Here is a 95790-nt window from a genome sequence, read left to right as displayed (position 1 = left end):
ATAGAATTGGGGCGGGATTTTAACAAATCCCACCCCAACTATTGACAAAGAGCCCTAAAAAAACTGCAGACACGATTACCGTATCTGCAGCCTTCTGCACGATTCAATGGAATTATACTAACTCAATCAGAACTTCCATAGCGCCATCACCCTTACGCTGGCCAATCTTAACGATTCTGGTGTAACCACCATTACGGCCTACGTACTTTGGAGCAACGTCGTCAAAAATCTTAGCTACCAGGTCAACAGACTTGGTATTTCTCTTCTTTCCTGCTGCGGCAGCCGGAACTTCGGTCACTCCGTAGAGAACCTTTAACATCTGCCTTCTGGCATGCAGTCTGGAAGGCATATCTTTCTTGATTTCCTTCTCTACTTCATCGTATACGGTAACCTTCTTGCCGTCTACAACTTCCTTAACCCTCTTGCCGTCTTTGTCCTTGCGGGCAACCTTAGCGGTAACCTTTACAGTCTCGAAGTTATCCTTCTCCTTAACTGCCATGGCAATCAGACCTTCTGCAACCTTGCGGATTTCCTTTGCACGGGTCTCAGTTGTCCTGATATGTCCATGATATAACAGTGCTGTTACCTGGCTTCTGATTAAAGCCTTTCTCTGATCGGAAGTTCTTCCTAATTTTCTATATCCTGCCATTGTATTTTCCTCCATTATTGTGGAACACCTTCACCATGCTTCTTTGGACTTACTGGTATTGGCGTTTTCGCCCACTTATTCTATTTGGCTCTCTCAGTCATGCTTCTTTGGACTTACTGACCGGGAGTAAAGCTCCCTCACTTCGTTCGGTCTGTGCGGGAAACGCAAACTCCGCTTCGCTTCGTCTGCGCAGCGCTCCCTCACTGTGTTCGGTCGCTTAGTTGTCGTCGCTTGGATTTAGCTGTAAGCCTAATTCCTTTAACTTGGCCAGTACTTCCTCTAAGGACTTGCGGCCTAAGTTACGAACCTTCATCATGTCCTCAGAAGTCCTGTTGCACAGCTCTTCCACTGTGTTGATGCCGGCTCTCTTCAGACAGTTGTAGGAACGAACGGAAAGCTCCAGTTCGTCGATATTCATCTCAAGCACTTTCTCTTTCTCATTGTCTTCCTTCTCTACCATGATCTCAGCGGTCTTGGCATTCTCGGAAAGGTCAATGAACAGATTCAGGTGCTCGCTTAATACCTTTGCGGCCAGGCTGACAGCCTCATCGGGAGCCAGGGTGCCGTTGGTATAAATCTCAAGTGTAAGCTTATCGTAGTCCGTCTGCTGCCCCACACGTGTATTGGCTACTGCCATGTTCACGCGCTCCACAGGAGTGTAGATGGAATCAACTGCTATGACCCCGATTGGTAAATCGTCGTTCTTATTCTTATCGGCGCTGATATAGCCGCGGCCCTTGGTGATGGTAAGTTCCATATAGAACTTGCTGTCCGTGCCGCCGCTTAAGGTGGCGATAATCTGATCCGGATTCATGATCTCGATATCAGCATCTGCCTGGATATCAGCTGCAGTAATTACACCTTCGCCTTCAAATTCAATGTATGCAACCTTGGGCTCATCGGTATCGCTGTTGTTCTTAATCGCTAAGCTTTTGATGTTCATAATAATTTCAGTCACATCTTCCTTAACTCCGGGAATAGAACTGAACTCATGCAAAACGCCATCGATTTTTACCTGACTCACTGCGGCTCCGGGTAAAGAAGAAAGCATAATTCTTCTTAAGGAATTGCCCAGCGTAGTGCCGTAACCTCTCTCAAGTGGTTCAACTACAAACTTGCCGTATCTCTTGTCTTCTGAAATCTCTGCGATTTCAATGTTTGGTTTTTCAAAATCGAACACTAATAGCCCCTCCTTTTTGGGTTTCTATCAAATCTCGAGGGAAATAAAGCACTGCAAAGCAGTGCACTGCCCAAACACAGCCCAAGGCGTAAGTTCGGGTTTTTCATCCTGCAAAGTACGCCTGCCCTATAAAGGACAGGCATACCTTGTACAATTTATAATCAATTGTAGGATTACTTGGAGTACAACTCGACGATAAGCATTTCGTTTACTGGAACATCAATCTCATCCCTGGTTGGCATTTCCTTAACAGTACCGCGCAGGTTCTCCTGGTCTACATCCAGCCAAGCCGGAACCATACGTCCGCCGGTTACTTCCAGGACGTCTTTGTATCTCTGTGCGGATTTGTATTTCTCCTTCACTTCGATGACATCTCCAGCCTTAACACGGTAGGATGGAATGTTCACTGGCTTGCCGTTAACCAGAATGTGCTTATGGTCAACAATCTGTCTTGCTTCCTTGCGTGTACGGCCCAGACCCATGCGGAACAGAACGTTGTCCAGTCTGCACTCTAACAGGATCATCAGGTTAGTACCTACCATACCGTTCATCTTGGATGCCTTAGCATAGTAATTACGGAAAGGTTTCTCTAATACACCGTAAATGAATTTGGCTTTCTGCTTTTCTCTTAACTGCATGCCGTATTCACTTAACTTTTTGTTTGTTCTCTTGGATTCTCTGTTGGACTTTTTATCAATTCCTAAATAGATTGGATCCAGACCAAGGGATCTACATCTTTTAAGAACAGGAACTCTATCTACTGCCACTTTAATTACCTCCTAATTAAAATCAATCAGACTCTTCTACGTTTTGGCGGACGGCATCCGTTATGTGGAACTGGTGTCACGTCCTTAATGCTGGTTACTTCCAATCCACATGCCTGAAGGGCACGGATTGCTGCTTCACGTCCTGAACCAGGACCCTTTACCATAACGTCTACGGATTTTAAGCCATGTACGAGAGCTGCCTTAGTAGCAGTTTCTGCCGCCATCTGGGCTGCATATGGAGTAGATTTTCTTGAACCTCTAAATCCAAGACCACCGGCACTAGCCCATGAAAGAGCGTTACCCTGCGCATCAGTTAATGTAACAATTGTGTTATTAAAAGATGACTGGATATGTGCCTGTCCGCGTTCAACGTTTTTCTTTACACGCTTTTTTGTCACTTTTTTAGCTGTAGTGGACACTTTTTTAGCCATTTTAAACTAACCTACTTTCTCATTTTCTTGAATTCGCTCTTCCTGTTTTTAAAACATGTAAATCGAATTCGGTTACAATGTTGCTAATGAAATTCTTACTTCTTCTTGTTTGCTACTGTCTTCCTCGGACCCTTGCAAGTTCTGGCGTTGGTCTTTGTCTTCTGGCCACGAACCGGCAGGCTCTTTCTATGACGGATTCCTCTGTAGCATCCAATTTCCTGAAGTCTCTTGATGTTCATAGCAATCTCTCTACGAAGATCACCTTCAACAGTCTGAGTCTCAGCAATTGTGTTAGCCAGCTTTTTTACCTCATCATCGGTTAAATCCTTAACGCGAGTGTCTGGGTTAACGCCAGCTGCCGTTAAGATGCGGTTGGAGCTTGCTCTACCGATACCGTAGATGTAAGTAAGACCGATCTCAACACGTTTTTCTCTTGGTAAGTCAACACCTGAAATACGAGCCATGTGTGTAGTACACCTCCTAATTTTAATTAACCTTGTCTCTGTTTATGCTTTGGATTTTCACAAATTACTCTGATACTGCCTTTTCTCTTTATGATCTTGCATTTTTCGCAGATCGGCTTTACGGATGATCTAACCTTCACAGTAATTCTCCTTTCTATAGACCAACAAAGTTGCTAAAGCATTATATCAAACATTTGCCAATAATGCAAGCACTTTTTTATCTATGGTGTTTTATGTTCTTTTCCGGGGCAGGCGGTGTTTGACATCACTGGCCTGCTGGAAAACGGAACTCTTTCTTTACTCTGTCTTTATTCTGTCACCAGACAGCCTGTATACCTTATTTATCTCTCCAGATGATTCTTCCCTTGGATAAATCATAGGGTGACAGCTCAATGGTCACTTTATCTCCTGGCAGGATGCGGATATAGTTCATACGAAGCTTTCCGCTGATGTGTGCCAGTACCTGATGGCCGTTCTCCAGTTCAACCTGGAACATGGCGTTGGGTAATTTCTCAATTACGGTTCCCTCAATTTCAATTACGTCTGCTTTTGACATTCTATTTTACCTCCTACTGCCTGCGGCTGCGGATGAAGCCTGCTATCTCCTCATCCCTCACCGCCGCGCCTTCTGTAAGCTTCTTCCTTAAGGTTTCATCGTGCTCATGTATGAGCTGCAAGTGTTTCCTGTTCTTGCGTTTCTGTTTACTTAAAGGGTGTTTCCTGCCATCTGACAGATAAACATATTCCCCTTGGACACTGATTATGATATACAGTTCATTTTTGTCGTGGCCTGCTAAACTCTTTACCAGGCCGGCTTCCTTAAACTCTACCATAGGGCCACCTCAAACTACAGCGATAAAATCTCAGGTTCGCCATCCGTAATCAGGATGGTGTTCTCATAATGGGATGCCAGAGAGCCGTCCTCTGTCACAACGGTCCAGCCGTCATCCTCCCATACTACATCATAGCGCCCTGCAGTAATCATAGGTTCAATTGCGAGTGTCATTCCGGCAGCCAGCCTGATGCCTTTGCGGCGCTGGGCGAAATTGGGAATCTCCGGTGCTTCATGCATCTCCGTACCGATACCGTGACCTACCAGGTCCCGGACCACTCCGAAGCCAAAGCTTTCTGCATATTCCTGAATGGCTTTGGAAATATCATTGAGATGATTGCCAGCTTTTGCATACTTTATACCTTCAAAAAAGCTCTGCTGCGTCACCTCTACCAGTTTCCTGGCCTCCCCGCTCACTTCTCCAATCATATGGGTTCTGGCTGCATCGGACTGATATCCCTTCCATATAACACCTGTATCCAGGCTGACGATATCTCCTTCTTCCAGATAGCGGTGCTTATCCGGAATGCCGTGAACCACCTCATCGTTAATAGATATACACACAGATGCCGGAAAACCCTGATAATTCAGAAAGGATGGAACACATCCATGACTTCTTATCATATCTTCACACATCCGGTCGATTTCTTTGGTAGACATTCCCGGTACCAGGGTCCTGCCAAGCTCCTCATGAACCTTGGCAAGTATACGCCCTGCTTCCCGCATTAATTCAATTTCCCGTTCTGATTTAATCGTTACCATTCTTTATGCTCCTAAAATCCTGACAATGGCCTGGAATACTTCTTCCATATCCAATGTGCCATCTACCTCGGCTAAAACGCCTGCCTTTTTATAATACTCTATGAGAGGCTGGGTCTGGTTATGATAGACATCAAGACGCTTCTTAACAGTTTCAGGTTTATCATCATCCCTAAGTACCAGCTGCTGGCCGCATACATCACAGATTCCTTCCTTTTTAGGAGGATTGTATACGATATGATATGTTGCCCCGCAGGAAAGGCATGCGCGGCGTCCGGACATACGGTTTATGATGTTCTCATCCGGAACATCCACGTTGATTGCATAGTCAATGGCCTCACCCATGTCGCCCAGAGCTTTTGTAAGGCTCTCTGCCTGGGGAATAGTCCTTGGGAATCCGTCCAGCACATATCCGTTTTTGCAGTCCTCCTCATGGATGCGGTCCAGCAGCATGCCGATGGTGATTTCATCCGGCACAAGACCGCCTGCATCCATATAGGACTTGGCTTTCATGCCCAGCTCCGTGCCGTTTTTAATGTTGGCCCGGAAAATGTCCCCGGTAGAGATATGGGGAATCTGATATTTTGCTGCAATCTTTTTTGCCTGAGTGCCCTTGCCGGCACCAGGTGCGCCTAACATGATAATCTTCATAAACCCAGTCCTCCTCGTTATGAGCACTTAGTGGCCGTATTTTGGCCGCTTACGTGCGATACATGTCACCTCCACTTGGTGAGGTCTTCCACGAGCCAGTGGAGTGGCTCGTTATGAGCACTTAGTGGCCGTATTCCGGCCGCTTGCGTGCAATACATGCCACTGGCACTTGGCGAGGTCCCCTCACGAGCTTAGTGCAGCGGCGCGTTATAAGCTATAAATACAACAAATCCGCCCCTGTGGAATACCACAAAGGCAGATTGATTGATTCAACTGTGGTTGTTAATCGTTCAAAAATCCCTTATAATAACGCACAAGCATCTGAGATTCTACTGCTTTGATTGTCTCAAGCACAACGCCAACGATAATAATCAGGGACGTTCCGGAAAATGAGATTCGGCTGACGTTGAGTAAACCGGACGCAAGAATCGGAACAATCGCAATCACTATCAGGCCGCATGCACCAATAAAAACAATATAATTCAATATCTTATTCAAATAATCGCTGGTTGGCTTGCCAGGACGAATGCCCGGGATAAAGCCGCCCTGCTTCTTCATGTTATTGGCCACTTCCAACGGGTTAAACGTAATGGACGTATAGAAGTAAGCGAACATAATCAGCAATGCAATATAAATCACCAGACCGATGGAGTATATAGGATACTCAGGCCTGCACCATGAACCCGAATTGAGCACCATCAGAATCTTACTGCCGATGGAGTTTGGATCAATCGTAAAGAACTGAGAAATCACCACCGGGAAGGACATGATGGAAGAAGCAAAGATTACCGGCATAACGCCTGCGGTATTTATCTTCAGTGGGATGTTGGAAGCCTGTCCGCCAACCATCTTACGGCCAACCATCTTCTTGGAATACTGGACCGGAATTCTCCTCTCGGCATCGTTCAGCACGATAACGAAAACTACCATAGCCAGGATAATCAGGGCAATCACTACAACGCTGAAAATCATCTTTGTAACCGTCTGTCCGAAGATAAAGCGGTAATAAAGAGTTTTCATATCATCCGGCACACTGGACAGGATGTTGAATAACAGTACGATTGAGATACCGTTTCCAACGCCCTTTTCCGTAATCTGCTCGCCGATCCACATGAGCAGGGCACTGCCCGTTGTCATGGTGACGATGGCGATGATGATGTTCCATGCGTTATAATCTATCAGAAGTCCCTGACGTCCGAAGCCGATGGCCATGGCACTTGATTCAATCAGTGCCAGGCCCACGGTGGTATAGCGGGTGTATTCCTGAATCTTCTTTCTTCCGTCCTCGCCATCCTTCTGCAGCTCTTCCAGTTTTGGAATTGCAATGGTCAGAAGCTGGATGATGATGGAAGATGTGATGTATGGCGTAATGCTCAGGGCAAAGATGGACATGGATGAAAATGAACCACCTGTCATGGCATTAAAGAAGCCAAACACATCCGTTGTCTGTTTCGCAAACCAATTCGCAAAGAACGATGTCTCGATTCCCGGAATCGGCAGCTGGCTGCCAAAACGGATGACTACCAGCATCATGAAGGTATAGAGAATCTTAGTGCGAAGCTCTTTTACCTTGAATGCATTTCTGATCGTTTTAAACATTAGATCACCTCGCAGGTTCCACCTAAAGCTTCGATTTTAGATTTTGCACCTTCACTGAATGCATTAACCTTAACGGTCAGCTTTTTGGTTAATTCTCCATTTCCAAGGATCTTTACACCATCTCTTGGGTTCTTAACGATTCCTGCCTCGATTAAGGTCTCAACCGTAACCTCAGCATCATTATCGAACCTTTCCAGAGCGCTTACGTTAATACCAATAATGGTCTTAGAATTCATATTAGTGAAACCACGCTTTGGCAGACGTCTGTATAAAGGCATCTGTCCGCCTTCAAAGCCAGGCCTTGTTGCTCCGGAACGAGCTTTCTGACCCTTATGGCCCTTACCTGCGGTCTTACCATTACCTGAACCATGGCCACGGCCTTTTCTAAAATTATCGCTATGCTTTGAACCTGCAGCAGGCTGTAAATTTGACAACTCCATGACTGCACCTCCTTACTCTATATGATTAGACTTCTTCAACTTTTACTAAATGCCGCACTGCTGCGACCATGCCTCTGACAGCGCCATTATCTGGCATTTCAACCGTCTTGTGCATCTTGGTCAGTCCAAGAGCCTTAACCGTTGCTTTCTGCTTTGGAACAGCACCGATAGGGGACTTGACTAATGTGATTTTTAATTTCTCTGCCATGTCTTTCTCCTCCTATTAGCCTACGATTTCTTCCACAGATTTGCCGCGCAGTCTTGCGAATTCTTCCGGAGTCTTTAAGGAAGTAAGGCCTGCAAGAGTTGCCAGAACTACATTTGTCTTGTTGTTGGATCCTAAGGATTTTGTACGGATGTTCTTGATTCCTGCCATCTCCAGTACGGAACGTGCCGGACCGCCGGCGATAACACCAGTACCTTCAGGAGCTCTCTTTAACAGAACAGCTGCACTTCCGAATTTACCGATAAAATCATGTGGGATACTCTTATTCTCATCTACAGGAATCTCTACCAGATTCTTAATTGCGGCTTCTTTACCTTTGCGGATGGCCTCCGGAACCTCGCCGGCCTTTCCTAAACCTGCGCCAACGTGGCCGTTGCCATCGCCTACTACTACCAGAGCGGAAAATCTCATGGTACGTCCACCTTTAACAGTCTTGGATACTCTCTTGATTGCCACTACCTTGTCATTCAGCTCCATCTGACTGGCGTCAATAATTGTACGCTTCATGCTTGTTCTCCTCTCTATTAGAAATCCAGACCAGCCTCGCGGGCTGCGTCTGCTAATGCCTGAACTTTGCCCTGATATATAAAGCCGCCTCTATCGAAAACAACTTCCTTGATACCTTTTTCAAGGGCTCTCTTTGCAATAACTGTACCTACATATGCTGCAGCTGCCTTATCGTTGGTCTTCTCCAGTTCAGCATTTACTTCTTTCTCAACTGTGGAAGCAGCAACCAGGGTGTTACCAACCGTATCGTCGATAATTTGAGCATACATATGATTATTACTTCTAAACACTGCCAGACGCGGTCTCTCTGCTGTGCCAGCAAAACGGTTACGCATTCTGTTGTGTTTCTTTACGCGAATTTCGCTTCTTGACTGTTTGTTAACCATTTTTACACTCTCCTTAATTATTTCTTACCAGTCTTACCAACTTTACGTCTGATAACCTCGTCAGCATACTTGATACCCTTGCCCTTGTATGGCTCAGGTCTTCTCTTGTCTCTGATTTCAGCAGCGTATTGGCCAACTTTTTCTTTACTGATACCTTTAACGATAATCTTGTTCTGACCTTCCATAACGGTCTCGATGCCCTCTGGATCTTCCATCTCTACCGGATGGGAGTAGCCCAGGTTCAGGGTAAGCTTCTTGCCCTGCTTAGCGGCCCTGTAACCAACGCCGTTTACTTCAAGAACCTTCTCATACCCTTCTGTAACACCATGAATCATGTTGTTAACCAGGGTTCTGGTCAGACCATGTAAAGATTTCATCTTCTTTAAATCGTTTGGTCTGCTTACTATAATCTGTCCATCTTTCTGCTCGATGGTCATTTCTACGGGGAGCTCTCTCTCTAATGTTCCCTTTGGACCTTTTACAGTCACTTTGTTTCCTTCTGCGATTGTAACAGTAACTCCTGCCGGAACCGCAACTGGCATTCTACCGATACGTGACATGCCTTTACCTCCTACTTAAATTCTCGGAAGGAACTGTGCGTTCCTTCTGTTTTCAGTTTCCTCTATCTCATCATTACCAAACAAATGCCAATACTTCGCCGCCAACACCTAACTGACGTGCTTCTTTATCTGTAATCACGCCCTGGTTGGTGGAGATGATAGCGGTACCAAGTCCGCCCAGTACCTTGGGAAGCTCTTCCTTGTTAGCGTATACACGCAGACCCGGTTTGGAGATTCTCTTGATACCGGAAATGATTTTCTCGTTCTTGTCTTTGCCGTACTTTAAGGTGATTCTGATGGTCTGGAAACCGCCGTCCTCTACCATGTCGTACTTTGCAACATAACCCTCTTTTACCAGGATGTCAGCGATAGCTATTTTCATCTTGGATGAAGGTACGTCTACTGTATCATGTTTTGCAGTGTTTGCATTACGAATTCTTGTAAGCATATCTGCAATCGGATCGCTCATTGTCATTTTAAAATGCCTCCTTCCTAATTCTCTCTATTTTACCAGCTAGCTTTCTTAACGCCAGGAATCTGACCCTTGTATGCTAACTCGCGGAAACAGATACGGCAGATACCGTACTTTCTTAAATAAGCATGTGGACGGCCACAGATTCTGCAGCGGTTGTACTCTCTGGTGGAGAATTTAGCCGGACGCTGCTGTTTAATCTTCATTGAAGTCTTAGCCATGAAAGTTTCCTCCTAACTATTTTGCAAACGGCATATTGAATAATGTCAAAAGTTCACGAGCTTCTTCGTCAGTCTTAGCGGTGGTAACGAAGATGATATCCATACCTCTTACCTTGTCAACTTTGTCGTACTCAATCTCAGGGAAGATCAGCTGCTCTTTGATACCGAGCGCATAGTTTCCTCTGCCATCAAATGCGTTAGGGTTAACACCTCTAAAGTCACGTACACGGGGCAGTGCCAGGTTTACCAGACGGTCAAGGAATTCATACATTCTCTCGCCGCGCAGTGTTACCTTGCAGCCGATTGCCATGCCTTCACGGAGCTTAAAGTTAGCAATGGACTTCTTTGCCTTGGTGGTTATAGCCTTCTGTCCGGAGATGATTTCCAAATCCCTTACAGCAGAATCCAGAACCTTGGCATTTTCCTTTGCTTCGCCTACGCCCATGTTGATAACGATCTTATCAAGCTTCGGCACCTGCATAACGTTCTTATATCCAAATTTTTTCATCAGAGCGTCTACCATCTCGTTCTGATACTGTTCTTTTAATCTAGCCAACGTTTTTTTCCTCCTCTCCTGAATTAGTCGATTACTTTGCCGGTTGTCTTAGCCACGCGAACCTTCTTGCCGTCTTTTTCTTCAAATCCGACCCTGGTTGCCTTGCCGTCTACTACCAGCATTACATTGGAGATATCAATAGGAGCTTCCTGGTTAACAATGCCGCCCTGTGGGTTGCCCGGAGCCTGCTTTGTGTGCTTGGTAACCATGTTGCAGCCCTGAACCAGAACTTTGTTCTTCTTTGTATCAACAGAGATAACCTTTCCCTGCTTATCTTTATCTTTACCTGCGATTACGACTACTAAGTCGTCCTTCTTAATCTTATTCACAGTAACACCTCCTTATAATACTTCGGGAGCTAAGGAGACAATCTTCATGAACTGTTTGTCTCTTAATTCTCTTGCTACAGGCCCAAAGATACGAGTTCCTCTTGGAGTCTTGTCATCCTTAATAATTACTGCTGCGTTCTCATCAAATCTGATGTAAGAACCGTCTTTACGGCGTGCGCCCTTAACGGTACGTACCACTACAGCCTTTACAACATCGCCCTTCTTTACAACACCGCCTGGTGTTGCATCTTTAACGGAAGCAACGATGATATCACCGATATTTGCATATCTTCTGGTTGAACCACCTAATACACGGATGCAGAGAAGTTCTTTTGCACCGGTATTGTCGGCAACTTTAAGTCTTGTTTCCTGCTGAACCATACCTGTTACTCCTTCCTCATCTCATTATCTAGCTTTCTCGATAATCTCAACAAGTCTCCATCTCTTATCCTTGGACAGTGGTCTTGTTTCCATTACTTTTACTGTATCACCGATGGTGCACTCATTCTTTTCATCATGAGCTTTTAACTTCACGGTTTTCTTAACGATCTTACCGATTACAGGATGTTTTACATGGTCCTCGATAGCAACTACGATTGTCTTATCCATCTTGTTGCTGACCACTTTACCGGTACGGGTCTTTCTCAAATTTCTTTCCACGGTAAATGTCTCCTTTCGCATTATGCGTTAGCCTTCTCAGTGATAACAGTCTGGATCCTGGCAATGTTCTTGCGAACTTCCTTAATCCTGGATGTGTTATCCAGCTGATTGGTTGCATTCTGGAATCTTAAATTGAACAGTTCCTTCTTCGCAGCTACTAACTCTTCATTCAGCTCATTTGCTGACTTATTCTTTAACTCATCTACAAATTTATTAGTTTTCACTGTTATCACCGCCTTCTAAATCTGCTTTAGAAACAATCTTACACTTGCATGGCAGCTTGTGCATAGCAAGACGCAGAGCTTCTCTAGCTGTTTCCTCTGGTACACCAGCGATTTCGAATAATACACGGCCTGGCTTTACAACTGCTACCCAGTACTCCAGAGCGCCTTTACCGGAACCCATACGGGTTTCTGCTGGCTTTGCTGTTACAGGTTTATCCGGGAAAATCTTAATCCAGACTTTACCGCCACGCTTGATGTAACGGGTCATGGCCACACGGGCAGCCTCAATCTGGTTTGATTTGATCCAACATGGTTCAGTGGAGACTAAACCGTACTCGCCGTTAGAAATCGTGTTGCCTCTTAATGCCTTGCCGGCCATGGAACCACGGAACTGCTTACGACGCTTAACTCTCTTAGGCATTAACATTATTTATCGCTCCCTTCCTTGTTTCCTTTAGTAGGAAGAACTTCGCCCTTGTAGATCCATACCTTTACGCCAATCTTGCCGTAGGTTGTATCTGCTTCTGCGAAACCATAGTCAATATCTGCTCTTAATGTCTGAAGCGGGATGGTACCTTCGCTGTAGAATTCAGTACGTGCCATATCAGCTCCACCCAGGCGGCCTGCAACAGCAGTCTTGATGCCCTTAACGCCAGCCTTCATGGTTCTTCCCATGGTGGACTTCATTGCACGGCGGAAGGAAACACGGTTTTCCAGCTGCTGAGCGATGGACTCTGCAACCAGCTGTGCATCCCTGTCCGGACGCTTGATTTCCTTGATGTCGATGAACAGCTTCTTATCAGTCAGCTTCTGAACTTCCTTCTTCAGCTTCTCAATTTCAGAACCACCCTTACCGATAACCACGCCTGGCTTAGCGGTATAAATGATAATCTTAACCCTGTCAGATGCACGCTCAATTTCAATCTTGGAAATGCCGGCACTGAACAGTCTCTTCTTGAGGAACTTTCTCATATTGTAATCTTCAACCAGGCAGTCAGCAAAATCAGCTTCTGCATACCACTTGGAATCCCAGTCTTTAATAACACCGACTCTTAAGCCGTGTGGATTAACTTTCTGTCCCATATTTGCCTCCTATCTCTCATTCAGAACAACAGTGATGTGGCTCATTCTCTTCTCGATCCTGTAAGCACGTCCCTGAGCTCTCGGTCTGACTCTCTTCATGGTCGGGCCCTGGTTAGCGTAGCACTCTTCAACATAAAGTTTTGCCGGGTCCATTCCGTTATTGTTCTCAGCATTTGCTGCTGCTGATTCCAGTAACTTTTTGATTAAGCTGGAAGCGTATCTGGGATTGTAAGTTACAATACCAAGTGCGGTCTGTAAATCTTTGCCTCTGATGGCATCTAATACAAAGCAAGCCTTCTGGACAGACACTCTTGCGTAAGACAGTGTTGCGCTTGGTCTTGTGTCCTTCTGGGCATTTCTTTCTCTCTTGACTTGGGATCTATGTCCTTTTGCCATTGGTAAAACCTCCTTTCAATTTACCGTGAATTACTTTCTCACGCCGGACTTCTTCTCGTCTTTACCGTGACCTCTATAGGTTCTGGTTGCTACGAATTCGCCCAGCTTATGTCCTACCATATCTTCGGTTACATATACCGGAACGTGTTTCCTGCCGTCATGAACTGCAATTGTGTGACCAACCATCTGTGGGAAGATTGTAGAACGGCGGGACCAGGTTTTGATTACCTGCTTCTGTCCTGCTGCATTCATAGCGTCTACTTTCTTTAACAGATGCGCGTCTGCAAATGGTCCTTTTTTCAGTGAACGAGCCATGTGTTCTTAACCTCCTTTAACTATTTGATGGTTCTGCCATCACGTCTTCTTACGATCAACTTGTTAGACTGCTTGTTTTTCTTTCTGGTCTTCAGACCCAGAGCAGGCTTGCCCCATGGTGTGCACGGACCTGGACGGCCGATACCACACTTGCCTTCACCACCACCGTGTGGATGGTCGTTGGGGTTCATTACGGAACCGCGGACTGTAGGTCTGATACCCATGTTGCGCTTCCTACCAGCTTTACCAATGTTGATCAGGGAGTGTTCGCCATTGCCCACAACACCGATTGTTGCGCGGCAGATGATTGGAACCATTCTCATTTCGCCTGAAGGTAAACGTAAGGTTGCATACTTGCCTTCCTTAGCCATCAGCTGTGCTGAATTACCGGCTGAACGGACTAACTGGCCGCCCTTGCCAGGATATAACTCAATGTTGTGTACCTGAGTACCAACCGGGATGTGATACAGTGGCATGCAGTTGCCAAGCTTTGCCTCTGCTGTATCGCCGCTCATAACCTTCATTCCGTCGGTTAAGCCCTGTGGTGCCAGGATATATGCCTTCTCGCCGTCTGCATAGCAGATAAGAGCGATGTTGGCAGTTCTGTTTGGATCGTACTCAATTCCGATAACGGTTGCCGGAATACCATCCTTGCTGTTTCTCTTGAAGTCGATGATTCTGTATTTTCTTCTGCTGCCGCCGCCTCTGTGACGAACAGTGATTTTACCCTGATTGTTACGACCAGCGTTCTTGTTCAGGGATACTACCAGAGATTTCTCCGGAGTGTCCTTTGTGATTTCCTTGAAATCAGAACCGGTCATATGTCTTCTGGAAGGTGTATAAGCATTATACTTCTTAATTCCCATGACATTTTACTCCTTTTCTTTTTCTTTTCACGGCGTATGACTTTGGTAGGGATATCTGGGATATCCCGGATGCCGTATAAGTTCTCCGTCCGGGTGTGTCCGGCGGGTGTGAGATTTTCTTACAGTCCCTGGAAAATCTCTATCTCTTTGCTGTCTTCTGTCAGCTTTACGATTGCTTTCTTGGAAGCAGCTGTCTTGCCGAAGGTCATGCCCCTTCTCTTGGTCTTGCCTTCACAGTTCATGGTGTTCACGCTGGCAACCTTGGTGCCTGGGAACATCTTCTCAACAGCCTCTTTAATCATAGACTTGTTAGCGTCTACATGTACCATGAAAGTATACTTTCTATCGCCCATGGCATTCATGCTCTTCTCAGTGATGACTGGTTTTAAAATGACGTCATAGTACTTGATATCTGCCATTATGCGTACACCTCCTCGATGGATGCAACAGCAGCCTTGGTAGCCACTACTGTGTTGTACTTCAGAATGTCGTATACGTTGATGGAGCCGACCTGAGAGGTCTTAACGCCTGCAATGTTCCTTGCAGATAATACTGTATTCTGATCATTGTCAGCCAGAACCACCAGTGCCTTGGATACCTTCAGGTTATCCATAACATTCTGGAACTTCTTGGTCTTAATCTCGTCAAACTTAAGCTCATCTACTACGATAAACTTGTTATCCTGAACACGGCTGGTCAGAGCAGACCTGAGAGCAGCTCTCTTTTCCTTCTTGTTCAGTCTGATGGTGTAATCTCTTGGTGTTGGAGCGAATACCACGCCGCCGCCCTTCCACTGAGGAGACCTGGTTGAACCCTGTCTTGCATGACCGGTTCCTTTCTGTCTCCACGGCTTTCTGCCGCCGCCGGAAACCTCAGAACGTGTCTTTGCTTTCTGTGTTCCCTGACGTTTATTTGCAAGCTGTGCAACAACTGCAAGATGTACCAGATGCTCGTTAACTTCTACACCGAACACGGCATCGTTCAGTTCTAATGCGCCAACTTCTTTACCTTCCATATTGTAAACAGATACGTTTGCCATTTGTGTGTTCCTCCTTTCCTATAAAAGCTTACCTTTCAACCTTAACGGTTTCTTTAATTGTTACCAGGCTCTTCTTTGGTCCTGGTACTGCGCCCTTAACCAGAATCAGGTTATTGTCAACGTCAACCTTGACAACCTCCAGATTCTGAACGGTAATCTGCTTGCTGCCCATGTGGCCTGGCATTCCCTTGCCCTTGAATACGCGGCCTGGGGTTGTAGCGGAACCGTTGGAACCCTGATGACGATGGAACTTGGAACCATGTGCCATAGGTCCTCTGTGCTGTCCGTATCTCTTGATGGCGCCCTGGAAGCCTTTACCCTTGGAAATAGCGGTTGCATCAATCTTATCGCCTGCTGCGAAGATGTCTGCCTTAATCTCATCTTTTACGGAATACTCTTCCGCATTCTCAAACTTGAATTCCCTTACATATCTCTTGTAAGAAACACCGGCCTTGTCAAAATGGCCTTTCTGCGGCTTGCTGACCAGTTTGTCCCTCTTGTCAACAAAACCAACCTGTACTGCTTTGTAACCATCGTTCTCAGCTGTCTTAACCTGTGTTACCACACAAGGTCCTGCCTGAAGTACGGTTACCGGAACTAAAGCACCATTCTCATTGAAGATCTGGGTCATTCCGACTTTTGTTGCTAAAATCGCTTTCTTCATTGTCTTACCTCCTGTTTCATGATCTACAGCGGAATGCTTTCGCATTCATCCTAGAACAGCCTAATATACGTGGAACACTATGAACCGCCTGGCGGTATGTTGATTCCTCAACAGGAAATGCAGTGTTGCTTCTATATTTAAACCCTTCAGGATATAAACATTTTTATCGCATCCCCATCCTATTCAAACGGGAACCGCGAACCCAGCTGCGCTGCGCTTGCGCAGCATGAAAACGAATCTGTCTTCGATTATTTCGTTTTCATCTTGATGTCGATGTACACACCAGCTGGCATTTCCAGTCTGGACAGCGCATCAACTGTTTTCTGGCTTGGAGCTGTGATGTCGATGAGTCTCTTGTGAGTTCTCTGCTCGAACTGCTCTCTGGAATCTTTGTACTTATGAACCGCACGCAGAATAGTTACTACCTCTTTCTTGGTTGGTAACGGCACCGGTCCGCTCACCTGTGATCCTGTCTTCTTTACAGTCTCGATGATTTTTCCGGCGGACTGATCTACCAACTGATGATCATAAGCCTTTAAAGTGATTCTCATTACTTGACTTGCCATAAAAAAAGTCGCCTCCTTTTCGCACTTTCAAACCAAGTACGACAAGCGGTGACTGTACACGTTTCCGTGTGTGTCCTAACAGAACTCCACACTGATTCTGCGTTCTAACATTGCAGTTTCTTTAATTGGTACAGTGACTTGTCGCCAGTTTCCTAACTTGACATTCGCTCCACGGAAAACCTGCCTCACTTTGTGGGCAGCAACCTCTCGCTTCAACGCTATCATGCCACAGCCTTTGTATGATAGCACACATTCCAAATAAATGCAAGTATTTTTTTCAATTTTCTTCGTCAGTGCTTTGTCAGCCTTTGCCCGGAGTTTTATTGGTTTTAATTGATTCTTTTCAACGCTTTTCCCGGAGCATTTTTACTCAGACTGACAGGGGGCTCCACAAGTAAAAAAGGAAAGACCTCCCATTTATTATAGAAGTCTTTCCTTATATGAATCATTTTAGTCACATACCGGTCATAGCGCCAGTCTGTTTACTCTGTGCAGTATGGCTCCGTGGGCTCCTGTGCGTAAGAATCAACATCACTGTCATCATCCGCTTTTGTCAGCTCGCCTGAGCTGTTGGTTGTAAACTTAACGCCGTCGCTGTTCTTTACATTGCTTCCCTTCATAACTTTACCGGAAGCATTGACCACATAATTCCTGCCCTCCACCCGGTAGCATACATACTTCTGGCCGTCCGTTGCCTTCTGGAGTTTTCCCTTATAGTATAAGTAGTTATCCTTAACCCCATTGACGCCCCGTCCATTGTCCAGGAAGTAAAAATCGCTCTTATTGCCGTCGTCCTCGGTCACCTTCATCTTTCCTTTTTGGACACAGCTCTTATTCTTATCTCCAAAGTAGAACGCGGTCCAGTCATCCTCGCCGGAACCGGTATAGACTTTCTTAAGTCCATAAACCGGATTGCCCAGATGGTTGAACAGATAGGATTTGCCGTTCAGCTTCACGATATCACTGGTGGTAAGACGTTCGGAATCAGCCGCTCTCGGCTTGCCGCTGTTATTGAAGTAGAACCACTCCACGGCTTCCTCATAACCGTTCAGATCCTCAGGAGGTTCAATGGAATACCAGCCAATCTTGGCCTTGCCGTCAGAACCAAAGTACATGTAATCCTGGATGGAGTCATTGGTTGTGGACTTTACGTTCTTCCAGCCTGTCTGCATGGCGCCGTTCTCGTCAAAGCAGTAATAGGTTCCGTCTATCTTACGGGCCGTGTAATCGCCGTCTGAGCTGTCAGGCGCATATTTCTTGCCATTTGAGGAGAAATAGTACCAGTAGCGGCCGTCATCATCTGTGACACTGTCAATTCCCGGCGTCACCTTGTCTGCGTTGTCGTCATCGTCATCCGGCGGATACAGCTTCTGCCAGCCCGTCCGCATAACGCCGTCAGAACCGGTATAATACATATCGTCCAGAATCCAGCCAATCTCCATACGGCCGTCACCGTTAAAGTGATACCACTTATTGTCAATCTTTTTCCAGGCATCTGTGATTACCTTGCCGCTGCTGCTGAAATAATACCACTCGTATTCGCCCTGGTCGCCGGTAAGCTTCAGCCACTTGTCAGTGAGCATGATGCCGTTGCTGTCCATATAATAATCAGACTCAACCCACGCATTGGTGGCCATAACTCCCTCGCCGTTGAGATAACGCCACTGGTTGTCCGCCCCTTTTTTCCATGTATTATATATTTTATTCCCGTTGGAGTCATAGTAGACCCAGGTGCTCCCCGATTGAGCCCAACCCTCTGCTGCCAGGGCAGATATCGTAGCCGTACCAAAGCACAGCACTGCCGCCAGGGCCCACACCGCCACCATCTTTTTCTTCATATGCTCAACTCCTCTTCCCATCTGCATTCACCCATATCAGCCCTGTTTCTGCCGGGGCTGATAATCCTATGGTATATTGTATCAAGGCTCCCTCAATTATTCAACCTAATTTATCTTTCAATTCTATTACAATTTAGCCAAACCGTTTCTATTTTTCCGAAAATGTACCGAATACTTGACGGAGCCGCAGCACTTAGACTATACTCATTATTATCATTATTATATATGGAAGAAACGAGGTTAAATAAATATATGTGGCTTGCAGACGAGTGGAAGGATTATGAAGTGATAGACTGTTCAAAGGGAGAAAAACTGGAGCGCTGGGGTGATTACCTGCTGGTGCGCCCGGACCCTCAGGTTATCTGGGACACCCCCAGAAACCACAAGGGCTGGAAAAAGATGAACGGCCATTATCACCGCAGCAGCAAGGGCGGAGGCGAGTGGGAATTCTTCCATCTTCCTGAGCAGTGGTCCATTGGATATAAGGGACTTACCTTCAATCTAAAGCCCTTTAGTTTTAAACACACCGGTCTGTTTCCCGAACAGGCTGCCAATTGGGACTGGTTTGGCGCCAGGATTCGCGAAGCCGGACGCCCGGTCAAGGTCCTGAACCTGTTTGCGTATACCGGCGGAGCTACCCTGGCCGCAGCCAAGGCAGGCGCCAGTGTCACCCATGTGGACGCCTCCAAGGGCATGGTGGCCTGGGCCAAGGAAAATGCCCAGTCCTCAGGACTGGCCGATGCCCCCATACGCTGGATCGTGGACGACTGCGTGAAATTCGTGGAGCGGGAAATCCGCAGGGGCAACCGCTACGATGCGGTCATCATGGACCCTCCCTCCTATGGGAGGGGACCAAAAGGGGAAATCTGGAAGATAGAGGACGCCATTCATCCTCTGGTCAAGCTGTGCGTCCAGCTCCTGTCAGACAAGCCCCTGTTCTTTCTGATTAACTCCTACACCACCGGACTGGCGCCCGCAGTCCTTTCCTACATGATAGGCGTGGAAATCGTCCCCCGTTTCGGCGGAACAGTAAGCGCCGAGGAGGTGGGCCTCCCTGTCACCCAGACAGGCCTGGTGCTGCCCTGCGGGGCATCCGGGCGCTGGGAAGCATAATGCAAAAAAGTCCCGCATCAGGATTCGCTGATGCGGGGCTTTTTCTTGCCTGGTGCTAATCTCTGTTCTTATCACCTGCTTCTTAATCACTTGGTCCTTTCATTTTACATAATCCCGTACTTATCGAAAGAGGCTTTTGCAGCCATACCGTTCTTAATGGCCTCAGCCACCATCTTCTCTCCGGTAGCCTTTTCAACAGCCCTGACAATCACTTCCTCCTCAATCTCCTTAGGGATAACAAGGACACCGTCCAAGTCCCCAAATACAATGTCTCCGGGATTGATTTTCACTCCCTCCATGTCAATGGGAACCCTGTAGTCAATCACCTTTCCTCTGGGGCCCTGGTCCTGGGCATATCTCCCATAAGAAAAGCATGGGAAATCCAGGTCCAGGATTCCGTTGGTGTCGCGGTGAAATCCATTTACAACAGCGCCGGCCGCACCCAGTATCTTCATTCTCGTACACATCAGCTCCCCTACCAGGGCATATGTGGGTGACGATCCGGTACATATATATACTTCGTTTTTCTTAAGGTCATCCAGCGCCTCCAGCATAAGGCCAAAGCTCTGCCTCATGATTGGATTCTGCCCCTCAGATACTGTCTCCAGAGCATCTGCCTCAAGCACAGTCATGGCCCTTCCGGCCACCACCATATTTTCCCGCATGGGCTGAATCCTCCATGGCAGGAACTGATGGAGATAGTTCATTTTATCCAATATATCACCTATAACAGATGAATACAGTGTTTCCCTCATGAGAGCAAAAAGCTCGTCATCATTTTTCCATACAACCATGATTTAATAAATTCCTCTCATTCATATGTAATCGTTCTCTGTCAATACGTCAGGCCCTATAGCTTTCCAACTCCCTCATGGCCTCCTGAATCAAGTCAGCCGTAACCGGATACGGTGTATGGCTGAGTTCCTGATTTTCCACAGCCGCCGCCAGCACATCCTCCAGATCATCTTCCAGGGTAAGTCCCAAATCCTTCAGACATGACGGCAGTCCAAGGGAACGGTTGAACCGATAAGTCTTTTCCAACTTATCCCAGTCCCGATCTACCATCAGATTAACCAGTGTACCATAAGCAACCACATCTCCATGAAGATAATTTTCCTCGATCTGTCTGCGTCTCGTAAGTCCATAGAACAATGCGTGGGCAATCCCGCCCACATAATCCGAATGTACGGATACAGACACGATTCCCGGAGTGATAATTATGTTAAGCAATATTTTTTCCAGTTCTTCACTGACAATCCCCGCCTTAGCGTCTTCCACTGCCTTCTTACCAAATTCCAGCATTGGATAGAAGCACAGCCTTCCCGCTAAAATACCAAATTCGCTTCCAAAGCTCAGCTTCTCTCCTGCCTTGGCCGACCACTCCGACTCAACATGTTTTGCCATGGCATCTCCTATGCCGGCCCTGAGATAACGAATAGGGGCATCCAGGATAATCCCGGGATGGATAAAGCAATGGACCGGAACCGAATTTAACCGTTTCACCTTCTCAAACGTTCCGTCTTCACCATACATGATACTCAGCTTTGTAACCGGAGCACAGTTGGATGCAATGGTGGGAATCGTAAACACAGGCTTTCTCAGAAGATCTGCTGCCAGTTTTACGGTATCCACGCATTTTCCGCCTCCCACCGCCAGCAGCACATCCGACTGCCTGACCCTCTGATCTGCAACCAGACGTTCCACATTACTCCAGGTGGCTTCATGGCCATAGAGAATTTCACCCGTCGTCGTCATGCCGGCTTTTTCCACAGCCTGTGTAACATACCGGCCGGCGGCATTCCAGGCTTTTTCCCCATGAACCGCCGCAATCTTATTTCCATATCTCCCAATCACATCCCGGAACGCATCAAATGCATTGAGCCCGATGGTGAAATGCGGAAGATAAACAGACTCCTGTCCTTTCATTCCATTTCCTCTCTGCCCATACGGCAGGGACAGGATTACAGACTCTGCCCCATGGCCGCGGAAATCTTTTCACAGATTTCCTTTAACGCCTCATGGCATCTCTGCTCCAGCCCGGCGTCAAAATATTGAATAATTCCGCTCAAACTGAGAGCCGCCTCAATCTTGCCTCCATAACCGAATATGGGATATGTAATACATTTCAAATAAGGTTCACTTTCCCCTTCATTGGTGGCATAACCGTTTTTCCTGACAGCATCCAGGATGCTTCTGTACTCGTCCTTATCCGTGATGGTCCTCTCTGAATATGATTCAAAGGAACAATGACTGATAATTTTCTCCCTGACCTCTGTCGCAGAATAGGCAGTTAGCACTTTTCCTGCCCCCGTATTATGCGCCTCCACTTCACCGCCTATCTTAGAGTTCAAATCAAAGACAACAGCGTTTGCATTGGGCACCACACGGTCAATCAGCACGATTTTTTCGCCTTCAAGCACAGACAGATGGGCAATCAGATTCAGTTCTGTTGTAACCTTCTCCAGATAAGGCCTGGCAGTTTCCACAACGCTTATAAACTGAAATGCATTGCTGCTCAGCACGTAAATGGACATGCCAAGGCTGTAGCGCTTGGAAATCTCGTCGTACCTTACAAACCCTTCTTCCTCCAGGGTCGTCAGCACCCTGACCATGGTTCCCTTGCGCATATCTGCCCTCTCGCTGATTTCAGTCAGCGTCATGCTTTTATGGGCACTGTCAAAGAGTTTTAAAACCTTTAGCGCCTTTTTTACCGATGAGATTGTATATTGACTTTCCCGTTCCATTCACCCAACTCCAAACCTTTTTTATTTATTATAGTTTATGTGCTCGCCTGCGGTCAACCGGTTAATCCTGCCCCTACTTTGAGAACAATCCCGGAAGGAAGGTCGAAAAGCCCGGGAAGAACACAAACAGTATCTGCACAAACAGCATCACAAACAGGAAGGGAAGGATTGCCTTGGTCATCTTTGATATCTTTGCTCCGCTGATTCCCTGCGCGACAAACAGGTTGATTCCCACCGGAGGCGTCATCATGCCCAGCATGGTCCCCACTGTAAGCAGAATACCAAAATGCAGCGGGCTGACACCCAGTCCTTTTAAGGTAGGCAGGAACAACGGTGTATAAATCAGCACCTGAGAAGCTGTCTCAAGGAAGGTTCCTGTCACAAAACATAGCAGCACAAAGAGAATCAGAATCACATGGACATTGCCCGTGATGCCCAGAATCACGCTTCCAATGAGCTGCGGAATCTGGTTTAATGTGAGATAGCGTGAAAATGCCATTGCAAATGCCAGTATGAATACAGTGGTTCCTGCTGTAACTGCACCTTTATAGAGAATACCGGGCAGGTCCGACACTTTAAGCTCCTTTGTGATGAACAGTCCTACAAACATGGAATACACCACTACCACCACGGCTGCTTCCGTGGGAGTAAAGATACCGCTGTATATGCCGCCCAGGATAATGACCGGGGCAAGGAGAGGCCAGATTGCCTCCTTAAAACTGGCAGCCACCTTCTTCCACTCAAATTCTCCCTCATCAGACTTGTATCCATTCTTTTTGGAAATCACATAGGTAGTGAGAGCCAGGGCTGCTGTCATGAGGAAACCAGGTATGAATCCTGCCATGAACATCTCTCCAATGGACACCTCACCGGCAATACAGTAGAGCACCATGGGAATAGATGGCGGAATCAGGACTCCCAAAGAACCTGCACTGGCTGTCAATGCTGCGGAAAAATCCCTGTCATACCCCTTCTCCACCATGGGAGGAATCATCATCGCACCTACGGCTGCAACCGTACCCGGAGATGAGCCTGAGATGGCCGCGAAAAAAGCACAGGCCAGCACGGTTATGATTCCCAGCCCTCCATGAATGTTTCCCACAAGGCTGGCTGCAAAATTCACCAGCCTTTTGGACAGCCCGCCGGTCTCCATAAGATAGCCGGCCAGAATGAACATAGGGATAGCCAGGTATGTATAAGAGTCCAATCCCGTAAATGCCATCTGTGATACAAACGCCAGGGGCATACCCTTGGCCAGGACCGCCGCCACAGTCGACAGTCCTATACTGAACGATACCGGTATCCCAAGGAATACAAATACCAGAAATACTGCCATCATCATCAGAAATATGCTCATGATTTGGTTTCAACCTCCTTTTTCCGGACTATCATCTTAAACACTGCCTGCAGGAATCTGAAGGCAATCAGGCAGAACATGACAGCAACCAGTGCATACAGGCCTGCCATAGGAATTCTGAGAGAGGCGGACAGCTGTTTGGAAAGGCTGGCATTATAAATGATCTGTCTGGAGTTGTAGGCGATGACCAGGCTGACGGCAGCGCACAGCAGCTTTACTGCAATGTCTAACGCAAACCTGCCGCGCTCTGAAAGTACATTATCAATCAGCTCCACCCTGACATGGGCGTTGTCCAGCACAGCTGCGCTGGCACCGCAGTATATCAGGATAATGAATACATACCTGGACAGCTCCTCTGTCCATGCCAGCGGAAGATTGAACACAAAGCGGAACAGCACCTGGAGAAAACACACCACTATCAGAATCGTAAACAGAAAAACAATCAGATAATATTCAAAGTTTTTCTTTTTTTTCATTGATACGTAACCCCTTTCTGTGAGTCATCTACTGCACCGCTGCAATGATATCCAGCATTTCTTTATATCTGTCCGGATTTATCTCATTGCCGTATTTTTCGCTGACACCCTTCACAGCTTCCCTGAATTCATCCTTTGCCTCAGGGGTAAGCTCCACCACCTCAACTCCGGCTTCCTTCATCTTCTCAAGGGCCAATGCATCCTCAGACTCACAGCTCTCTTTCATATACTCAGTGGCTATCTTTATACCATCGTTCAGAATCTGCTGGTAGGATGGATCCAGTTTATCATACCAATCCTTGGAAACGACAAATGTGACAAAGGTAAATACATGACCATCCAGGGTAAGATACTTCTGAACCTCATGAAGCTTGTTAGCGTAAATATTCATTAGCGGATTTTCCTGGCCGTCAACAACGCCCTGCTGCAATGCAGAGAACAGCTCGCTGAATGCCATAGGAGTGGGATTGGCCCCCAATGCCTCAAACACCTCCAGATGAATCGGCGTGGTCATGGTCCTTATTTTTAATCCTTTCATGTCCTCCACACTGTTGATTGGATGCTTGCTGTTGGTTGTATGACGGAAGCCAAAGTTTCCAAATCCCAGACCCACATAGCCGATGTCCTCAAGCTCCTTTAGCAGTGATTGTCCGAATTCGCCTTCCACAACAGCCTCCACCTGCTTTTCGTTGTCAAAGAGATATGGCAGTGACAGCAGTCCGAAGTCCTTTGAGAAGTTTCCGATGATATCCGTACCGCAGGGAAGCATGTCCGCCACTCCCAGCTTCAGTCCCTCAAAAACCTCCTGGTCATTTCCAATCTGGGCTCCTGTGAATATCTCTACCGTGAAGTTTCCCCCTGTCTGCTCTTCTATGTATTCCTTCATCTTATTTACAGCAACCGCCTCAAAATGGTTATCAGCCACACCCACGCTGACCTTCATGGTAACTTTCTGGCCTGACTGTGTCCCGGTGTCTGCCGGCGCACTCTGGGATGCCTCTCCCTTCGGTGCCTGTGACGCTGTCTGTCCCCCTGTGCCGCCACATGCTGTCAATAACATACTCCCGGCTAATAATGCTGCTAACATTCTCTTCTTCATTTTTAAATACTCCTTCTCTTAGTATTCTTTATTCTACAACTGCTCCCTTGGATGCAGATGCGCTGATTCTTCTGTATGTCCTCAGATATCCCCGCTTTACTTCTTTTTCCACAGGAACAAAACGTTTCCTGCGTTCCTCAAGTATCTCCTCCGGCACCTTAAGTTCTATGCTCCTGGCATCAACATCAATTTCAATCACATCCCCATCCTGTATCAGAGCAAAGTCCCCCTGTTCATATGCCTCGGGTGAGATATGGCCCACGAAAAGTCCGCGGTTGGACCCTGAAAATCTTCCGTCCGTAATCAGGGCGCATGTATCAGACAGCCCCATTCCCTCCAGATATTTCATGGTTTTGTACATCTCGGGCATACCCGGTCCGCCTTTTGGCCCCTCGTACATCAGGACCATGCAGGTGCCTGGTTTCACCCTGCCCTCCAGTACGGCCTGATAGGATTCCTCCTCGGTGGTAAAGACCTGGGCACGGCCTGAATATCTGAACATGTGCTTTGGCACGGCCGCGGGCTTGATTACACATCCCAGCGGCGCTATGTTTCCCTTTAATATGGCGACACCGCCTGTAGGTGCAAAGGGCTCCTCTGCCGTTTTAATCATGTTTCTGTTATTGGTATAAGAAAACCGTGACAGTGCCTCCCCCATTGTAAGGCCGGATACCGTCAGGGTATCCTTGTGCAGGTATTCCTCTATCTCCTTCAATACGGCCGGAACTCCGCCTCCCTCGTAAAAGTCAACCATGTCAAATTCCGAAGCCGGATAAATGGAGGCCACCTGCGGAATTCTTCTGCTGAATTCATCAAATACACTGAGCGGCAGTTCCCCCAGTCCGGCTTCATGATAAATTGCCTGGAGATGGAGAATACCGTTGGTGGATCCGCCCATTGTTAAAAGGTGCATAACCGCATTTTCAAATGCTTCCTCTGTAAGGATGTCCCTTGTGGTGACTCCCTTTTGAACCAGTTCTACAATTTTCTCTCCGGTCTCAACCCCCTTTGCCATGCGGGCTGCCAGGACAGCCGGAATGGTGCTGCTTCCCATCAGGGACATTCCCAGGCTCTCCGATAGGGCGCTCATGGTATTAGCAGTTCCCAGCATGGCACAGGAGCCAGGACACGGTTCCGCAATATCTTCAATATGCCGGAACTCCTCTTCATCAATCCTTCCCTGTTGTTTCCACCCAATAGCCTCTGTCACAATGTTTCCGTCGTAATGCCTGCCACAGTAGGAAGCCGGATACATGGGGCCTCCATTCAGGAAAATGGCCGGCATCTCCAGCCTGGCCGCAGCCATCAGCATGCCCGGTACAATCTTGTCGCAGGAGCCCAGCAGCACCAGTCCGTCAAACCGGTGGGCCCTTACCATACACTCAATGGATGACGCAATCAAATCCCTGGTGGGCAGAATGTAGCGCATCCCCTCATGGCCTTCCGCAATACCGTCGCAGGGAGCCACCGTGGAGAACTCCATGGGCGTTCCTCCTGCCTTGATAATCCCCTCCTTTACGCTCTCGCACAGCTGTTTCAATACAAAATGCCCCGGCGTCGCATTGGTGTAGCTGTTAGCAATGGCAATAATTGGTTTGCCCAGCTGTTCCCCGGTGAATCCCATAGACTTGTACAGAGCCCGCTTTAGAGCACCCTGTTCCCCTTTTAAGATATCGTTCTCTCTCATTACCCTTCCCTTCTTTTGTTTTGTAATAGAAAACTTTGTTTTGTAATATGAGTTAAAATAATAAGTTTTGCATTGCAAAACTTTGTTTTGTTTTTATACTTATATAATACTCCTACTCTTGTTCTTTGTCAAGAATCATAATGGGGTTTTCAATGATTTATCATTGTCCTCCCCGTTCCATGGATACATACACAAAAAACTGCCGGCGCAGTTCCTTTTAAGATACTGCGCCGGCAGGACTGTTTTGCTCCTTTGTCTGCCGGGGCTTGGGCCCCATTTATAATGCTACTCCAGCAGCCGTCCCACATCCAGCTTCCCCCACCCCTGCTGGTTATGGGGAAGGCCCAGGTCCAGGGCCCGTTCCCTGATACGAAGCTTCACATCCTTGTTGCTCATATCCGGGTACTTTTCCAGCAGCAGGGCTATTGCGCCTGACACAAGAGGCGTGGACATGCTGGTGCCTGACTTTGAAAAATATTTGCCGGGCTCATTGCAGCAGCTGATGATGCCTGAGCCCGGCGCTACCAAATCCGGCTTGCAGACACAAGCCAGTGTGGGGCCTCTTCCGGAATAATCCACCATGCGGCTTCCCATGACGTCCACTTCCTTGTGATCGTCGGAGCAGCCCACGGTTATAACCTTGCGGCTGATGCCGGGAGTTGTGATGGTCATTCGGCCCGGTCCATGATTTCCGGCTGCCACCACTACCACCAGGCCGTCATCCCAGGCCGCATTCACCCCCCGCACCAGAATTGAGTTCTCTGTCATGTCCCTGCGGGACAAGGAGCCTACGGAGATATTCACAATGCGGATATTATATCTGTCCCTGTTCTCCCGGATCCATTTAAGTCCGGTCAGTACGTCTGTGGCATAGCCGTTTCCCTTCTGGTCCAGCACCTTCACCGATATGAGACTGCATCCCGGCGCCACCCCTCTGTATTTCCCGTCGGAGGAGATACCGCTGCCTCCAATCATTGCAGCTATATGGGTGCCATGGCCATTGTCATCATAGGGCGATGTGCGGTGGTTTACAAAATCAGCAAAGGCTGTCACTCTATCCTTAAAATCCTCATGGAGGTAAATTCCGGTGTCAAGTACTGCCACACCCACTCCTCTACCCGTAATACCCATGGAATACACTTCTTCACAATTAATGTCTTCTCTCGCCTGATTCACATCACGATTTTCTCCTTTTTTATTAGGATATTCTATAATGAAGGAATCTGTGCCAGGGCACCGTGTGACGCGGTCAGGCAGGCAGGACTGTCAGGCAGATAAAACCGCCTGACAGGAGCAAAAATATTTTCTTTAAAAGGAAGGCGGAACCTGCTTCTGCCGGTCCACGTCAATCACACCGTAGGTATTGATTCTCAGCTTCGGAATGACCGGAAGGCTTACAAATGCCAGGGTCATGAATGCATCTATATCGCTGCTGATTCCCAGCTGCCTTGTCAAAACCTTCAGAGCCTGCAGCTGCTCCTCCACCTCCTCCACGGATAACCGGCTCATAACTCCGCCAATGGGAAGCGCAAGCTCGCCTAGCACCTGTCCTTCTGCCGCCACAGCCAGGCCGCCCCTGTTCTTTCTCACTGCGTTGGCGGCCAATACCATATCCCTGTCATTGGTCCCCACCACAATCAGGTTGTGGGAATCATGGGCTACGCTTGTAGCCACGGCTCCCTTCTTAAGACCGTATCCGCCCACAAAGCCCAGTCCCTTGTGTCCGGTGTGAAGATGGCGTTCAAACACAGCTGCCTTCACAATATCCTGTTCCAGGCTGACGCCGGGTGCCAGCCCCGGAGTATTCTGCCAGGGCACCAGACGCTCCTCTGTGAGAAGTTCATGGGGTTTAAACTGAATAACCCGCTCCATGGCCCCCTTTTGCTCCAGCACCAGGTCCTCCAGGGTAACCTCATCCATATGGAAGGAGTTAAACACCCTTGGAAATGCAGTTTCCAGGCCACCGGCTGTTTTTTCCGCAGATTCGGTATCCTCCCTGCTTCCGGACCGCGGCTCCTCTCCTGCTGCATAATTTCGTTTCTTTTCCTTCCCGGCCCCCAGGCATACTCCCTCCTTTGCCGTCAGGACTCCGTCCTTGTATACAGCCGCCACCCGGATATCCTTCAAGTCCTCAAGCACTGCCAGGTCCGCCCTCAGCCCAGGCATGACAGCGCCCCTGTCCTTCAGTCCAAAATACCGGGCTGCATTAAAGGTTCCCATCTTAATGGCCCGTATGGAGTCCGCGCCCAGGGACACTGCCCTGCGGATAATATAATCAATATGTCCCATAGAAATCAGGTCGCCGGGATGCTTGTCATCTGTCACCAGCATACACCTCTCATAATAGGGGGCCTCAAACAGGGGCATAAGTGCCTCCAGGTTCCTGGCAGCCGTGCCCTCCCGTATCATAATCCACTGTCCTCTTCCAAGTTTTTCCAGAGCCTCCCCTGCATCTGAACACTCGTGGTCAGACCACACGCCGGAGCACACGTAGGCATTCAGCTCATTCCCTCTCAGGAAAGGCGCATGGCCGTCTATAACCTTGCCTCGCCTCCCTGCCTCCGTAAGCTTCCCCATCAGATCCTCCTGGCCGGCAACCACTCCCACTGAATTCATCACCTCTGCCAGCCCCAAAACCCTGGGATTCTCATAGTATGGCTTTATATCCTCCGGCCCCAGCACAGCACCGGACTCGTCCAGTTCGGTGGAGGGCACGCAGGAGGGCATGACAAAAAATGCATCCAGGGACAGTCCCTCCGTGGCTTTTAACATATAATCCACGCCCTGGCACCCTGCCACGTTGCCAATCTCATGGGGATCCGTAATCACGGTGGTGGTGCCATGGGGAAGGACTGCTTTTTCAAACTCCGGCGGCGACACCATGGAACTTTCAATATGTATATGCCCGTCAATAAAACCGGGACAGATATACCTGCCTGTCATATCTACGTTGACAAGCCCATCATATTCCCCTATGCCGGCTATACAGCCATCCTCAATGGCTATGTCCCCAATCTCTGTGCGCTCCGTAAATACATTGACGATTGTCCCCCCTTTTAACACAAGGGATGCCTTTCTTCTTCCGGCAGCAACGTCCATCATTTTTTTTAAATCATTGTATTGTCTCACACAAATACCTCCTTCTGTTTATTCTTTAGCCCCCGATATATTTGATATCATAATACTATAATCCATATAAAAGTACAATATTCTGATATTATTAAATTTTTATTTAAATTATCAATACTTCTTCATCTATTTGGTTTTTCTGCAAAATTTTTACATTCTATCATTAAAATGCTTGTATTTCCGCATCATCGTGCTATAATAGTCTCATGGAAGTATAGCTCAGCTGGGATGAGCGTTCGCCTCACACGCGAAAGGTCATGGGTTCGAGCCCCATTACTTCCATTTTTCGTACCCATTTTCAGTTTACGATTCCATTTCATTTTTCTTTCATCCCCCAAAGCCTGTTTTTTCCAGCCTCCTGATTTTTCCCTTGCAGCCTTATTTGTTTCCGCGGCTTTGTCCAGCAGGTGGAAATTATCAATTTTAAGATTTTCTTAATAATCTATTCAAAGAACATTCAAACATTCCGGAGGATTGCATGCTATACTAAGTACATAAGAAATGCACGAATGTTTAACAACTATCCTTCAACCCTTTTTGAAAATCCGAAAATCCTAAAGAAAATTGCTCCGTACCACCTGGTACGGAGCTTTTTCTATGAATTCCATAATGTTTGACTTTCTCTATCTCCGGTATCCATCTACGGTACCTATCTCCGGTTCAGCCCTGCCAGAACTTCCCTCAATTTCTCCACATTTCCATCATCAAAACAATATCCGTCCATCCCGCAGCGGCGCGCTCCCTCTATGTTAAGCTCAAGGTCATCCACAAAGAAGCATTCTTCAGGCTTCAGATGGAACCGCTCAAAGAGGTGGCCGTATATTTCCTTCTGTGGCTTCAGACACAGGACGTCGGCCGAGAACAGGATGCCGTCAAAACAATCCACTGCGGGCAGCACGTCCTTATAGCAGCTCAAAAGGCGCACAGATGCATTGGAGCACAGATAGATGCCGTAGCCCATGGACTTAAGCCATCTTACCACATCCTCCATTCCTTCCTTCTTATACATGTTGAACTCATGCCAGCGGTTGAAACACAGGGCGGCCAGACTGCGCTCCTCCTCTGTATCCAGGCGGGCCTGCATCTTTTTTAAGGCCATATCCTCCGGCATTACTCCCAAGTCCAGCAGAATCCACTCAGGAGATACGAATATGGAAGTGCTGACCTTTTTCCTGGTCTCCTGGTCCTCTATGAAATGCCTGCACACTCCGTCCGCTATGTAGTCCACCAGGACATTTCCCATATCAAAAACAATGTTCTTAATCATCCTATCCTCCTGCTCTCTTTCATATATGATGGCTTTGCAGCCTCCAAGGGGAACATTTCACCATATTCAAAAACCCGGGACAAGGCCCCGGGTTTCACGTCTCTTAGGCTTCCGGTTTTTCAACCTGGATAATGGCAGCCTTCTGCATAGGAATACGGCAGTTCTTATTGTTACCGAATTCCACAATGACTGTATCATCTGTCATGTCGATGATAACGCCATAGAATCCGCTGCTGGTGAGAATGGTATCACCAACTGCAACGCTTTCCAGCAATTCCTTCTGTCTTTGCTTCTCCTTCTTCTGAGGACGGATTGCCATGAAATATAACATACCTCCCAGAAGAACAATATAGAGAACCCAGAACATCGGACCACTTGTCATTCCATTTTCCTCCTTCACACCTACCGCCGCCTCGCCGCAGTAGTTTCTTATTCATCAGACGCCGTACTGATCGCACGGCCGGAACCTTCCATACCGGCAAGCTTGGCCGCTTTATACTCAGCATAACGGTGTTCCTCGATGGCGTCGCGAATCTCTTTCATCATTGTATTATAAAAATACAAATTATGCAAGGTACATAATCTCATTCCAAGCATTTCTTTTGCCTTCAGCAGATGGCGTATATAGGCCCTGCTGTATGAACGGCAGGCAGGACAGCCGCATCCTTCTTCTATGGGACGGGAATCCAGCTCGTATTTCTGGTTAAACAGATTCAGCTTGCCCTGGTTGGTGTACACATGGCCGTGGCGTCCGTTCCTGGATGGATATACGCAGTCAAAGAAGTCCACGCCCCGGTCAACCGCTTCCAGGATATTGGCCGGAGTTCCCACGCCCATCAGATATACAGGCTTGTCCTCAGGCAGGCAGGGCACTGTCACATCCAGAATATGGTACATCTCCTCGTGGCTCTCGCCCACCGCCAGTCCGCCCACTGCATAACCGTCCAAGTCCATTTCCCGTATAGTCCTTGCATGCTCCATACGTATCTCATCCACCACGCCGCCCTGGTTGATGCCGAACAGCAGCTGCTGACGGTTCACCGTGTCCGGCAGGGAGTTAAGACGCTCCATCTCGGTCTTGCAGCGCGCCAGCCAGCGGGTGGTGCGCTCCACTGAATGCCGGATGTAGTCGTCGCTTGCATGGCTGGGAGGGCATTCGTCAAACGCCATGGCAATGGTGGAACCCAGATTGGACTGAATCTGCATGCTTTCCTCAGGCCCCATGAATATCTTGTGGCCGTCGATATGGGAATTAAAGTAAACCCCTTCTTCCTTAATCTTGCGCAGTCCTGCCAGGGAAAATACCTGGAACCCGCCGGAATCCGTAAGGATAGGGCGGTCCCAGTTCATGAACCTGTGCAGCCCGCCAAATTCCCTTATAAGCTTGTCGCCGGTGCGCACATGGAGATGATAGGTATTGGACAGTTCCACCTGGGTGCCGATTTCCCGCAGATCATCCGTTGATACAGCTCCCTTGATGGCGCCCACTGTTCCCACATTCATGAACACAGGCGTCTCCACGGTACCGTGTACTGTTTCCATACGGGCGCGCTTGGCACGCCCGTCCTTTGTTATGACTTGATATTTCATATGATATGCCTCAATTATTCCTCATCGTCTGCCAGGGCAGCTTTAATCATGATGGCGCACTCAATCCGCTTCTTCTGCATCTCACAGCCAATGTCATATGCCCCGTTGATGGAGCCGCTGAAGTTATACGCGTTGGCAGAACAGCCGCCGCTGCAGTAGAACCTGGCAAAGCAGTCCTTGCACCCCGGCTTGGCGTATACATTGCAGGTCTTGAACTCATCCCTGATATCCGTGTTCACAACACCTGTGTCCACATTGCCCATAAGGAATTTTTCATTGCCCACAAACTGGTGGCAGGGATAGAGATCGCCCCAGGGGGTCACCGCCAGATACTCGGTGCCGGAACCGCAGCCTGCCATGCGCTTAGCCACGCAGGGTCCTGCCTTTAAGTCCAGCATAAAATGGAAGAAGTTGAATCCCCTTCCCTCCTTTTTACGCTTGATATACTCCAGGGCCAGGCGGTCGTATTCCTTTAAGATGGCCGGGATATCTTCCTCCTTGATGGCGTAATCCTCTGACGGGTCAGCCACCACCGGCTCCATGGACATCTGCTCAAACCCCAGATCCGCATAATGGAGCACGTCGTCTGCAAAGTCCAGATTGTTCCTGGTGAATGTACCGCGGACATAATAATTCATCTGCTTCCTGCTGTCCGCAAACTTCTGGAACTTGGGGACAATCAGGTCATAGCTGCCGCTGCCGTTACGGAAGGGGCGCATCTTATCGTTGACATCCTTTCGTCCGTCCAGGCTCAGCACCACATTGCTCATCTCACGGTTGCAGAATTCCATTACCTCGTCATTTAGCAGAACACCGTTGGTTGTCAGGGTAAAACGGAATTTCTTGTGGTGGGCTTCCTCCTGTGAACGGCCGTATTCCACCAGCCGTTTCACCACATCCCAGTTCATCAGAGGCTCGCCGCCAAAGAAGTCCACCTCCAGGTGCTCCCTGTTTCCGGAATTGGCAATCAGGAAATCCAGTGCCTTCTTTCCCACCTCATAGCTCATGAGGGCGCGGCGTCCATGATACTCGCCTTCCTCTGCAAAGCAGTAACGGCAGGCCAGATTGCAGTCATGGGCAATGTGCAGGCACAGTGCCTTCACCACCGTCTTCCTCTTCTTAAAGTCTACCACAAAATCCCTGTAAATATCCTTGGTAAGGAGCTGCTCTGCTTCAATCAGCTGACCGATTTCCTCCAGAGCCTCCTCTATATCCTCCTGGCTGTATCTGTCCTTCAGACAGACCCTTACCTCTTCCTTCACATCTGAAGGCAGGGCAGCGGGCGCTTCCATCTCCGGAATCCGCTGTGAAACCAGCTGCACGGCGTCGTAGACCACCGGGTCCACCACATGGACAGATCCGCTGTTGACATCCAGGACAATATGATAACCATTATTTATATACTGATGAATCACGAATTTACTCTCTCTTTCCAAGGGCCAGTGGCCCCAAATCCTGTGCATGGTAAAGCCCCTATAATCCCATCGACCATAGGGGCTTGCAACCAATTTCCTGTATGTATCTCTTCTGACCGGCGATTAGCGGTTAGCGTTCTCGCAGCTCTGGTTTCCTACTGTACAGGATGTCTTGCAGGCTGACTGGCAGGAAGTCTGGCACTCGCCGCATCCGCCCTTCTTCATTGTGTCCTTTAAGGTATTGGTATTCAATGTCTTAACGTGCTTCATACTACGGCACCTCCTATTCATTTAATATTATTAATTATTTGAAACTATAATTCCTTGAAATTATAACACAGGTTAAAGTCCCTTGCAACGGTATTTTCAAAGGTTTGTCATATTAAAGGCTCCCCCGGGAATATACTGCAACATAGATTCTTTCAAAAGGAGAACAATATATGGAAAATGGTATTGTGAAGCCCATGCTCCGCTCCCTGCTCATCTCCTATGTGCTGTCAGGAATCCTTCTGGCTGCCCTGGCCTTTGCCCTCTATAAACTGCGCCTGAAAGAGGGACAGGTGAACCTGATGGTGTATGCCGTGTATCTTTTGACCTGCTTATGCGGCGGTTTTCTGGCGGGCAAACGCATCCGGCAGCGCCGGTTCTTCTGGGGGCTTCTGTCAGGGCTTCTGTACTTCCTGGTGCTTTTTGCAGTGTCCTGGGCCATGAATATGGGGTCAGCCATTGATATGGAGCGGTCTGTCACCGTCATGGGCATATGCGCGCTGGGAGGAACCATAGGGGGGATGCTCAGTTAATGTTCAAAAGAGAGAATACCTGATTCCAGTCATGGCCATGGAATCCGGTCATTCTCTCTTCTCTTCCATCAGATGCCCTTTGCCGGGCCTTATTTTTTCTTATTTCTTTTTCTTCTTCACACCCGCATCTTCCAGGCTCCCCACAGCCTGTGCCAGCACAAAGACAGCACTTCCCAAAAACACGAACATGTCGCCCAGATTGAACACCACCTTCTTAAGGGATTTCCATTCAATGGTGAAGTAATCCACCACATACCCGCGCACCACACGGTCGTACAGATTGCTGAGAGCGCCTCCCATCACAAGAGACAGGCCCAGCTTCTCCCCGGTCTTTCCCTTATCCTGCATCATGGCTGCCAGTGCTCCGGCCATGGCCGAAATCACCATAAGCGGAATCCCCTTTACTAATTCCGGTCTTTCCTTCATAAATCCGAAGGGAAAACCGCTGTTGTGGTTCTTATGAAGCTTTATAAATCCTTTGGCAGACGGCAGGTCCCTTGGAAACGTGTCGTCCTCCTGACCTTCCACCACGCTCTTGACTCCCAGGTCCAGGGCAGCCAGCCCGCCTATTATCCAGCCATAAATCATAGATTCGCCTTCCTTTCCACCCTTTTATTTCATTTTACTATGGTTTCACACCTCCGTCCAGTGAAAGGTTTCTGAATTCAAGCATATACTATAACAAATATCCTGCCCGAGGTGTGCCATGGCAGACTGCCCATTTAATTCCGCCGACGAGAATATTGCTGATTTCATATACAGAATTGGAAGCCAGCAGCAGATAGTCGGCAATCCGGCCGATATTCCCTGTATGGATTATGTGAACGATGAATACAATATCATCTACACTCCTCTGGATACCGTAACCCCCATTTCCCTGGCCCGATACAGCTACTATACTGTACCCGGACTTTTTTCCCTTCTGGACAGTTCCAGCATGGAGGCCTCCGGCATACTTACCACCTTTGCCGCGCCTGCCCTGGGAAACAGGGGGCGCGGAACCCTAATAGGTATCGTGGATACCGGCATTGACTATACCAACCCCTTATTCCGCTATCAGGACGGCTCCACCCGAATCGCCGGACTGTGGGACCAGAGCATCCCCACAGGAGAGGATGTCATTCCTCCCGGCGTGCCGGCCTATTATGAACTCAGCGGCGCCTCTTATGGCACTGAATTTACCAGGGAGCAAATCAACCAGGCCCTTGCCTCCGACAGCCCCCTGGACCTGGTGCCCTCCACAGACACCAATGGCCACGGCACCTTCCTGGCCGGTATTGCCGCCGGCGGCTCCCTGCCGGAACAGGACTTCACTGGCGCAGCTCCGGAATGCGAGATCATAGTGGTCAAACTGAAACAGGCAAAACGCTATCTCCGCGAGTTCTACCTTGTCAGCCAGGACGCAGATGCTTATCAGGAAAATGACATCATGATGGGAATTAAATACCTGAGAGTGACCGCATTCCGCCTGGGACGCCCCCTCATCATCCTCATAGCCCTTGGCTCCAACCTTGGAAGCCATGAAGGCACCTCACCTTTAAGCAGCGTTGTACAGGATGCCAGCCGTTTCCTGGGCCGGGCAGCGGTCATCGCGGCAGGCAATGAGACAGGCCGGGCCCATCACCATTTCGGCACCATTCCGTCCGGACAGGAGTGGGATGATGTGGAAATCCGGGTGGGACCGGAGGAATCCGCCCGCGGTTTTTCCCTGGAGCTCTGGGCATCCACTGCCGATACCTACTCTGTGGGCTTTGTCTCCCCCAGCGGCGAGATAATCTCCCGTATTCCTATTATAGCCAGGAACGAGACCTCTATCCCTTTTCTTCTGGAACCAACGGTCATTACGGTCAATTACCAGCTCATTGAATCCGGCGCCGGAAAACAGCTGATATTCATGCGTTTTAGAAATCCTGTGGCCGGCATATGGAAGGTGCGGGTCTATAATACCCAATATTTTACAGGAGAATTCCATATGTGGCTGCCCTCCGAGGGACTAGTATCGGATGAGACCGTATTTCTGCGTCCCACTCCCGACACCACCATTACCCTGCCCGGCAATACGGCCGCGCCCATTACAGTGGGGGCCTATAATCACCTGAACAACAGTATTTACATCCACTCCAGCCGCGGCTTCACCCCTTCCGGTATTGTAAAGCCGGAGCTGGCAGCTCCAGGCGTCAATGTAATGGGGCCTTCTGTAGGCCGCAGAGCTGGCGGATCCGTCCCCATGACCACCCGCAGCGGCACCTCAGTGGCTGCCGCCCACGTGGCCGGCGCCGTGGCCAGCCTCTTTGGCTGGGGAATCGTGGAGAGCAACCAGATTACCATGAGCCAGGCGTCCGTGAAATCTTATTTGATCCGGGGTGCAAGAAGAAATCCAGCACTCCGCTACCCCAACGAAGAATGGGGCTACGGAGCACTGGATTTATATGAAACCTTCCGGCGTATCAGAGAATAACCCTCTGTTCAGTAAGGTAAATGAGCCATGCAAAGGTATGAATTATCCACGCATCTGTATCAATGGTCCGCCGCTTTTTTCCAGATAGGGACGGGTGACAACAACAGAGCCGATATTAGGGTCCTTGGGAATCTCATACATGATATCCAGCATGAATTCCTCCAGAATGGCCCTCAGCGCCCTGGCCCCGGTCCCTCTCTTGATGGCTTCACCGGCAATCCATTTAAGGGCCTCATCCTCAAAGACCAGCCGCACCTCATCCATCTCCAGCAGACGCTCATACTGCTTGGTGATGGCATTCTTCGGCTCTTTCAGGATGCGGACCATCATATCCTCCGTAAGCCCCTGAAGGGTTACTGTCACAGGAAGCCTTCCCAGAAACTCAGGAATCATTCCAAAGGTCCGCAAATCCTCATTGGTCACCTGCCCCAGAATATCGGGATCCTTATCATATGTATCCTTCAGTATAGAACCAAAGCCCATGGTGGTTTTCTTCATCAGGCGCTCCTTAATGATTTCCTCCAAATCGGGGAAGGCGCCGCCGCAGATGAACAGGATATTATCCGTATTCACTGTTGCCATGGGTGTCATGGCGTTTTTCTGGTTGGAGCCTACCGGCACCTCCACAGTGCTTCCCTCCAGCAGCTTGAGCAGCTCCTGCTGTACGGATTCGCCGCTTACATCTCTGGTATTGGTCTGTTTCTTCTTGGCAATCTTGTCAATCTCATCAATGAATATGATTCCCCTCTGAGCCCGCTCCACATCGTTATCCGCAGCAGCCAGAAGCTTGGACACCACGCTTTCTATATCATCGCCGATATAACCGGCCTCTGTCAGGGAGGTGGCGTCGGCAATGGCCAGCGGTACATCCAGAAGTCTGGCCAGCGTCTTAACCAGATAGGTCTTTCCGCTTCCCGTTGGACCAATCATCAGTATGTTGGACTTTTCAATGACAATGTTCTTATCTGTTCCGGCATCCTCCCCTGCCCCGTCCTGAGGCGGCTGGTCCAGAAATGCCCTTTTATAATGGTTATATACAGCCACTGCCATTACCTTCTTGGCCTTTTCCTGGCCGATAACATATTCGTCCAGCTCTGCCTTGATGACATGGGGCGCCGGTATGTCCTTCATGGTCAGGACCGGCTGTTCCTTGGCTTTTTTCTTGATTTTCTGCTTTTTGGGGATTTCCACTGCGGGAGGCGTCATGTTCAGGTCATTGAGGTTCATGTTCATATAGGGCATATTGGGCAGTTTGGAAAAATCCATGCCCCCCTTTGTCACGGAATCAAATGCTTTCTGCATACAGTCATGGCAGAGATTCATGCCGCCGGGCATGGATATCATGGGGCCGGCCTTGCTCTCAGGCCGCCGGCACATGTAACACACCTTTTCATAGCGGTCTTCTTCCTTTTGTTTGTCTTTATCTTCACCATGGCCGGATGTCTCCACATCCTGGGTATACTCTTTCTCGTCCAAGTCAGTTCTCCTCTCTGTTAAAGGGCGTACCGGGCCGTTCCATCGTCCCGCCGCTTAACGTAAAGTATATAACAAAATGCTTCCCCAAACAAGAGGAAGCATTTTCATTTCACATTGTTTTGAAAAATTTTAGTTATTGGGCCTGTGTTTCCGTATTCTCCTGGGGCATGGCCTTCAGCGTGATGGTGACCGTCCTTTCCTGGTATTCCCCGTCCTTCTGGGACTGTACCGTCAGATCAATCTGTTCTCCCATCTCGTAGCAGGCCAGAAGCTCCTGCAAATCCGTCATGTTCCGGACGCTCTGTCCGTCCACCCTGGTGATGATGTCCTTTTCCCTCAGGTCAGACTGGGCCGCGGCTCCTTCCTCCAGTATCTTGTATACATACACACCTCTTGGCATTCCGAAAGCCGCTGCGGACTCTTCATCCACGCTGGTTCCCTGTATGCCCAGATAGCCTCTTTTGGCCTCCTCCACCGGATTCATGGTCTTGCGGTTCATAAGCTGGTTCATGATGTCCTCTGCCTTGGATATGGGAATTGCATAGCCGATTCCCTCTACCTCGGTGGAGGAATACTTGGCGGCGTTGATTCCTATCACCTCTCCCTTCATATTAAGAAGGGCTCCTCCGCTGTTGCCGGGATTGATGGCCGCATCTGTCTGCAGAAGTTCCCTGGTACTGGTATTTGATACCCTGACCTCCCGGTTAAGGGCGCTTACATACCCCACGGTCACGGACTGGCCGTAGCCCAGCGCATTGCCAATGGCTACAACGCCCTGTCCCACCTTCAGTTCATCGGAGTTGCCCAGCCTGGCCACCTTAATCTTGCTCTTGGTATCGTCCTTAATCTGCTCCAGGGGCACTGCTATGACTGCCAGGTCCGTTTCTGCGTCCGTTCCCTTGATAGCTGCGTCCACTACCTCACTGTCAATAAAGGCCACCTTCAGGGAGGTGGAATCCTCCACCACATGGTTATTGGTCACGATGAGAAGTTCCTTGTCATTCTCACCCACTATGATTCCCGAACCGCTGCTGGGTACCTCATAGGTCTGGGGGCCGCCCCTGAAGAACCAGCCGTATCCGTAATTATTGCTCTGGTATACCGCCGTGCTGGTAATTGCCACCACTGTGGGCATGGCCTGTTCCACAATATCGGACACATCCGCCACTGCCTTTCCATTGTTCCTCTGGCCCTGCTGGTATCCGCCGTTACCCTGGGCGCTGCCCTGGCCGTTATCCTGTCCGCTTCCCTGACTTTCTGTCTGGGCCTTTGATATCTCTTCCTTTTTTTCCGCTTCAGCCGATGCAGCCGCGCTGTTTCCCATGAATCTGGATGCAGCCACATTGACCCCCACCATGGTCGCCCCTGAGACAGTGCCAAAGAGAAGGGCACCCGCTGTAATCAGGGCTGCTTTTTTTAAAATGCCGCCTTTTTTCTTCTTTGGGGGCATATCCTCCGGCTGGGGACGGCGCCCATATGGGTCCCCGCCGTACTGCCTGTTGTCATAACTCTGGTTATCATAAGACTTCCACCCGTAGTTCTGGTCGTTGTCGTACATTATAATTCCCCTTTCTCACGCTTTCTCACGTAATCTCCCGATTCTGTACACAGTTTAGCAACGATTTGTGATAAATGTGTGACCATTTTATTATATAAGACTAAAAAGTGCCGGCAGGGAATGACATATCCCTGCCGGCACTTTTACAGTCTTTATATCTGCTGCTTTTATACGAACAATCCTGACATTAATTTCCCGGCCCAATGATCACAGACCCCGGTCCCTCCGGCACGTATTCCTCGGACGAGGCGCCCGGATAAGCTGCCGTACTTCCCTTGGTGCTGCCAGGGTAAGCTGCGGTGCTCCCCTTGGTGCTGCCAGGATAAGCCGGGGACGTTCCCTGGCTTCCGGGATACGCAGCCGTGGTCCCCTTAGAGGCGCCCGGATAAGCTGCGCTGGTTCCCCTGGTGGGGTCCTGACCCGGATAGGTGATTGCGCCTGGTCCGGTTGTCTGGTCGCCCTCTGAGGTCTCGGCCCCCGGGAATATGCTGCCTGAGCTGCTCTCTCCCGGCCGGCCGGGATGGACGGTACCGGATCCGCTGCTCTCCCCAGGCCTTCCGAATATATCATCCTCAGGCGGATCCAGTTCATTGCCGAACTCGTCGGTCTCTATCTCCAAATCCGTCTCGCCGTCAATAATGGACTCATCTGTCCCGGACGTGCTGCTCTCAGACTCATTTTCTTTTGTCTCTTCCGTTGCCTTGGTCGCCTGAGTGGGCTTGGGGATATACCCTCCGTCTGTTCCCACATGGTCGATTGGCTTGGCTTCATTGTACATGCCTGTATCCGCTGATATTTTGGCACTGATCTTCTTTACCATATCACTGGGCTGGTAATTTTCATCCCCAAACAGGAACTGGTGGAGAAGGGTTACATTGCTCTCCAGTGTCTGGGGAATGACGCAGGCGCCCTTCTTGCCCATATTGGCATCGCTTCTGGCTGCCGGGAATCCCATGGTATCCGCTATGGTATACTTGGTCAGATTTCTGGCTGCCGGTATAATGTCATCAATGGTAACGCTGGAAAGAATCTGGGGGAACACTGCCTCCATGACATTGTTTACCACCGCAAAGTCGGATTTCTTGAGTTTCTGGAAACATAGGTCTATGATTTCCCGCTGGCGCTCTGTCCTGGCAAAGTCTGTATCCATCTTACGAAGCCTTGCATACGCAACTGCCTGGACACCGTCCAGATGGTTGAGCCCCGCCTGTTTTAACTGATAGGACCCTACACCGGTAGCCTCCACAGTCTCCGTAATATAGGCATTGATATAGTAAAATTCCGCCTTGCTCAGCTCCACATCCACTCCGCCCAGAATATTGACCGCATCCACCACTGCTTTCCAGTTAAATGTGGCAAAATCATCTATCTGCAGGTCCAGGTTTCTGTTCAGCGCCTCCACTGCCTGCTCAGGACCTCCCAGGAAATAAGCCTGATTGATCTTATTGTACAGCCCGTTGTCGCTTACACTGAGATATGTGTCCCTGAACACGCTGACAAGCTTAATCTCGCCGGTGCCCTGGTCAATGTTGCATATGATGATAACATCGGCGTTATTGCCTTTTCCCACCGAGTTATTCCGGCTGTCCACACCAAAGAGGGCAATGGTCCAGTATCCCTCCATCTCCTCCACCTTCCCCTGAGGGATATTAGGGTTAGTCACCTGGGCCGGTTTAAACTGGCTTGGCTGAATCAGACTCATCTTATTCTGCGCATACCGGTAAAGCCCGGTTCCCAAAAGGAATAAGATTTCCAGTATGATGAATACAATTATCAACTTACGGCGGCGCTTGATCTCTGCTGCTGCCGGATCCGCTGCCGCCGCTTCCCTGGCTGCCCTGCGGCCTCCTGCTCCGCCCCCGTTCCTTCCGAAAGACGAATCCCTGCCCTTACCGGCGCCAAGGTCTTCCGCCCCGGCATAGGACCGGCTGTATGTGCGGCTGCCAGTCTCACCAGCCCCCAAATTCCCGGCTGCCGTCCTGGTACCTTTTCCTTCACCTGTATACCTTGGCCGTTCTCCCGGCCTGCTTCCTGAGACTCCCGGCCTTCCGTCAGGCCGGTCCCCTGTGAATCTGGGGCGTTCACTGCTCCTGCCGCCCGCGCCTGTATATCCGGGGCGTTCACCGGTCTTGCTGCCCGTGCCTGTATACCCAGGGCGTTCACCGGTCTTGCTGCCCGTGCCTGTATATCCGGGGTGTTCACCGGTCTTGCTGCCTGTGCCCGTATATACGGGGCGTTCACCGGATCCGCTGCCTGTGCCCGTGTATCCGGGACGCGCTCCGCCCTTGCCGCCTGTGCCTGTGTATCCGGGGCGCTCACCGGCCCCTCCGGCCGTGCCTCCGGGACGGCCCGCCGGCTTCTCTCCTGCAAAACGCGGACGCTGGCCTGTCTTTCCCTCACCGCTTACAGGACGTTCCGGCATCCTCTCACCTGCATAGGTGCTTCGCATTCCGCCGTTCTTTCCTGGTATGCCCGGGGTACGCTCTGCGTCTCCCGCTCCGGCATAGCGCGGACGGGCGCCGGAACCGGAGCTGGGCCCGGCAGCCGAACCGGAGCCGCGGCCATCTGATGCAGTCCTTACTGACGCCCTGCCGGCAGATACCGGCGTTCCCTGCCTGGATCCGCCTCCCGAACCTGCGCGGCCCGCCTGTCCGGCGCCCCTTATCTCCTGCCCGCTGCCTCCGGTACGCCCGCGGGGCATTGTATCTGAATCAGCCCCGGCACCGGCGCCCAAATCGCGCTTCCTGCTGCGGCTTCTTAATCTCTCTTCTTCCTCATCAAATCCATTGTCAAACTCACGATTCATTCGTCCATCCTCATTCCATCACGTAAACCAGGCGCTAATCATTCATAAGCAGCCCCGCTCCCCTGACCCGCAGACTGTATCCGGGCACGGCTAAAACGCAGGAGCATTCTTAACGCAAACGTCATGCATATCAATATGCATTTTTATTAATAAATCCCTTGAAAACAGTGAGAAACATAATCTTGAAGTCAAAACCCAGACTCCAGTTCTCAATGTAATAAAGGTCATGCTCAATCCTCTTGGTAATTGATGTATCCCCGCGGTAGCCATTGACCTGGGCCCAGCCCGTGAGTCCCGGACGCACCTGATGCTTAATCATATACCGCGGTATCTCTTCTTTAAATTTTTCCACAAACAGCGGCCGCTCCGGCCGGGGCCCCACCAGACTCATATCACCAATGAGGACATTAAAAAACTGGGGCATCTCGTCAATGCTTGTCTTGCGTATGAAACGTCCCACAGGCGTTACCCTGGGATCATGGGGCGTTGTCCACTGGCTGCGCTCCCTGCCCGGGTCCTGAACCTCCATGGAACGGAACTTGTACATCTTAAAGGGACGGTTGTGCAGCCCTATCCTCTCCTGGCTGAAAAGCACGGGCCCTGGTGAAGTGATTTTGATGAGCAGAGCCGTAACCAGCATGAGAGGCGAAAATACAATCAGACCAAACAGAGCGCCGGCTAAATCCACTATCCGTTTCATGGTGGCGTTAAACACCCCGGTAAGGGGCACATGGCGGATGTGGATTACCGGAAGTCCCTGAAGGTCTTCCATATAGGGAATCGTCGGTATTATGTTATTATAATCCGGTATGAACTTTGTATGCACGCCTGATTTCTCGCAGGCAGCCACAATCTGTTCCAGATTAGAGTACTCTTTGATGCTCAGGGTAATGGCTATTTCGTCCAGCGTATTGGACGCCAGGAAATCCTCCAGATGATTGGTGGGTCCCAGCACCTGTACCTTTTTATATGCAAAGCCGGCCGGCCGGTGGTCATCCAGGATTCCCTGGACATGGTAACCCCATTCCGGATTGACGCTGACCCTGTCGATGAACCCTTCGGCCGCCCGGCTGTAGCCAATAAGGAGCACATGCTTCTGATTATAGCCGTTGGTCCGCAGGGAGCGCAGGAAGATGCGTATTGATATCCGCTCTGCTTCCAGCAGGATGATATTGGCCGCAAAGAATGCCAGAATCATCTTTGTGGAGAAATAGCTCAGATGGCTTACGAACCTTCGCAGGCCAAAAAGCACGAACGTAAAGAGCATAAGGCCGATGACATTGGCCTTGCAGATATTGGCCAGTTCCGAACGCCGCCCCTGAATCCGTTTGGGCACATACAGATGGAAACTGGCATATAGAATCAGGTATATGGGCACGATAAAAATGAGCGCCATAAAATATACCTGGGGCTTTAGCACGCCTTCGTCTAAGGGCAGTACCTTTCCGCTGATGACAATGAACCATGCCAGAGCATAGGCCACCACAGTGACCAGTATATCCAGCAGGACATGCATGCGGTTCAGCCTTTTCTGGTTATCTTTTATCATTGTATTTCACCTTGGTTTCTCAGGGAATCCCTTCTTACCGTAAATATCGTTGTTATTATACATGATAAGCCGTCATTATTCTATAACATTTCTCTTAATTTCGAAAAAGTTCATAATTTAGCAATCTGCCTTGCGGCAAACTCATAAACATAGATAAGGGTCCCTGTAATCAATTCCCATTCAATGGCCAGATAATTTTTAAGCCGTTCCCTGCTGTAAGGCACCTTCCGGCACCTTTTAGCGGTTGCCAGGCCTTCCTTCACGCCAGCCGCATAATCCCTTCCAAATCCCTTTTTCTTAAAAAACATGTATTTAAGTCCCATTCCCAGGAGAATCGGAACCAGGTTCACCGCCAGCTGCAAAAGGGGCATGTTTTTATAATTCAGATAAATATTATTCCTGGCAGCCAGCTTTACCTTGAAGGGATTGTACTTGGAACCGCTGGTGCCGCTTCCCACATGATAAACCATGGCCGTGGGACAGTAGATGTTGTCATATCCCGCAATTCTGGCCCTGTAGCCAACGTCCAAATCCTCCAGGTACGCAAAATGCATCTCGTCAAAGTATCCGATTTCATCAAACACCTCCCGGCGGTAGATGGCTGCCCCGGCGCAGGCCGAGAAGATGCGGCAGGCCCTGTTATATTTTGCGGATGAGCGTCCCACCCCTCTCTGGTATGCCCAGCCCAACAGACTGTACATATCCCCGGCATCGTCCATCAGCTCCTTGTGGCAGAGCTGAATCATCTTGCAGCTGACGGAAAATATCTTTGGGGAGCGCTCAATGGCCTTAATCATTTCTCCCACATAGTGGAAGTCCGGCTCCGTGTCATTGTTGAGCAGAATCACATAGGGAGTCGCCGCCGCCTTAAGGCCCACATTCACCGCGCCTGAGAACCCGGTGTTCTCCGGCAGGAAAATGGCCGGAATCTCTTGCTCCTTCAGCCACTCCACGCTTCCGTCTGTGGAACCGTTGTCCACCACCAGGATGTCAAAATCCCGGCAAATCTGCATGCTGAGAGCTTTGAAACAGGGTTCCATAAACTTAAGCCCGTTATAATTGGGTATGACGATGGTTACCTTTCTGCGCCTGCCTGTTCTTCGGCCGGTTTCATTGCCACGTCCCGCTTCATTGCCGCATCCTGCTTTATTATCGCATCCCGCTTCATTGCCGCGTCCCGCTTTATAATCGCATTCTGCTTCATAATCATTTCTATGGTCACTCATGTGCTTTCGTATCGTCCTCCGGCGCAAACTGTTCGTAAACCTTAAGGTCATAAGGCTCACCTATTTTTTCCTTCAGAAGGTCCCTGAGCGCGAAATTAGATTTGCGCAGCGTCAGGTTGGGGTTGTAGCAGGGGTCGCCATTTTGAATGATATCAGGCCACTTCCGTACGAAAATGGCCACCTCCCGGTTAAAGCGGGCTATCTTTTCAGGCGTATCCTCCAGTCCTCTGGACTTGGATTCATAGTGGTAAAAGCATGAATAAGGCGCATACACTACCATTTTCCCCAGGGCGCGTACTTTCATGCAGTAATCAATGTCATTAAAGGCCACTGCCAGCTCCGGGCTCAAACCTCCCACCTGGTCAAAGACGGATTTCTTTGTCATGAGGCAGGCCGCCGTGACGGCGCTGTAGTCCTGGGCGCACATGGCTCTGTGGAAATAGCTGTTCTCGGCCTTATGAAGTCCGATAAATGTATGGCCCGCAATGCCGCCAAAGCCTATGACCACTCCGGCGTGCTGTATGGTGTCATCCCCATAGAGAAGTCTGGCTCCTGCAATGCCCACATCCTCCCTCTGGCAGAATCCCAGCATTTCATTTATACTGTCCTCTTCAATCAGCTCCGTGTCATTGTTGAGCAGCAGCAGGTATTCACCCTTTGCAAAGGAGGCTCCGTAATTATTGATGGCTGAATAGTTGAAGCCCTCCTTCCAGGTAACCACCCGGAAATTGGTGTGCTCCGCCTGCATCTTATCATAGTAGGCAAAGGTTTCCTTCTGGGAACTGTTATTTTCCACGATAATGAATTCCAGGTTCCGGTATGACGATTTCTCCATCAGGGACCGCACGCACACATCCAGGTCCTGGCTGTGGTCCTTGTTGGGGATGATGACAGACACCAGAGGTTCCCCCTGTATCTCAAAGGTGGTATGGTAAATGCCGTAATCCACGCCCTTCTCCACCTTCACTGCCGGAATTCCCATACGCTCATAGTGGGCCATGATGGCTCTGGATCCGGCCTCAAAGGCATACATCTTGCTCTCCGGGTTGCTGGCCGTGGAATTCTGATGGCAGCGCCAGTGATAGAGGACCTTTGGAATATGGTATACCCTCTTTGCCGCCTCCGTACACCGGAAAATGAAATCATAATCCTGGGCGCCGTCAAACTCCTGGCGGAATCCGCCCACCTGCTTTAACAAATCCTGCCTTATGACGAACAGATGGCATATATAATTGACGCTGGTCAGCAAATCCGGGTTGAAATCCGGTTTGAAATGAGGGTCAAACAGGGCCTTTCCATCCATGTCCAGCTTATCTTCATCAGAATAAATAACCTGGCAGTCGGGATTTTCATTGATTGCCTTCACGACCTCATAAAAAGCATTGGGAGGAAGCGTATCGTCATGATCGGCCAGGATGACAAAGTCTCCCCTGGCCATATCCAGGGCTGCATTGGTATTGCCTGAGATTCCGCGGTTGCTGCCCAGAATCTCATAGCGCACACGCCGGTCACGGTCCGCGTACTTCTTAAGCACACGCTCCAGCCCCTCACCCCTGGGACTTCCGTCTGCAACACATATCTCCCAGTTTGTATAGGTCTGTTCCATGATAGAGTCCAGCATTTCCCTGAGATAGCGCTCCGGGGTCTTATAGGCGGGAATCACAACAGACAGCATGGGCTCAAAGTCAAATAAATGCTTTCTCTGCTCCGCCAGCTCCTCGTCCGTTGGTTTGGTCAGCTCATACCACTCGCTGTAATCATAATCATTGTCAATTCCCTGCAGCTTGTGCTTTGACTTGACCACAAGGGCCTTAAGGCCATGCTCCTTCCAAAAATCCATGGCCACATGGACTGTCTCCATGTTCATCAGGTCCTTAAGCTTCTCCATGCGCTTGTGGGCCACGCTGGCCCGCCTGGCAATCAGTTCCTCATTGTACTTGATTTTTGCCTGGCGTCCCTCACAGCGGATCAGCAGGTAATAATCCTTCCCCCGCTCATAGGGAAACTGGATGTCAAATCCAAATTCCCGGTCATAGACCTTCTTAAAATATATCTGGCTCACATCATCCCTGCGGGTATTTACATGCTTAAATTTTACCGGCTGGCGCTTCTCATCCTCCACCCGGAAGGTGGCCTTGCTGTCAGGGGATTTACCTATAGCCCATCCGTTAAGGGTAATGGAATTCTCCCGGATGCGTACCACGTCTATCTTATATTTCATGCTTCATTACCGCCCTTTTTCTCTTCCTCGTTAAAATTAATACGCTCTTCCTCAATAACCAGGGGCCGCTTCATCACCCGCTGGTTAATACTCATGATATACTCTCCCAGAAAACCGATGAAGAACAGCTGTACCGACCCCAAAAACAGCATTCCGATCAGCATGGGCGCCATGCCTGCCGGAAAACGGTCCCACCAAATCAGCTTCATTACCAGGTAGACCATGGCGATGAGCATGCTGACAACAGCGCATATGCTGCCGAAAATCGTAGCCAGACGCAGGCCTGCTTTTGTATAGGAAGTAACGCTGAGCATGGCGGCGTCATACAGACGATAAAAGTTATTATGGGTCTTGCCCGCCCTGCGGCGCGGCTGCTCATAGGGAATCTCCTTGCGGCGGTATCCCAGCTCAGCCACGATTCCCCTGAGGAAAGGAGTGGGGTCATCCAGGTTGCGTAAGACCTCGATGAACTCCCTGTCATAGAGACCGGAACCGGTAAAATGCTCAATCTGCTCCACATCCGACAATTTCTTGATGGTCTTGTAATAGCAGCTTCTGAGCCAGTACATCAGACGGTTTTCCTTGCTGCTGGTCTTGATGCCGATAACGATTTTATATCCCTTCTCCCACTCATGGATGTATTTAGGTATCATTTCCACAGGGTCCTGGAAATCCGCCACCATCTCAATGACGCAGTCTCCGGTGACCTGGAGCATTCCGTAATAGGGGGAATTGAACTGGCCGAAATTCCGGGCATTGAGTATGGCCTTGATGCGCGGGTTGTCCGCGCACAGGCCCCGGATGATATCCCTGGTGCCGTCTGTGGAATCATTATCAATGAATACCAGCTCATAGTCATACTGCGGCAGCTCTTTTTCCAGGATTTCCGTCACTGCCCTGCTGATAGGGCCTACATTTTCCGCTTCATTATAACAGGGAATCAATACGCTGATTTTCTTCATATCTCTCTATGCTTCTTCTTTCTCTATGGTTTCTTCGATGCCTTGGCGGAAGGTATAGCGCTCCTGCCATCTGCCGCCTGTGAGTCTCTTAAGTCTGGTAATGTCAGGCCGGATGGACAGGGCGCCCTCTTTGGCCTGTACAAAGGTCCCGTACTCCAGCGTTCCCTTAAATCCTACGATATCATGGATTTCCTCAACAAAGGACCGGAGGGGCCTGGTATCCTGGCTGGCTATGTTGACAATAGCGCTTATGGGACTGCGCAAATTGTCCTTTTTTAAACCAGGTTCTTCATTTACGGCCTGCCTGTATAATTCATATACTGCCTGTACCGCATCCTCAATATACATAAAATTCCACATATGCCTGCACGCGCTCAGGGAAACCTTCTTATCCTGCCTTAAATCCCGCACCAGGGTGGATATGATGGACCACGGATGATCCCCGCAGCCATACACACTGAAAAATCTCAGATGGTAATAGTGAAGGCCCAGACGGCTGCAAAGGGGAGCTGCCTTCTGGTAAAACTCCCATTTTGCCTTTCCGTATTCATTGATGGGACGGCAGGGCGCTTCCTCTTCCATGATTCCGTCAACAGCCCCGTATTCCACTCTGGAACCAGCGTCCATGAATACCCGGCATCCCAGACGTCCGGCTGCCTCCACACAGTCCAGGGAGCCTGCCACATTGCGGGCCTGAACCTCCGGCGAGTCTATCTCCTCCCGGTTCACACCTCCCCAGGCCATATGGAAAAAGCCGTCTGCATGTCCCACCTCAGGGACGCATTCCAAAACATGGGCCAGGTCGCAGGCCACTGTATGCAGTCTCTCATGAACAGGAAGGGCGTCCAGATGAAGGGAACCCGGACGCACCAGGGCGTACACATGGGCCCCCTGCTCCAGAAACACCCTGGCCAGATTGCTTCCGATAAAACCGGTTGCTCCGGTAATTACTACGCGCATGTTATCATCCCTCCTAAACCATCTCCAGATGGTTGGAACGCATGGCCCTGATTTCCACGGCGGTCCCGAACTTCTGGCGTATGCTTGCCGCTATCTCATCCGTATAACCGGGGGCCGTGATTATGATGGCATCCACCGGGTGTTCATGGAAATGGTCCGGTCCAACGATGGGAAGATGGGACGCGGGGGCAAACTTTCCCTGCTTAAAGGGTGCGGAATCTATGATATACCTTGCCTTTTCCCCCAGCTTGGTAGTGGCTGCAAGGGTAAAGCCCTGGTGGCTGGCTCCCCAGATGGCCACCTTCTTATCCCAGGCATCCAGATACTTCATATAAGTCTCCATCTCCCGTTTCAAATTCACATAACACTCCAGCAGGTTCTCCGTATCCATCTGCGGACGCTTCCTTACAATAACGGAAAGGGTGTCCCTGTTGATAACCTCGCACTCTTCTACCTGGAACCCGTTGCGCTCCAGAAGGGGGGTAAGGGTCTCAAAGGTGTAGTAGGCCAGATGGTCCCGTATCAGTTCATAATAGCTGTTGTGGTCCATGATATATTCAAAGCTTGGGACTGTGATAAGCCCCATGGCATCGTCCTCCAGGTTGCGGTATATGGCCTGAAGCATGGTGCTGGGGTCCGGCTGGTGCTCCAGGAAATTAAAGGACAGGAATACGTCATACAGCCCGCCGGCAAACCGCGTATCCTCTGTCTCCGTAAACCCTTCCGTCACATCCAGCCCCTGGGCCCTTGCCAGCTCCACCAGGTGGGGATCATGCTCTATGCCGTGGACCTCCACCGGAAATTCCGACAGAACCTTTAAGAATTCTCCCTGGCCGCACCCCACTTCGATGAATTTCTTTCCCTCCAGATGATAGCTGTCAATGAGATGCTTATACTGGTATCTGCGCAGCTCCACCATGGTCTTTGAAAAGCCGCCGGCCCGAATTACATCCCGGTAATAGTCCACCGGCTCACAGTCAAACTGGACCAGTCCGCAGCCCATGCACTGGCATAAATCCAGGGTCAGTCCCCGGTCCTCCTTTACCCCCTGTGCATCCGGCATGTGCTGGGCCGAGGCAGGCATATTATCTAACGTAAGCAGCGGCGTCTCCCATAACGGGGCGCCGCAGGCGATGCATCGTTTCATAGACAATTCTCCTTATATAATCCAATCATTTCCCTGATTCCGTCCTCAAACGAAATCTCCTGGGCGAATCCTGCTGCTTCCTTAAGCTTCCTGATATCCGGCACCAGGGATACCACTCCCTCTGCATTGGGCGGCCGTTTTCCATATTCATAGGTGCCCTTTTCACCGCAGAGCCGGTGCATCTGTTCAATGTACGACTTAAGGGGGCGGGTGTCTTCTCCTGCCACATTATACACGCCGGCCGGTACTTTGGCAAGCAGAAGCCCTGTCAGGGCCCTGGCCGCATCCCTCACATGAAGGAAATTCCACTGCTGGGTACATTCCCCAAGCTCCATCCTGCCTCCTTTAAGAAAGGTATTGAGGCAGGTGGACACCAGGGACCAGGGATGGTCTCCGGGACCGTAAACGCTGAATATCCTGGCATGGATATAATCAATCCCCAGGGCCTTTGCCTCTTCCCCTGCCCTGCGGCATACCTCCAGCTTGTCCTTTCCGTATTCAGAGACAGGATGGCACAAAATCTCCTCGCCCATAACGCCGTCCGCAATGCCGTACTCGGCCTGGGAGCCGCAAAAAAGAAACCTGACGCACCCCAGACGGGCTGCCGTGTGAAGGGAATCCAGGGCATACCCGATGTTGCGGGCCTGGACATGAGGGTCCTGGCGGTTGGCGCTGCCGGCCCCCTCCCAGCCCAGATGAAGCCACAGGTCTGCCTTTGTTTTGAGGTCAGAACGGGATTTTAAAACCGGACAGGAGACCAGTTCCGGGCAGGCATCCAGCTTACCGATGTCCTTTAGGGCAAAGGGAAGGACGGTAATGCGCCCCCCTTCTTTTCCAGCTTTTTTTCCGGCCTTATTGCCTGTCTCTTCCCCAGTCTCTTCTTCTGCCTTTTCCCCGGCTTCCGCCCCGGGCTGTTCAAGCCGGCCTCGCCCCGGAGAGTCCGGCCTTACCACGGCAAATACATGATGGCCTCCGGCCAGCAGCTCTTTTGTAACAGCCTTTCCGATAAAACTGGTAGCTCCTGTTACGATTACACGCATAACATATACTCCTTCTTATCCCGGATCCCCCGCGGCAGGCCTGTCCTTTGGTCTGCTGGCAGGTCTATCCCTTGATCCTGGGAATAATCATATTTTCATCCATCTCCTCATCCGGCAGGAAGGGCGACAGGTCCTCCAGGGGCGGCGACACCATGGTGCCGTCCGGCAGTCTCTTGGCGGATGACTTGGGTTCAAAGTTCTGGTCCATGGACACGAATACCTCGCAGATAGCAGGTCCCTCTGCCGCCAGGGTTTTCTCCACAGCCTCCCCCAGCTCGCTGTTGTGCCTTGCTGACACGTAGGGGTAGCCGTAGGCCGCCGCCAGCTTATCCAGAGCCGGGAAGCTCAAATCCCCGCTGTCCACGCCGATTCCAATCAGCGGCTCCCCAAAGAAATTCTTCTGGGTCTGGCGGATGGAATGGTATCCCCCGTTGTTAATCACAAATATCTTGATCCCCATTCTGTGGTGGATGATGGTCTGCAGCTCCTGAAGATTCATCTGCATGCTTCCGTCCCCTGTCACCAGGATCAGGTCCTCCCCGCTTCTGTCCCCGCCCTGGCTGTAGCAGCCCTTATCCCTGGAAGCGGTCCAGGCGCCTATGGCTGCCGGCAGGTCATATCCCATAGAGGCAATGGCGGAATTGGTGATGAAACGCTGGCCCTTCTTAATGATATAGGCGTGCCCCCCCACCACACAGGCGGAGCCATTGCCCACCACCGTCACCTGCCCCTCTCTCAGGCGGCTGCTGACAGCATGGATAAACGCGTACACATTGGCCGGTTCCTCATCCGTATGGGCAAAGTGCTTGGGCAGTATAACAGGATATTTCTCCTTCCACATGGCGCAGGTTCTGCTCCATGTCATATCCCTGAGGCCATTTCCTCCGTCAAACACCTGTCTGCTGCCTGGACGGCTGACGCTCTCAGGGAGATTTCCCTCTTCCTCTGCCAAAACGCGGTCCAGAACCAGGTCCAGCTGTTCCAGAAGATCCTTTGCATCGGCATGGACCCGCATGTCGCTGTGGACTGACGGCTTCTTCAGCTCTTCCTCATCTATATCATTGACAATCACATAAGCCTCCCTGGCCCATGTCTCAAAGTTATATCCCACCTGCCGGATACTCAGACGGCTTCCAATGGAGAGCACCAGGTCGCTGTTTTGAATGGCAAAATTCCCAGGCCTGTCCCCCATATTGCCTGCACGGCCCACGTACAGGGGGTGGGTGTCATACATGATATCTTCGCTGTCCCAGCCCGTAATCACGGGAACGCCCAGCTTTTCGGCCACATCCATGAACAAATCATGGGCTCCCGCTATGCGGATTCCGTTGCCCGCATTGATGACAGGGCGCTTTGCAGCCCTTATCTTATCTATAATAGTCCGGGCGGCTGAAACCTCCACCTTGCCCGGCAGTACCTGGCGGTGTTCTCCCTTTCCCGCCTCGTCCTCCGGTATCCCGTGTCCCCCGTCCTTTCCGGCCCAGCCGTTTCCTCCGGCCTCGTAGTCAGCCGCGTTAAAGCCAGGAAGCTCCTCTGTCTCCACAAAGGCGCCCTGTACATTCAGGGGAATATCCAGCCAGCAGGGGCCCGGACGCCCGGACCGGGCCAGGTAAAGGGCCTTCTCCAGACAGTACCTGATCCTCATGGGATCAATGACCATCTCCGAATACTTTGTCATACAGTCAATGGCTTTACAGATATCAAACTCCTGGTCGCCCATGGCGCGGATGCCCACACCGGACCACCTGGCCGTTGTATCATAGCGCACCTGCCCCGACAGTACCAGCATGGGAATGGAATCCAGCCATCCCCCCACCACACCGGTAATTGCATTGGTTCCTCCCGGACCAGTGGTGACGCACAGCGCCGCGATGCGGTTGTGAATCCTGGCATAAGCCTCAGCAGCCATGGCGCATGCCTGCTCATGGTGGTTATAAATACAGTGAAGCCCCTCCTGGTGCCCCAGGCCGTCATCCAGATGCATGGCGCCTCCCCCTGTCACCATGAAAGCCTGGCTGATTCCCTCCTCCACCAGCTTGCCTGCTATATAATTGGAAATCTTCATTTTCATAAATTAAGGTCCCCCTTCCGGTCTATCAACTATGGAGAGTATAGCATAAAACGCCTTAAAATAATACTATATTTTCTCTTACAATGACCGCCGGAGCGGCTTTAGGGGCCCCCCTCCAGTGCCTTCCATAACTTCCAGCAACCATCACTATCATTACACATTCATGTCCGTTATAATAAACCACGTAATGCAACACCGGATTTTCGGCCACAGACAAACACACATATCAAAAAGGAGAGATTCATTATTATGAAAAAACAGATCAAAGTTCTGGCTGTATTATCCACTGCCATGTTCATGGCAGCAGTAACCCCTAACTTCATCGGCACCGCTTCCACTGCTTACGCAAAAACCGTGGGCTGGACAGAGGAAAACGGAAACTGGTATTACTATGATTCTTACGGAGAGGCAATCACCGATACCTGGAAGAAGAATGGCGATGACTGGTACTACCTGGATTCAGACGGAATCCGCGCCGCTGACAGACAGATTGATGAGTATTACGTAGGAGAAGACGGAAAACGCGTGAGCATGAAGTGGGTTTCCGTGGAAAATGAAGATTTCTGGGATGAGGACGATGCTCCTGAATTCCTGTACTACTATTATGGAAGGGACGGCAAGGCCCTGACCTCCAGATGGGCTTCCATCAATGGAAGCTGGTATTATTTCAACGAGGACGGTATCATGCAGACCGGCTCCATCACCGTAGATGGTTACAACTACTATCTCGGCGAGGACGGAAGCAGAAAGACCGGCTGGATTCTTCTGGCAGATGAAACCGATGATCCGGAATACGTTGAATCATGGTACTACTTCGACAATACGGGCAAGCGTATTGAAAATGAAGTTGACAAAAAGATTGAAGGCCAGTACTACACCTTTGTGGACGGCCGCATGCAGACAGGCTGGTACAAGCTTCCTGTCCAGGCAGCAGCAGAGTCCGGCGAGGCCCAGACAGCTACCCCTTCCGAGGCAGCTCCTGTGTCTGAGCAGACCGCTGCCGGCTATCAGTACTACGATGAGGACGGAAAGCGCGCTTCCGGATGGAGAACCATCGAGGGCATAGAAGGACTCAGCGAAGAAGCCGAGCTTTACCGCTTCTATTTCAAGAACGGCAAGCCCTACCATGCAGAAAAGGGTCTTGAACTGTTCACCATTGAATCCAGAAAATACGCTTTTAACACAAAGGGAGAAATGCAGACCGGCAAGAAGGTGGTAAACCTGGAGGACGGCAACGTGGCTAACTTCTACTTTGATGAAGAGGGCGTTATGAAGACCGGCAAGCAGGTCATCTTCGATGAGGACTTAGGCGAGACCCAGAACTGGTATTTCCACACCGACGGCTCCAGAAAGGGCCAGGGCTTCCACGGCATCAAGGACAATGTGCTGTATGTATACGGCCTGCGTCAGGAAGCTGACAAGGACCTGCGCTTTGCACCTGTAGAGTTAAACGGCAATCAGTATCTTGTAAACAGCAACGGCGCCGTACAGAAGGCCACCTCTTCCTCCAAATCAAACGCCATGCCTGAGCTTGGCAGCGGCTACAAGGATTTCAAGGACGAGAACGACAAGGTATGGACCGTAAACACAGAAGGTGTCATCCAGACTCAGAGCACCGCACAGTAACAGATACACAGCAACCATAAGGCCGCCCCTGCATCCGTTCATTTAACCGGCGGCCCACGGCAGACTAACCAATTAGTCTGCCGTTTTTTTGTCCAATCTGACGAATTTACAAAAATCGCAAAAAAAAGTGGTATATTTTGCGATTTGAAACGCTATATATATTAATAAGTATTAATCAGGAGAGGACATTATGAGAGAACTTGCTGTTTTTTATTGCCCCAAATGCGGACACTATGCCTATTATCAGACATCCCGTCATCCCCAGTGCCCCAAATGCGGCACCCAGGAAGCCATGCACATGGTCAGGATGCATTACTCGGAATTCATGCGGATGTCCTGCGATGAGCGTGACGAATTTCTCTCCAGGGAAATCCTGAAGACCAATCCGTCCCTTATCACCCGGCTGACCGAACCCCATAAGCGCTACAACAGCCGGGAAATCATTGCTGAAATGAACAACGTAATCATGAACCTGGATACAGAAAACAAAATTCTCAGCGATACGGTAAAATGGATGCACGATACTATATGGGAACTGATGCATGAGAAACGGGAATCCGGCCAGGGCAATGGGACGGCACCCGGCGACTGCGGAGGTTACCGGGACTTCCGGGACTGCGGGAACTGCCGGGACCGGGAACCATCGGAGGAATGCATGGAGGTAACAGCGCACACCGGACAAACAGAGGCAGCATACAGTGAGGCCGCAGCAGCCGATATGTCACAGACCGAAGAGGCAGAAAAGGGATACAAACGATAGCTGGCTGCAGCTCCGGGAAATCCAAATCTGAAAACCAAATCTGAAAAACATATAAATTTCCAACTTTATATATCTTTTGTGCAAATAGTGCGTTATAATAGTACATATAAGAAATGTTTTGTGCATATTTTCATTTTTAAGGTTGGAAAGGAGTGGAACTATGAGCCATAAGATTATCACGATAGCCCGTCAGTTCGGCAGCGGAGGCCACGAAGTCGCCCAAAGGCTGTCAGACCAGCTGGGGATTCCTCTCTATGACCGGAATCTGGTGGAGATGGCCGCTGAAAGGATGGGACATTCTCCTGTAAGCATTGAAAAGGCAGACGAGTCCGCACTGTCCTCCTTCCTGGCCGGCTATCAGATTCCCAAGGAGCCTAATTCCGTAACCGGATATGGATTATCCCTGAATGACAGCACTTATGTCACCCAGACCATTATTATAGAGGCACTGGCCCAGAAGGGCCCCTGTGTCATCGTAGGCCGCTGCGGTGATTACGTGCTCCGCAGCCACCCCGACCTGATTGACGTATTTATCTGTGCGGATATGGAAGATCGGGTGCGCCGGATTATGGATCGCTACAGTTTTTCAGAGAGGGATGCTGTCAACGCCATCAAGTCCACGGATCGCCGCCGCAAAAACTATTACGAAAACTACACCAAACGCAAATGGGGCAGCATTGAGTCCCACCAGATGCTGCTTAACATCAGTAAGCTTGGCATGGACAAGACCGTAAGAATCATTAAAGGAATCTATGAAACCCCATAGGCCTGTTTCCAACTGTCCATAAAAGGCAGGCGTCTGAAGGAAAAACCTTCTGGCGCCTGCCTTGTTTTTGTGCATCTGCTTTTTTTCCTGCATTTATTCTCCGGACGTATCTCCCCGTCCCATTCCCGTCTTGGAAATATACCCCTCATACTGCCTCAGCGCATTCTCCTTAAAAGGAGCGCTGACCGTAAACTCCGAACCGTCAAACAGGGTCACCATACGCACACTGAAGGTGGCCACATACCTGAGATTTACGGCATAGGACTTATGCAGCCGTATGAAACCAGCCTGGTCCATGTTGATTTTGGAAAACAAATTTTCTAAGGTGGAATAGCAATGATATGTATGGCCGGCAGTCACAATCTTTACCCGCCGGTTATCACCTTCAAAATAGAGGATGTCTTTTAAAGGTATTCTGTATACGGTCCGGCTTGATTTGAATTCAAAGATTCCGGCATCACCCTCTATCTTTTCGCAAGCTTTATAAAATATATTCTGGAAGTCCTCTGGCCTGATTGGCTTTTTTATAAAATGAAAGGGCTGGAACTGGAACAAATCCAGCGCGTATTCATCCCCGTAAGCCGACATATAGACAATCATGCTCGTATCATTGCCCAGCTCTTCCCGAATGAACCTGCCCAGTTCAATCCCGTTCCTGTCCCTCATCACAATGTCCAGAAAAATCAAATCATAATGCCGTTCCTTGAGTGCTTCCTCAAATTCCTTACCGGTGTTGAATATCTCAACCTCCAGCCTGCGCCCCTCTTTCCATCGCCTGATATAGTCCTCCAGCTGGCTGCACACCTGAAAGTCATCATCACATATTGCTATCTGTATCATGCACCTGTCCCCGTACCGCAATTTTAATCTTTAGTATTTTACACCCCCCTGGTATTATTAATCTTAAAATGTTGAAAAAAGACGATTACACGTTGAAATTTGTCAAAAAATCACCCTCCCAGGGTAATATCCTGGGCCGCGTACCACTTAAGGGCATCTTCCACATGTTCCCTCTTAAAGTCAGGCCAGTAATCATCCACCACATAAAAATCCGAATACACGGACTGCACCGGCAAAAAGCCTGAAAGGCGCCGTCTTCCGCCCCACCGTATAATCAGGTCGATTCTGGAAACCTCAGCTGTTTTAAGTCCCGGCCCTATGGTCTCATCCTTATAGCCCAAATCCCACTCCCAGCTGTAGTTCACCAGGAAGTTAATCTTCATCCCGCCTTTTCCAAAATCATGCCTGGCGGTAAAGGGAAGAAGCTCATGGGGAAACATGGGGGATTTTGTATTTCCCAGCACAAGCAGGCTGGCATCTTCCTTTGCCAGCTCCTCAACCGCCGCCACACAGGCCCTGGTAAATGCCTGTCTCTGGGCGGAAGGACGCTTTGTGTTATCTGTGGTAAAACCATAAAAGGACATTTCCCCAATCCCCAGCTCCCGGCACATGCGGTACAGGGACATTCCAGGTGTAATCCCGTGCCCGTATCCCTCTGATTTATCCATTCCCTGGCCTTTGGCCCATCTCCGGTTTCCATCCGGGATGATTCCGATGTGTTTTGGCAGTCTCATACCATCTCCTCCATTCCTGCTTATATATGGAAAGTATGGTCTTAAATGGAAAATCTATACAAAAGGCTCCAACCGTGTGTTAGTCCTCCATGATTTTCCTGGGTTTATCCGTAATCAGATTATCCGCCCCCGCTTTCCTGCATTTGTCAACAGAGTAGGCGTCATTAACAGTCCAGGCTATCACTTCCTTGCCCAGGGAATGAATACGGCTCACCGTCTCAGGATTAATGAGGTCTATGCTCAGCACAAAATTGTCAGCGCTGGTAAATGCCTCCGGCTGCTCTATGGCCTTGGATGAGATAAATCCAGTCTCCAGGGCCGGGGCCAGCTGCTTTACCGCCTGAAGGGAATGGTAGTCAAATGAAGTGATCATGCACTGGCCTGCCATGCCCTTGTCCTGAATCAGCCCTACCAGGCGCGCAATAAAGTCCTGGGTCTGGTGGTCATTGACTTTTACCTCTATATTCAGCTTTATCTTATCCTTGCAGTAATCCAATACCTCCTCCAGCGTGGGTATCCTGGTATCCTTGAAAAACGGCCCCCAATGGCTGGCGGTATTAATTTGGCTCAATTCCTCATAGCTCATATCCCATATCTTATCCGGCTTTCCTGTCATCCTCATCAAATCCGCATCGTGGAAAATCACCAGGACCCCGTCTTTTGTCTGCGTCACATCCAGTTCAATCCAGTCAGCCCCATTTTCCACTGCGGCTTTAAAAGCCGGCATGGTATTCTCCGGCGCCTGGGTGTTGTCCCCCCTGTGGGCGGTGATTTCCACCTTGTGTCTCCATCCCTCCCCAGTCCGGTCCTTTGCCAGGACCCGGACCGGAATCATGGATACAATCAGCACAGCGCCTAAAAGGGCTGCTGCCATGTGTCTTTTCCGTATTATATTAACACTCCTTACTATACTAACACTCCTTACTATACTAACATTCCGTACTATATCAACCTTCCGCATCATATCAAAGCTCCATCTGTATTCATTTTCAAATGCTGTCTATTCCGGTTCCCCATCCTCCGAAACGTCAAATGCAAGGCGCATCTGGCCGCCGCCGGCAGGACAGACAACTGATTTCATCTCACGCACCGTAATCCGTTCCTCCCCGGTGAGCCGGCCGCACAAAAGGGGCGAGTCCGGGTCATGTAACCTGCGTTTTACCTCCACCTGCTCCGGGCTGAAATTCGCATAGCAATATCTGCAGAGATGGGAGCAGGTGTTGTAAGCGCCGATATCCACGCTCTTGACACAGCCGCATTCCTCCCTCTGGGTACTGTCTTTTTTTACATCCAGGGGACGGCCCAGCAATCCGGCAATCAGCTGGTCATCAATACATTTTCCCTTCTGTATATGGAAACCGGATAAATCCGCTGCCTCCGAACATGTCCGGACGGTCATGCCATGCCGTTCTGCCTCCGGACCCATAAAGGATGCCAGGGATACCATGTCCTCCCCTGTCATTGCCCGGGTCTGAATCCGATCCATCCGTCCTTTTATCTTCCGGTACATATCCAGGAAACTGATGACGCAGGTATGGGTATATCCCTCCAGGCTGCTGCACAGCCGTGAAAACCACTGGAAATGGTACTCCCTGGTATAGGACGGACTGAGAAGCACCGGATCATACCTCCATATGACACGCTCAGGCCCCAGCCTGGCCGAGAGCTCCCGGAAGGTTTTTACCAGCTCATTCTTATGGGGAAGTCCGAGTTCCACATCCGCCCCATAGGGTGTCAGGGTGAACTGGAAATAATAGGGGTATCCCAGCCGGTCCAAAACAGAAAGCCTCTCCATCATAGGCCCCGGGTCCTTTGTCCAGAACACAAAGCAGTCCACGGTGTCCTGGTTCAGAAGAATCTTGCTGACCTGCCCGGGGTTCATGGGGTTCCTTACATACAGGTACCCTTCCTCCAGCCGTTTGAAAAACCAGTCCGAATAAAACGCAGGAATGTCTGTCCTTCTGCTGGCACTGATGATCATGGCGGCTCCTCCCTTCTTTGGCTTACGCGGCAATCTGTGTAGTCTAATATAACATATGGGGTGGATGGAAGCAATCTGTGAGGGAATTAAAATCCTTATATTTGCAGTGAGATATCATAAAATCCATCCGGCGGGCGGAATTTTATTCCCCCGGCCGGATGGATTCAGCTATTTTCACCCGTATTATCTTATCTGCTTATTTTATCTCCCCGCTCTGCTCCTTGGCCCAGTGGTCCACTATGATACTTGGAGCATACACAAACATCATATGCAGTTCCTCTTCACCTGTGTTATACAGAGCGTGTTTTAAATTACCTGGAATAAAGATACAGTCCCCTTCCTTTACCGGCTGTTTCTCCCCGTCCACCTCCATCTCCCCATGTCCCTTAATAATCGTGTAGGACTCCACCGTCTCGTGGTCATGTTCCGGTATGCCGCCGCCTTTATACACCACCACATAGCCCTGGCAGAACTTGCTGCCCTCCATGGCGCCATTCTGGCCCAGTATTACCCTGGTGCGCCGTCCGGCCGGAAATTCGGTCCCCTCTATATCCCATATATTTACTTTTTCCATTTCATTCCTCCAGATTGTCCGGAGTGTGTCTTAGCATCCCGTTCAGACACACTCCGGGAAATCAGATTCTTCACAGACTCCCGTTCAATCAGCCTGCCTTTAAAATAAGTCTGGCTCTTGTGTGCGCAGGTCTGCGTCTTTATCTGCTCCATCAGCTGTTCAAATATGATTCCCGCCGTATCTGCCAGGGAATGACGCAGCGTAGTCAGAGGAGGATCCAGATATTTCACCTGAGGGATGTCATCAAACCCCACTACGGATATATCATCCGGTATCCTTAATCCGCTTTTGGTAATACCCCTGTATACGCCGTAAGCCATAAAATCATTGAACATGAATACGCCTGTGGGACGTTCCTCATGGCGCATCAATTCAAGGGTTTTATAATAGGCGTCGTCCTCGGATTCTACATCGCGGACAATATACTTTTCGTAGTCCTCTATTCCGCACTCCCCAAGGGCTTCCAGTGCTCCTTCCAGACGTTCCCGGTTATATTGGCGGTCTTTATCATTAATATAAAGGGCAATCTTCCGGTGTCCGTTGTCTGTCAGACACTTCACTGCCTGGTAAGCCGCGTCGGCATTGTCAATATTAATACAGGGGGCATCCACATCAAAGGTACGGTTTACAATCACCATGGGAATCTCCCCTATGTATGGTTTCACATGTTCTACATCCTCTGTGGATGCAATATACAGTATGCCGTCTACAAACAGATATTTAAGGGTTTTAAAATACTCCTTCTCCTTTTTCACATCTCCCAGTGCATCACACAGAATCAGGGAATATCCTGCCTTTGTAGCGCATGCCTCCATATATTTTACAACCTCCGGATAATATGGATTCATGATATCCGGTATGATAAGGCCGATCAGCTTGCTGCCGCCTTTTTTCAGGCTCCTGGCAGCCAGGTTGGGCTTATAATTCAAATCACTGACCGCCTTCATCACTTTCTCTTTTGTCTCTGGCTCTACAAATGCCACGCCTGACAGTGCTCTGGATACTGTGCTGGGAGAAACCCCTGCATATTTTGCAACATCACGAATTCCTACCATTGGTATTCTCCTTTAACCGTCTTTTACCTTATAATACCATCTTCACGGTAATCTTTCCAGACATTTTCAAACCAGATTTCCTCGTCGGGAAGGGGTCTTACCGGCCTCCAGGATACGCGGCATTCTTTTCTGTCCGCCTCATAATAAATCTCCTGCAGTACGGTTGTGTCCGTCTCCTCCGTCCTGTTCCTGAACCGCTCATCCAAATGCGGGTTAGGTACCTGCCCCCCGGCATTATATACCAGATAGGATCCTCTGCTGATGCCCACTCTGGCGTCATAATCCCTCAGGGCCTCTAAATATACAAACTGGCTTATAAGAAGATGCTTCAGTTTATACAAATCCTTAAGTACCTCCGGCCCCTTAATCATAACCTTCTGCTCCAGCTGTTCCCTCTGTCTCAGGTTTTCCTCAAGCGCTGTCCGTATCCCTTCCTCTGAGCGGATACATGCACCATATTTGGTCATCCTGATTCCCAGCAGCCTTCGCTGGCCGGCCACATCCGTCATACAGCTTTCAGACCCGCGCAGGACGCGTTCTCCAAAGGCAGTCTCCTCTTCCACCTCCTTCATATGTCTGCTGAGGAACTGCTCCCTGGAGCAGGGTTCTCCTCCATACCGCTTCACAATATACTGGCTGGCGCGTATGGCGCCGACCTGCCCCGCATTCAGTGCGCTTCCTCCGGGACGGTATATGCCATGGGAACCATTAACCTCACCGACCGCAAAAAGATGCCGGATATTGCTCTCCCACCACTGGTTTCCTCCAATTCCCCCGTTGTTATGCTGGGCGCACACAGCTATCTCCAGATACTCTCCGGACAAATCAATGTGATGGCTGCTGTAAACTTCAATGGCCGACGGATTCATATGTTTCAGCCGCTCATAGGGTGTATCCAAAAGAGCCCTGGAATTCTCAAGATATTCCCTTGCCTCACCTGCCAGGTACCGGAACGAGACATCTCCCCCTTCCATCAGCGGGGACGGGTTATGCATGAAATCCAGAAAGACCCGTCTTCCCTTTAAGACTGTCTCCTGATAAACAAGCAGATCAATAAGGGATGATCCCTGCCCTTCAACCTTTCTGGGGTCAAAGGGCCACTGATACCCTTTTAAGAAAATTGCCGTCAGAAGCTGTCTGGGCGTGTCAAAATAATCATTCAGGAATTCCCTCTCATGGCTTCCGTCCTGCTCCGCAGACAGATATCGGGGCAGGCATTGCTGGAATGTCCCTGACAGATTCCACCTGTGTTTTACAGATGCAATTCCAAACTGGGACTCAGTCAGATTCTTTGCAACAGCTCCCGCCTCCAGCAGTACCCCCATTCCGCCTGTCTGGCTGACAGGATATACGCTGGCCTGATACATTCCAGCTTCCCCGCCGGTGGCCCATATAATGTTGACTGCTGAAAATACGGCATACCGTTCATCGGGCGAAGCAGCCTTTTGTTTATTCAGGGCAATGATGCCTGCCGCCCTCTTGTCACCGTCCTTCTCCTCTGTAAGCAGGCGTACTGCCTGATAGCCGTCAAAGAAGGGTATTCCCCGTTCCTCTGCCTGGCGTTCCAAACATTCGGTCATGTATTTGGATGTCAGCGGCCCTGCGGAAATACCTCTCTTAAGAGGATCATGGTCCGTCTTATATCCCACATATTCCCCGCTCTTATTAAAAGGGAAAGGAACTCCGATATCCACCAGATGGTAAAATGCCCTGAGAGAGCCTGCGGCCTCGGCCATGGCAATGTCTCCATCCACACATCCGCCCTCAAACAAGGTTTTTGCCATTTTCCGGACGCTGTCCGGTTCACTGCCGCACTGGGTCATCTTATAGTAGGTCTGTTTGTCTGAACCCGTATTCCTGGAAGTTCCCATGTACCGTCCTTCTGTAATCAGGGCAATGTTTTTCTGCCCCAGCTTATGAAGTGTTACGGCTGCATTAAGACCGGCTGCTCCGGTTCCGACTATGATTGTATTGTATTGATAAAAAGGTATCCTGTTAATATCCATATGCTGAAACCACATCCTATAAACGCCGGATGTGGAACCCTCCATCCACATCTATGTAATTGCCTGTCGTGTAACAGAAATCGTCGGAACAAAACGCCCTGACTGCCTTAGCCACATCCTCCGGAACTCCCCATCTCGCAATGGGGAACATCCCCTGTTTGATTAATTCCGTATACTTTTCTTCCACCTGGCTGGTCATATCGGTACGGATGACTCCGGGCCTTATTTCATATACAAATATGCCCTCAGGAGCCAGCCTGTCCGCAAAAAGCTTGGTGAGCATGGAGATTCCTGCCTTGGAAACACAGTACTCCCCTCTGTTAACGGATGATACCTGGGAGGAGCAGGATGAAATGTTGATAATTGTCCCTCGCTTGCCTCCATACACAGGCTGTTTCATCATCTGCCGTGCCACTGTCTGTGTCATGAACATAGTTCCCTTTGTATTGGTCCCTATTACATAGTCAAAGCTCTCCTCTGTCATATCCAGCAAATCCGTCCTTACCTTCGGCGCCACCCCCGCATTGTTGACCAGCACATGGATTTCCCCGAAGTGTTCTGCTGCTTCCCGGACAATACGGATTCTGTCCTCGGACTTTCCTATATCACCTGCATACCAGGCATAGGAGATACCTGCATCCCGGAGTGTTCTGGTACTTTCCGGATAAAAGGATTCACCGCGTGTAGCCATGACAGCAACCTGATAACCGTTTACCCCCAGTTCCCGCGCAATGGCCAAACCAATCCCCCTGCTTGCTCCTGTTACAAGTGCTGTCTTCATATCCGTTTACCTCCTATTTCATAATCAGTTCAGGCAGCGTCATTGTCAGCGCCGGAATGAAGGTCACAAGCAATAATGTGATGAGCATGGGAATATATAACGGCAGCATGGCCTTTGAAACTTTTTCAATTTTCATATTTCCAATGGCGCATCCTGTAAACAATGCTGTTCCCACAGGCGGTGTACATAATCCGATTCCCAGATTCAGCATCATCATGACTCCAAACTGGATGGGACTCATTCCAAATTTTGTCACAACCGGAAGCAGTATGGGAGCCATAATAAGCACCAGAGGCGCCAGGTCCATAACGCATCCCAGCAAAAGCAGAATCAGGTTGATCAGAAGCAATACCACAATCTTGTTGTCGCTGATGCCAAGAAGCAGGTTTGTGGCCAGGGTGGGGACATTCAGATATGCCATCACCCAGCCGAAGGCGCCTGCCGCGGCAATAAGCGCATATACCATGGAAAGGGTTTTAATGGTATTTCCCAGCACTACCGGAATATCCTTAAAGCGAAGCTCCCTGTAAATAAAAAATCCTACGAACAGGCAGTAAATACAGGCGACTGCCGCTGATTCCGTGGCGGTGAAAAAACCAGCTGATACGCCGCCGATGATAATAACCATTGCAAGCATTGCGAAAAATGTATCCTTTGTAACCCTGAGTGCTTCCTTAAAAGGCAGCTTCTTTCCTTTGGGATAATGCTTTTTCTTGGAAATGATATAACACATTCCCATTATGAAAACCCCCAGCATAATACCCGGGATATAACCGGCGCAGAACAGGCTTCCCACAGACACGCCTCCTGCCACCATGGAGTACAGTACCATGTTGTGGCTGGGCGGGATGATCAGTCCCTGACAGGAGCTGGCCACGGTAACTGCTATGGAAAAATCCTTTTCATATCCAGCCTCCTCCATCATGGGTATTTCCAGGGCTCCCAGGGATGACACATCGGCAATGGCAGAACCGGAGATACCGCCGAACAGCATGGATGCCAGTACATTTACATGTGCCAGACCTCCGGTTATCTGCCCCACGCATACATTTGCAAAGGCCAGCAGGCGGCTGGATATACCGCCTGCAGCCATGATTTCCCCCATAAGGATGAAGAAAGGGATTGCCAGCAGTGAAAATGAGTTAAGCTGTTTGGACATTTGCTGCACCAGGGTCATGACAGGCACCTGGATATACAGCATGGTGAAGGCTGTGGATATAATCATTGAAAAGGTAATAGGGCATTTAATCATAATAAGCAGCACAAAGGTTATGAGAAGGATTGCGATAGCTATATTTGGGTTCATTCTTTTTCCTCCTCCTCTCTGTTAAACTTACCCGCATCATCGGTTTTCTTGTATTTCTTCAGGCCCATTATATCCAGGACCGTAAAGTAGATAATGGCAACGCCGCTGACCGGTATCATAATATACATAAGAGATGACGGCCATTTTGTTACCGGAAGCCTCGAATCCATGGTAGACAGCACCATCCGGACCCCGTAGACAGTGAAGAAAGCGCCTACCAGCAGCGTAATAATCCGGTTCAGCACATCAATCACATTCCTGATCTTTACCGGAAACTTATCATAAAACAGCTCTACGCCGATATGCAGGTTCTTTTCCGCCCCAATGGCAATGCCCAGGAACGCCATCCAAATCGTAAGCAGCAGCGCCACCTCCTGGTTCCAGCGGATATTGGTCCGCAGTATATTCCTGCAGAATACCTGGGCGCATATGATTACGATTACAACGGCCAGGACCCACCTTGCATAACCATATATAACCTTGTAAAACAGATTGAAAATATCAATTAGTACCTTCTTTATTCCTTTCAGCATCTTCAGTCTCCTATATGCCAGTCCCCTACTTGCCTGCTTCTACAATCTGGTCAATGATGTCCTTATAGGCGCCGCCTTCATAGGAATACCAGATTGGCTCACAGGCGTCCTGGAACGCCTTTAATTCTTCCTCAGTCAATTCAGTGATTGTGACATCCTGCTCCAGCAATTTCTGTTTGGATTCTTCCTCTGCCTCTGCCCACAGCTCCTTCTGGTACTCCCAGGATTCCAGAGCCGTGTCATCAATAATTTTAAGATCTTCTGCACTCAGTTTTTCACGTGACTTTTCGCCCATGACCAGGATGTCGGCCGACCTTGTATGATGGTCCTCCACAAAGTAGGGAGCCACTTCAAAATGGGACTGGTCCAGATAATTGACGATGGAATTCTCAGCAGCGTCCACAACGCCGGTCTGGAGCGCGGAATATACCTCGGAATACGCTGTCGCTACCGACTGGCCGCCTAAAGCCTCCACCATGGACATCATCAGTTCGGACTGCTGTACTCTTACCAGCATACCCTTCATGTCCGCAGGGGAATGGATTTCCTTTTTGGTGTTATAGAAACATCTGGTTCCTCCGTCATAGTAGGTAAGGCCGTAAAGCTTCTTTTCCTTCATCTTATCCCCGCGCAGGATTCCCATACCGATATCCCCGCCATGTACCTTCCAGAAATGCTCTGTATTTTTATAAATATAAGGCATCATTAAGGCATTGTACTCATCCACAAAATTAGTCATGGTGGACAGATCGGCTTTTACAATATCCATGCCGCCATACTGGAGCTGCTCCAGGCAGGAGATGGCATCTCCAAGGGTTCCGTTGTTGTACACCTCAATGTTGACCCGTCCGTCTGTGCGCTCCCTTACCTGGTCCGCAAACCACTCCACGGCTATAGTGGTACAGTTTCCATCCGGCTGGTTATTGGAAAGTTTTAAGGTGACTGTGTCACCGGATGCCTCAGTCTTGCTCTCCTCCTTATTCTCCTCCTGTGCGGCAGTATCTCCTTCTGTTTTTTCCTCTGCCTTAGCCTCTGTCTGTGTCTCTGAGCCGGAGGATGGTGCCGCTGTGGTTCCTGCATTTCCCCCTCCGCATGCTGTCAGTGTCATCACAAGACCCAGTGCCATCATAACGCTTCTTTTCTTCATTGTATTCTTCTCCTTTTATTCCTGCGCGTAACGCGCATAATTAACCTGTTACCTGGCAGAATACCCGCCGTCTATCGGAATCATGATCCCGGTTATATAATCCGATGCCCTGGAGGCAAGAAATACTGCCGGACCCTCAAAATCATCGGGGGTTCCCCAACGTCCTGCCGGAATTCGCTCATCCATGGGCTGCCGCCGCTTTGAATCACTCCAGATTGCCTTTGTAAGCTCTGTGGCTATGTAGCCCGGCGCAATGGCATTGACGCATATACCGTAAGGTGCAAATTCATTGGACAATGCCCTCGTCATGCCCATGACCCCGTGTTTGGAGCAGGTATAACCGCTGACCTCAACACCTCCGAAGGTGGTAAAAAGAGATGCGGTATTGATGATTTTCCCTTTCATCCCTTTTTCCCGAAAGTGAATGGCGGCCTTCTGGGACAACCGGTACGGCGCCTTCAGATTAACAGCAATCACCTTATCAAACATCTCTTCCGGATATTCAAATGCATTCTTCCGAAACTGCATACCTGCATTATTGCACAGGATATCCACATGACCGGCTTCTTCCAAAAGGCGTATCCACACCTCATCCACATCAGAAGAAACTGACAAATCCACATGGTAACACCTGCACTCCCGCCCCAGATTTTCAACTGTCCTTCTGGTATCTTCCAAATCCCCGATATCTAGCGCAATGATATCTGCTCCTGCCCTGGCAAGCCCGGCTGCCATACCTTTGCCGATGCCTGTTGCACAGCCTGTAATCACTGCCTTTTTCCCTGCAAGAGAAAACAATGAATCCATATGAAATCTTAACCTCCCCTCCCATGAAAACGGTTTCTTGTATCGTTATGTACATATTAACTCATGAAAACGGTTTCGTCAAGAGTAAATTGTAGATTTTTTAAATTATAATAAACAATATAAAAAAATGGAAAGGGATGAAGATTTTACCCTTCTTCCCTTTCCGTCTCTCCTGTAATCCCTGAAATCTATTATTAATTGGTTCTCCCTGTTCATCCCTTCTCCCGCTTCGCCGCCAGCAGCCTGTCCAGGTAAACAGACTTGAACTGTTTGCTGGCCATGGCCTGCTTAAGCGGCGGCAGCTCCAGGATAGCGCTGAACAGGGCGGCCATGGCCCTGTGGTTGGAAAACGCCTGGTTGTCAAACACCAGATTGGCCAGTGTTCCCTTCTCAATGGCCTGAAGAACAAATCTGTGGGTGCTGTTCACCGGTGTGATGATCTGCTCCGTCCTGCGCTCCATGTGAATGGCCTTGACGCCGCAGTTCCTGGCGCATACGCCGCAGCCCAGACAAATATCCTTATCCACCACGGCCCGCTTCCTTCCGTTTTCTCCTTCCTCCATGGATATAGCCAATACCGGACATGCCTTTGCGCACTTTCCGCAGCCAACGCACTGGTCCCCGGTAATATCAGGAATATAATTGGTGGTGGCCACCGGCTGCATGGGACTGAAATGCCTGGCAGCCTGGAGCGCCTCACAGCAGCACCCGCAGCAGTTGCAGATAAAAGCCGGGTGCTCCCGCACATTTTCCCCTATCTGTACCAGATTGCTGGCGTAGGAGCGTTCCAGCGCATCCAGCGCCTCCTCCCTGGAGATAAGTCTGCAGTAATCCCCGTGCTGGGCCAGGGAACGCGCCACATTGTCAAAGGTCAGGCATACATCCCAGGGAGCGTTAATCTCGCAGGGATGGCCTGCGTGAGACATTTTATGACGGCAGTAGCATAGCCCCAGACCGATATACTCTGCCTCCTCCACGATGTGGGTCGCCCGCTCATAATCCAGGATGTGGTTCATCTTGTCATTGGTCAGAACCGGCTCCTGGACAAACACACGGCCCAGCTTTGTCTCCGTGGCATAAAACAAATCCTTGATAAAATCCTCCTCCACATTCATATACTGGTAATACAATTCACTGAGATACTTTTGGTCAATATCTCCCCTGGTCCTCATCAGGGCAAATTCAATAAACCCGGCCATTGGCGGGGGCATCACGAATTTCCGCACCCCCTTGTCCCAGGAGTCCACCAGCAATGCCTTGCCGCACAGATGATCTAACAGCTTTTCCGCCTTATACTCCGAAGTCCCCCATATCTTTGCCGCCTTTTTTATGGTAAACGGGCGAACCGGCAGCAGCGCCACCCATTTGGCCTCCTTTTCAGAATATAGGACCTGCAGTATCTTATACAGTGTCTCAGAGGCCGGGGCCCCCTGGGTAAACCAGTTGATACGTTCACCCAGGTTCCGGTATGCGTCACGGGTTGTAAGATGTCCCATTGTCTTTACCTCCTCCTTGGATTTTCCTTGATTGTTCCCATTTTTTCCTCTGCCATACCGCGGAGTGACTGAACCCTCATTCCTGTCAGATAAACCGCGTCATGCCCGGGCATGGAACAACCGCTTCACCATCTACTTTAGCACTGCAAAAAATAATATTCAACAGAAAGTACATCACATGCTTCCTTTCCACAAAATCCTGTTTTGTTTCGTTGTTCTATACCATTCATCCGCCGAATCGAACATATGTTCTGATTTTTCTTGACAAAATCCCCCCTCAGTGATATCTTTAAAATACATCACAGATTTCCTTTTCCACATGAGAGGTGGAAAATATGCAATATTACATACGCATTGATAACCGGAATGTATACGTGTCAGAAGAAATTTATAAACTATACTGCAAAGGCGAGCGGAAGGAGCGGTATTTCCGGGAATCAGATATTCATAACAAGACATTTTATTATAATGCACTGGACACAGAAGATTTTAACGGCTGTGATCTGTTTCAGGACACCCGAGCCAAGCCTGTGGATGAACAGGCAGAGGAAGCTCTGGAGCGCTCTCTGCTCTTTGAGGCCATGAAGGACCTGGACCCCAGAGAGAAGGATATCATACGCCGTATTTACTGTTACGACCAGTCCCTGCGCCAGATTTCCAGGGAAACCGGAGTTCCCGTAACCACCCTTCATTACCGTCATGGAAAGATCCTCCGCAAACTGCGCAGCCTCATGGCCTGAAGGGAAGGTGCTGCACAGATTCTCACAGGCATTTAGGCCAAAAGGCCGCCCGGGCCCACATTCAGGTATCTGTTTCACATGCCTGTCGGCTTTGGACGGCCTTTTCTATCCGGTTTTAATCGAACATATGTTCTGTATATCGGATGAATCTTGTAACCACCCCATGAATGCTTTTAACCGGAACAAAGGAGGAATCTGGTTTGAATATTGTTATATCAACTGAACATAATCAGCTTTTCAGACAACTTTACACAGCTGCAGACGCAGCCATCTCCAACCGGCATCTGCGGGGCATGGAGCTATATGCCTTCAGAAGCCTGACACCGGAAGAACTCATCAAGGAAGCTGCCGGCTCTCCCGCAGATCTGTGGCTCATGTTCTTTGACAGCGACAGCCGGCCTGACTGGCCGGATGTACTGAACAGGCTTACATCTTTCAGCAGTCAAATTATGGTCTGCATAGTGAGCAGTGATTACAGCACCGCAGCCCGTCTCATCAACAGCCACTCTGTCCGCGGCGTTGCAGGTTATATCCATCCTGTCCATGACAACTTAGAGCGCTCCTGCCTGAACATCCTGACCTATCTGAACCGCCGTGTAACTTCTGCAGATGGATTTCTAATCGTGCACGGCAGCAGCCGTGACACCCGGCTTTCCTTTTCCAGCATCTATTATATAGAAACTGTAAAAGGAACTCATATGTGCAATATACACTGCTCGGACGGAGTATATACCTTCCGTTCCGGCATAAAAGAATTGTCAGAAAAGCTGAAGCCGCCCTTTCGTCAGGTCCGGGCATCCACCATAGCCAATCTGTCAAATGTCCGGTCCTTTGAACCAACCCAGGGCATTCTTTCCTTTACAGGCGGTATTTCATGCTGCTGCTCCCGCAGCTACAGGCATGATGTGTCCGATTATTTCCGCAGGCATCCGCGTCATGTGCATGCGGAAGGGGATATGGCGGAAAGGGGACCCGGGTGACGGGAAGGCGGCAGGGAGAGAATACGGCAGTGAAAAGACCATCCGAAACACATAATGCGGACACTTTTATGCCGAGCACATTAAAAGGGCAGAGATTCCCACATCTGCCCTTTCCTTTCACATCTATCTATAATTACCTGACATTTCCCTGGGGCAATACCAACCACCGCCCTTCTGTCCCCTGTCATGATAAAAATAACTGCCGTTCCATCATCCGCCGTCTGGTGAGTCCCTCCAGTACCTTTCCTGCCGCTTTGTTCCATTTAGGAAATTCATCCGCTGCCCCTTTCACATCACCTGCGTGCAGACGCTTCAAGAGCGTACTGTTCCTGAGAGCGCCTGCCCCCAGATTATAGGCAAAGCTTACCAGGGCGTCAAACTGGTTTTGGGTTACGCTGCACTCCAGCACCTTATTTACAGCCTTCTCAAAGGCCCTTAGGTCCTCCCTCAAATATGCCTCTGCCTGTGCCTGGGTAATCTTCATCCCCATGGACACGCCGGCCGTATGCCCATATCCAATGGTGGGGACCCCTGCTGCGCAGCGGTACGCCTCCAGACGGCAGCCCTCAAACTGTTTAATCAGGCAGATACCTGCATCCGATATCCTTCGTTCTCCCTGGGCATATCCCGCTTTACGATCTGCTTCTGAAGCGGTTCCTGCCTTTGTGACCGGAGGCTGCACTGCACCAGCCGTATATTCGCTGCCCTCGTACGCTGCCAACGCAGGGTTTTTTCCTTCTGTTTTGCCAGGTAATGTATGTTCCGGCTCCCTGCCGTCTCCATTTTCCACCGATATTCCTCCCGTACTAATGGGAATCTCCGCGGATTCTTCTTCCGGAAAATGCAGTACGCCGTTTTTGTCCACCTGTACTATAAACCGTGTCCCAAGCTTTGCCATCTGTCCATCCCGGTTAAAGTAATACGGCTTTCCTTTGATAAGCTGAAGGCCCTTAACCATTGCGAAATCCGCCCCAAAATAATACCAATTATCTTTATAAAGATACCAGTTATTCCGCACCGCATGACCGGAACCGTCGAACCAGAACCACTGGCCTTTGTCCTGATACCAGTCATTGGCCACATACCGTTCCGGTTCCAGATAAAAACGGACCCCTCCGTCTTCTTTGACCCATCCCGTGGGATGGACTGATGGAACTGCTGATTCACTTACCTGCTCTGAATAGTTAATATCCTTAAGTTTCAGCACACTGACCCAGGGTGTATCCTGCGCCCTTGTCTCCACCGTACCGTAATTGATTCCCTTGGCCTCAATGCATGTTCCGTCCCCAATGTACACCCCGATATGCCCTGGCTTCCATAGAGCCCAGCCTGCCATTGTTTCATTCAATGCTCCTATGGGCTGTACCTCACGGGCAGTCTCCTTATAATTGGCGCTTCCCCTCAATATACCGGTGCACCAGGTAATCAGGCCGGAACAATCCGTACAGTGCTTTCCCATAAAACTCCTGGCCTTAGTTATGTACTGGGGTGTATAGACCTTTGGGTTTTCCGCTGCCAGCTGTTTCAGCAGCGCTTCCGTCAGGACCTGCCCCTTCATGCCGAACACATATGGTGTGCCCAGCTTTCCCTTGCAGAATTCAATCAATTCCCTGCTTGTCTTGCTCATAATTTATTTTCTCCTCTCTGTTCATGAACCGGTATCTTCTGTCTCTATGCCGGTAAAATCCGTATAGTAAATATTCTGCCGTACGTCCATCAGCATGAAACCGTAGAAATATCCATCCCCGGATACAGGTACTGTCTCTAAAAGCATGTCATCCGGTTCTTCTATATAAAATTCAGTTCCCATATAGTAGCTGTCCGTGTAGTACCTGTCCTCCGTGATTTGGTCTGGATTATGACCCGTCTCTCCGTGAGAGCTCCCGGCAGTATTTCCGGTTTCATCTCTGATTTCATCTTTTGTTTCATCGCCGGCTTCATCTTTGGTCTCATCTTTGGCCCCATCTTTGGCCTCATCTTTGGCCTCATCTTTGGCCCCATTTTTGGTCCCATCTTTGATCCCATCTTTGGCCTCATTTTTTGCCTCATCTTTGGCCTCATCTTTGGCCCCATTTTTGGCCCCATTTTTGGCCCCATCTTTGGCCCCATCTTTGGCCTCATCAACCGGTTCCTCCTCCACGTCCTCCATATGTTCAACCAGATAAAGCGGAGTCACCCGATCCCCCTCCTTTAACTCATAAATCTGCTTTGCGGCCTCGGAGGTCTGCCCTGCAGGTGTCACGGAAAGAACCTGCCCGTCTTCATGCTCCTCGTCAAACCCTATCCGCATCGTGCACAGCTCCCCATTATACAGAACCGGGGCCATATATTCCGTGTATGCATCCAGATTCATGGTTTCAATCAGGCAAAGTACCTGCCCCTTCATTCCCATATAGCTGTTCTCCGGAGCTGCCCGCAGGGTACCGTCCACGCCAATATCCACATCACTGTCTGTGCAGAGAAGGTAGTAGTTCCCGTCATCCCCCACAGGACAGAATACAGCCAAATACGCTCCTGTCACGTCGGAAACATCCTCGGGGGCTATGCTGATTTCCACTGTACCGTCCTTATGCGCATTTATGTCCCCCCATTCCACGCCGCTTTCCCGGGCCAGATACGCCGCATATCCATCCGTCAGCTGCCTGTAGGCACTGCAGAATCCTGTGGTATCATACGTTTCAAGATCCTCGCTCAGATAGGGGTTGGAACCGCTTGGCAGGTATATAGTAAGACCGCTTGGATTCCCGGGATAGCCTTTGGCCCACTGGTCCGTCACAAGCTTCCCCATCCGCTCCTTCAATGTCTGAAAGGCGCTTTCATCCTGATATACGCTCTGGCAGGCATCCAGGAATTCCAGTACATCCACCAGCTCCGGAGAACCTCCCGCCTGTCTGCTGCCAAATGCCAGCATTTTCATTCTGTCCTTTCCCAGCTCCCTGTACAGCTCTTCCCGCAGTTCCTGGGGTATCCCGTCCACATATTGGTGAAATACCTCATGAAACGCCGGATATTCCTTCATATCCAAAAGGCTCATGGCAACAGGCGCAGTACCTGAGGCATAGTAGGCATCATAGGCATCCACCATAGACCGGCCCACTGCTTCTCCCCATTCCATATCAGACGGCAGACTGTCTCCCAGAGCTGTCATCCAGCTGTAATCATATCCATCCTGAGGTTCCAGCTCCGGAGATGCAATGACATAGCCGGCCCTTCCCTCCAGACAGTCAGCAATCTCCACGCTTCCCATAAGGCAGGCGTCAAACGCCACAAAGTCAAACGCTTTGTCTGCCATAACAGAATGGTCCAGAGCCTCTCTTATCTCCTCTAACGAGAGCCCGTCCCCGTCAAAATGACTGTCGCTTCCGTATCCACCCACCGGACCTCCTCCATGATTCCACAGTATCAACCCATAATGGTTGGCCGGATAAGACTGGACGCCGTAATTGACAAAATCCGTCAATGTATCCGCATCCCCCATGTTCCTGATTTCCATGGGTTCCATGGAGGATATCCCATCCTCTGTCAGAGAAAATCTGGCATAGGGTACACCATCCATTTCATCCAGCTCCCACCGGGTGGAACCGCCTGCCTCAACCACCACATGAAGAGAGGGAAAATTTTCCTCCTGTCCCGCCGTCCTCAGGGCATCCATCATTTCCCTGAGGTCCGCTGTGGCTGCTCCATAATCCCCTTCCAGGTCGCTTCCGTTCATGTAAACCATGATTGTACTGTCCGCCGCCTCTGCGGCCTCTGTATACTCCTTTACCTGTATGCCCTGACGCTCAGAGCCGCTCACCGTATAGAGAGCGGCACCTGCCAGCAGGGCGCTGAGGGCCGCCGCGATTCGCGGCGCAGTGACCCTCTTTCTTTTTTCATCCATCTGCCAATCTCCTTTTCATTATCTGTTCAAAATCATTTTTCTGCTTCGTGTTTTAACGCCTCGCATCTTACCTGTTCACAGCCTACAGCCTGCTGTCATACCTGCCCTTGCGGCTCCTGTTCCTCATTACGCGCACATTTTCAGAAGTCCGGGCCCCAAATTCCTGCCTGGCCTCGTCCATATACTGGTGAATCAATCCCTCCCGGGAAAGATTAATGTAATTCTTGCCGCTGCGGTCCACAGGAAAGCTGCGGTACATGGCTTCCTCGGTCTTATTCAGCACGCGCTCCATACTCCCCTCCGCCGCGGACAGCGCCTTCTTCTGTTTCTGCTCACCTGTTTTCTGCTTTTGAAGCTCTGCATACACCAGCATCTGTTTTCTCTGGCTCTCCACCGCGGACATGCTCTTCTTTACCTCATCGTACAGCAGCTTTGCCTGGTCGTAATTGCGAATGACATCCTTCAGCTCAGACAGCTCCTCATCCCGGAACACGCCCTCCTTTTCTTTCAGGGTAATCTTGCGCTTTAATCCCCCCATGGAGCCGGACAGCGCCTTCACGTCCCCGGCCTGTTCCCCCGTACTCAGGATACCGCCCACACAGTCCAGGGCATTCATATACTCCTGGTTCATCTGGTCAAAGTCAGACATGGGTTCGCTAAACTCCCTGATATAGGCTTCCTGCATGGAACGCATCAGCCTTGTGGAAGATTTCATCTGTTCCCTGGCACCTGCCAGGCGTCTGCACTGCTCTTCTATGGTATACGTCTCATGGCTGTACCGCCTGAAATTGCTGCGGAAAGCCCCGTCCTCAATGTGGTCCAAATCATTCTTCATCTGCCCGTTCATATTACCTGATACCGCGCCTGCCGCATCGGATTTCAGGGCAGAGTGGCCCATCTTTGTCTCGTACCGGTAGGTCTTTCCCAGGGCGACAAACTCAATGGATGCCCTGAATTCCTGTTCGCTCATATTAGCCTTGCCGTACAGCTCCAGCCGGTTGATATAGAAGAATGACAATGCCCCCTGTATCACGGCATTGACCGCTTTCATGACGCCTTCTCCCACCTTACCAGCCAACTGCACTGCGGCTTTGGCCACCTGAAGGGCGGCTGTGGCCACTCCAATTGCCACATATATGCCGGCCTTGGCCACCTCATAGGCTCCTATCTCAATTCCCTTTGCAATGGCCACAAATGCCTTCTTCCACCACTTGGCATTCCTGATGGAGCGTTTGCAGTCTTCAATTTTACGGTTCAGGGAATCAATCTGGCCATACAGTTCATTCACATGGGCCTGGGCCCTGTCGATCTCCCTGGTAGCATTCTTAATCTTATCCCTGAGCCGGTCAATGGCTCTGTTTATGCTCTCCTGCACCGCCTTCAGTTTTTCCGCCAGCTTGGACGTATCAATCACCAGACGGAATTCAAACCCGCCCCGGTTAAAATCCTGGTAATTCACCTTCAGATGAATGCTTACATCAAAAATCGCCAGCCAGTTAAACCGCACATCAATGGATATAAGCCCCTTACAGAAGATAATCCTGGTTTCAAAATACAGGATGGACAGCAGTTCAATCCGTCCGTCCAGATAGAAGGTCACATCCTTCTTGCCTGCGGACAGGAAGAATACAATCCCTCTCTGCTCCTTACCCATAAACTGCCTCAGCACACTGTCCGCCGGCACGGGAAGGGCTTCTCCGGACTCCTGCCCTGCTTGGGAGGGACCTAATTTCAGGAATCCCAGATTAACCTCCGGTATGCGTCCATACGCCAGCACCCCATCCCCCTCCCGGAAGGAAAACAGAACCTCGAACCGGACCTTGAAAATCTCAATGACTCCGCATACAAAGATTCCCCGCTCCACCGTGTAACTGCCCAGCCTGGTATTTACATCCGCATAGTAGAACTGGGCCGTAAGCTTTATACCGCCTGAACCGTCTATGTAATAATGCCGCATCCGCCGCTGGTCCACCAGGTCCACTCCATCCCCGAAGGGAGACGCCTTTACCTGATCCCTTTCCAATACCAGGCTGTTATCATGGATTCTCTGGTTAAATGCCTCTGCCAGCCGGGCTCCGTCCGCACGCTTAACCATTTCCCGGTCAAATGCCTGCATGTCCTGGAAAGGAAGTCCCAATATACGTATAAAATCAATGCTGTCAAGACCGTCAAAGGAACATCCCAGCAGATTCCTCACCAAAATGGGAATGGACAGGTCACTGACTGCTGCGGACAGCAAATCCAGCTTTGGGACCGACCCTGCCACAGTAAGCATTACAGCCCCAAACAAGTGGATTTCCCTTATATAAAGATTGGCAAACATGGCAAAGGACGGCCCCCGGTCAAACCCTACGGCCAGACAGGTATCCCCTATGGAAAAGGGACCAGCCAGAGGAATGGGTTCCCTGACCTCTCCAAAGGCCTCCACCATAAAGCGGGTTCTGGATATGCCGCAGTTAACATGAAACTCCATATCCGGCACAAAAGCAAACCGAAAGGAGCCCTGAAGGGCCAGGGACAAGGCCCTGCTTCTTAGCTCAACTGCCAGACACATATTCCTGCTCTCCATGAAACTATTTTTAGATGCAGGTATTGCCGCCATGCACAGAAATCCATCTTCACCCGCCCCCAGGAAAAGCTGCGCCTCCTTAAGGCCGAACAATTCCCTGAGCGCTTTCTCAAACACGCTGTCTCCATTCAGTTTTAAATGGGAGTAGGTAAGAAGGCTGCACCTGTCAATCCGGGCCGGAAAGGCCTCTGCTCCCGGCGCCTCAGCCATCAGGTCCCGGGGACTCAGCCCCTTTCCCACACGTCCAAAGAAATAAAACTCCTCCATCCCAAAAAAGTCCGCTGCCTTTTTTACTGCATCCATAAGGGATGATACCTGGGCATTTCCCCCATTACTGTCTGCTGAAAATGAAAAAAGAATGGCTGCGCTTCCCCTGCCTGCTGCTGCCTTGAAATACAGCCCTGGTTCTCCATAACCCAGGGCTGTGATTCCATGAATGCAGGAAAGAGTGGCGCGTTGACTGGAAGCATGTACCAGGCCGGAGGCGTATGCCTCGAATTTAGAAGCCATTTCACTGTTCACAGCCTCCAATAATCCTGCGGGCCCCCTCTGGTCCATCTGCAGTTCCCCGTAAAATGACATTTCGTTCTTATCATACCAGACAGCCAGCTTGGCCGGACAGCCCTTGACGGCTCCCTCCACGGCTATACTGCACGACATCTGCCTCTGGTTCATTCCTGCCGCTCCTTTCCTGCAATCGTTCCATGATGCTTTGTCCATTGCTTAATGTAATGCTTTAAATGCTGCTTTGAATGCTACTTTGAATGCTGCTTTGAATGCTGCTTTGTCTGCAGCTTCCAAAACTGTGTTTCCTGCGCTACTTAGCGGCCTGACTCTTGTCCGGCAGTGCGGCCACGCCCAGATATTCGTCCACAGTAATCAGGGCCATCTTGTCCACTACCTTCTTTCTGTCCGTATTCCAGACAGAAATGGAAAGGTTGGTCACATCCACAATAGGCTTAATAGTTTCCGGTACCAGACCTTCTGTTACCACCTGCAGCTGAAACGCATACTCCAGTACAGAGTTCTCTCCCTTTTTACAGATGTACAGATACGCCATCTGCAGCCTGATTACAATATCTTCCAGTTTCATGGATGTGGATCCGCCGCCCTCCTTGGCGGCCTCGGTCATGGCTGTCTCAAGCTGGGTCGTATCCACGGCAGTATCACTGCCAGACACACCCTTGGCCATCTTCTTGATATCGTCAATCAGATCCTTTACCGAAATCCCACTGTCCGGCGTCTGTTCTGACGGAATCAAAAGAACTGCGTATCCTCCCTCATTTTTTTCATACATGGCATGAAGCTGGGTCCCAATCAGGGAAAAGTCAATACCTATTGAAGCTTTTAATGTGTTGTTTTCCATTCTGCTGCTCTCCTTTTCTTAGATTATTTTGTATTCTATCTATCTCAATGCAGCCCTCCGGATGACTGCAAAACCATCATACCGCTGAAATGGCGCCCACTGCGCCTTGACGGCATCCTTTGAATGATTACCGGCATGAATGGCTGTTAATTGCTGAAACCATATCATGTTTCTGATGTAATATCCTGGCACTGCTCTAACCAGGGTGTGATTTTATCAATTCGCACCATCCTCTTCGGCAGAAAAAATGGTGTTCTGCATGTAATGACCCGCTCCACCTCATCCATTGTTTTCTGCAATTTGCGTGTCCATTTTCCCAATTCTTCCCAGGTGTCTCTGTCTCCTCCCTCTGCATACAATATACATTCTTTCTCTGTAAGCTCCATTCCGGTTACCGTATCATGGGTTCTCCAGACCAGCCGGCTGTATGAATCTGAAATCATCTGTTCCTCCCCACCAAGAGTACTGTTCCTGTCACGGCACAGATCCATCTCATCCGCCAGGCGTATGATACCCGCAATGTAAGGAAGACAGACAGACTCGGTCCCTATTTGAAATGCTGCGGGAAAGGCATTTTCATCCCACAAATCCGTTTTTCTGTGTCCTCTTACTGCCTGCATAACAGGAAATACATACTCTTTCCGGATTTCAAAAATATCACTGTGTTTTTCCACAAGCAGGGCGCTGAATTCCTGATGATATTCCCGGATCAACTCTGCTTCTCTGCCCTTGGCAGGATATAGTTCCCCGCACAGCACAGGGGCCAGTCCCTCAAAATCAGCTTTTGAAATCCCCATACCCAAATCATGGAACAGAATTCCCGTCAAAAGCACATACAGCTCGCTTCCATTCAGCTGCAGCAGACAATCTCCCACCAGCTGTCCGGCCAGATTCATAATATTCAGGCAATGAAGGCTGCTGTGGTCCGTGTACTGGGGAAATACGTTCCTGTACCGGTCCAGCATCATACAGGCTCCGGTGGAAGCTTCCAGATAGTTTCTGTGAAGGCTGGGAGAACACTGCTTCAGGCGTTTCTGCAAAGCGAACTCCCATTTTTCTGTAGCAGTATGGTTTATGTACGTATCAGTATGTTTTATATCTTGTTCCTTGTGATTCATGTATATATCACTCCTTCTGCTGTTCATAAAATTGGGTTATATGATGGACGCTGTACGGTCCTGATCTTTTCTTATAATCTCTGACTGTTTTTTTCTTATAATGTCTGTCTGTAGTCTCTTGCCGTAGCCTCTTTGCCGCAGTCTCTTACCATCGTCTCTTGCCGCAGCCTCTTACCATCGTCTCTTGCCGCAGCCTCCTACCATCGTCTCTTGCCGCAGCCTCTTACCATCGTCTCTTGCCGTAGTCCCTTACCATCGTCTCTTACCGTAGCCTCTTACCATCGTCTCTTACCATAATCTCTTACCATCGTCTCTTGCCATAATCTCTTACCATAATTCCGTACTACATTCTCCTGCTGAAATCCCTTCTATAAATATCCGCCATATATGTCCACGCCGTATTTTCCCTGTCATCCATTAGGCCTTCTCCTTCCGCCCTGTTCCTGTCTGTATGACGAATGGCTGCTCTCCTCCTTCTGCCACATCTGGTTCTCCTTAAGAGACAAATCTTCCAGTGCGTTTAAAAACATCTGGTCTCTCTTTTTCCGGTCTCTATAATTCCCTACGCCCAACATGTAGAAAGAAGTTTCGCTTTTCAAGCGCTCCGCATTGGAACGGTAGCGAATCATATTTTCATGCCATCCGAAAATGCCGGATAAACCTCCAACAATCCCCGACAAACCGGATAATGCCGTGATACACAACTGCCGCATCCCGTCGGAAAGCATGTTGCCCGGAATGGAATTCAGAAGAAGTATGAGAGTCGGCATAACAATTCCCATACAGGCAGACATATAATAGAAACACTGGCACCGGTTCGCCATGACCATGTACCACTCCAGCCTGTTAATCAGCCGTTCCCTGATATACGGGTCTTTGACATGCTCCTCAATACTTTTTAAAAATGTTCTGTCATTTTCCATGTTGTAACTGTCCAATTCTAATAATCTCATTTCACTCTAAGGACCTCCTTCGGATTATACTCATGCTACCATGATACACCTAGTTCAGGCTGAACCGGTTATTAACGGCGCGGTTGAGCGGGAGGGCGGCATGGTTGGGTGGCTTGGTTCGCCGGCAGTGTTGGGCAGCTTGGTTCGCCGACAGTGTTGGGCAGCTTGGTTTGCCGGCAGCGTGGGCCAGCTTGGTTTGCCGGCAGCGTGGGCCAGCTTGGTTCGCTGGCAGCGTGGGCCAGCTTAGTTCGCCGGCAGCGTGGGCCAGCTTAGTTCGCCAGCAGCGTGGGGAAGTTTAGTTCGCTGGCAACGTGGGCCAGCTTAGTTCGCCGGCAGCGTTCGCCAGCTTAGTTCGCTGGCAGCGTGGGTCAGCTTAATTCGCCGGTACCATGGGACAGCTTAGTTCGACGGCAGCATGGGCCAGCTTAGCTCTCCGGCAACGTGGGACAGCTTAGTTCGACGGCACCGTTCGCCAGCACTGCCAAGCGGCGCCGGCGCACGAAAAAGGACGTCAAGCCACAGACCATTCCATGGCTTAACGTCCTTTCACCCAATCAGTCTCTGAAACCCCAGTCAGACCGGATTACATTCCTGCAAACTGATTCTTTACCTTCATGATTTTCTGCTGTTCCGCCTGCTCCATCTGATACCATCCCTTAGCGGACATCTGCTTATAGATGTCATCCTGCATACACAGGCTGTCATTCAGTGCCTGGTTAAAGGTCTGATGCACATTAGCTGTGGAAGACTCGATGGTTCCGTGGACATACAGGTCACATACACCCTTCTCGGTCAGAAGAAGGTTCTCCATAATACACTTGTCATCCATTCTCTGCTTCCTCCTTATACGAGATTATAAAAACTGTCAAAAATCTGCTTGTGCTTCTGTTCCATCTGCTGTGCCTGATTTTTAAGAGCAGGATCCTGCAGATTCTGGATGGCTTCCTGGCACTGATTCATTAAAAACTGCTCATGGCCTAATGCATCCTCAATATAATTTAATTCCTTTGGACTCATAAGATATCACCTCCATGATTAGTATGCCGCATGCCTTTCCAGGATATGCATAAACCTGAATGTAACTACAATTGATTAACTTATCAGGTGGAATACAAATGGGCTCAATACTAAAAGTCCAATACAAACAGCCCCAATATTATTATCAAATAAAACTTGTAATTTCACCCTAAAATACAGTACAATAGTAATAGTAACATGTATACCGGCAGTCAATTTTCCGGAACCACAAGGAGGGATATTCAATGGCAAAAAAATCACTCATCATTGCAGCCTTGGCAGCTTTCCTCTCCATGGGCACTCTGTTCTCCGCCTATGGACAGGAAAAAGCAATCACATCCATACCCTTGACATTTTCCTGGGACACGGCCCCAAAGGGCGGCGAACTGGTAGGCAATGTATATGCAGTATCCAGCAACGGTGAATTCAAGGTAGAAGGAGCAGTGTACGACAAAAAGGATGACCAGTGGGACTATGGCGAGAGGCCTATCGTGGAAGTGGAGCTTTCTGCAAAGGACGGATACTATTTTTCCAGCACAAAACGCAGCATCTTTTCACTGACCGGCTGCGGAGCCCAGTTTAAAACCGCTGAAAAGGACAGCGATGGAAGTGCTTTAATTCTTCAGGTGTATCTGCCTGCCATAGACGGCAATCTTCCCGCTACCACGTCTGTCAGCTGGAACCTGACCACCGCTGTGTGGGATAAGGTAAACGGAGCCAAAAACTATGAAGTGCGCCTGTACCGGGATAAAATACTGGTGACCACCCAAAAGACTACCGAATCCACCTATGATTTCAGCTCCTACATCAATGTGGAGGGAAATTACACCTTCACAGTACGGGCATTGGGCACCTACAGCTCCCAGGCCGGACCATGGACAGATAACTCCGAGCCCCTGACCATCCGCACCGAAGACACCTGGTTTATCACCAACGGAACATGGGATAAGACCTCATCGGGTTGGCGCTATGTATACCCAAACAATGTCTATCCTGTAAACAGCTGGCGTTGCATCAGCGACAACTGGTATTATTTTGGGAATAATGGGTATATGGAATCTGATTGTTATGTAAAATCATCTGACCAGGATTTGTATTACTGGCTGGGAAGCGACGGAATCTGGAATACTGAGAAGGATACGGCTGCGCCGGAGTCCGGGGCGCGGGTAGTGAAATAGTAACTATATAAAAAGCTGTCATATCAATTTAAAAAGTCCAGATTGATATGGCAGCTTTGATTATATAGATATTTCCTAACAAATGCATATTGTAAATCAGCCTTCAAGTTCCGAAAACCTGATTTCCAAATAACGAATTATATATTCTTTTGCCTTTTGTGTCTTAATGAACCTCATCCAGCCCGGTTCAGCACTATATTTCTGATTATCTACATCTGATTGGCTTATGATTGTCACTGTGTCCCCATGTTTAAGAATGGTGTCTAAAGGTCTCATTTCGTTATTAATAATGGCTTGTTTTGCACATAGGCCAATATCTTTATGGATATAAAAAGCAAAGTCCAGGGCTGTCAATTTTTCATCGAACTCATGGGGCCTTTTTTCTTTGTCATAAACTATAATTCCTGATTTTCGCTTACCATGCCACTTTTCTTCTGAGAACTCCTGTATTTTAGAGCTATAAAAATAACGTTTACATATTTCAGTTGTACAGATGAATATACGATACCGTACTCCCCACTTTCCCTGTAGTATGAAATGAGAAAGATATTGTTCTGTCTCATCTTCATATCCAAGCAGCAAATACCCCTTTTTTACAAGGCAGTCCAAATAATACTTCACCCATTCTTCCGATTTCCTTCTCATATATAGAGGCTCGGATTCACTATTTAAAAGATAAACATTATATAATGGGATTTCATATATGACAGGATTATTATAGTCTTCTGCAGAAACAGTATAACCTTTATTGCATAACTGATTATAAAATTCCGACTTTCTAAGCTTATTGATAAACTTTAACTCAAAAATATTGCCGTCAATATCTTCCATTAAGCTCTTGGTGGATTCTGAATTTACAGAATACAATTTTTGTAAAAGAATATCTGTTTTCTGAAAATAATCTTTACAAGTAACACGAAATTCAACTTCCCTGAACTCCTTCTCAAAATACCGTATATGCAATCTTCTGGCCCATAATACAAGATACTTTCTGGTTATCTCCAACTCGCCAGACAGCACCTTGCGGCTTCGCACTCGAAGTAAATCCAAATTTTTGGCAAACAAAAGAATTAGTGCCAGATAATGTACATCCTCCATATCGTTCAAAAGCTTTTCCATTACTACTGAAGTGGCTATAGTATCCTCTAAATCATGATAATACTGTAACACCTGCATAAGTTTTATTTTATGTTGTTCCGGTATAGTCTTCGGGATATCCTGAATTAACACATCCTGCTGCTGATCATGCAGCAATGCTGCCAATAGCATATACGCAGGCAGACGAATTTCTGACATTTTCAATGCCATTCTGCAGTAATGTCCCTTTGTACGCTGAAACATCAGACCTTCAGCCGTCCTGCGTACATTCCATCTATCCGCTGTCTCACACAGATATCCATTATAAACAGGATATACATATTTCATCCGCTGCTTCATTCGCTCAAATAATAACTCTGCCCTCGACATTGATTTTCTCCCCCAAACCTGTTTATCAGCGATTATCCTTTATGAATTTATACCAATCATCATTTCGTTCAACCTCAACCTTATTAGTCCTAAACAGATTTGCCTCAATATATCTCTTGATGTAATTCTCCATAAGGCTTTGAATCAGTCTGCGCTTTGTCTCTTCTTCAAAAGCGGTGATAGGCCTGTCATTACAGTATAAAAGCTTGAAAAATTCTGTCAACTCTCTGGATTCACGAATCAACTCCGGATTAATCTCCTCGAATATAAGCTTTTCGCCAATTGCCGCCGGATTAACTTTTAAATAAAAACGGGATAATCCTATATTTTGGATACATGGTGAAGAATATCTGCCTTTAGAAACAGAATTAATAGTGCCGATACCACCTATATACTTCGGACTCTCCGAGTTAGGAATCCTCAATATTATAAACGCTTTATCTTTCTCTCCGCTATTCAGATTAATAAACAGATTATCCCTTGAAAAAGCAAGATCTCCATAATATACACTGGTATTTCTTCTGTTCCTATATGCTTCCTTGAGTCTCTGTTCACATTCCGCATCATTTATTTCAAATATCCTGCTACATTCATCGTGAAAAACTTTTGTCTTACTATCCGCCATATTAAAGCAGCCCATCACGCCCAACGTATCTTTTCTTCCTCTTTTTTTGTAAATGCTCAACACTCCAAAATGCACTGCCTCAATATCACTTTTTTCGTGCTCATCACCATGGCTGCTGGTATCAAATAAATAGATAAAATAGGCCCCCACATATTTATTCAGATTCTTACCTGTACCTTCTGCTTTTGCTCCCTGATTTCCCCCCTTTGTTATCTCAATATCAGTGGATGTTATGAATTCCTCCATAGAAAAATCATATTGTTCTCTCAGTGTTAGAAGGAATTCGAAAGATGGCAGGCTCATCCCGGTTTCATAATTGGAAATAGAAGACATGGATTTCCCATATTTTTTTCCGAACGCTTCCTGACTCAATCCTTCCACTTCCCGGATTTTCTTTATATTCGTCTTCAACACCCTTCTGGCTTCTATCATTTCTACAGAGAATTCACCACCATATTCCTTATCCATCTTTCCCCTCCTCCAAAATTTCATATAGAGCATACTAAATAATTGATTAATATTTGCTTTGATTTATTTAAAACCTGATTATTTTATTAAAAATTAAACTACATAAAATCTTTATAGTATCTTTATATAATACGCAAATAGAAACATCTTTCACAATATGATACTATTTAACCGCAGACCTATAATAAGTATAGCACCGCCGCATATTATATTTTAAGACAGTTGAAATATGATACTTATTATGGAGAAACTTTATAACCAATAATTGACACCGGAAAACCAGCCAGACGAAAGGAGGATCTTATGGATACAAGCAAATCTAACACCATCATCAGTAAACGGGTTTTATCTGTCTTGCCTCTGGCCAGCATCCTGGTCATTGCATTTTTATTGACTGAATTCCATCCCTTTACATCTGATTTTAAGAGCTTTTTTACGTTCTTTCTTTCAGGCTGGTTTTTGTTTACACTCTATCTTTCAGTAAAGGGAAAACATCTCCACGAACGTTACATGATATTTATTCTTTCACTTATAGTCATCTTAAATGGCTTATACCGAAGAGAAATTTTTGAAGCCTATTTTCAAATCCCCATAGAATATGGAGCTTGTATCATTATAGTTTTTTACCTTTTGCGGATTAGCTTTCCTTATATTAAGAAGTTATCTTTATGGTTCCTTTCACATACCCAGGAGCCCCCTGATACTGATACAAACACTCCAAACAACGGTGCTTCAAAGATGAGATATGCCAGGCACCGATTTGTTCACCACACAAAATCAGCCGCTGAAGCTGATTCCCAGGCGTCTTCAACCAACGCCAAAGTTGTCTGTCCCACCACACAATATCACAAGGGGATTTCATTGGGACAGTCGCTCTTATACATAGCGTTAACCGTCATACCCTTTTTATTTACTTACAATATGGTAACCCGATTATCTCAAACAACCAATTACAGAATCGCCAACACGGAAACACTCTTTCATGATGTTAATTCAATTATCATAGTGTTTCTCATTGGTATACTGTCCATGGTTGTCGTATTCACCCTTTTGTTCTGCTACTATAAACTGATAAAAATAATGGTCACTACAATACAAGGAAATGAAAACCCTTCCGCCTATGTACTAACCATTGCCGCCCTATCAGCATTTTTAGCTAAGACCGGTGTATTAAGCCAAGATACTGTACTAAATCTCTTTGCACAGGGCGATATTTTTTCGTTGCCACTGTTAATATTGATTCTTTATCCGGTTTGTCTTTTAAGCGTACATGCTCTCATTAATCTGGCAAAGAACCACAATGTAACATCCTGGATTCTTGACCGCGCTATACAGCTGGCAAAGAAGGCAGCGAGTATAGGAAACAATATTTTAAACTCATCTATTGATCTAATTGCATTTGCAACTGCCGGTTTTTTATCAAGCGCTATGGAATTAATTGATGAACAGGAAGGAGACGAGGAAGAATGAAGGTATTAACAAGTATACGAAAGCTTTTGGTGACCTGTTCCCTTGCTCTTGCCATGGTTTCCTTTTATGCAACCGCCCAGGGACTCCATGAATATGTATTTACTCAAATGTGGCAGGCACTTCTAGTATCCGCAGCCATACAGACTGCACTATTTATATTAAACCTGAAGCTAATATATTTTTTCACATTAAACCCCAGAATCGTCCTGATTCTATGGGCAACAATGCTGGTATCGTCCTCGCTGTTCAGCTTTGTATTTATTTCAAATGAAATATATAACACAAGTCTCTACTACAGTGACGCTGAACGTATCATGGATGAGTTCACCATCAAAAAATGCTATCAGTACCAGAACTACCTGGATAATTACCTGATCTACACAAAAGAGACCATGGATGCATACTGCAGCGTTCCATTTGTCAGCCATTCATCAGAAAGTAATACAGAAATCACCAAAATACTCGATGATTGCAAAACAGATATCAGCAGTTTCACTTTTTCATCAAATTGCGCAGCTTTCCACCGCTCTCTGCTGAAAAATCTGGACAGCATTAAGAGTTCTCTGCCTTCCTCGTATACAGAGCAGCAGGCCAACGATGCCCTGACTGCACTGGAAGGCGAAAAGAATAACGCGGAGACTTTAAAAAACAATATGTTATCGAATATAAGAAGTAAGGAAGCAGTCTGGAACAATATAAACCTTCGTCTTAGCCAGTATAGGAACTTTAATGACCAGGCTTTTATTGATTTGCAGAATGATAATAATAAACGTGACACAGAAATCAACTCTATGAAAGCGGAGGCAACACAGTTAGATTCAGTCATATCTGCGCTGCAAACCTGCATCAACAAAGTCACCGCCCATAAGATGAATAACACAGAAAACACAATGGAATCCTACCGCCATGATCTTATGGTGGAAATTAATAAGGACGCCCCCGACGGAGACATCCTTGACACAATCACCAGCGATATGTTTGCCCTGTTATTAAAAGAAGGCTTTACCAGCAGCAGTTATGAAATGACAAATTACTTCAGTTTTAAAAACTCCCTTTCTGTGAGAAAAGAAATACTTGAGTGTCAGGATAAAACTGACGCAATCATCCATATGCTGGATAATAAGAGACAGGATAAAAATGCTTTTATGTTCACCTCAAAAGCAGATGAAAACACGGAGAAGCAAATTGAAAGCTGGAAACAACTCTGGTATAGTCAGACTAATGAATTGCGTGAACTTGTAAAATCCCTCCCGCTGCCTCAGGACTTAATCATCTACAGTTCAGATGCAGAGAACGGTACTGTCACCCTCAATCCGGGCATAAACCTGCCGGAACCGGACCGCACGGAAGAGATTGATGACATTTCTGCTCTTGAGCGGAGATATCTTGCCAACCTTAATCCTCTGGAAAAGGCATTAAACCTGCTTCACACCAAATACAATACCATGGCTTTATTTTCCGCAGCTGCCGCTGCAGTTCTGGATATATCAAGCGCCTTAATGGGAGCCTTTGTATATACCCTGGAACGCGCTTTCAAAAACAGGAAAACGGCCCCGGCAACTCCTGCGGTACTTGCTTCCACGGAATGAACAGAGTTGTTTATATTTATTAGCCTGGGGCTGTGCTGAATATATGATTCAGAGATATCCTAAAACATGAATTTTTAATGAGCCCGCCTGATGGCGGGCTTATTGCCTGTGTTTATAGGGGGATTAATTAACTACGGTTTAAGGGTAACATTTAAGTAAACAATTCAACACAATACAGACTCAAATAATCTAATATACAGGGCAGCATATTCTACTTTTAGCAACAAAAAATATAGCCATTATTCTCTTAATAAACATTATTTTAATCACTGAAAAACTTCTCTATACTCTCCTGCATTTCACATTCTATCCTTGAAGCTTCGTTTATATCATCTGCACACACCGACATATACACTTTCATTTTAGGCTCCGTTCCTGATGGTCGTACTATAACCGAACAATAATCATCTAGTAGAAACTTTAATACATCTGACTTTGGCAATCCATCTACCCCCTTTAAATAATCAAGAATTTCCAGAACCCTCCTTCCTCCAATTTTATCCACGCCATCCCGCAGTAACGCCATAATTTCCTTCATCTTTTGAAAACCAACTACGCCTTCAAAGGTATAGGAGTACTGTGTATTAAGACAGTATCCATATGTCATATATAACTCCCGCAGTTTTTCCCACAACCCAATACCTTGCGTTCTATAATAAGAAAACATTTCACATATTAAAAATGCCCCGTTTACTGCATCCTTATCCCTCACATAGGAACCACTTAAGTACCCATAGCTCTCTTCAAATCCAAAGATAAACCGTTCGCTCTGCCCTTTTGCTTCCAATACCCCAATTTGCTCGCCGATAAATTTGAAACCGGTCAGCATATTTTTCGTTTCTACACCATAGTGCAATGCGATTCTTTCTGCCATATCAGTTGTTACTATTGTCTTTACCAGGATCGGATTCTTCGGCATCATTCCATTGGCAATCTTTCTACTGCAAATATAATCAAGCAACAACATACCGGTCTCATTTCCACTCAGCAGCACATATTTTCCATTTTCGTCTTTTATAGCAATACCTACGCGGTCACAATCCGGATCTGTTGCAAGCAGAAGGTCTGCATCATATCTCCTTGCATACTCAATTCCCAGTGCCATAGCCTCATGTATCTCCGGATTCGGATATGGACATGTAGGGAAATTCCCATTCGGCTGTTCCTGCTCTTTCACTACCGTAATATTAGTAAAACCGCTTTCCTGCAAAGTTCGAAGAACTGGCTTAAGCCCAGTACCATTTAATGGAGTATAGACAATAGACACATCCTTATTTATCAAATCATTTGGTCCTAGTACACTTTGAGCCTTTACCGCATCTATAAATGCATCTATAATTTCTGGAACAATAAAGCTAATATCCCCTGCTGCTACCGCCTCATCAAAACTAGACCTACATATCCCCTCAAATAAATCAACGTTTTCGACTTCAACTAAAATTTCACTTGCAACCTTAGTAGTAATCTGACATCCATCAGCTCCATAAACTTTATATCCGTTATACTTTGCCGGGTTATGAGATGCTGTTATCATAATACCAGACGCACATTTTAACTGTCTCACTGCAAATGATAAACAAGGAGTTGGCATCAACTCATCGAATAAATATACTTGAATGCCATTTCCTGCAAATACCTCAGAAGCAATCCTTGCAAATAACTCCGACTTAATTCGGGAATCATAACTAATCGCAATTCCGGTGACATTCCCTTGCTTTTTCATATAGTTGGCCAATCCCTGAGATGCTTTTGCCACTGTATATATATTCATTCGGTTGGTTCCCGCTCCAATTACCCCCCTTAGGCCACCAGTCCCAAACTCCAAACTGCGGTAAAATGCATCTTCAATCTTTTCCCAGTCGCCGGCAATGCGGTTTAGTTCTTCTGTAATATCAGCATCTTCCACCGCAAAATCTATCCAGCGACGGTATTCATCCAAAATTGTCTTCGTTCTCATTAGACTATCCTTCCTGCGTCACAAATTAGATTTATATACATTCTGTTATCTCTTTTGTCCACGGAATAAAATATTCCTTGTGCTATATTGTTCTCATACCTTATCCCTCATATCTACCGTTTGCCGTGCAGCAGCCACTCCAATCATCAACAGTGTAAACATAATTGGAGCAACAATTGGAACGCTTATATTAACAACTGCCTGTGCAGCATAGCATATAACCGAAAATGAAATAGCTATAAGAAATGAATTCTTTGAACATGCATTAAACATTTCTATTATTGAAGTAAATAGCAGGCATAGATATGCAGTCAAACCCACAAAACCTATTGTTATAAAGTATTGTAAATACTCGTTGTGAGCGCTATCAAACTTTTCAAAGAATCTGCTAGCCATCTCCTCATAATAATTATTTACAGTAATAATTCCAAATGTATCCGGACCATAGCCAAAAATCTTATGAATCAATGGAAACTTACGGTAACTCTCTATTCCAATTCTCCAAATATATCCTCGGCGTGTACCCCAATCATCATTAATAACAAGATAAGTTTTTAGTGAACCATATTGGTCACCATTTCCTTTAATGTTTGCATCATACAATATATAGCCCACACAGAATATGCCTACTATTATAAGAATCAGCCAAATCCATCTTCCTAAATTACTTTTTTTCTGTAGACAGCTTTCTTTAAATAACTTGATTTCTAATATATGAATTAATGCTGTTGTTCCCCATAGTCCTGTAACAATATATAGGAGCTTATCATAACCTACAACTATATTAAACAAACCATTAATTTCCAAAACATGTTCTGGTACTCTGCTTATAATAACGTCAATCAGTTGAAATTCAGAAAATAAAAGCGCAAGAAGAAATAAATATTTTTTAATACCACCTATACTATTGAATAAGAATAAGGGCAATAATCCAAATAAAGCAATTAATGCCAGATACGCATTATCGCTGATTCCTGTTATTAATGCAAACAATGATATAATAACGCAAAAAGTATACCATACTTTTCGATAAAAGGTATTTTCATTAACAAAAAGGACTACACTCATACCAGAAATAAGAGCTACATAGGAAGTGTAGGTATTAATATTTCCAATCGTAGAAGCAAAAATCCTGTAATCATCCCATGAAAGTCCCTCCTTAAATCCAATCGGGTCAATTTCAAAAAACTGAAATATTCCAATAAAACATGCTATCATTCCTGCGGCCAAAAATATATCCAAATACCATCTTTTAAACTTCAAGCATCTGGTAATGATAAAAAAGCTCACAAAATATAAAAGAATTAAAAACATTCCTGTATATCTTCCTTCATTTCCCCAAAAAGATTCGTAAAAATAATCCGATTGAAAAGTTGATATAGTAACTGCAACCATGAATATAATCATTGCCCAATCTGCTATATTCAAAGCCTTCTTTCTAAACTGCTTAATTACATACCAGGTGTTCTCCCACTGGTAATCTCTGGCATCAACATACATATAAATAAGCGCTGCCATTAAGATGAGTACAAATAATGCAATTACTGAACTATAATAAAACATGTATTTCACTCTTAATATATCATAATAATAATTATTAAAAACCAAAGGAAAAATTGCCAGTATTGCGACTATATAGATGCTCGCAATAATTTCATTGGTTCTTTTCCACGATACGATTAAACCGTTTTTTTTATCCATTTCTCTATAATCCTTTCATAAATTATAATATTTTTACAGTATACCATTTAGTACCCTAATCTGCAACTTTGTCATGACATGTAAGGTTGCAGCTTTTTATATTTAATGCTATACTGAATATACTCCCTCATAACAGCAAAAATATGACAAACTTGGAGAGATCTATGAAACTGTTGCAAATCACCCCTGAACCGCCTTCTTTATTATCTGGTGGTGGAATCGTTATCAAGCAAACCTTATTATCACTTGTGGAGAATAATTACTCTGTGGACTACATTGGTCCTGAGATTGCCGATGAATCCTTGGCTGAGCTTTATGAAACAACTTACTACTTAAAATCCAGCAATAATATATTGCTACGAATATTTGATACACTGTTTATGAATACAAACCGCCGTTATCGGTCATGGCTTAAACTACGTATTGATTTTTCTGCATATGATGCCATTATAATGGATTTTACTAAATTACACTATGTTATCAAACGAATAGGAAATACTCCTTTATTCGTTCGTGTTCATAATGTAGAATTTGATTATTCCAAAAACAATTATAATCATCATCGAAATCTCTTTAATTTTATTGATGCCTGCTTTTCCAAGCCACGCGAGAGGATAGTTGTCAATCGAGCCAATCATCTAATTGCTCTGACAGAAAAGGACAAAAAGCGTTTATGCCAATTATACCATATTCCATCTGAAAAAATAACTGTTATTCCGGTGTGTATTCCCCAGAAAAAAACATATTTAGCCTCTTGGGATACCCAAAACCATGTTCCACATCCACTACGTATGTTGATAACCGGTTCACTGTGGTATGGTTCTAATTTTGAAGGTATATTATGGTTTATAAAGAATGTATATAACCATTTATCGATTCCTAAAGAGCTTTGTATCGCTGGAGCCCATCCAAACCCTGAGTTCTTAGACTTTGTAAAGAAAACTCCCTCCATTACAATAGTGGATACACCAAAAAATATGGATCCATATTTTAATAATGCAGAATTATACATTGCCCCTATTTTTGACGGCGCTGGCATGAAAGTCAAAGTTGCGGAAGCACTGTCATATGCTCTGCCAGTAGTTGGAACAAGCCATGCATTTGAAGGTTATGCTATACAAAACGGTAGCAACTCATATATCGTTGATACTATAGAAACTTTTGAAAGAAGTATACTTGATTACTATTATCTTGATGAAAAGCAGCGTTATAATATGCGGCTTTCCTCTCTACAATTGTTTCAATCACATTACAGCTTGAGAAGAAGCACTGAATTATTCAAGAAATTAATTGGGGGTGTCCTAAAAACGTAAATCAGAGATAACCTATAAACAAACATTCTAAATGAGGGTGTCGCAAAATCATTAAATATAGATGATTGAGCGACACCCTCGCTCTGCATACAGAAAAAAATGGTTCTATACTGAATGTTGGGGTGTGCTGAAAAGCACACTTCCAACATTCTTTTC

At 48.3% G+C, this 95790-nt stretch carries 96 protein-coding genes and 1 tRNA gene; 13 read left to right on the top strand and 84 right to left on the bottom strand.

From position 1 onward, the window contains the following. Window positions 1-112 precede the first annotated feature (112 nt). From LI015_RS18735 to LI015_RS18575, 33 genes are all read right to left on the bottom strand, one after another. Window positions 113-649 (bottom strand): bL17 family ribosomal protein, encoded by a 537-nt coding sequence (locus LI015_RS18735; protein WP_002566485.1) that lies wholly within the window; start codon window positions 647-649, stop codon window positions 113-115. Between the two features lie 217 nt (window positions 650-866). Next, a complete protein-coding gene (locus tag LI015_RS18730) occupies window positions 867-1829 on the bottom strand; it encodes a DNA-directed RNA polymerase subunit alpha (RefSeq protein ID WP_002566486.1) in 963 nt (320 codons plus the stop codon). A gap of 173 nt (window positions 1830-2002) precedes the next feature. After that, window positions 2003-2596 carry a 30S ribosomal protein S4 gene (gene rpsD, locus LI015_RS18725; RefSeq protein WP_002566487.1) on the bottom strand — a complete coding sequence of 198 codons (594 nt, stop codon included), beginning with the start codon at window positions 2594-2596 and terminating at the stop codon, window positions 2003-2005. 26 nt (window positions 2597-2622) lie between these two features. After that, entirely contained in the window at window positions 2623-3027 is a 405-nt protein-coding gene (gene rpsK, locus LI015_RS18720) for a 30S ribosomal protein S11 (RefSeq protein WP_002566488.1), read from the bottom strand. Window positions 3028-3122: 95 nt separating this feature from the next. Next, on the bottom strand, window positions 3123-3491 hold the full coding sequence (gene rpsM, locus LI015_RS18715) for a 30S ribosomal protein S13 (RefSeq protein ID WP_002566489.1): 369 nt from the start codon (window positions 3489-3491) through the stop codon (window positions 3123-3125). 26 nt (window positions 3492-3517) lie between these two features. Then, the gene (rpmJ, locus tag LI015_RS18710) at window positions 3518-3631 is read right to left on the bottom strand and encodes a 50S ribosomal protein L36 (protein ID WP_003497809.1); all 114 of its coding nucleotides are present in this window, start codon (window positions 3629-3631) and stop codon (window positions 3518-3520) included. A 197-nt stretch (window positions 3632-3828) separates the two neighbouring features. Continuing rightward, entirely contained in the window at window positions 3829-4047 is a 219-nt protein-coding gene (gene infA, locus LI015_RS18705) for a translation initiation factor IF-1 (protein WP_002566490.1), read from the bottom strand. A gap of 13 nt (window positions 4048-4060) precedes the next feature. Further along, window positions 4061-4324: a KOW domain-containing RNA-binding protein gene (locus LI015_RS18700; RefSeq protein WP_002566491.1), complete on the bottom strand. Its 264-nt coding sequence runs from the start codon at window positions 4322-4324 to the stop codon at window positions 4061-4063. Window positions 4325-4338: 14 nt separating this feature from the next. Next, window positions 4339-5085, bottom strand: a complete 747-nt coding sequence (gene map, locus LI015_RS18695; RefSeq protein WP_002566492.1) for a type I methionyl aminopeptidase — start codon at window positions 5083-5085, stop codon at window positions 4339-4341. A 3-nt stretch (window positions 5086-5088) separates the two neighbouring features. After that, window positions 5089-5733 carry an adenylate kinase gene (locus tag LI015_RS18690; protein WP_227125984.1) on the bottom strand — a complete coding sequence of 215 codons (645 nt, stop codon included), beginning with the start codon at window positions 5731-5733 and terminating at the stop codon, window positions 5089-5091. 282 nt (window positions 5734-6015) lie between these two features. Continuing rightward, a complete protein-coding gene (secY, locus tag LI015_RS18685; protein WP_002566494.1) occupies window positions 6016-7332 on the bottom strand; it encodes a preprotein translocase subunit SecY in 1317 nt (438 codons plus the stop codon). Further along, window positions 7332-7772: a 50S ribosomal protein L15 gene (gene rplO, locus LI015_RS18680; protein WP_002566495.1), complete on the bottom strand. Its 441-nt coding sequence runs from the start codon at window positions 7770-7772 to the stop codon at window positions 7332-7334. The genes secY and rplO overlap by 1 nt, the downstream gene beginning before the upstream one ends. A gap of 25 nt (window positions 7773-7797) precedes the next feature. Further along, window positions 7798-7980, bottom strand: coding sequence for a 50S ribosomal protein L30 (rpmD, locus tag LI015_RS18675; protein WP_002566496.1), 183 nt, complete (start codon window positions 7978-7980; stop codon window positions 7798-7800). A 15-nt stretch (window positions 7981-7995) separates the two neighbouring features. After that, complete coding sequence (rpsE, locus tag LI015_RS18670; protein ID WP_002566497.1) at window positions 7996-8505, bottom strand: 30S ribosomal protein S5; 510 nt, start codon at window positions 8503-8505, stop codon at window positions 7996-7998. Between the two features lie 17 nt (window positions 8506-8522). Then, window positions 8523-8891, bottom strand: a complete 369-nt coding sequence (gene rplR, locus LI015_RS18665; protein ID WP_002566498.1) for a 50S ribosomal protein L18 — start codon at window positions 8889-8891, stop codon at window positions 8523-8525. A 17-nt stretch (window positions 8892-8908) separates the two neighbouring features. Continuing rightward, the gene (rplF, locus tag LI015_RS18660; protein ID WP_002566499.1) at window positions 8909-9451 is read right to left on the bottom strand and encodes a 50S ribosomal protein L6; all 543 of its coding nucleotides are present in this window, start codon (window positions 9449-9451) and stop codon (window positions 8909-8911) included. 73 nt (window positions 9452-9524) lie between these two features. Continuing rightward, window positions 9525-9926, bottom strand: coding sequence for a 30S ribosomal protein S8 (rpsH, locus tag LI015_RS18655; protein ID WP_002566500.1), 402 nt, complete (start codon window positions 9924-9926; stop codon window positions 9525-9527). 32 nt (window positions 9927-9958) lie between these two features. Then, window positions 9959-10144 (bottom strand): type Z 30S ribosomal protein S14, encoded by a 186-nt coding sequence (locus LI015_RS18650; protein ID WP_002566501.1) that lies wholly within the window; start codon window positions 10142-10144, stop codon window positions 9959-9961. A gap of 16 nt (window positions 10145-10160) precedes the next feature. Further along, entirely contained in the window at window positions 10161-10700 is a 540-nt protein-coding gene (gene rplE, locus LI015_RS18645) for a 50S ribosomal protein L5 (RefSeq protein ID WP_002566502.1), read from the bottom strand. A 23-nt stretch (window positions 10701-10723) separates the two neighbouring features. Next, complete coding sequence (gene rplX / locus LI015_RS18640) at window positions 10724-11029, bottom strand: 50S ribosomal protein L24 (RefSeq protein ID WP_002566503.1); 306 nt, start codon at window positions 11027-11029, stop codon at window positions 10724-10726. A gap of 12 nt (window positions 11030-11041) precedes the next feature. Continuing rightward, entirely contained in the window at window positions 11042-11410 is a 369-nt protein-coding gene (gene rplN / locus LI015_RS18635) for a 50S ribosomal protein L14 (RefSeq protein WP_002566504.1), read from the bottom strand. Window positions 11411-11434: 24 nt separating this feature from the next. Then, window positions 11435-11689 carry a 30S ribosomal protein S17 gene (gene rpsQ / locus LI015_RS18630; RefSeq protein WP_002587380.1) on the bottom strand — a complete coding sequence of 85 codons (255 nt, stop codon included), beginning with the start codon at window positions 11687-11689 and terminating at the stop codon, window positions 11435-11437. A gap of 20 nt (window positions 11690-11709) precedes the next feature. Further along, window positions 11710-11913, bottom strand: coding sequence for a 50S ribosomal protein L29 (gene rpmC / locus LI015_RS18625; protein ID WP_227125982.1), 204 nt, complete (start codon window positions 11911-11913; stop codon window positions 11710-11712). After that, window positions 11903-12340 carry a 50S ribosomal protein L16 gene (gene rplP, locus LI015_RS18620; RefSeq protein ID WP_002566507.1) on the bottom strand — a complete coding sequence of 146 codons (438 nt, stop codon included), beginning with the start codon at window positions 12338-12340 and terminating at the stop codon, window positions 11903-11905. The genes rpmC and rplP overlap by 11 nt, the downstream gene beginning before the upstream one ends. Then, window positions 12340-12996 (bottom strand): 30S ribosomal protein S3, encoded by a 657-nt coding sequence (gene rpsC, locus LI015_RS18615; protein ID WP_002566508.1) that lies wholly within the window; start codon window positions 12994-12996, stop codon window positions 12340-12342. The genes rplP and rpsC overlap by 1 nt, the downstream gene beginning before the upstream one ends. Window positions 12997-13005: 9 nt before the next feature. Beyond that, the gene (gene rplV, locus LI015_RS18610; protein ID WP_002566509.1) at window positions 13006-13392 is read right to left on the bottom strand and encodes a 50S ribosomal protein L22; all 387 of its coding nucleotides are present in this window, start codon (window positions 13390-13392) and stop codon (window positions 13006-13008) included. 30 nt (window positions 13393-13422) lie between these two features. Then, window positions 13423-13707: a 30S ribosomal protein S19 gene (rpsS, locus tag LI015_RS18605; protein ID WP_002566510.1), complete on the bottom strand. Its 285-nt coding sequence runs from the start codon at window positions 13705-13707 to the stop codon at window positions 13423-13425. 20 nt (window positions 13708-13727) lie between these two features. Continuing rightward, the gene (gene rplB, locus LI015_RS18600; RefSeq protein WP_002566511.1) at window positions 13728-14573 is read right to left on the bottom strand and encodes a 50S ribosomal protein L2; all 846 of its coding nucleotides are present in this window, start codon (window positions 14571-14573) and stop codon (window positions 13728-13730) included. Window positions 14574-14692: 119 nt separating this feature from the next. Continuing rightward, window positions 14693-14992, bottom strand: a complete 300-nt coding sequence (gene rplW, locus LI015_RS18595) for a 50S ribosomal protein L23 (RefSeq protein WP_002566512.1) — start codon at window positions 14990-14992, stop codon at window positions 14693-14695. After that, the gene (rplD, locus tag LI015_RS18590; RefSeq protein ID WP_002566513.1) at window positions 14992-15612 is read right to left on the bottom strand and encodes a 50S ribosomal protein L4; all 621 of its coding nucleotides are present in this window, start codon (window positions 15610-15612) and stop codon (window positions 14992-14994) included. The genes rplW and rplD overlap by 1 nt, the downstream gene beginning before the upstream one ends. Window positions 15613-15640: 28 nt before the next feature. Further along, entirely contained in the window at window positions 15641-16276 is a 636-nt protein-coding gene (gene rplC, locus LI015_RS18585; RefSeq protein ID WP_002566514.1) for a 50S ribosomal protein L3, read from the bottom strand. Window positions 16277-16524: 248 nt separating this feature from the next. Next, window positions 16525-16842, bottom strand: a complete 318-nt coding sequence (gene rpsJ, locus LI015_RS18580) for a 30S ribosomal protein S10 (protein ID WP_002566515.1) — start codon at window positions 16840-16842, stop codon at window positions 16525-16527. Between the two features lie 482 nt (window positions 16843-17324). Further along, window positions 17325-18680, bottom strand: coding sequence for a hypothetical protein (locus LI015_RS18575; protein ID WP_002566516.1), 1356 nt, complete (start codon window positions 18678-18680; stop codon window positions 17325-17327). Between the two features lie 252 nt (window positions 18681-18932). Here LI015_RS18575 and LI015_RS18570 point away from each other — a divergent pair, with 252 nt between their 5' ends. Continuing rightward, window positions 18933-19793, top strand: coding sequence for a class I SAM-dependent methyltransferase (locus tag LI015_RS18570; protein WP_002566517.1), 861 nt, complete (start codon window positions 18933-18935; stop codon window positions 19791-19793). Between the two features lie 104 nt (window positions 19794-19897). On the opposite strand, the gene LI015_RS18565 is transcribed toward LI015_RS18570, so the two are convergent. The 9 genes from LI015_RS18565 to ade all read right to left on the bottom strand — a co-directional run bounded on the left by LI015_RS18565 (window position 19898) and on the right by ade (window position 30285). Next, complete coding sequence (locus tag LI015_RS18565; protein ID WP_002566518.1) at window positions 19898-20587, bottom strand: RraA family protein; 690 nt, start codon at window positions 20585-20587, stop codon at window positions 19898-19900. A gap of 49 nt (window positions 20588-20636) precedes the next feature. Then, window positions 20637-21719 carry an iron-containing alcohol dehydrogenase family protein gene (locus LI015_RS18560; protein WP_002566519.1) on the bottom strand — a complete coding sequence of 361 codons (1083 nt, stop codon included), beginning with the start codon at window positions 21717-21719 and terminating at the stop codon, window positions 20637-20639. 35 nt (window positions 21720-21754) lie between these two features. Beyond that, on the bottom strand, window positions 21755-22537 hold the full coding sequence (locus tag LI015_RS18555; protein ID WP_227125980.1) for an IclR family transcriptional regulator: 783 nt from the start codon (window positions 22535-22537) through the stop codon (window positions 21755-21757). Window positions 22538-22610: 73 nt separating this feature from the next. Then, complete coding sequence (locus tag LI015_RS18550) at window positions 22611-23894, bottom strand: TRAP transporter large permease (RefSeq protein ID WP_002566521.1); 1284 nt, start codon at window positions 23892-23894, stop codon at window positions 22611-22613. Continuing rightward, window positions 23891-24370, bottom strand: a complete 480-nt coding sequence (locus tag LI015_RS18545) for a TRAP transporter small permease (RefSeq protein ID WP_002566522.1) — start codon at window positions 24368-24370, stop codon at window positions 23891-23893. The genes LI015_RS18550 and LI015_RS18545 overlap by 4 nt, the downstream gene beginning before the upstream one ends. 28 nt (window positions 24371-24398) lie before the next feature. Then, window positions 24399-25469: a TRAP transporter substrate-binding protein gene (gene dctP, locus LI015_RS18540; RefSeq protein WP_002570702.1), complete on the bottom strand. Its 1071-nt coding sequence runs from the start codon at window positions 25467-25469 to the stop codon at window positions 24399-24401. Window positions 25470-25497: 28 nt separating this feature from the next. Further along, complete coding sequence (gene ilvD, locus LI015_RS18535) at window positions 25498-27156, bottom strand: dihydroxy-acid dehydratase (protein ID WP_227125978.1); 1659 nt, start codon at window positions 27154-27156, stop codon at window positions 25498-25500. Window positions 27157-27441: 285 nt separating this feature from the next. Then, window positions 27442-28332, bottom strand: a complete 891-nt coding sequence (locus tag LI015_RS18530; protein ID WP_002566534.1) for a S8 family peptidase — start codon at window positions 28330-28332, stop codon at window positions 27442-27444. Between the two features lie 132 nt (window positions 28333-28464). Beyond that, the gene (gene ade, locus LI015_RS18525; protein ID WP_227125976.1) at window positions 28465-30285 is read right to left on the bottom strand and encodes an adenine deaminase; all 1821 of its coding nucleotides are present in this window, start codon (window positions 30283-30285) and stop codon (window positions 28465-28467) included. A 208-nt stretch (window positions 30286-30493) separates the two neighbouring features. Here ade and LI015_RS18520 point away from each other — a divergent pair. Beyond that, window positions 30494-30567, top strand: a tRNA-Val gene (locus tag LI015_RS18520). Window positions 30568-30934: 367 nt separating this feature from the next. Here LI015_RS18520 and LI015_RS18515 read toward each other — a convergent pair. The 5 genes from LI015_RS18515 to scfA all read right to left on the bottom strand — a co-directional run bounded on the left by LI015_RS18515 (window position 30935) and on the right by scfA (window position 34827). Beyond that, the gene (locus LI015_RS18515; RefSeq protein WP_002566536.1) at window positions 30935-31552 is read right to left on the bottom strand and encodes an HAD family hydrolase; all 618 of its coding nucleotides are present in this window, start codon (window positions 31550-31552) and stop codon (window positions 30935-30937) included. A 103-nt stretch (window positions 31553-31655) separates the two neighbouring features. Next, entirely contained in the window at window positions 31656-31934 is a 279-nt protein-coding gene (gene yajC / locus LI015_RS18510) for a preprotein translocase subunit YajC (RefSeq protein WP_002566537.1), read from the bottom strand. Window positions 31935-31981: 47 nt separating this feature from the next. Continuing rightward, window positions 31982-33142 (bottom strand): tRNA guanosine(34) transglycosylase Tgt, encoded by a 1161-nt coding sequence (gene tgt, locus LI015_RS18505; protein ID WP_002566538.1) that lies wholly within the window; start codon window positions 33140-33142, stop codon window positions 31982-31984. Window positions 33143-33156: 14 nt separating this feature from the next. Next, window positions 33157-34557, bottom strand: coding sequence for a thioether cross-link-forming SCIFF peptide maturase (scfB, locus tag LI015_RS18500; RefSeq protein WP_034557546.1), 1401 nt, complete (start codon window positions 34555-34557; stop codon window positions 33157-33159). Between the two features lie 123 nt (window positions 34558-34680). Next, window positions 34681-34827, bottom strand: coding sequence for a six-cysteine ranthipeptide SCIFF (gene scfA, locus LI015_RS18495; protein WP_002566540.1), 147 nt, complete (start codon window positions 34825-34827; stop codon window positions 34681-34683). 170 nt (window positions 34828-34997) lie between these two features. Here scfA and LI015_RS18490 point away from each other — a divergent pair, with 170 nt between their 5' ends. Next, window positions 34998-35357 carry a TIGR04086 family membrane protein gene (locus tag LI015_RS18490; protein WP_002566541.1) on the top strand — a complete coding sequence of 120 codons (360 nt, stop codon included), beginning with the start codon at window positions 34998-35000 and terminating at the stop codon, window positions 35355-35357. A 99-nt stretch (window positions 35358-35456) separates the two neighbouring features. On the opposite strand, the gene LI015_RS18485 is transcribed toward LI015_RS18490, so the two are convergent. Beyond that, window positions 35457-35945 carry a signal peptidase II gene (locus LI015_RS18485; protein WP_002566542.1) on the bottom strand — a complete coding sequence of 163 codons (489 nt, stop codon included), beginning with the start codon at window positions 35943-35945 and terminating at the stop codon, window positions 35457-35459. A 118-nt stretch (window positions 35946-36063) separates the two neighbouring features. Between LI015_RS18485 and LI015_RS18480 the strand changes: the two genes are divergently transcribed. Next, complete coding sequence (locus tag LI015_RS18480) at window positions 36064-37815, top strand: S8 family peptidase (RefSeq protein ID WP_002566543.1); 1752 nt, start codon at window positions 36064-36066, stop codon at window positions 37813-37815. Between the two features lie 42 nt (window positions 37816-37857). Here LI015_RS18480 and clpX read toward each other — a convergent pair whose 3' ends face one another. The 11 genes from clpX to LI015_RS18425 all read right to left on the bottom strand — a co-directional run bounded on the left by clpX (window position 37858) and on the right by LI015_RS18425 (window position 54831). Beyond that, a complete protein-coding gene (gene clpX, locus LI015_RS18475; protein WP_021893013.1) occupies window positions 37858-39291 on the bottom strand; it encodes an ATP-dependent Clp protease ATP-binding subunit ClpX in 1434 nt (477 codons plus the stop codon). A 133-nt stretch (window positions 39292-39424) separates the two neighbouring features. Next, entirely contained in the window at window positions 39425-40849 is a 1425-nt protein-coding gene (locus tag LI015_RS18470) for a S1C family serine protease (protein ID WP_002570715.1), read from the bottom strand. 187 nt (window positions 40850-41036) lie between these two features. Further along, the gene (locus LI015_RS18465) at window positions 41037-43655 is read right to left on the bottom strand and encodes an LCP family protein (protein WP_227125974.1); all 2619 of its coding nucleotides are present in this window, start codon (window positions 43653-43655) and stop codon (window positions 41037-41039) included. A gap of 130 nt (window positions 43656-43785) precedes the next feature. After that, window positions 43786-45204, bottom strand: a complete 1419-nt coding sequence (locus tag LI015_RS18460; protein ID WP_002566547.1) for an undecaprenyl-phosphate glucose phosphotransferase — start codon at window positions 45202-45204, stop codon at window positions 43786-43788. A gap of 110 nt (window positions 45205-45314) precedes the next feature. After that, window positions 45315-46430: a glycosyltransferase family 2 protein gene (locus tag LI015_RS18455; protein WP_227125972.1), complete on the bottom strand. Its 1116-nt coding sequence runs from the start codon at window positions 46428-46430 to the stop codon at window positions 45315-45317. Beyond that, on the bottom strand, window positions 46423-48651 hold the full coding sequence (locus LI015_RS18450) for a glycosyltransferase family 2 protein (RefSeq protein WP_227125970.1): 2229 nt from the start codon (window positions 48649-48651) through the stop codon (window positions 46423-46425). Before LI015_RS18450 ends, LI015_RS18455 begins: the two co-directional genes overlap by 8 nt. Further along, window positions 48648-49613, bottom strand: coding sequence for a glycosyltransferase family 2 protein (locus LI015_RS18445; protein ID WP_002566550.1), 966 nt, complete (start codon window positions 49611-49613; stop codon window positions 48648-48650). Before LI015_RS18445 ends, LI015_RS18450 begins: the two co-directional genes overlap by 4 nt. 6 nt (window positions 49614-49619) lie before the next feature. Further along, entirely contained in the window at window positions 49620-50573 is a 954-nt protein-coding gene (locus LI015_RS18440; protein WP_118019451.1) for an NAD-dependent epimerase/dehydratase family protein, read from the bottom strand. A gap of 13 nt (window positions 50574-50586) precedes the next feature. Then, a complete protein-coding gene (locus LI015_RS18435; protein WP_002566552.1) occupies window positions 50587-51720 on the bottom strand; it encodes a class I SAM-dependent methyltransferase in 1134 nt (377 codons plus the stop codon). After that, a complete protein-coding gene (locus LI015_RS18430; RefSeq protein WP_227125967.1) occupies window positions 51717-52760 on the bottom strand; it encodes an NAD-dependent epimerase/dehydratase family protein in 1044 nt (347 codons plus the stop codon). Before LI015_RS18430 ends, LI015_RS18435 begins: the two co-directional genes overlap by 4 nt. A 64-nt stretch (window positions 52761-52824) precedes the next feature. Beyond that, window positions 52825-54831 carry a thiamine pyrophosphate-binding protein gene (locus tag LI015_RS18425; RefSeq protein WP_227125965.1) on the bottom strand — a complete coding sequence of 669 codons (2007 nt, stop codon included), beginning with the start codon at window positions 54829-54831 and terminating at the stop codon, window positions 52825-52827. 249 nt (window positions 54832-55080) lie between these two features. Between LI015_RS18425 and LI015_RS18420 the strand changes: the two genes are divergently transcribed. From LI015_RS18420 to LI015_RS18410, 3 genes are all read left to right on the top strand, one after another. Then, window positions 55081-56457, top strand: a complete 1377-nt coding sequence (locus LI015_RS18420) for a cell wall-binding protein (protein WP_002566555.1) — start codon at window positions 55081-55083, stop codon at window positions 56455-56457. Window positions 56458-56647: 190 nt separating this feature from the next. Next, window positions 56648-57217, top strand: coding sequence for a hypothetical protein (locus LI015_RS18415; protein WP_002570723.1), 570 nt, complete (start codon window positions 56648-56650; stop codon window positions 57215-57217). Window positions 57218-57377: 160 nt separating this feature from the next. After that, complete coding sequence (locus LI015_RS18410; RefSeq protein ID WP_002566557.1) at window positions 57378-57983, top strand: cytidylate kinase-like family protein; 606 nt, start codon at window positions 57378-57380, stop codon at window positions 57981-57983. A gap of 93 nt (window positions 57984-58076) precedes the next feature. Here the strand turns inward: LI015_RS18410 and LI015_RS18405 are convergent, their stop codons facing one another. From LI015_RS18405 to LI015_RS18345, 13 genes are all read right to left on the bottom strand, one after another. Continuing rightward, window positions 58077-58823 (bottom strand): LytR/AlgR family response regulator transcription factor, encoded by a 747-nt coding sequence (locus LI015_RS18405; RefSeq protein ID WP_002566558.1) that lies wholly within the window; start codon window positions 58821-58823, stop codon window positions 58077-58079. Between the two features lie 110 nt (window positions 58824-58933). After that, window positions 58934-59557 carry an undecaprenyl diphosphate synthase family protein gene (locus LI015_RS18400; RefSeq protein WP_195632817.1) on the bottom strand — a complete coding sequence of 208 codons (624 nt, stop codon included), beginning with the start codon at window positions 59555-59557 and terminating at the stop codon, window positions 58934-58936. Between the two features lie 79 nt (window positions 59558-59636). After that, on the bottom strand, window positions 59637-60431 hold the full coding sequence (locus LI015_RS18395; RefSeq protein WP_227125963.1) for a glycerophosphodiester phosphodiesterase: 795 nt from the start codon (window positions 60429-60431) through the stop codon (window positions 59637-59639). A gap of 126 nt (window positions 60432-60557) precedes the next feature. Next, window positions 60558-61538, bottom strand: a complete 981-nt coding sequence (locus tag LI015_RS18390; protein WP_227125960.1) for a DUF1848 domain-containing protein — start codon at window positions 61536-61538, stop codon at window positions 60558-60560. 196 nt (window positions 61539-61734) lie between these two features. After that, complete coding sequence (locus LI015_RS18385; protein ID WP_002566562.1) at window positions 61735-62112, bottom strand: cupin domain-containing protein; 378 nt, start codon at window positions 62110-62112, stop codon at window positions 61735-61737. Then, window positions 62100-63167, bottom strand: coding sequence for a LacI family DNA-binding transcriptional regulator (locus LI015_RS18380; RefSeq protein ID WP_227125958.1), 1068 nt, complete (start codon window positions 63165-63167; stop codon window positions 62100-62102). Before LI015_RS18380 ends, LI015_RS18385 begins: the two co-directional genes overlap by 13 nt. 23 nt (window positions 63168-63190) lie before the next feature. Continuing rightward, window positions 63191-65173: an FAD-binding protein gene (locus LI015_RS18375; protein WP_227125956.1), complete on the bottom strand. Its 1983-nt coding sequence runs from the start codon at window positions 65171-65173 to the stop codon at window positions 63191-63193. A 16-nt stretch (window positions 65174-65189) separates the two neighbouring features. Further along, entirely contained in the window at window positions 65190-65954 is a 765-nt protein-coding gene (locus LI015_RS18370) for a 3-ketoacyl-ACP reductase (protein ID WP_119205857.1), read from the bottom strand. Between the two features lie 13 nt (window positions 65955-65967). Further along, entirely contained in the window at window positions 65968-67260 is a 1293-nt protein-coding gene (locus LI015_RS18365; protein WP_002566566.1) for a TRAP transporter large permease, read from the bottom strand. Beyond that, window positions 67257-67793 (bottom strand): TRAP transporter small permease, encoded by a 537-nt coding sequence (locus LI015_RS18360; RefSeq protein ID WP_002566567.1) that lies wholly within the window; start codon window positions 67791-67793, stop codon window positions 67257-67259. The genes LI015_RS18365 and LI015_RS18360 overlap by 4 nt, the downstream gene beginning before the upstream one ends. A 25-nt stretch (window positions 67794-67818) precedes the next feature. After that, entirely contained in the window at window positions 67819-68940 is a 1122-nt protein-coding gene (locus LI015_RS18355) for a DctP family TRAP transporter solute-binding subunit (protein ID WP_002570729.1), read from the bottom strand. A 48-nt stretch (window positions 68941-68988) separates the two neighbouring features. Beyond that, window positions 68989-69747 carry an SDR family oxidoreductase gene (locus LI015_RS18350; RefSeq protein ID WP_002592166.1) on the bottom strand — a complete coding sequence of 253 codons (759 nt, stop codon included), beginning with the start codon at window positions 69745-69747 and terminating at the stop codon, window positions 68989-68991. A 212-nt stretch (window positions 69748-69959) separates the two neighbouring features. Beyond that, window positions 69960-71243, bottom strand: a complete 1284-nt coding sequence (locus LI015_RS18345) for a 4Fe-4S dicluster domain-containing protein (RefSeq protein WP_002570731.1) — start codon at window positions 71241-71243, stop codon at window positions 69960-69962. 335 nt (window positions 71244-71578) lie between these two features. Between LI015_RS18345 and LI015_RS18340 the strand changes: the two genes are divergently transcribed. Then, window positions 71579-71983 (top strand): sigma-70 family RNA polymerase sigma factor, encoded by a 405-nt coding sequence (locus LI015_RS18340; protein WP_002566573.1) that lies wholly within the window; start codon window positions 71579-71581, stop codon window positions 71981-71983. Between the two features lie 200 nt (window positions 71984-72183). Then, window positions 72184-72963 (top strand): LytTR family DNA-binding domain-containing protein, encoded by a 780-nt coding sequence (locus tag LI015_RS18335; RefSeq protein WP_227125954.1) that lies wholly within the window; start codon window positions 72184-72186, stop codon window positions 72961-72963. A 184-nt stretch (window positions 72964-73147) separates the two neighbouring features. Here the strand turns inward: LI015_RS18335 and LI015_RS18330 are convergent, their stop codons facing one another. From LI015_RS18330 to LI015_RS18295, 8 genes are all read right to left on the bottom strand, one after another. Next, a complete protein-coding gene (locus tag LI015_RS18330) occupies window positions 73148-74590 on the bottom strand; it encodes a glycoside hydrolase family protein (protein ID WP_227125952.1) in 1443 nt (480 codons plus the stop codon). A gap of 21 nt (window positions 74591-74611) precedes the next feature. After that, the gene (locus tag LI015_RS18325) at window positions 74612-76843 is read right to left on the bottom strand and encodes a clostripain-related cysteine peptidase (protein ID WP_227125950.1); all 2232 of its coding nucleotides are present in this window, start codon (window positions 76841-76843) and stop codon (window positions 74612-74614) included. A gap of 82 nt (window positions 76844-76925) precedes the next feature. After that, the gene (locus LI015_RS18320; protein WP_227125948.1) at window positions 76926-80087 is read right to left on the bottom strand and encodes a hypothetical protein; all 3162 of its coding nucleotides are present in this window, start codon (window positions 80085-80087) and stop codon (window positions 76926-76928) included. A 142-nt stretch (window positions 80088-80229) separates the two neighbouring features. Then, window positions 80230-80778, bottom strand: a complete 549-nt coding sequence (locus LI015_RS18315) for a hypothetical protein (protein WP_002566578.1) — start codon at window positions 80776-80778, stop codon at window positions 80230-80232. A 164-nt stretch (window positions 80779-80942) separates the two neighbouring features. Further along, window positions 80943-81896: an HD domain-containing protein gene (locus LI015_RS18310; RefSeq protein ID WP_227125946.1), complete on the bottom strand. Its 954-nt coding sequence runs from the start codon at window positions 81894-81896 to the stop codon at window positions 80943-80945. A gap of 410 nt (window positions 81897-82306) precedes the next feature. Beyond that, window positions 82307-82849 (bottom strand): DUF4231 domain-containing protein, encoded by a 543-nt coding sequence (locus LI015_RS18305; RefSeq protein WP_227125943.1) that lies wholly within the window; start codon window positions 82847-82849, stop codon window positions 82307-82309. Between the two features lie 583 nt (window positions 82850-83432). Continuing rightward, window positions 83433-83678, bottom strand: coding sequence for a spore coat protein (locus LI015_RS18300; RefSeq protein WP_002566581.1), 246 nt, complete (start codon window positions 83676-83678; stop codon window positions 83433-83435). 14 nt (window positions 83679-83692) lie between these two features. Then, window positions 83693-83866 carry a hypothetical protein gene (locus tag LI015_RS18295; RefSeq protein ID WP_002566582.1) on the bottom strand — a complete coding sequence of 58 codons (174 nt, stop codon included), beginning with the start codon at window positions 83864-83866 and terminating at the stop codon, window positions 83693-83695. Between the two features lie 245 nt (window positions 83867-84111). On the opposite strand from LI015_RS18295, the gene LI015_RS18290 reads away from it, so the two are divergent. After that, entirely contained in the window at window positions 84112-85044 is a 933-nt protein-coding gene (locus tag LI015_RS18290) for a hypothetical protein (RefSeq protein ID WP_002566583.1), read from the top strand. Window positions 85045-85140: 96 nt separating this feature from the next. Here LI015_RS18290 and LI015_RS18285 read toward each other — a convergent pair whose 3' ends face one another. Then, a complete protein-coding gene (locus tag LI015_RS18285; protein ID WP_119204642.1) occupies window positions 85141-86511 on the bottom strand; it encodes a TGS domain-containing protein in 1371 nt (456 codons plus the stop codon). A gap of 25 nt (window positions 86512-86536) precedes the next feature. After that, window positions 86537-87604, bottom strand: coding sequence for a helix-turn-helix domain-containing protein (locus tag LI015_RS18280; protein ID WP_002570738.1), 1068 nt, complete (start codon window positions 87602-87604; stop codon window positions 86537-86539). 303 nt (window positions 87605-87907) lie between these two features. Here LI015_RS18280 and LI015_RS18275 point away from each other — a divergent pair, with 303 nt between their 5' ends. Beyond that, window positions 87908-89074: a hypothetical protein gene (locus tag LI015_RS18275; protein WP_117627397.1), complete on the top strand. Its 1167-nt coding sequence runs from the start codon at window positions 87908-87910 to the stop codon at window positions 89072-89074. Between the two features lie 392 nt (window positions 89075-89466). Next, window positions 89467-90663 carry a hypothetical protein gene (locus tag LI015_RS18270; protein ID WP_227125941.1) on the top strand — a complete coding sequence of 399 codons (1197 nt, stop codon included), beginning with the start codon at window positions 89467-89469 and terminating at the stop codon, window positions 90661-90663. Between the two features lie 262 nt (window positions 90664-90925). Here the strand turns inward: LI015_RS18270 and LI015_RS18265 are convergent, their stop codons facing one another. Both LI015_RS18265 and LI015_RS18260 read right to left on the bottom strand, forming a co-directional pair. Next, window positions 90926-92620, bottom strand: coding sequence for a phospho-sugar mutase (locus tag LI015_RS18265; protein ID WP_227125939.1), 1695 nt, complete (start codon window positions 92618-92620; stop codon window positions 90926-90928). Between the two features lie 93 nt (window positions 92621-92713). Beyond that, window positions 92714-94321 carry an O-antigen ligase family protein gene (locus LI015_RS18260; protein WP_227125937.1) on the bottom strand — a complete coding sequence of 536 codons (1608 nt, stop codon included), beginning with the start codon at window positions 94319-94321 and terminating at the stop codon, window positions 92714-92716. Window positions 94322-94485: 164 nt separating this feature from the next. Here LI015_RS18260 and LI015_RS18255 point away from each other — a divergent pair, with 164 nt between their 5' ends. Then, on the top strand, window positions 94486-95634 hold the full coding sequence (locus LI015_RS18255; protein ID WP_227125935.1) for a glycosyltransferase family 4 protein: 1149 nt from the start codon (window positions 94486-94488) through the stop codon (window positions 95632-95634). Window positions 95635-95790 lie beyond the last annotated feature (156 nt).

This window comes from Enterocloster sp. 210928-DFI.2.20, assembly GCF_020554465.1.
GTDB lineage: Bacteria > Bacillota > Clostridia > Lachnospirales > Lachnospiraceae > Enterocloster > Enterocloster bolteae.
Note: the sequence above shows the minus strand (reverse complement) of the source record. Positions and strands in the feature narration are given on the sequence as shown.

What these genes read in the sequence shown, in the direction of transcription:
- LI015_RS18735 (WP_002566485.1), bottom strand. Translation starts at nt 649, where the DNA reads ATGGCAGGATATAGAAAATTAGGAAGAACTTCCGATCAGAGAAAGGCT.
- rpsK (WP_002566488.1), bottom strand. Translation starts at nt 3,027, where the DNA reads ATGGCTAAAAAAGTGTCCACTACAGCTAAAAAAGTGACAAAAAAGCGT.
- rpsM (WP_002566489.1), bottom strand. Translation starts at nt 3,491, where the DNA reads ATGGCTCGTATTTCAGGTGTTGACTTACCAAGAGAAAAACGTGTTGAG.
- infA (WP_002566490.1), bottom strand. Translation starts at nt 4,047, where the DNA reads ATGTCAAAAGCAGACGTAATTGAAATTGAGGGAACCGTAATTGAGAAA.
- LI015_RS18700 (WP_002566491.1), bottom strand. Translation starts at nt 4,324, where the DNA reads ATGGTAGAGTTTAAGGAAGCCGGCCTGGTAAAGAGTTTAGCAGGCCAC.
- map (WP_002566492.1), bottom strand. Translation starts at nt 5,085, where the DNA reads ATGGTAACGATTAAATCAGAACGGGAAATTGAATTAATGCGGGAAGCA.
- LI015_RS18690 (WP_227125984.1), bottom strand. Translation starts at nt 5,733, where the DNA reads ATGAAGATTATCATGTTAGGCGCACCTGGTGCCGGCAAGGGCACTCAG.
- secY (WP_002566494.1), bottom strand. Translation starts at nt 7,332, where the DNA reads ATGTTTAAAACGATCAGAAATGCATTCAAGGTAAAAGAGCTTCGCACT.
- rplO (WP_002566495.1), bottom strand. Translation starts at nt 7,772, where the DNA reads ATGGAGTTGTCAAATTTACAGCCTGCTGCAGGTTCAAAGCATAGCGAT.
- rpmD (WP_002566496.1), bottom strand. Translation starts at nt 7,980, where the DNA reads ATGGCAGAGAAATTAAAAATCACATTAGTCAAGTCCCCTATCGGTGCT.
- rpsE (WP_002566497.1), bottom strand. Translation starts at nt 8,505, where the DNA reads ATGAAGCGTACAATTATTGACGCCAGTCAGATGGAGCTGAATGACAAG.
- rplR (WP_002566498.1), bottom strand. Translation starts at nt 8,891, where the DNA reads ATGGTTAACAAACAGTCAAGAAGCGAAATTCGCGTAAAGAAACACAAC.
- rplF (WP_002566499.1), bottom strand. Translation starts at nt 9,451, where the DNA reads ATGTCACGTATCGGTAGAATGCCAGTTGCGGTTCCGGCAGGAGTTACT.
- rpsH (WP_002566500.1), bottom strand. Translation starts at nt 9,926, where the DNA reads ATGACAATGAGCGATCCGATTGCAGATATGCTTACAAGAATTCGTAAT.
- LI015_RS18650 (WP_002566501.1), bottom strand. Translation starts at nt 10,144, where the DNA reads ATGGCTAAGACTTCAATGAAGATTAAACAGCAGCGTCCGGCTAAATTC.
- rplN (WP_002566504.1), bottom strand. Translation starts at nt 11,410, where the DNA reads ATGGTTCAGCAGGAAACAAGACTTAAAGTTGCCGACAATACCGGTGCA.
- rplP (WP_002566507.1), bottom strand. Translation starts at nt 12,340, where the DNA reads ATGTTAATGCCTAAGAGAGTTAAGCGTCGTAAGCAGTTCCGTGGTTCC.
- rpsC (WP_002566508.1), bottom strand. Translation starts at nt 12,996, where the DNA reads ATGGGACAGAAAGTTAATCCACACGGCTTAAGAGTCGGTGTTATTAAA.
- rplV (WP_002566509.1), bottom strand. Translation starts at nt 13,392, where the DNA reads ATGGCAAAAGGACATAGATCCCAAGTCAAGAGAGAAAGAAATGCCCAG.
- rpsS (WP_002566510.1), bottom strand. Translation starts at nt 13,707, where the DNA reads ATGGCTCGTTCACTGAAAAAAGGACCATTTGCAGACGCGCATCTGTTA.
- rplB (WP_002566511.1), bottom strand. Translation starts at nt 14,573, where the DNA reads ATGGGAATTAAGAAGTATAATGCTTATACACCTTCCAGAAGACATATG.
- rplW (WP_002566512.1), bottom strand. Translation starts at nt 14,992, where the DNA reads ATGGCAGATATCAAGTACTATGACGTCATTTTAAAACCAGTCATCACT.
- rplD (WP_002566513.1), bottom strand. Translation starts at nt 15,612, where the DNA reads ATGGCAAACGTATCTGTTTACAATATGGAAGGTAAAGAAGTTGGCGCA.
- rplC (WP_002566514.1), bottom strand. Translation starts at nt 16,276, where the DNA reads ATGAAGAAAGCGATTTTAGCAACAAAAGTCGGAATGACCCAGATCTTC.
- rpsJ (WP_002566515.1), bottom strand. Translation starts at nt 16,842, where the DNA reads ATGGCAAGTCAAGTAATGAGAATCACTTTAAAGGCTTATGATCATCAG.
- LI015_RS18575 (WP_002566516.1), bottom strand. Translation starts at nt 18,680, where the DNA reads ATGAAGAAAAAGATGGTGGCGGTGTGGGCCCTGGCGGCAGTGCTGTGC.
- LI015_RS18570 (WP_002566517.1), top strand. Translation starts at nt 18,933, where the DNA reads ATGTGGCTTGCAGACGAGTGGAAGGATTATGAAGTGATAGACTGTTCA.
- LI015_RS18565 (WP_002566518.1), bottom strand. Translation starts at nt 20,587, where the DNA reads ATGGTTGTATGGAAAAATGATGACGAGCTTTTTGCTCTCATGAGGGAA.
- LI015_RS18560 (WP_002566519.1), bottom strand. Translation starts at nt 21,719, where the DNA reads ATGAAAGGACAGGAGTCTGTTTATCTTCCGCATTTCACCATCGGGCTC.
- LI015_RS18555 (WP_227125980.1), bottom strand. Translation starts at nt 22,537, where the DNA reads ATGGAACGGGAAAGTCAATATACAATCTCATCGGTAAAAAAGGCGCTA.
- LI015_RS18550 (WP_002566521.1), bottom strand. Translation starts at nt 23,894, where the DNA reads ATGAGCATATTTCTGATGATGATGGCAGTATTTCTGGTATTTGTATTC.
- LI015_RS18545 (WP_002566522.1), bottom strand. Translation starts at nt 24,370, where the DNA reads ATGAAAAAAAAGAAAAACTTTGAATATTATCTGATTGTTTTTCTGTTT.
- dctP (WP_002570702.1), bottom strand. Translation starts at nt 25,469, where the DNA reads ATGAAGAAGAGAATGTTAGCAGCATTATTAGCCGGGAGTATGTTATTG.
- ilvD (WP_227125978.1), bottom strand. Translation starts at nt 27,156, where the DNA reads ATGAGAGAGAACGATATCTTAAAAGGGGAACAGGGTGCTCTAAAGCGG.
- LI015_RS18515 (WP_002566536.1), bottom strand. Translation starts at nt 31,552, where the DNA reads ATGATTAAGAACATTGTTTTTGATATGGGAAATGTCCTGGTGGACTAC.
- yajC (WP_002566537.1), bottom strand. Translation starts at nt 31,934, where the DNA reads ATGACAAGTGGTCCGATGTTCTGGGTTCTCTATATTGTTCTTCTGGGA.
- tgt (WP_002566538.1), bottom strand. Translation starts at nt 33,142, where the DNA reads ATGAAATATCAAGTCATAACAAAGGACGGGCGTGCCAAGCGCGCCCGT.
- scfA (WP_002566540.1), bottom strand. Translation starts at nt 34,827, where the DNA reads ATGAAGCACGTTAAGACATTGAATACCAATACCTTAAAGGACACAATG.
- LI015_RS18490 (WP_002566541.1), top strand. Translation starts at nt 34,998, where the DNA reads ATGGAAAATGGTATTGTGAAGCCCATGCTCCGCTCCCTGCTCATCTCC.
- LI015_RS18485 (WP_002566542.1), bottom strand. Translation starts at nt 35,945, where the DNA reads ATGATTTATGGCTGGATAATAGGCGGGCTGGCTGCCCTGGACCTGGGA.
- LI015_RS18480 (WP_002566543.1), top strand. Translation starts at nt 36,064, where the DNA reads ATGGCAGACTGCCCATTTAATTCCGCCGACGAGAATATTGCTGATTTC.
- LI015_RS18470 (WP_002570715.1), bottom strand. Translation starts at nt 40,849, where the DNA reads ATGTACGACAACGACCAGAACTACGGGTGGAAGTCTTATGATAACCAG.
- LI015_RS18465 (WP_227125974.1), bottom strand. Translation starts at nt 43,655, where the DNA reads ATGAATCGTGAGTTTGACAATGGATTTGATGAGGAAGAAGAGAGATTA.
- LI015_RS18460 (WP_002566547.1), bottom strand. Translation starts at nt 45,204, where the DNA reads ATGATAAAAGATAACCAGAAAAGGCTGAACCGCATGCATGTCCTGCTG.
- LI015_RS18455 (WP_227125972.1), bottom strand. Translation starts at nt 46,430, where the DNA reads ATGAGTGACCATAGAAATGATTATGAAGCAGAATGCGATTATAAAGCG.
- LI015_RS18450 (WP_227125970.1), bottom strand. Translation starts at nt 48,651, where the DNA reads ATGAAATATAAGATAGACGTGGTACGCATCCGGGAGAATTCCATTACC.
- LI015_RS18445 (WP_002566550.1), bottom strand. Translation starts at nt 49,613, where the DNA reads ATGAAGAAAATCAGCGTATTGATTCCCTGTTATAATGAAGCGGAAAAT.
- LI015_RS18440 (WP_118019451.1), bottom strand. Translation starts at nt 50,573, where the DNA reads ATGCGCGTAGTAATTACCGGAGCAACCGGTTTTATCGGAAGCAATCTG.
- LI015_RS18435 (WP_002566552.1), bottom strand. Translation starts at nt 51,720, where the DNA reads ATGAAACGATGCATCGCCTGCGGCGCCCCGTTATGGGAGACGCCGCTG.
- LI015_RS18430 (WP_227125967.1), bottom strand. Translation starts at nt 52,760, where the DNA reads ATGCGTGTAATCGTAACAGGAGCTACCAGTTTTATCGGAAAGGCTGTT.
- LI015_RS18425 (WP_227125965.1), bottom strand. Translation starts at nt 54,831, where the DNA reads ATGAAAATGAAGATTTCCAATTATATAGCAGGCAAGCTGGTGGAGGAG.
- LI015_RS18420 (WP_002566555.1), top strand. Translation starts at nt 55,081, where the DNA reads ATGAAAAAACAGATCAAAGTTCTGGCTGTATTATCCACTGCCATGTTC.
- LI015_RS18415 (WP_002570723.1), top strand. Translation starts at nt 56,648, where the DNA reads ATGAGAGAACTTGCTGTTTTTTATTGCCCCAAATGCGGACACTATGCC.
- LI015_RS18410 (WP_002566557.1), top strand. Translation starts at nt 57,378, where the DNA reads ATGAGCCATAAGATTATCACGATAGCCCGTCAGTTCGGCAGCGGAGGC.
- LI015_RS18405 (WP_002566558.1), bottom strand. Translation starts at nt 58,823, where the DNA reads ATGATACAGATAGCAATATGTGATGATGACTTTCAGGTGTGCAGCCAG.
- LI015_RS18400 (WP_195632817.1), bottom strand. Translation starts at nt 59,557, where the DNA reads ATGAGACTGCCAAAACACATCGGAATCATCCCGGATGGAAACCGGAGA.
- LI015_RS18395 (WP_227125963.1), bottom strand. Translation starts at nt 60,431, where the DNA reads ATGGCAGCAGCCCTTTTAGGCGCTGTGCTGATTGTATCCATGATTCCG.
- LI015_RS18390 (WP_227125960.1), bottom strand. Translation starts at nt 61,538, where the DNA reads ATGATCATCAGTGCCAGCAGAAGGACAGACATTCCTGCGTTTTATTCG.
- LI015_RS18385 (WP_002566562.1), bottom strand. Translation starts at nt 62,112, where the DNA reads ATGGAAAAAGTAAATATATGGGATATAGAGGGGACCGAATTTCCGGCC.
- LI015_RS18380 (WP_227125958.1), bottom strand. Translation starts at nt 63,167, where the DNA reads ATGGTAGGAATTCGTGATGTTGCAAAATATGCAGGGGTTTCTCCCAGC.
- LI015_RS18375 (WP_227125956.1), bottom strand. Translation starts at nt 65,173, where the DNA reads ATGGATATTAACAGGATACCTTTTTATCAATACAATACAATCATAGTC.
- LI015_RS18370 (WP_119205857.1), bottom strand. Translation starts at nt 65,954, where the DNA reads ATGAAGACAGCACTTGTAACAGGAGCAAGCAGGGGGATTGGTTTGGCC.
- LI015_RS18365 (WP_002566566.1), bottom strand. Translation starts at nt 67,260, where the DNA reads ATGAACCCAAATATAGCTATCGCAATCCTTCTCATAACCTTTGTGCTG.
- LI015_RS18360 (WP_002566567.1), bottom strand. Translation starts at nt 67,793, where the DNA reads ATGCTGAAAGGAATAAAGAAGGTACTAATTGATATTTTCAATCTGTTT.
- LI015_RS18355 (WP_002570729.1), bottom strand. Translation starts at nt 68,940, where the DNA reads ATGAAGAAAAGAAGCGTTATGATGGCACTGGGTCTTGTGATGACACTG.
- LI015_RS18350 (WP_002592166.1), bottom strand. Translation starts at nt 69,747, where the DNA reads ATGGATTCATTGTTTTCTCTTGCAGGGAAAAAGGCAGTGATTACAGGC.
- LI015_RS18345 (WP_002570731.1), bottom strand. Translation starts at nt 71,243, where the DNA reads ATGGGACATCTTACAACCCGTGACGCATACCGGAACCTGGGTGAACGT.
- LI015_RS18340 (WP_002566573.1), top strand. Translation starts at nt 71,579, where the DNA reads ATGCAATATTACATACGCATTGATAACCGGAATGTATACGTGTCAGAA.
- LI015_RS18330 (WP_227125952.1), bottom strand. Translation starts at nt 74,590, where the DNA reads ATGAGCAAGACAAGCAGGGAATTGATTGAATTCTGCAAGGGAAAGCTG.
- LI015_RS18325 (WP_227125950.1), bottom strand. Translation starts at nt 76,843, where the DNA reads ATGGATGAAAAAAGAAAGAGGGTCACTGCGCCGCGAATCGCGGCGGCC.
- LI015_RS18320 (WP_227125948.1), bottom strand. Translation starts at nt 80,087, where the DNA reads ATGAACCAGAGGCAGATGTCGTGCAGTATAGCCGTGGAGGGAGCCGTC.
- LI015_RS18315 (WP_002566578.1), bottom strand. Translation starts at nt 80,778, where the DNA reads ATGGAAAACAACACATTAAAAGCTTCAATAGGTATTGACTTTTCCCTG.
- LI015_RS18310 (WP_227125946.1), bottom strand. Translation starts at nt 81,896, where the DNA reads ATGAATCACAAGGAACAAGATATAAAACATACTGATACGTACATAAAC.
- LI015_RS18305 (WP_227125943.1), bottom strand. Translation starts at nt 82,849, where the DNA reads ATGAGATTATTAGAATTGGACAGTTACAACATGGAAAATGACAGAACA.
- LI015_RS18300 (WP_002566581.1), bottom strand. Translation starts at nt 83,678, where the DNA reads ATGGATGACAAGTGTATTATGGAGAACCTTCTTCTGACCGAGAAGGGT.
- LI015_RS18295 (WP_002566582.1), bottom strand. Translation starts at nt 83,866, where the DNA reads ATGAGTCCAAAGGAATTAAATTATATTGAGGATGCATTAGGCCATGAG.
- LI015_RS18290 (WP_002566583.1), top strand. Translation starts at nt 84,112, where the DNA reads ATGGCAAAAAAATCACTCATCATTGCAGCCTTGGCAGCTTTCCTCTCC.
- LI015_RS18285 (WP_119204642.1), bottom strand. Translation starts at nt 86,511, where the DNA reads ATGTCGAGGGCAGAGTTATTATTTGAGCGAATGAAGCAGCGGATGAAA.
- LI015_RS18280 (WP_002570738.1), bottom strand. Translation starts at nt 87,604, where the DNA reads ATGGATAAGGAATATGGTGGTGAATTCTCTGTAGAAATGATAGAAGCC.
- LI015_RS18275 (WP_117627397.1), top strand. Translation starts at nt 87,908, where the DNA reads ATGGATACAAGCAAATCTAACACCATCATCAGTAAACGGGTTTTATCT.
- LI015_RS18270 (WP_227125941.1), top strand. Translation starts at nt 89,467, where the DNA reads ATGGATGCATACTGCAGCGTTCCATTTGTCAGCCATTCATCAGAAAGT.
- LI015_RS18265 (WP_227125939.1), bottom strand. Translation starts at nt 92,620, where the DNA reads ATGAGAACGAAGACAATTTTGGATGAATACCGTCGCTGGATAGATTTT.
- LI015_RS18260 (WP_227125937.1), bottom strand. Translation starts at nt 94,321, where the DNA reads ATGGATAAAAAAAACGGTTTAATCGTATCGTGGAAAAGAACCAATGAA.
- LI015_RS18255 (WP_227125935.1), top strand. Translation starts at nt 94,486, where the DNA reads ATGAAACTGTTGCAAATCACCCCTGAACCGCCTTCTTTATTATCTGGT.